This window comes from Bacillus nakamurai, assembly GCF_001584325.1.
GTDB classification, from domain to species: Bacteria; Bacillota; Bacilli; order Bacillales; family Bacillaceae; genus Bacillus; species Bacillus nakamurai.
Genome location: NZ_LSAZ01000006.1, coordinates 1 through 115,343, shown reverse-complemented (window position 1 = coordinate 115,343; position 115,343 = coordinate 1). Strand labels below are relative to the sequence as shown.

Here is a 115,343-nt window from a genome sequence, read left to right as displayed (position 1 = left end):
CGTATGTGAAGTGAGAAAGAAAATAACATTTTTTAAGCCGAAGTTTGAAATTTCGCATCTCGGCTGGGAGATTACCGGTGATTTGTGGGGGCAGGATTTCCAAATCACAGACGGCACGGCGGACCGCATGACCGTCAATAAAAAATGGCTGAGCTGGGGAGATTCCTACCATTTGCAGATTACGGAGGAAGAGGACATTCTCCTTTGTCTTGCGATTGCGATCGTCATTGATATGGTTCTATTTGAGGACGAACATTAGAAATATTTTTCGAAATATATTGACAATATATAAAAACATACTAAGATTAATAGTATTACAGTTTATTCTGAATATAATATTTCCTTATCAAGAGAGGTGGAGGGACTGGCCCTATGATACCCGGCAACCGCTGTTCAGCAGAATGGTGCTAAATCCTGAAGATAAGGTTGAGATTGCGGACGCAAGCTCTTCCCTATCCAAGGGAAGAGCTTTTTTATATTTAAACCAGGAAAGAAGGAATTGTTAATGTCACAGCAAAACACAAAACAGCCATTGAACACTCTTCTAAGAAAAAAACCGCCGTTTCGGGCAGATCAGGTCGGAAGCCTTTTGCGGCCGGCGGCTGTGAAAAAAGCGCGGCTGCAAAAAGCAGCAGGTGAGATTTCGGCCGAACAGCTCCGCCAGGTCGAAAACGACGAAATCACCCGCATTGTGGAAAAGCAAAAAGAAACCGGCCTTCAAGTGGTAACAGACGGCGAATTCCGCCGGGCTTGGTGGCACTTTGACTTTTTGGAAAATTTAGACGGGGTCGAGGCATTTACGCCGGAAAGCGGGATTCAGTTCCATAATGTGCAGACAAAAGCGCGCGGCATTAAAGTAACCGGAGATATTGATTTTTCTGCTCATCCGATGCTTGATGACTATAAATTTCTTCACGGCATTGCCGGCAATGCCGTACCGAAAATGACCATTCCAAGCCCGAATATGCTGTTTTTCCGAGGTAAATTGGAAAAAGCGGCATACCAGAATGATTACAAACAATTTCAGCACGATGTGTCAAAGGCGTATAAAAAAGCCATTCAAGCTTTTTATGACGCCGGATGCCGCTACCTTCAGCTTGATGACACAGCGTGGGCCGTTTTCTTATCAGAAGCGGGCCTGCGTCAAATTGAAGCATTCGGTACGACGCCGGATGAGCTGCGCTAGCTGTTTGCTGCATCCATTAATGATGCCATCGCAGACCGCCCTGACGACTTGACCGTTACGATGCATATTTGCCGGGGCAACTTCCAGTCGACTTGGACAGCTGAAGGCGGCTACGACGCGGCGGCGGAAACGATTTTTGACGGGTTAGACCTGGACGGGCTGTTCTTGGAATATGATGACTCCCGCTCCGGCGGCTTTGAGCCGCTCCGTTATGTCAAACGCCCTGATCTTCAGCTTGTGCTCGGTTTGATTACGTCAAAATTCGGCGAACTGGAAAGCAAGGACAGCATGAAGCGCCGAATTGAAGAAGCTTCAAAATACGTCAGCCTGGATCAGCTCTGCCTCAGCCCGCAATGCGGATTCGCTTCCACTGAGGAAGGAAACCTGATCACAGAAGAACAGCAATGGGCAAAACTGCGCCATGTCGTTGAAATTGCCGGCGAGGTTTGGAAATAAGCACAAAAGAAGACACACTTGCCTGTGCAAGTGTGTCTTTCTCTTTTTATATAGGATTAGTGCCGATTAATAGATCGACATCAACTGTAATTTCAGCTCTTTCTTTTGCAGTAAACCGTTGGATTTTTTCTTCTGAACGCTTCCATGTTAAAGGCGTCATGCGAACCAGCAGAGAAAGCTCTGTTTGAGACAGGGGCTTCGTGTAGCACAGCCGCTTTCGCTGTACGGTTTGAAAGTTCATTTTGAAGCGGTCGGCTGCAGATGTGTTGGTATGAGCCTGTTTTTCGCTTCCCTCGAAAAAGAACTCTCTCACTTCTTTTAAATAATCACGCTGCGGCACAGCCTTGATCACTGCCCCGCCGTGTTTCAGAAGCCTGCTGTATTCCTTATAATTAGAAGGCGATAAAATCGACATAATCATATCAAAACTGCTGTCGCCAAACGGTGCGTCTGCCACATCAGCCACTGCAAAAACCATATCCTCCCCAAACGTTTTGGAAGCGGACAGCACTCCTTCTTTTGAGATATCAATACCTATTCCCGTCACGGAATACTCGGTTCGGAGCGCTCTGCATACAGCGGATACATGTGATCCCTCTCCGCATCCGGCGTCCAAAACAGTCATCGGTTTTTGCGGAGATTGCAGGCAGCTGATGATCTCAGTAATCTCTCTTCGAAGCGGATCAAAAAATTGCTGTGTTTCAAAAAGCTCCCGTCTCGCTTCAAACAGTGCCTTTTGATACTGGCTTTTGACCGGCTTCGTCAGGAAATTCACATACCCTTGTTTTGATATATCAAATGTATGCCCGTGTTTGCAAATCAAACTTTTATATTGTGAAACTGACATCCGCGTATGGCAAAGAGGACACCTGAATACTGATTGCCAGGCTTTTATCAGTGCAGCACGTTTTATTTTTTTATCAGACAAAAAAACACCTCATTCATTCGTTTTTAAATCAATGAAAAAGGCATAGACAAATAAACCTCGCATATTTCCTGAAAAATGAGATGCTGCTTGGTTTATGACATTCATCTATACCCCTCATTATCTGTAACGAATGAACTGGATGATCATAGAAATGACTCCTTTTGTCTTTATACGCCGAGAGCTGTGCCCTCATCTTTATTTTATCAACTCTGTTTCGTTTGTACAATGACAGAGAAGGCTTTATGCGGCCTGCTTGCAAGAGCAACGGCTTCTATTATACCTTAACTATCCATTTACTATTTACATATCTTTCATATCCTTTATTTTTTTTATTTATAATATAAATTTATTATTTTGAAAATATCTAAAAAGGTTGATTTTCAAAAATTGAAACGATAAAATACTGCTATCTCATGTTATATTGTTATTCTTGTATATGATCAGTAATATGGTCTGATTGTTTCTACCTAGCGCCGTAAAAGACTAGACTACAAGGAAGTTTGAATAAATTTGAACGAGTGAAAAGCGTATGACGCTGTCTTATTCTTTTCTTTTGGCTCTTATTTATCACAATTTCCGGAAATTGTGATAAATAAGAGCTTTTTTATTTCCATAATAAACCTTATAGGAGTTGCTCACATGTATTTTTTATTGAACATTGTCGGCCTCATTGTTGTCATGGCAGTTGTTTTCTTATGTTCTCCTCAAAAAAGAAAGATTAAATGGCGTCCGATCGTTATGCTCCTCGTCCTTGAGTTCCTGATTACATGGTTTATGTTAGGAACAAAGGTCGGTGGCTTTGTCATAGGTCAAATCGGCGCGTTCTTTACATGGCTGATTTCGTGCGCCAGTCAGGGGATTGCGTTTGTTTTTCCGTCTGTTATGGCGAATCCGACGGTTGATTTTTTCTTCAGCGCCTTGCTGCCGATTATCTTCGTCGTCACCTTCTTTGACATGTTATCGTATTTCGGCATTTTGCCGTGGCTGATTGATAAAATCGGGTGGCTGATTTCCAAAGTGTCGCGTCTGCCGAAGCTGGAGAGCTTTTTCTCCATTCAGATGATGTTTTTAGGAAATACAGAGGCGTTAGCCGTGATCCGTCAGCAGCTTGCCATTGTGAACAATAATCGCCTGCTGACGTTCGGGCTGATGAGCATGAGCAGCATCAGCGGCTCGATAATCGGATCTTATCTGACGATGGTTCCTTCAACATATGTGTTTACAGCCATTCCGTTGAATTGCTTGAACGCACTGCTGATCGCAAACCTGCTGAATCCGGTTGATGTATCGAAGGAAGACGATATTATTTATGTGCCTTCCAAAGAAGAGAAAAAAGATTTCTTCTCCACGATTTCTAACAGTATGCTTGTCGGGATGAACATGGTCATCGTTATTTTAGCGATGGTGATTGGGTATGTGGCATTAACGGCTGCGTTAAACGGCATGCTCGGACTGTTTGTGCACGGGCTGACCATTCAGAAGATCTTCTCTTACGTCTTCAGTCCGTTTGCGTTTCTCCTGGGGTTAAATTGGCATGATACAATGTATGTCGCCCAGCTGATGGGAATCAAGCTCGCAACGAACGAGTTTGTGGCGATGGCTGATTTGAAGGGGCAATTGCAGGCATTACCGCCGCACACGGTTGCCGTTGCGACGACATTCCTGACGTCATTCGCAAACTTCAGCACCATCGGTATGATTTACGGTTCTTATCAATCCCTGCTTGATGGCGAAAAATCAACTATCATCGGCAAAAACGTTTGGAAGCTGCTTGTAAGCGGAATTGCCGTTTCCTTACTAAGCGCGGCGATTGTCGGATTGTTCGTATGGTAAAACAGAAAAAGCGATACCACTCCGTTTCCGGGTGATATCGCTTTTTTTTATTGATAGACGGAAGCAGGCACGTGTACGTCGCGAATGCCCGCTGCGTAAGGTCCCATGTCATATTGCCCGAACACAATGGCAATGCCGTCCTTCGTAAAGTAGAATGGTGTCTCTTTGTTAAGGGAAATATCTTTCTTCTTCACGTCAGGATAAAAAAGAGTGTCGTGTTTTTTCATATAGCTGTAAAGATAATCCTTCGTTTGATTTACCTTTGTTTTAGAATTCAGCACATTGTTCAGCGTAACCTGTTTTTTCGTTTTCAGATCATAATTGTAGGTTTGGACGGCTGTCATCCCGTGAGCACCGCCTGTGAAGATATAGTTCTCCGTTTGAATGCTGAGCTTGCCGCCTTGATTGTATTTCACCTGAAAGTCTGTTTGATATTCTGCCTTGTAGCCTTGTTTTTCAGCGTCTTTTTTATTTTTCACATATTCTTGGTAGGATGTCTCGATATACTTTTGGAAGTCTTGGTTGATTTTCTTTTCAAATGCTGCGTTTCCGGTGTTTTGGACTTGAGGATACGTTAATTCCTTAACATGCTTATACGTATGGCTGGTGACGAGAGGCTTGCCGTTTTGTGCGGCTTGAGCTGAAGGCGCTGCGCCTCCAAACAGAGCGGCCAGCAGCACTGCTGCAAGCACAGCCGCCATTGTTTTACATATTTTCTTCATCACAATTCCTCCTTTTCTTGTACCGCTTTTTGAAAACGAGATACACTCTATAGACAGTGCCGAATGGAAAATTGTTTCTAGGTCTTCTTTCGTGTTTTTGCCCATAAAAAAGAGACACGGCTCATCCATGTCTCTTACGATGGTCTTTGCGCAATGGCTTCATGAACCGCTTCAGCCAAATCTGAGTTGCCGAACATCTCCAAAACGCCGATGACTGTCTGATCGGGAATCGGTTCTGACTCTTCCTTCGGCACCGCAAGCTCCTCAACGGTTTTTTTCAGCCCCTCGTTTAAAGGCTGGCCGGGATAAGCCTTGCTGTAGAGCGCTATCGGGTCAAGATCGTGATTGACGCACCATTGGGCAAAGATTAAAATCATCATGTTTTCGTCGCGACGGTAGTATTCTGCGAGCTGTTTTTCGTTCATGCTGCATGTCTCCTTAGTAAAAGGTGTTTGCCCTAAAGATACATCAGCATATGAATGGTGTAAACTAATTCATGAAATTTCCCTGTCCCAATGCCGGTGCTCGGCAACGGCATTAATAAATCGATCATTGTCATCTGCGACAAGGCCCGGGCCTTGTACGGTTCCCGCGGCGAGTGTCAGCAGTTCTTTCCCTTCTCCGGCAGCACCGATTGCTTTGTAGTGGCTGAAGGCTTCGCTGACGAAGTCTTTGGCCGCTTTTTGGGCTTTGAGACTTTCGATGTTTTGTTTTCCGCCCGCGATATAGACAGCGTCATACAATACTGAGTCTGCTGTCAGGAAGGTGGCCGCCGCTTCGAGCTGTGTGCCGTTTTCCCCCTTGATCGCGCCTAAGGCCGGACTGATGATGTCGGCTCTGACTCCCGCTTGTTTGAACACGGAAAGCGCCTGTTTCAATTCTTCGTCGGCGAAGCCGTGATCAGCGAGAACGGCAATCTGTCTTGTGGCTGCCGTTTTCACTGTGTTGGCTTGGCTTAAGGCCGGGGAGCGGAATGTTTCATCCGAATCGTGATCCTTTGACGGCGGGTTTACGCCGACCCCTTTTGCGATGCGTTCAGCAAGCTCCGCGTCCACATTGCTGAATACATCAACCACCTGCTGCTGAACATCCTTGCTTTTCACTTTTCCGACCTCAAAACAGAACGCGGAAATGATATGTCTTTTTCTACAGAAGACATGCTGTTCCAAAACATCTTTGCCTGTGAGAAATAATCGTTGAAGCTCTCACTGCGCTGGCGGACTTTTCTGCCTTCGATCGACTTTTTCCTGATAATGAACATAGCCTCCCTCTTCTTCTGTCGCCGTCGACGGATCGTTGTTTTGCAGGGAGTTTTTATGATAAGCGACAGGGCCTTTATTAATCGTCATGCGGTGATAGCCGTCATATTGGTTGTTATGAAACGGGCACACCGGCCGGTTGATCGGAATCTCGTGGAAGTTCGGCCCGCCAAGACGAATGAGCTGTGTATCCGTGTAAGAAAACAGCCGGCCTTGGAGAAGCGGATCGTTTGTAAAATCAATGCCCGGCACGACATTCCCCGGGTGAAAGGCAACCTGCTCTGTCTCGGCGAATACGTTATCCTGATTGCGGTCGAGCGTCATTTTTCCGATCAGCTTGACGGGAACCAGCTCCTCCGGCCACAGCTTCGTCGGATCGAGAATGTCGAAATCAAACTTGAATTCATCTTCTTCCTCAATCATCTGTACGCCAAGCTCATACTCGACTTTCCCGCCGTTTTCGACGGTTTCCCACAGATCGCGGCGGTGGAAATCGGCGTCTTTTCCGGCAATTTTCTGCGCCTCGTCCCACACGAGGGAATGAACGCCGAGCACAGGTTTCCAGTGAAACTTCACGAAGCGCGCTTTTCCTTTTTCATTAACGAAACGGAACGTATGCACGCCGAAGCCTTCCATCATCCGATAGCTCCGCGGGATTCCTCGGTCAGACATCGTCCACATGACCATGTGCGCGGATTCCGGATTATTCGCGACAAAATCCCAGAACGTATCATGAGCTGTCGCGGCCTGCGGCATTTCATTGTGCGGTTCAGGCTTGAAGGCGTGCACCAAGTCCGGGAACTTAATCGCATCCTGAATGAAAAACACCGGGATGTTGTTTCCGACCAGATCATAGTTCCCTTCTTCCGTATAGAACTTGGTCGCGAAGCCTCTGGCGTCACGCACCGTGTCGCCTGATCCCTTGGAGCCTGCCACCGTTGAAAAACGGACAAAGACAGGCGTTTTCACAGACGGGTCCTGCAAAAATTTTGCCCGTGTATATTCAGTCATCGGTTCATACACCTGAAAATGCCCATGTACGCCGTACCCGCGTGCATGGACGATCCGTTCCGGTATCCGCTCGTGGTCAAAGTGCGTCATTTTTTCACGAAAATGAAAATCCTCCATTAATGTAGGGCCGCGGACGCCCGCTTTTAAGGAATGCTCATCCTCTGATACACGAAGCCCTTGATTGGTCGTCATTTTTTTCCCGCTGTTATCGACACGGTATTGTTCCAGCTGTTCATTTTTTGTGTTTTCATTGATTCGTTTGTTTTGATCTTTACTCATTTTCTGTTCCCCCTGTATTCAATGACCTGACACTCTTTTACTAACCGGATACCCGAACCGATTGTTGTGTAAACGCTCAAATCGGTCATGGAAAAGCAAAAAAAGAGAAAGCGGGGCGCTTTCTCTTTCTCAGGTGGCATCGTTGGTTGTTTCCGCTAGATGCGATGGCATCTCTATACCAATAAAAGCTCTTCAACGGCCCTATTTTCGTAGACTCCCGTACAGTAACAATCCTGTCCGAAACGCTGTTTTCCTGCGGTGGCATATCACCTTCTGACAACATAAAAAACCTAAACTACTACATACTCAGATAAGAATATCCGGGCTATAGTAATTTAGGTTTTGCCTGCTGATCAGTAACAATCCTAAATAATAGATATTGATTTTTACCAAAAATATCATATGAAATTAACAATGTCAGCGCTTTCATAATAAGCATTTCTTTCTGTTCATTACGTTTGCTTCACAACTCTTTCAATGTGGATGGTTAAATACAAGAGCTCGTCGCTTGTCAGTTTGCGGCCAAACTCTTTTTGAATATATCGGTTAATTTTTTGAGTGCATTCATAAGCATGATCGTACTTTTCTTTCACTGTTTTCAGCAGAAAATCATCCTGGCCTTCCATACATGATCCGTTAAAAAGGCGCTGTGCGAAAAATTTCAAATGGGTGACGAAGCGATAGTAATATAAAGATTCCTCATCATATTCTATACTGAAATGGTATTTTACGATGCTCAAAATCTCCTGCATGACTTTTGTAATGTTAACGATATTCGGCATTTCCTCATTAAGCTCGGCATTGACGATGTGGAGCGCGATAAAACCGGCTTCATCCTCAGGAAGCGTCACGCCGATTTTTTGCCTGATCATGGATAAGGCCTGCCTGCCGATTGCGTATTCATCTTTGTAGAGCCGCTTTGTTTCCCACAAGAGCGCGTTTTTGATATCCAGCCCTTTTTGATGGCGCTCCAAAGCGAAATGAATATGATCGGTCAATGATACATAGATGCTGTCATTCAGTTTTTTTCCGAGCTGCATTTTGGCATAGCTGATAATTTCCTCTGACACTTCCATATACTCAAGCGGAATATCGTATAAAAGCGTCTTGAACTTTTCGGACACATCTTTATTATCAAGCGTGAATATTTTTTCGATGCGTGTTTCATCGACCGGATCGCCCGTCTTCTTCTGGAAGGCGATTCCCCTGCCCATGATGACCAATTCCTGTTCCCCTTCATTTATCACGCTGATGACATTATTGTTAATGACTTTCGAAATTTTCATTCTTTTTCCCTCCCATCTTACCATTTACCTGCTACACTTTGATTGTACATCCTTTTTGTACTAGGTCAATATCTTCAGGTCAATCAGCATACCTCGCGGAAATCATTGTCCAACAATCAGACAAAGGTGCATATGATGGAGAAAAGCGTGTTTTACGAGAAGGAGCATGTGTGATGAAACGGTTTTCGAAGGAAGAAAACAGCTGGATGCTGTATGACTGGGCCAATTCAGCCTACTCGGTCATTATTATGACTGCGGTTTTCCCATTATTTTTTAAAGCGTCAGCGTCAGGCAACGGCGTCAGCGCGGCCGATTCTACCGCATATTTGGGCTACACGATTGCAGCAGCGACTTTTATTTTGGCCATGCTTGGCCCCATTCTAGGGACGATAGCCGATTATAAGGACTGTAAAAAACGTTTTTTCGCTTTCTTTTTCCTGATCGGCGTAGCAGGCACCGCCTTACTGGCTTTTATTCCCGGTGAGTATTGGCAGCTTTTATTGGTCTGTTATACGATTTCCACGATTGGGTTTGCCGGATCTAATGTGTTTTATGATGCCTTTCTCGTTGATGTGGCGGCGAAGGAGCGGATGAACTTGGTTTCCGCCCGGGGCTTTGGTTTAGGGTACATCGGCAGTACAATTCCGTTTCTCCTCAGCATTGCCGTCATCCTTTCGGCGCAAGCCGGTGTGATCCCGCTGTCCGCCGACGCCGCAAGCCGAATCGCTTTTTTTATTACCGCCGCTTGGTGGGGGCTTTTCTCCATCCCGCTCCTCCTCCACGTCCGCCAGCGCTATTACATTGAAAGGGAGCCGCGGCTTGTGGTCAGCAGTTTTAAAAGACTCGCCGGCACGATGAGGCAGATCCGGCGGTACCGGGCGCTGTTTTTGTTTCTCCTTGCGTATTTCTTTTATATCGACGGGGTCGGCACCATTATTACGATGTCCACATCATACGGCGCTGACCTCGGCATCAGCGCGGCGAATCTGCTGATCATTTTGTTTGTCACTCAGGTCGTCGCCGCACCCTTTTCAATTTTGTACGGGAGGCTGGCCGAACGTTTTAAAGGAAAAACAATGCTGTACGCCGGAATTGTCATGTATATGATCGTCTGTATTTACGCTTATTTTATGGATAATGCGCTTGATTTTTGGATTTTGGCAATGCTTGTCGCCACTTCTCAAGGCGGTATTCAGGCTTTGAGCCGTTCTTATTTCGCCAAGCTTGTCCCCAAGCAGCACGCCAATGAGTTTTTTGGCTTTTATAATATTTTCGGCAAATTCGCCTCCATTATCGGGCCGCTTCTCATTGCCGTTACCGCCCAGCTGACGGGAAACTCATCGGCCGCGGTGTTCAGCCTGATTATTTTGTTTGTGATCGGGATCGTGATTCTTGCTTTTGTCCCTGAGGAGACGGCATAAGAAAAAGCCTGCATTCGAACAGGCTTTCTTTTTTTACTTATTCGCTTTATTGACTTTGAGCTTCTTGCCTTTGACCGTCGTATTTTTCATGACTTTCAGAACATGCGGCCCTTTGCCGTTTAAGATTTCGACGTAGGACGCATTGTCCATAATGGTGATGATTCCGATGTCATCGGCCGTTACGCCGTCAATTTTGGCAATCGTTCCGACAAAATCGACCGCTCTGATTTTCTTCTTTTTCCCGCCGTTAAAGTACAGCTTCATAATGTCTTTGTTTAACTGTTCGCTTTTGTCTTTTTTCATCACCGGGCGCGCGTTCAGTTTTTCTGTGAAGGCAGCTTTCCGTTCCGCCACCGCTTCCTGAGTCGGCGCCTCGCGTTTTGTGACGGAAAAGCCGATATAATCCTCAATCTCATCCAGAAATCTCGTTTCAAACGGCGTGACAAACGTGACCGCCTGTCCCCGGTGTCCGGCTCTGCCCGTTCTGCCCGTGCGGTGTACATAGCTTTCCTTTTCAAGCGGAATATCATAATTGATGACGAGACTGATGTTTTCGATATCAATCCCTCTCGCCGCAACGTCTGTCGCGATTAAATAGCGGAACTCGCCCCGCTTGAATTCGTTCATGACGTCAAAGCGGTCCTCCTGCACCATGCCGCCGTGGATCTTATCGCAAGGATAGCCTAACCTGTCCAGCTGATCAGTTAACTGGCTGACCCGTTCTTTCGTCCGACAGAACATAATGCAGCTGTCGGGGTTTTCCGTGATGAGGACATCGCGCAGCAATGACGATTTATCCTCTTCTTTGACCCGGATGACAAAATGTTCGATTTCTTTCGTCGTCAGGCCCTCCGCTTTGATTTCGATCAAGTCCGGCTCTTTCATATACGTTCGGCTGAGATGCTCCACGTCGTCCGGCAGCGTCGCTGAAAAGAGCATGGTCACCCGCTCCTTCGGCAAGCGCTGAATGATCGCTTCCACCTGCTCAATGAATCCCATATTCAGCATTTCATCGGCTTCATCAATCACCAGATACGCCAGCCGTTCGATCGGCAGCGTGCCTTTTTCAATATGATCAAGCACACGGCCCGGCGTTCCCACAACAACATGGCTTTTTTGCTTCAGCTCATTTTTCTGTTTTTCAAAAGAGGATTTTCCGAAAACCGCCGTCGCTTTGATCCTTTTGAAACGGCCGATATTTGTGATATCCTCCCGGACTTGCGCCGCCAGCTCGCGGGTCGGCGTCAAAATCAAGGCCTGCGGTTTGTTTTCTTCCCATTCCGCCAGCTCGCAGATCGGAATGCCGAAGGCCGCGGTTTTGCCGCTGCCCGTCTGTGATTTGACAACGAGGTCTTTTTTTTGCAGCGCCGCGGGAATGACGCGCCTCTGTACCTCAGTCGGCTCGGTATATTGAAGTCCTTCCAACGCTCTTGCGATGTCGGGGCTGATAGAAAAATCTTTAAATTCGCTCATGAATAAACTCCTTCTCTGTCTAACTCCCCTCATTATACGCGAAACGCTGACTGTTTACCCTGCCGTTTTATGAGGCGCTGTCTGGTGGCTGCTTTTTCCTCACATCAAGCACGTCCCACTTGCCGCAATAAAAGCTCATGCTCTGCTTCCCGTTATCTACATAATAACGCAGCCTTTCCCATCCGCTGTCTATCGGGCTGATGTCCAGATGAATGCCGGTGATGCTTTCGAGATCATCCAGCCGGGCAGAGCACACGTCTTCAAAACGCAGCTTTGCCTCATACTCCCCGCCAGACAGCTTCAGCTCAAATACGGGAATTTTATCGTAATATTCGTTATACCCAGTAAAGAAAGTAAACTCCGTCAATTCAAAGCTGTCAGGTGCATCCGGCAGCATTCGGGTCACTTTCTCATGTTTGTGCCACTCCATTGTGTAAACCTCCCTGTTTAGATTTCAGCCAAAATACAGCCTGTCCTCCCGCGGATCAGTGGCAGACAGTGTCATTTATTAAAGCGAGAAAATACAATTCATTTGCGAGATTCTCATCAGCATGACTAAGCACGCACGTCAGTCTAGTCTTAAATGATATTTTTCTGACAAATCCTTTTTTATTTTTCTATGACACAACATTCTATGTTTCATATATGTTCTTGAATCCACTCTCTTAATTCTTCTGTCGTATGCAGATAAGAATCAGGCGCAGCTTTCAGATCAAACCCGCACAAATACACTAACATCTCCCAAACCTTTTCCTCCTCAACCACCGGATCATCTGCAGCCACGTACTCACCTGCCCAATCCGCAACTTCTTCTCTCATTGCTTGGCCGTTCAGGATAAGATCTGCCTTCTTCATACATTCTGCTAATGTGGGTTCTTTCATGTTTGTCCACCTGACCCTTTCTATCATCTGTCGTGTCTGTCTGTTTTCTGATCAGCTTCTATTTATTATGCTGACTAACAATCTCCTTGCCCGTTCGTGCAGTTCTATTTCCCGGCTGAGCTCCGGATAATCTGTTAAAACGTTTTTCAGGTGAGCATATTGGGGATACAGTTCAAAAAAGGATTTGAATAAGGCATTACGCTGCTGCTTAGGCATCTTTCTATTTGCCAAAATGCAATGTAAACTGCCGCTGACAAGCACGAAATATTCATAAAAATCTCCTGTACAGGCAATCTCTTCATAGTCTTCTTCAAATCGTACTGCATCTGAAGGCAGCGGACCCTCTAATTTTTTTTGGTGTATTTTTAGGTTTCTGATCACGTCATCATCTAAAGAATATCTGTTGAACATCATGACCTCGTTTATTCTCCCCATCCCCATAATGAAGGCGGATGGATGAGGCTCTTTATTGTATCTTCGTCTCTTGCCGTCAACGTCTCTCTGGACCAAAAAGATGCGTCATTCATTTCATTTTTACCCCTTACTGATATCCCTCTTATAGATCCCCGAGTCTGAGATTGCATAAATGGCGTTACTTGTCAGTTTCAGCTGTTGTATCGAAAGCTCCCGCCCATCTGGATCAAAGCACGTTACCTCTTGGATCGGCAAACTGACATCGGCCGGAATGAGGAACAGTGAATGTTCATCTTTGCATATCCAAAACCCGTCATCTGAAATCGCTAGCTGGTCATATACCCCACAATATTCTTTATCAGAAATAATCCAAACTCGTTTCACGTCGGTTTCATCAAACGCAGCAATGACTGTATAAGAGTAATACAGCATGTATATCAGTCCATCTTTTTCTGCAAGTGCATAGCAGTCATCTACCACGGGCGCATATATTTCTGAAAGCTGTTGATCAATATGAGTTTTCTTTAGTTGTCCGTCTAAAGTAAAGCACAGCACACTTTGTCCACTGGGGTTTTCATCACCATAAATGCCTTCATCACTTAAACCAACCCAAAGGTTTTGTTTCTCATCCAGAAGACTGCATGAAGCCCCTGATGGCAGAGAAAATGCACTTTGTTCTTTTCCGTCTGCTGAAAACACCTTAACTTTATACTCATACAGCTTGGAGTAAACAAATACATAACGGTCATCCGAACTCTGTTGAAACAGTATAATATCCTCGCACGGGATTTGTTCATCGATATGAATCACTCGGGTATCGCCGGATTCCTCCGTGATCGTAAACGAAAGACTGCCATTCTGATGCCGCCCAAGATACAGACGCCCGCAGTCGTCAAAATGACAGAAACATCCTTTTGTTGATTCATTGTGGATTTTATTCATTTTTATTTTCATGAACTGCTCCTTGTTATTTATAATGCGCGGTGAACTTTTTTTGAAATTCATCCGGAACGATCTGATCCGGGAATACAACTGATATCCAGCCTAAAACATGGTCATCTAAACGCCTCCAAGATTCTAACGTTTTTCCCGCCATTTCCTGTTCAATGCCTAAAATACAAATTTCAAATTCTCTTTCTCCGTAAATCGCCCACTTGAAAGCCGCTGAAGCCCATACGACGCGGGATGCATTTTCCATGATACAGTCGTATTTACTGTGTTTTGGATAATCCATTAAAATGGAAATATATTCATCTTCGGTTATATCTAAAGGGATCTTTAACCAGTTAAAATATCCGAATTCCTCGTAAAACCGATTCATATCATCCGGATGTTCCAGAACAGCCATTAAGATAAATTCATCGTGATGATGATGCGCCAAACTTTTGAGCATCACCCAGCCTTCTTCAGACAAGACCCAGTGGAATTCCTCAAATAGATGATAATGTTTTCGTTGTTTAAATACTTGTTCGGGGAACATTTTGTCTTCATGAAATAAGGAATATATTTGGGATTGAAAAACTGCCGATTCCTTTGTGTTCTTTATAAAAAAGGGATGCATTTTGAACCTCTTTCTCACTCTGGCGGCGGTTTATACGCAAGCTCACAGCCGTATTCTGTGTGACATAGACGCACTTGTTTCATTAAAAGACGCCTCTTGTTTTCTTCAAGCTTGTCAATTAATTTTTTTATCATAACTGAGCACTTCCTTACAGGATATTTTCATTCTGCCAGCATGTATTCTGCATAGAAGTGATCAATGCCTGACTAGATATAAATCGTTATCATTAAAGATAAAAATGCGGTCCTGAACGGCTCTGTACGTTGTTTTTCCTTTTCTATCAATACCATGTATGATGACATCAGCCTCTGTTAACCCTTTGTTCTCTTCATGAAATGCAAATAGGTTATCCTCGTTATTCTGAATCAGCAGCACCCTTTTTTTCGAAACGGACAGCTGATCACAATAGGAGTATTGATCGCCGTCTAGCACATATTCTGCAACAGTACGAATTCTGTCCCGTTCAATCTGATAATGCCCGATGACGCAGCAATCCTCTCCCTCGAAACATACATACAAATCGGATTTGATCGATTGTACGGCATAGCATTCATGCATTATTTCTTTAAAATCGTCTTCAAAATAAAACGTTCTTTCTTTTGCATGAAAAGCAAATATCGCTTTCCCTTGAGGATTTCTCTCATCATACAAACCCTCGTCTGTTAATCCGATCCATAATAACCCATCCCCATCCAGATGAAATACATTGGCGCTTAATAAAAAAGAACAAATCGGATTGATGTCATTACTGTTTACACAGTACGTGCTCAATTGACAAGTATGATTTTCCAGATAAACGATAACGATTGTGTCATCATACGAATCAATCAGATAGAAATAGGCATCTTCAGAAAATCCGTGTAACTCTTTTTTGATTAAAAGAGAGCTACCTTTCATAACCTCCAATATTACTTTGTGATCATGCACCGACACAATAAATACTTGATCGTTCCGGCCCGCATTGAAATAAATGATATGTTCTCTTTCATATGACCCAATCCGCTCCGCGGTCAGTTCTAACATCAGCAACACTCCGTTGATTATGTATGGAATAACGCCTCTATATTAAATTAATCAATGATATATAAATCTGTTGCATCGTATTCAAACCAAATGATTTTTTCTTTATTTTCAGTAGTTACATCAACCTTTAGAGTGTTCAGGTTCATGCAGGACTTATTTTTGGCAGGGTTTGCCATTATAACAACAAAGTCATTGATCGATGCTAAAAAATATAATTCATCTAATAAGTTATCTGCCATCAATTCTTCTTTTGTGAAGACACATTCAATATGAATCAATTTTTTCGATACAATATTCATATTTAGTATTTTCTTTTCAACCTTCTTCTTCCATTCTTCAATAAAAGAAGGTGATGCCATTACTTCTATTAGAACTGTTTCGAATTCTAAGTCATTCATTAATTGAGAAAAAGTATCTTTACTTACTAGATCACATGAATACAGCGAGTTAAATTTCATTGGATTAATCACATCCAGATTCCCTATAGCCCTCAATGATTCTTCTTGTATATTTAAGGGATCGCTCATGTTTACCTCCGCGAACGGTTTCCCGCATATAAGTGTATTTGCTGCAGATCCATGGTTTGGTTTTTTTCATTTAAGAAAAGAGAGGCTGGTAACCTCTCTTAATTGACTTATTTATCATTTGAATAAGATACATAAAATGATAAATTATCCAAGCAATTTGATTTGCTTCACAAATCCAAACTATAAGCTAAGTGATTATCCTATATACTCCTCAATGGTTTTTACATTCGGTAATAGCCTTTTCAGATTACCTATTAACTCAGGGCAGCCGGTAAAAACAATATCAGACGAGTCAAAAAAACCGACTTCGAATACAGCCCCTTCAACTGGCGATCTATAGTCTTTATTCCAGTAGGCTTCATTCTCATTAATCGCAGGTTTTGAGGATAGAGACAGCTTCTCCAATGAATGAGGGACAGCTGTGAATACTCCAAAAGTTGGAATGATGTCATAAATACTTAGTATCTCTTTTAGATTTTCACCTTTTATATAAAGGAATTCTATATTTCTTGAGAATAATTCATGCTCAATATAATTTTTATTTTTAAACACTGTTATATCAGAAAGATCACTGATCAGCCAATTATATTCCTCAATTTTCAACTCGATTTTGTCAAACAAATGTTTTACATTAAAATATTGATCATTATTTTCTAATACAAGTCTCATTCTTCCCTCCTAACTATACTTTAGAGATTGAAAGATTTGATTAATTAACTCATTCAATATCGTAATCCTCCCACTCCTTCCAATGATTATTTATTTCCCCTGAATTAACCTGACTTTTGCCTTTTTCAAGATATTGTGCAAATGATTGAAAAGAAATTAATTGGCTTGGATCTGTTAGATAATCGGGATATTCCCAATTCTCCGTTTCGAATACTCCCTTAACTTTGATTTTTAGGTCTAGTACATTCAAAAGCTTTTTTGGTTTTATCCAAAGCATATCTCTAAAAGAAGCATCCTCAAACAAATTCCTAAAATATGTTTTCCATGCCCTTTCTTTTGTACTCTTTTGGAATTTATTTCTTTGGTGAACATTTACGCAATAGCGAGACTCTTTAATTTCAATTTCCACTACTTCGCTTAATTGTTGAAAATCACTTTCACGATATGTTATTTTCTCACCTGCTTCAGTCCTTAATGCGAAGTCATCAATTATTATCAATTTGTAGTTGTCTGAAAAACAGTTACTATAGGTATGAATAGCCAGAAAAGGCCCTTTAGAATCTACTTCGAAGCAATGAATTGCCAGTAACCAATTGTCATTATTTAATCTTAATACGGTACATTTACTCCCAACATAATTAGATTCCCGCCATTCAAAAATCGGTCGATTTAATTCACTAAATTCATCGTCTAATAGGCTAAGAATTTCTTTACTTTTAATCAAAGTTCATTCTCCTTCTTAAACTATTTTTATATTTTATCTCCCCCATAATAACTCATTTAGTATATAATTGGATTACATATCCAAGTTTCTTTTTTCCTTAACCTGCTACTAGTACTTCTTGCAGGTTGACCTTCTAGCATATTTACCAGGTTTTAAATAATTCTTAGTTCCTTTCGCATATCCCAAAGCCTTCTTACCACCTTTAAACACTTTCCCAGCCCCAAAGTTAGAAGCAGCATCCCTATCGGCTTCTCTCAGCCCTTACCTGCCTTACGCCTTATAGCCGTCATAAGCCGCAAAGCCAGCGTTAATAGCTAACCCATACCCAATGCCCGTCAGGATCAACGTTCATGACTGGGTTGTTGTTTCCGTATGCATATCCATTCTGATTCAGTGAATCTCCGTCATCACCCGGGTCCGGGTCAAGTGATAAAAATACCCCGTTTTTCGGCTCGTAGTAGCGGGCATCAAATAATACAGGCCGATTTCTCCGTCGTATTGATAGCCTCGTAGCGGTAGCGGTTGTCTTTTACTTCATCGCTTGCTTCGGTTTTTGTCGGATTTCCCCACGCGTCGTACTGATATTTGGCAACGGTTTTTCCGGTGCTGTCAGAGATCGAGATGACGTCACCGTGTGCGTTGTAGTAATAGAAATATTTCTTGCCATTCTCTGTGTAGGATAACAGCTGGCCGCTGTCACCGTACGTGATGCTTTCGGGTGCGAGGTTTAATTTTTTCATACAAGAAAAGAGAGGCTGGGCTCTCTTACTCTACTTTATTTTCAACGACCTGAATATAAAGTGAGAGTTCTTTTTTAAAGAACCGATATTCGCCCCTTATTTCATCCCCCGTAATATAATTTACCCAAATCGTTTTGTACGTTGCCATCTCCTGAATTATATTTTTTTAATTAGTTCCACTCTCCCACCCGCTATTTCCGTTTACTAAACCACGGGCGACATATGATTTAATATTGTCTTTTTTAACCGCAGTCTCCTTCCTACGAGGACTTTTTAAAAAAAATCACATTTTATTCAACAGAAAAAGAGTGTTATGTAGATCAATTCCTGCACACTTATTTTTATAAGAAGCCAATTGTGTAAATCTGAGACTTTCTCCATTTTCATTCAAAATTTCTTGTTCTATATAACTTTGCATATCATTCGTCTTCAATACTTTTTCAATATAGTAAGAATCCTCATCACGAATGAAAAAATAAATAGATGATTCATTTTTGATGCATGAACTACACTCTATTTCAACCTCAAATCGATCTAATGTTTTACCAAGTAAATTTAATTTTTGCAAATAATTTTCACCCATCGATCTGTAATACAAATAGATGGCATCTTCACTTACAAACGTAGAGTAATATTGATCAATCATATAAGAACTAACACCATGGGAACACAATTCATATTTTCCATTTTTCAAAACGAATTTATTAATTCCTCTCGTGCTTATTTCCTGATCAACGCAAGAAAATATGCCTATTTCATCATAGCCGACCCATAGACTCTTATTTTGATCTATCATCATTGAATTAATGTAACGCCCTGCATAAAAAGATTGATAGAATTCTTTATGCGGATTCCACAAATATATATTAGGTTCAACATTTCGAACCCCGTCCTCGTACTCTTTATCCACTAAAAGCAAAAATGAATCATCAACTTTTTGTACATTTATGACTTGCTCGTTTGTTTGTACGCTATAGCTATTTAAGAATCGTCCATTAGTGTTACAGTAAAGAACAATATGATTAATATATTGAGCACCATAATCGATTTCTTTTTTAGTTAATACGATTATTTCTGATTCAGTCATCGATAGCAATACTGTATCTTCCTCATTTACTTTGACATTCAAATCTCTAAATTCTAGTTCATGCATAGATGACATCCTTTCCTATGTTTAAAAAGGAAGAAAGAATCTTCCCTCTTCCTTTTATTCACTTTTTAATAAGGATAACTTGTTACAACATACCTTCCAGATTTAACAACCTTTACAGTATAAGTATGCCGACCATTCGTTTTTCTTCCAATAGGCTTTTTAAACTTCTTAAAATGTACTGTTCTACCATCTTTCTGGATGTATGCCGGTCTAGTTCTTGCTGTTGCCTTCGTTGTCCTTCTTAAAGTTTTAGCACTTCTAAACTTGCTTTTTGGTTGTCCATTTGGCATTCGTGCCTTTGACTTAGGTCCATGATCTTTTTTGATATGTTTCCAATTGAAGTTTTTACCTGATTTTGCAAATCTATAAACTCTCTTAGCACCCTTAAATATCTTCCCAGGCCCAAAGTTAGAAGCAGCTGCCCAAGCAGCACCTCTCCATCCTTTACCTGATTTATAGGCCTTATACCCATCATAGGCTGCAAATCCGGCATTTACCACTAGCCACACCCAATGCCCGTCAGGATCGACGTTCATGACTGGGTTGTTGTTTCCGTATGCATATCCATTCTGATCCAATGAATCTCCGTCGCTGCCCGGGTCTGGGTCAAGCGATAAGAAGACGCCGTTTTTCGGCTCGTAGTAGCGGGCCATGAGATAGTACAGGCCGGTTTCTTCGTCGTATTGGTAGCCTGCGTAGCGGTAGCGGTTGTCTTTTACTTCGTCGCTTGCTTCGGTTTTTGTTGGATTTCCCCATGCGTCGTACTGATATTTTGCGACGGTTTTTCCAGTGCTGTCTGAGATCGCGATGACATCACCGTGTGCGTTGTAGTGATAGAAATATTTCTTGCCATTCTCTGTGTAGGATAACAGCTGGCCGCTGTCACCGTACGTGTATGATTTGGTGACGTTGTTGTCTGCGTCTGTTTCATACAAGACATTCAGGCTGTCTCCGTCGTAGAAATAATTCGTGACTGTTCCATTGACAGTTTTTTGGATTCTGTTGCCTTTTTCATCATATTTGTATGTTGCGAATGGTTTGTCTTCGCCTTTTTTCGTCACGGCGGTCAGGTTGTCTTCCGCGTCCCACGTGTACGTGTATTTGCCGTCAGATGTGCGGTTGCCGTTTTTATCGTAGGACAGTTCTTCGTCATTCACCTTCGTCAGCTGGTTCATAATGTTAAATGAAGCATTGACTGATTTGCTTGCGCCGTCTTTTGTTGTGGTGACGTTTGTCCGGTTGCCGAAGCCGTCGTACGTATATTGAATGACTGTGCCGTCTTCATGAGTTTCTTTGACGAGCTGGTTGAGCTTGCCGTATTCGTATTGCACCTTGCCGGCCGCTGAGCTGTCGATGACTGTGCGGTTGCCGTTAGCGTCATATTCATAGCCTTCTTGGAAGATGCTGTCTCCGTTTTTCGCTCCGATATGAAGAGAGCTGACGAGATTCCGTTCATCATATGAGAAGCTCGTGCCGACTTCGTTGCCGCTGATAAATGTCTGGACATTTCCGTTTTCATCATAATCAAATGTATAGACTGATGTGCCGTCTTTCATTTCAATCATTTGATCAAGCTTGTTGTACGTAAAGCTGTTTGTTCCTTTTTGGCCGCCGTGGCTCCACGAGAAAGTTTTCAGCTTATCCGAATCAGCCGGATACGTCCAGCTTTGGCTGCCGTCACGGTCGGTTAATTCGGTCAGGCGGTTTTTGTTGTCAAATGTGCGTTTTTTCGTTGTATTTTGTTCTTTATTTGTGACCGACGTTTCATTTCCGTTTTTGTCATAGGTAAAGTTGTACTTTTCAGTGCCGTTATATGCTTTTGACTTTACCCGATCTGTGCCGTCATAGGTCAATGAGACTTCATTGCCATTGGCAGAGACGGTTTTCGTCAGGTTGCTGTTGGCGTCATATTCACTCTTCAGTACATTGCCGAGCGGGTCAGTTGTTTTGACGAGCTTGCCCATGACGTCATATTCATATTGATAGGTCTGGTCTGCGCCGGCCCGTATCGTTTTTGTCAGCTCATGGCCTTCCTTGTCATAGCTGTGAAGAATGGATGTGCCGTTGGACAGGGACAGTTTTGTCAGCTGGTCGGCCTGATCGTATTCGTAGGCGGTTGTTTCGCCTTTCGCATCGGTTTCAGACGTTTTTTTGCCTGTCTCATCATATGCCGTTGTGCTGGCGTAGCCTAGTTCGTCTTCTTCTTTTGTGACGTAGTTTCCTTTTTCGTCATAAGTGCTTTTCGTCAGGATGCTTCCTTCGATTAATCGGATATCATCAAACCATGCCGTTCCTGTGGCGCTTTTTTGGAACAGAACGCTGATGTCGATTTTGCTGATCGGCTTTGTTTTCGGAATGACTGCCGCTGCCCGGTTCCATTCCTGTGTCCCCTGCGGGAATTTGGCGCTGTATACGCCTGTCGTGCCGTCCGCATAGGTGACATTGGCTTGAAGTGCGTAATCATTTTCATTCGTTAATTTGACGCCGTCTGCCTTGGACATCCCCGTCAGCGTGATATATACCGGTTTATCGTCTGAGCTTTGGCCTAATGTGACGGTTTGTTTTACGGCCGCATTGGCTTGAGATGTATTAGCGCGGGACGCTTTTAATGAGATATCGTCATCGAAGCCCTCATCCGGGTCTGCGGCTGCTCCGCTCGTGCTCCAGCTGTCTGTTTTGGCAGTGAAACTGCTGTTTTGAACCGGGTTATAGCTTGACGAGACTTCGCCTTTTTCCAGCTGAACCTGGTCAAACCATGCTTTTCCTTTGCCGTCCTTGTCGTTATGATCCACTTCCATATAGACGACGGCTTTTCCTGCATTGCCCGGTGTGGTAAAGGTGATCTGCCGTTTCGTCCAGTCATTCTTTCCGGCTAATGCGCCGGATTCATTGTGAATCCATTGAATGCGTTTTTGGTCTTTGTCACGCAGATCAATATTAAAATACGCTCTCGCCTTCGTCAGATCTGTTTTGATCTGGCCGCTGAGTGTATACGTTGTATTCGGCTCAAGCTGCACTTCCTGCGTTGCGGACGCATGGCCGTGCTCCGTTCCGGCAGAAGCGGATTGTGACGAGATCTCCAGTGCTTTTTGTCCGGACAGCGCGCCGCTTCTTGCGTTTACGGACGCGATTTTTCCGCTGTCCTTCGTGGTCGTGAGGTTCCAGCCAAGCTTCGTCCCTTCAAAGCTGCCGTCTGTCAGCAAGCTCGCCGAAGCTGCCAGCTCTTTGCTTGATTGAATGAGATTTCCGTACTTGTCATAAACGGCGGCGGATGAGGATTTTCCGCTTTGATCCGTCTCAGAAACGGCATCAAGTCCGTCGTAGGCAATATCGGTGACGTTCCCCTCGGTATCCTTCATTTTCGTCACGTCATTGTTTTTGTTGTACTGATATGTTTCGGTGCCGTAGTTGTCTTTTACGGCTGTGACATTGCCGTCTTTATCATATTGATAGCTTTCTGTCGCTTTGCCCGTACCCGCATCGTTCGGATCGGTGTCCTGGATGACATTGTTGCCCTCATATACGGTGTTGGTCGTGATTTTTAACCCTTCGGCGTCATCGATCACCTGAATCGGGTTGCCTGCCTCGTTATAGCCATACTGCACCTTGCGGCCGTTCGGCTGCGTCATGAGCAGCGTTTTTTTGTCGGCGTCATAGCTGTAATCGTACGTTTCTTTTTTCGCATTGATCGCTTTTTCAAGGCGATGGCCGCTGTATTGGTATTCAGTGAACAGCGGTTTATCATCTGTGCTGTTTGCGGAATACTGCTTGACGAGGCGACCTTCGTCATCATAATCATAGCTTGTGACGCTGCCGTCAGTATCTGTCACCTTTTTGAGAAAGTCTTTTTCATATGAATACGAGATCTTTTTGTTTTTCGGCCCTGTAAGAGATGTGACATGGCCGTTTTCGTCGTAGTCAAAGGTCAGCTTGCGCCCTGATGCGTCTGTTATGGCGGTCAGCTGATTGTTGTCGTTATACTCGTATGCGGTTGTGTTGTTGTGCCCGTCAACGACCTTTTGAAGCTTGCCGCCTTTTTTGCTGAAATACGCATTCGTTTGATCCTTTGTTTTTAATACAAATTGGTCGCTTGTTTCGGTTAACTCAAGATAAACGCCCGTCGGCGGCTGGTAGGTGCCGTCGGATTTCTTCGTGAACACATGTGTTGTTGCGTCTTCATCAATATAGATGGCTCTGCCGTCTTCAGAAAGAATCGACGTTTCCGCATCAGCATACCATCCTTGGCCGAACATATGGTCAGAGCTGTCAAGGCTGTTATAGGTCCGAGATAAACCGAGCCCCGGCCCGCGTCCGTCGATCGACATATCTTCTTCATTGACGATGACATTTCCCGTGGCGCCGTTCAGCTGCCCGTCCGGAATGTCAATGATAGACCAGAATTCTTCCGTTCCGAGAAATTCCGCCCCTTCGTGGAAAGCCGGATTAAAAGGTGCGGTCGGAATGCTGTCACCGTTTGCGTCATAAGCGGTCAGCGTGAAGGAATAGTTTTTCTTCCCTTTGTAATTGCCGTTTGCGTTCGCATAAACAGGCGAAGGATCAAGCGCCAGCTCTCCGCCTTTTCCGTCCGTATGAAGCTGGTACTTTCCTGCTTTCACCTCATCGGCTGACGGCCAGATGTTTTTGTTTTGGGTCGTCCAATGATCGGTGTCGCCGACATCGAATGATTGATAGTCTTTCCCGTTATAGATATTGATTTTATAGCCTTTGGCGTTTTTGACTTTGTCCCAAATGAGATTGACATAGCCTGTTTGGCTCGATTTTGTATTTGTATAGACATAGCCTGTCAGGTTTTTCGGCTTTGCGATATCAGGCAGCGCCGGACTTGCTTCAGGTGAGGCGATTGCTTCCCCGTCCTTGTTATAGGCGATGACTTTAAACCCATAGGTTTTCCGGCTTGCATCTCCTCCGGCGTTTTTATAAACGGGACCCGGGTTAATCGGCAATTCCGCGCCGTTATTGTCTTTCAGGTGAAGCGCGTATTTTCCGGCGGTGATTTCTGCTTTTGTCGGCCAGATCTTTTGGTCTTTTGTAGACCAGGATGTTTTATTTCCAAGGTCAAGGGTTTCAAAGCCTTTGCCGTTGTAGACTTGAATTTTATACCCCGCAGCGCCTGATACGGCTTTCCAGGAAAAATCAAAGTAGCCTGTTGCGTTATTGTTATTAAAGCCTTTTGTGCTTGGTTTCTGAACTCTGCCCACATTTGGGATGACGGGCTTTGCGGCCGCTGACATTGCGCCTTCTCCTTGGTCAAACACAGCGCTGACCGCGACCCAATAGTTTTTGCTTGCCGGATAGCTGCCTCTGGAATTTTTATATACCGGTGACGGATCAAGCGCCAATTCACTTCCGCCTTTGCCGTCTGTATGCAGCTTGAATTTTCCTGAGTCGATTTCCGCTTTTGTGGGCCAGATGTTTTTCCCTTTTGTGCTCCAAGAGGTCACATTGCCGACAGGAATGGCTTGATATTCTTTCCCGTTATAAAGCCAGACTTTATAGCTTTTGGCGCCTTCGGCTTTTTTCCAGCTGATATTGAAAAATCCGGTTGAATCACCGTTATGATACGCTTTGACAGACGGTGTGTCCGCCTTCGGAATCGTATATGTCACTTCGATGTATGGTTTTTTGTCAGAGTTAGCTGAGGACATCAGCTTTTTCCAATACTCTTTTCCGTTGCCGTTTGCGTGGAGCTTAAAGCCGTAATTGGCGCCGCCGCTGTTCCACGACTTGACTGCGGATGTGACATCGTAGCTGGCCCATTGGCCTTTGTAGACCTCGGCTTTGCCGATATTTTTGGAGCCCGGTTTGTTCTTCCACGTGATCTTGGCATTGTCATAATTGCTGTTTACAGTGTCGAGCCAAAGCCCCGTCGCCTTTGATCCGTAATAGGAATGGGCTGTGTATGCTTTAAGCGTCGCTTTCGTAACCGTCATGTTTTTAATCGGTTTTAAATTATCAAACTTCATAAACGCATAGTTCGTTCCCGTTGTGCCGTCATAATAGCCCGTTTTCAGGACGTACGCTTTCAGTCCGGCGTCCCATTTCTGTGAGGCGGCGGAGTAGTTTGTCGTCGGGTAAGCGCTCATGACAAAGGTATCGGATGACACGGATACGGATGTCGACGGGTCAATGGATACCGGATAGACCCGCTCTGGGTCTTTCAGCCATTTTTCATCGGCCGTTACGTGGAGCAAGTAGCCTTCGTTGTTTTTCTCTAGTTTGAAGCTGACGTCATCTGACCGGCTGACCTCGCCGGACTTCTCGTCTAGATTGGAATCGGTCATAAAGGGCTTCGGCACGGTATAGATAACTTTTTCTTTGTCATCAGAAAACGCGATGGAGCCGTCTTCCTGTTCTTTTGCTTGTAAATCGGTTTTGATTTGAAACGTAAATGAGTTATATCCTTCATATTTGTGAAGGACGAGATCCTCTTTGATATTTTCGTTGAATGTGTAGGTTTGTAAGTCAATGTCAGGAAACACTTGCTGATACGTAAGCTCGTTACTGTTTTCCTTCACTTTTGCTGAGGCATCTGTCGGAGTGATCGCTGCCTGATCGGGGCCTTTTGCGCCAGTTAATGAGTATGCGAGCTTATGATCATCGTGTTCAAATGTAGCGTACAATCCGTTCTTCATTTGTTTCAGAAAATCGGAATTCAACACTGTATTTTCCGTCTCGATTTCCTTTGAGCCGGTTTTTAATTCAGGGGAGATGTCTTCCCAGTCCGCATTGGCGGTTTCTTTTGTATGAATGGGCTCTGTGTAGACTTCCTGCTTATACACACCGTCTCCCTCATAAAAAAGCTTTGAATGTTCAGTTCTTTCAGACGTGATCTCACCGTCTTTTTTGATATCTTTCTTGTCAAACGGCAGCTGTTCGGATTCTTTTTCCGCCGGAAGATCTTTTTCCGGGTCTGCGGCCGGAATGGCGGCGGCTTTCACTTGATCTTCTTTTTCACGCGTTTCTGCTGCAAATACATCGGCAGGCGCGATCGAAATCATTAAAGCCGCTGCAAGCGAGCCTGCTAACCAGCTTTTCCACTTGTTCTTTTTTCCTATTTTCATATGTCCTCCTCCTTCTTTTGTAACATAGACTTAATAATGGTAATCTCATTGAAATTTTTTATCAATATTTTCCTAGGTATTTAAGGTTATTTTAAGGGTAAGAGGAATATATATACTTTTTCTCGCGTGTCGAATATCATAAATTTTTATTTTGCGCTCCGGTGCAGACGCAAAACACAAAAAAGGCAGCCATCATGGCCGCCTTACATGTGGGTGGTACCTTCTGTTTTAACAGGCTTTTGTTTCTTCACCAGCGTCAGCGCCATACCCGCAAAAATCATGACAATGCCCAGTGATTGATAGAGATCGAGACGGAAGCCGGTAAACACGGTGTCCAGCACAATCGCCACAGCCGGATCGAGAAAAACGATGATAGAAATAAATCGGGTGGACAAAAAACGCAGACTGTCAAAAAACAGCAAATACACAATCCCGGTATGAATGATCCCGGTAGACACAATCATGATCCAGTTACTATGGGACAAATGAGAAAACGAGCTGAAATGGATAAACGGAAGCAAAACGACAATCCCCAATCCCGTCTGCAAAAAGGTGACGGCATAAGGGCTGAGGCTGTTGATGCCTTTCCCGAGCAATGTTGTAAAGGCGTAAAAAAGCGCGGCCAAAACGGCCCAAATAATTCCCGACCCCATCAGCTGAGCCAGCGACGTATTCCCGTTGATGCCGGAGATCAGCGCTGTGCCCAGAAAACAAATCACAATCGAGCTGACAGACATGACACGCAGTTTTTCCCGGTATATGACGCTTCCGAGGAGGAGGACAAGAACCGGAGCCAAATGGTAAACAGAAATCGCAATCGTCACAGACGTTTCTTCAAATGATTTAAATAAAAACACCCAATTAAACACGAGAAAAAACCCGCAGGCCAGCGTTTGAAAGACCTCTCTCCGGCTCCACTTTTCCGTACGGTACTGCCCCGTCGCAAACCAGCAAACCCCTAAAAATAATGTGGCGCACAGACACCTGACAAAGACAAGCTCAAACGACGGCACATTCGTGTGTTCTGAGAAAAAACCGATTGATCCGAATATCACCATGGAGATGACCATTTTGATCACGGCGGTTGATGTTTGATTAGATTGTATAGGCTTCTGCTGCATAGTGTATTCATCCTCCATACATCACACAGTTAACTGTTTTTCAGTCCATTGTACTGGAATCAGAGGAAGAATTCATCCTATTTTTAACATCTCATAAAAAAAAGCCCCGCATTGGCAGGGCCTCTTGTTTAATGAACGATCAATACAGGACAAGGAGACAATTGTGAGACCTTGTGGCTCACGCTTCCGAGCATCATTTCTTTAAATCCGCTGATTCCGCGGCTTCCGACGACTATCAGATTGAAATGCTGTTCTTTCGCTATGTTTAAAATTTGATGTGCAGGCTCACCTTGGACGTACAGGCCTTGTGCCTCTACTCCGCTCTCAGCCGCTTTCTGTTTTGCATCTTCCAAAATGGCTGTTCCTTTTTGCTCGACTTCATGTTTGATATCTTCAATGAAGTTTTCAGGAACATATACAATTCCGGTTAAGGCTGAGGTTGAGACAACGGCCTCACGCCCCGCATAGAGGATAGTGAGTTCAGCCTGCTGTTCTTTTGCTAAATGAATAGCTGCGTCCAGCGCTTTGCTGCTCATGTCTGAGCCGTCTACTGCTGCAAGTATTTTTTTAAACATATGAATCCCGCCTTTCTGCTTTTATTGTCCTCCTCTTTTTGCTGAATGTCAATTTTGTTGGGCTATCGCAGAACATTGAAACGCCGCCCGTTTACCAGGCGGCCTGTTTCTGTTTACAGACTTTCTCCATTTGTAGAAATGACGTCTTTGTACCAGTGGAAGCTTTTCTTTTTCTTTCGTTCAAAAGTGCCTTTTCCGTCATTGTCCCGATCGACATAGATGTACCCGTAGCGTTTTTTCATTTCTGCGGTTGAGGCGCTGACGAGGTCAATCGGCCCCCATGACGTGTAACCGATTAAGTCGACGCCGTCGGCAATTGCTTCTCTTACTTCTATTAAATGATCACGCAGGTAATTGATCCGGTAATCATCCTGAATGCTTCCGTCTTTCTCCGGCTGATCCACTGCGCCGAGGCCGTTTTCTACGATGAACAGCGGTTTCTGATAACGGTCATACAGCGTGTTCAGGGTGATGCGCAAGCCTTTCGGATCAATCTGCCAGCCCCATTCAGATGATGTCAGATGCGGATTTTTCACGCCGCCGAGAAGATTCCCCTCAGATTGTGCCAGATGCTCTGGGTCGGTGCTTGCGGTCATTGACATGTAGTAGCTGAAGCCGATGTAATCAACCGTATGTTCTTTCAGCAGCGCCTCGTCTCCGTCCTTCATCTCGATCGTGATTCCGTTTTCTTTAAAGAACCGCTTCATATAGCCCGGATAGCTTCCTCTCGCTTGAACATCAGAGAAGAAAAGCGTGCTGCGCTCTTTTTGCAGGGCAGCCAATACATCCTCAGGCTTCGGCGTCATCGGATATGTCGTCGTCGCGGCGATCATGCAGCCGATCTTTGCATCAGGGATGATGTCATGCCCCGCTTTTACCGCCAGCGCGCTTGCCACGAATTGATGGTGCACCGCTTGGTACATCGTGTTTTGTTTCTTTTCTCCTTCTCGGAACACAAGACCGCCGCCTGTGAACGGAGCGTGGAGAACGACATTGATTTCATTAAATGTCATCCAATATTTCACTTTGTCTTGATAACGGCTGAAAACGGTGCGGGCGTAGCGCTCATAGAAATCCACGATTTTGCGGTTTCTCCAGCCGCCGTAGTTTTTCACGAGGCCTAGCGGCATTTCGTAGTGAGAAATCGTAACGACAGGTTCAATATTGTATTTTTTCAATTCATCAAAGAGTCGATCGTAAAATTTCAGGCCTTCCTCATTCGGCTCTTCCTCATCACCGTTCGGAAAAATCCGTGTCCACGCAATGGAGGTGCGGAAGGCTTTAAAGCCCATTTCAGCAAATAAAGCGATATCCTCTTTATAGCGATGATAAAAATCAATACCGTCATGATATAAATTCAGCGCATCGTCTGATTCATGAAACGGAGACATGATGCCGTCCGGGGAGACATCCGCCGTAGAAAGCCCTTTGCCGCCTTCTTTATACGCTCCTTCAACCTGATTGGCGGCAACTGCGCCGCCCCATAAAAACCCTTCTGGAAATCTCTTCATGTTTTTTCACCTCTTCTTTAGGATAACGCTAAAAGCGCTTCGTTCGGCTTGACCATTCCGCTTTCCTTTACAGCTGTAAATGAATATTGATCCGTGTTGGTAATGATGACCGGCGTCATCACATCGTAACCGGCCGCTTTGATTTGTTCGATATCAAAAGTGATCAGCACATCTCCGGGTGCGACCTTATCGCCCTCTTTTACATGTACGTCAAAAAACCGGCCGTCCAGCTGGACTGTATCAAGCCCGATGTGAATCAGCACTTCCGCTCCCCGGTCGCTCGTAATGCCGATGGCGTGCTTTGTTTTAAATACGGTCGTGACCTGCCCCTGCACCGGAGAAACGGCCGAACCTTCTTCAGGAAGGATCGCAAACCCTTTCCCCATAATTTCACCGGAAAACACACTGTCGTTCACTTCGCTCAACGCTTTGACTTCTCCTTTAATCGGGCTGTGAATAATTTCGCCGCCAACCGCCATTTCCGGTTCGCCAGACGCTTTGGCGCGTTGATTTTCTTCCGACTGAACATCTTCAAATCCGATGATCAATGCCGCAATCACACCGGCCGCAAACGAGATGAAAAGCCCGATCAGCGCGTAAAGAAACGTCGGTCCGATAAAAACCGGAATACTCGGAAGACCGGCGTTTCCGCCGACAATGTAGGAGGCGACGCCCGTTAAACCGTAGAAGGCTCCTCCGGCCGCCCCGCCGATTAAGGCAGCCGCAAACGGTTTTTTCAATCTCATATTGACTCCGTACATCGCCGGTTCGGTGATGCCCATTAACGCCGTAATGCTTGTCGTAAATGCCAATGATTTAAATGTTTTATTTTTTGATGTTAAGAAAACCGCAAATGATGCGCCGGCCTGCCCCATATTTGCCAAGAACATCGCAGGGAGTATATAATCATGGCCGTTCTGCGCAATGTTATTGATCATGATCGGCACCAATGCATAATGCATGCCCGTCATAATGATCAGTGAGAATGTACCGGCAAGCAGAATCATCGCAACAATGCCTGCGTGATCGAATAAATAATTCACGCCGACAGAAAGATAATCCCCTAGAATCGCCCCTAAAGGACCGACCGTAATTAACGTCGCAGGCACGACAATCACCAGCGTAAGCATCGGAACCAAAATCAGCTTAAGGGAAGCCGGAGTGATCCGATCAATCCATTTCTCCACATAAGACATCATCCAAATCGCCAATAAAATCGGAATGACCGTGGATGAATAAGTGGCAGCGGTTACAGGAAGCCCAATAAAGGAGATGCTTTTCCCTGAACCGAGCAATGCCGTCAAATCCGGGTGCAGGATCGCCCCTGCCGCCGCAGCCGCCACGTACGGATTACTGCCGAATTTTCTAGCCGCACTCACCGCAAGCAGCAAAGGCAGGAAGTAGAAAGCCCCGTCCCCGATGGCCGTGAGAATACTGTGCGTCTGGCTCTTTTCCGACATCCAGCCGAACGTCACCGCTAACGCGACAAGCCCTTTAATCATCCCCGCCCCGGCAATGGCCGGCAGAATCGGCGTAAACACGCCGGAAATCACATCAAAAATAGCACTCAGCACATTTTTCTTCTGCTTTGAAGCTCCGTTTTCGCTTTCATCACTGAGCCTGCTGTTTTCCAAAAGCGCTTGATACACCTTCGGCACGTTATTTCCGATAATAATTTGAAACTGCTCGCCGCTGATGTTTGTCCCCATGACACCTTCCGTCTGCTCCAAACCGCCCCGGTCAGCTTTCGCATTGTCATACAAATTAAAACGAAGCCGTGTCATACAGTGGATGACGCTTTGAACATTCTCCTCGCCGCCCACAAGTTGTAATATCTCTTTTGATATTTTATGATAGTCCATGAGTATGCCTCCTTAAAAGTGGGGGAACTGCCGGACGAAAGGTGGCCGCCTTTCTCCGGTTTTTTTTATAAAAATACGCATCACCTCCAAAAAAGGGTATAAAAAAAACCTAAACTGCGCAGATCACGGGAATCCTCCCCTGTCTGACGCAATTTAGGTTTTGCCTGCGTTTGCAGTAACAATCCTCTGGTTGATTGATATTGGTTTGTAGGTATACTTTAGCACTAGGGTTTTAGGATGTCAACGCTTTCATTTTGTAGATTGTATTTATATAGTTTAGGTAAAAAACTCAAAAGGCTCTCCTTTTGAGTTTCTTTAAAAGATAACGATTAATATTCATTTCAAAAGCATTTCTAATTTATCAAGCTCAATTACCAAAGGATCGCTATAACTTTTGACTAGGTTTGTATCCAGATAAGCTCGCATAGCTCCGTTTATATTTTCATTTCTTAATCTTTCTTCTTTTAATAAATCATAAATTTTATATAAACGATTTAAAAGTGTATCATAAAAAGAATGTTCATTATTTCTTTTTCTATCTTGAATTAAATCTATAACAATTTGAACTTGATTTTTTAATAACTTAGATCTTTCAAGCTCCATAAATAATCCCCCTTATTTCGATTTTATTGCTCTTATATCTTTTATCCATTCTAAAGGATAATCAAGTGGTAATAACACTTGATCCTCATTCCCTTTTAACAAACTGCCGGTTTTGGTGATTTGCTTTTCAGCTCTGCCGATATTTAAAACTGTTCCTTTTGGAACCTGTATCACAGCTTCATATTTTCTGGTATTTTTCCACTCAGGCAGCAGTGCAAGATCGATCTTGCTTTGAATTCTATTTGCTGCAGGTATAGTTGTAACAAATGTACCGCCAGCGTCTGCTTGACCTCCAAAAGCTCTATAAAAAGTAATCTCTTCTTTAGCACTTACCGTTCTATAATGTGAATGTTTAAAAGTACTGCTGATACTATTTGGTAAAAAGGCTTTTTCTATTTCAACTACTGAATCGTCTATTCTTGTGCTATATTCACTTTTAATCTTTTTAACCGTTTTTTTAGAAATATCTTTAGTTTCCCCTGAAACACCCTTCTCAACCAACCTTTTCACCGTATGCTTTGCCAAATTCCTCACAAGTCCGGCCGGATAAATCCACTCCAATACCTCATAAGGTGTTCCTGCAAAATAGGTGTCAAGCTCCTTCGCTCCGCCGATCTTGTTCTGCGGAATTCTTGAGACGATTTCTAGTTTCTTTTTGCCGCCTGTGCGGAATTCTCTTACGATCTGGCCGTTTTCATAGACATGGTATTTGCCGCCGATATAGTCAATACTGGCGGTGTCACTTGAGGTTTCGTCAATGACTTCAATGGTATCAATGGCTTTTAAGCCTTTATGGTTATACAGTTTATCATGAATGACGCGGATGTCTCCATCAATCCTCGGATGAGCGGCGGCTTCTTTTTGGAGGACGGTCAGGGTGCTTCCGCCGGAAGAAATAGCTTGTTCTACCTCATCGTTTTGCATGTTTTTATTCAGTGTTTCGGATGTCTCGTGATGATGTTTGTTCAGCTTTTCGAGCATCACTGTCATAGGAGACTGTTCCGAAGAAGCGAGCTGCGTTTTCAGCATGCTGAATGTATCGTTCAGTTTTTCTTCGTCAATCGATTTCAATATGGAACCGCTATTGTACGTTGTAATGCCGATCTTCGGTCCTGTGTACATGCTTTGGAGCTGTTCCATATACCGTTTCATCGTCTGGATATCAGCCTTTGTTTCTTTAAGCGCTTGGTTCTGAGTGCTGTCAAATTCGTAAAGCTGTTCTAATGTATCATCAATTTTCTTCTCGGCCCGGTGTGTTTCTTCACGAAATATCCCGTCATGCACGGTTGGCAGACTCATAATGTGACTGATGCTTGCTGCCTGACGGTTTATGTCGTTAACGAGCTGTTCAGCCGCTTGTTTTGCTTGCCGCAAGCCCTGCTTTGCCTCATGCTCCAGAAATCCCTGCACAATCATGCCGTTAGCATCGGGTTCCAAAGCAGACAGCCGGCTGTTTGTTTTCTGAAGCACGCTTTTATATTCGTCAATGACCATTTCATAAAACTGCAAAAACGGCATATGGCACTCTTCATAAAACGCTCGAATAGCGTCGCCGCCTTTCCCCCGCAGCGCATCCTTCATCGCTGCCAATTGCTTTACACTCTGTGAAAGTTTAGCAAGCTGACCTTTCTGCTTGTCCAATGATTCGATTGTATGCTGAATGCCCTCTCTGAGAGCGCGGACATCTAATGTCTTCAACCAAACACCCCCATTATTTCATGGAAGAGGATATTGCTTCATCCGTTTCCTTCATAGCATGAACTGCACTTTCCGTCTGGGCGATTTGTTTTGCCAGTACAGCGGCGTAAGCTTCAGTCAGCTCTTTCAGCCCACGGTTCAGTTCTTCAATCGTGCGGACCGCACTTAAATGATTCCGGCCTGAAAAATGACCGGGCACAGCTGATTTCAATCCAGAGGCATGCTTCAGCTGAGAAAGCCCCTGCTTCACCGTATGGAAGTCCATCTTGATCTCCTGTCCCATACCGCACCTCATTTCTTCTCTTTTTGTTTTCTGATCTCATTCTCAATTGATCGTATTCTGTGCTGAAGTGTATGCACGTCATCCTCTAAAATAGAAATCTTTTCATTAATGCGTTCAATCACTCCGTTCACCTGGTCCTTTTTGATATCAGCGCAGGCGCGTGCCATATCATCGCGGACCTCTTCAAAAGTCTTTCCATGCCTCCCCTTCCACGTATGCGGGGATAAATGAGGCTGGCTGATCATATGGATGATGTCTGAAAACTCATGTTTTAAATCTGTTATCTCATGTTTGGCCCGTTTCAGCTCATGAATCTGCTCTTGTTTTATAGCAAAGTCAGCTCTTGCCGAATATAACGCGCTCATTTCTGCGTGCATGGGCATCACCTCTGTGTAAAATTCAGGTATTATAGACTATTCTCATGTTACATGATGGGTTTATTTGGATGAATAGACCAAAAGTCACTATTTATATATGTAAGTACCATTTCAAGAGTAAAACAAGACATAAGAAACAGGACTTTATTCTCTTCTATTTTAGTATTACCTATTGGTAAAAGTAGTGATAAAATGGAAGTATCGATATAAAAAAGGAGAAAATGATGAGAAATCATAAAGGCTTCCATGAGGAAATTCAACAACAGCAAAAAACTTATCCATTACACCATCACATTCAGCCTGTCACTCCAAAAGAATATACTGAGGTTTTGACATTACATACAGCAAAACAATTAAGTGAGACGTTTCAATCACTTGTTGATCAGGACAAATATGAAGAAGCGATTCAGTTAAGCGAAAAGGTAACTGCACAACTCGGACATCAGTCAAACTTTTCATTACCGCTTTCAACAGTACTTTACAGCTTAAATGAAATGGATATTCCTGTTTCAGATGATTTTTCTCTAACTCGTCTCAAACTGCTAGGAAATCATCAAACGCATGATAACTTTTTCAAAACATTAAAAAATGAGATGTTAACGGCTGATCGTGTAGACTTTATGGTTAGTTTTACAAGGTGGTCTGGTGTTCAGCTTCTTATTCCTCCCCTTCAGGAGCTTGCTAAGAGACATGTCCCGGTACGTATTATTACGTCAACATATATGGGAATTACAGAACCAAAGGCGCTAAGGCATCTTCTGCGATTTCAGAATGTTGAGTTAAGAATTGTGAATGAATATAAACAATCCTTCCATACGAAGGCATACTTATTTGAACGCTTGTCTGGACAGCATAGTGTGATCGTAGGGTCTTCAAATCTATCTCAGGCAGCTCTTACGACTGGGTATGAGTTGAATGTAAGAATTCCAGAAACCAATTACCTTCCTGTTTATCAGCAAACAAAGGATGTATTTGACACAGTTTGGAAAGAAAAAACACAGCCTGTTGATGATCAGTTTTTACGAGCATATGAAGAATTTCAAGCAGGAAGTCAAAAGGTAAGTGCTTCATTTGTTGCCCAGAATTCGCTATATCAGACGAAAATATCACCTAATGCAATGCAGAAAGAAGCGTTAACCAACCTTGACAAAACGAGAAGACAAGGAGAAACAAAAGCAGTTATTATTGCAGCAACAGGGACTGGAAAAACGTATTTAGCCGCATTTGATTTTAAAGAATATAATCCAGACAAATATCTTTTTATTGCGCACAGAGAAGAACTTCTTACAAAGGCAATTGAAACATTTCAAAAGGTCACAAATGATCGAGAAAATTTCGGATTATTGACGGGAACAAAAAAAGAAAGAGATAAGCGTTTTTTATTTAGTACAGTGCAAACGTTACATAAAAAAGAAACGTTGGAATCCTTCTCACCAGATGAATTCGACTACATTGTGATTGATGAATTCCATCATGCAGAAGCATCTACCTATCAAGCTGTATTAAACTACTTTACACCAAAATTTTTATTAGGTTTAACTGCAACACCAGAGCGCCTAGACGGAAAAGATGTCCTGCAAATTTGCGATCACAACGTTGTTTATGAAATCAGACTTCGCGATGCTCTAAAAGCAGAATTACTCGCGCCATTTCACTATTTCGGAATTGCAGACCATACTGTAGATTACGAAAAAGTAAAAGTGAAAAATGGGTTATATGAAGAGAAGTCACTAGTGAACCATTTAAAAACTCATGAACGAGTAGAATATATTATCAAAATGATCAACATATATGGATTTCACGGTGAGAAAATGGTCGGCTTAGGTTTCTGTACAAACGTTGAACATGCTGTATACATGAGTGACGAATTTAATAAATTGGGATTTTATACAACTTACTTGACAGGCAATGATTCTCCTTCGAAAAGACAAGAGGTCATTCGTCAGTTGGAAGACCCACATCATAGTTTAGAACTCATTTTTACAGTAGATATTTTTAACGAAGGGATAGATATTCCAAAGCTAAATCTACTATTATTCCTTAGACCAACAGAATCGCCAACGATTTTCATTCAACAATTAGGGCGGGGTCTCCGAAAAACGGATGACAAAGAGTTTGTCACTATATTGGATTTTATCGGAAACTACCAAAAATCATTTGTTATTCCACTCGCACTTTCTGGACAAACAAGTCAAAAATCGTTTGATAAAGATTCACTCCGAGTGGCTGTGACGCATGAGTTTGCGGATTTACCTGGAGGGTCTTATGTTGATCTTTCAGCTGTAACGAAAAAAGAAATTTTAAATAAGATAGATAGTATTAAGCTTAATTCTGATGCGATGCTGAAAACGTTGTATAAACAATTTAAGCAAGAGCTTGGGCGCTCTCCAGAATTGCTTGATTTTCTATACTCTGAACAAGCACCCGGACTTACCTTTTTTATCAAAAAATATAAATCCTGGGTACAAACGAAAAAGAAAATGGATGATTTGAATACTACAGATGAAAAAATACTCAACAACCCGTTGGTTGTAGGGATAGTAGCAAGATTAGAGCAGCAATTACCCATTAAGTGGCCTTATGAATGGTTAATTTTGCAGTGTGGTTTTCACACGAATATCATCACAATAGAAGATGTAAAAGAAGCGTTAGAAAACCAGTTTCATATTCATATCACAACAGATACACATGATGATTTCATTCAGCGAGCGATGGAACGTTTAACGAAGCCAGATCAAAAACAAAATTGGCGCTTTGGTACATTACAAGGTGATACATTCAAGTTAGATACAAAAGTGAGCGAGGTATTAAACGATCCATTATTCGGACCCTATATTAAGGAGCGCGTCCACTATGGCCTGATTGAATTTAGACGCATGAACAATATAGAAGCCCTTGCTTCAAGAGAGATTAAGCTTACTTTGTATCAAACCTATACAAGAAATGAACTCATTTATTTATTCCAGTCAACAGATCAGGAAGGGACTTGGCGAGAAGGCGTCCGAAGAGTTAAAAATCATTACTTAATCTTTATCAATTTAAATAAGTCTGAGAAAGTAGAAGATCATCTGCTATATAAAGACTATTTCATTGATCCTAGCCACTTTCATTGGCAAAGTCAAAATCAAACCTCACATGATTCAAGTGTTGGTCAAAACTTTATTCACCATAAGGAAAAAGGATACCATATTCACTTATTTGTGAGGAAATTCACTGAAATGCACAATATCACTCTACCGTTTATTTATTTAGGGGAAGCGGATTACGTGACAAGCAAAGGAGACAAGCCAATGAATATCAAATGGAAGCTCCATCAGCCTGTCCCAGAAAACTTGTATGTGGATTTAATTCATTAAAGCAGATACTGTCGGAAGATCAGCGGGTGCCCACTCTAGTGACTCTAATTCACTTACCGGCACCCATCTGAATTCCGCATGCTCTTTCGCTACCGGTTCACCTGATACAATCCGCGCCTTTATCGAAATCAGATTCACAATGACCTTCTCATATTCATGATGAATATCGGCGATCACATCGCCCGCTTCAATTTTACAGTCAAGCTCCTCTTCAATTTCCCGCACAAGTGCTTCCTGGGCATTCTCCCCTTCTTCCAACTTCCCACCTGGAAATTCCCATAGGTTTGGAAGAGACATTAATGGAGAACGAAGTGCACATAAAATCTCATTGTTTTCGTTTTGAATGACTGCTGCGGCTACTTTTATTGTTTTTTTCATGGTTAAACTTCCTTTCAGTTCTTCTAAGGTAGAGCGATAACACAGGTAATCTCTTACTTGCTAGGTATCACGCATTATGCTGTATGGTATTCTAAGGAACCTGTATTAGGCTGTTAATCCGTTTTCCATCCATACTGTTCATCACCTTTATTACGTAAGAACAATATAGAACAGTTTAGTTACTATCAGATTGATTTGCATTTTCCTTTTATAAGTCTTTACCTTGTAAAATTTCATTTAAAAATTTTTTAATGCGCTCAGACTCTCTGCTTTCATTGGTTTTCAATCGAAGAAGAGGTATTCCTGCTTTTTCTAAAATTGAATTTTTGATTCTATCTCGCCTCTTTTGAGCTTTAGAATGGTGGTATGCAACACCATCTACCTCAATTACCCCTAGCGGCTCATTACCCATTTTGTAATGCAGAAGGAAGTCAACTCTTGCTACTGTTTTGATAAATTGTTTTTCCTCTTCATTTAAAAGATTCGTATTATTTAACAAATCTTTTAAACGATACTCTCTTTTAAAGCTGACTCTTTTATAATTTTCTTCTTCAAAAATATCTCTAAGTAAGCTCGCTATAAGTCTTTCTGACTTATGTCTTGAATCACTGTCACGAAGCTTATTTTCTCTTTCATTAAGAACCTCAGAAAATTCCTTATACAGTAAGTCAAATACAGAAATAACTTGGCTTTCATGATATAAACTTGCTTCCGTATAATATTCCATGTATCTAACCAGTTCGGAAATTTCTTTGTTACTCTTTTTAAATATATCAATATCAGATACTAAAACAAAACGCTTTTTAGCCCGTGATATGGCAACATTAATTAAATTTGCACTATCAACGAACTGAACATCCTTCTGACTTCCTTTTTTGTCAAGTACAGTCGAGAAAATAATACCATCACATTCTCTTCCCTGGAATTTATGTACAGTATCTTTAATAATTTCTATAGGTAAACACTGTTCCGCATGGTTAATCTGTGCTCTGTAAGGAGCAATAAAGCCTGTTTCATAGGATTTAGGAAACACTAGATTTTTAATTGATTCCTCATCAAGTGAATCTAGCTCACGGATATTATGTTTTCCACCTTGAAACCGCATATGACTTCCTTTGACTGTATTAATGAGTATGATAGAAGGTTCACTATCACTATCTTGTTTTGTAAGAGGAATAAGATTCCCACCATAATATTGTTCATTACAAAATTTAATGATCATCGGATCACAACGATAATGTTCTTTTAAAAGAGTAATGGGTATTCTACCTTTATATACTTTTATAATAGAATCAAGCATACTGTTTTTAACATAATTAAAGCATGGTTCTACATTATAGTGAACACACTCCACTGATTTATCGGGAATGTGAGGAAGTTGTTTTCTATCTCCCACTATCACCACATTTTTAGCACAACCAAGAGCAAGAATTCCTGGCATTAATTCTAACTGTGAGGCTTCATCTATAATTAAGTAATCAAACAAAAAGCCTGTCGGAATAGACTTCAGTAATGAAAAAGCAGTACTCAATACAATTGGAAATTCTTCTATAAACCCAGAAAAACACTTAGATTTTTTGAAATTTTCTTGAGTGAATGAGGTTTTCCGAAAGCCTTGACTCTTTTTATTCAAATAGCTCTTAAAAAGTTGTTTTGAAAATAATCGAACTCTATCAGTCAATTCGTTAAAATTTTTCATTTCCAGAATGTCTTCTATTCTTTTTAACTCACTTTTTAATTCATTGAGTTTCAGTCGATAAAAGTGATATTGAAGTTGTGTAATGATTTTCTCTTTATTAGATTGATCCTTTATTTGTCTAGTGCTATATAAACCATAATAAAAAAGATATTTTGTTTTTTTTAATAATGTCATTCTATCATTACGATTTAATGCTTCATCAACCAAATAATTCAGGATTTTACTTTTTGTGAATTTGTAAAAAGGAAGAAGTTTTGGCTGAACAGCTTCTAGTGATTCAAAATGCTTTGTATAATATTTCTGTTCTGTTTCAAGATCTTTTATTTGCTGTTTTATGATTGCTTGTTTGTTTTGTAAGCCCAATAGTTCTTTCATTGAATCAATGTGATTCCACAAATTTTGTTCCATCTCCACTTCAACATTCTTATCAATGCCCCACTTCATTATGTCTTGAGGAACCTTTGGCAAATGTTCAAAGAAATTCTTTTGATTCTCCTGACTTCCAAGTGACGCAAGAAAAAAATCTAGACCTGCTTTTTCTAATTTCTCACTGACATTTGCGACGGCAGCATTATTACTTGATACGATTGCGGCATTCTTTCCTTGTATAACTATATTTGCAATTATATTCAGGATCGTTTGGGTCTTTCCTGTTCCAGGCGGTCCTTCAATTACGCTAATCTGAGAAGAAAAGGCAGATTCAACCGCTTGAATTTGACTAAGATTCAAACCGAATGGATATATCAGCTTCTTTTTATTATCTAAGGATTGATTCGTTTTTGCGAAATAAGCATGAAGTGCACTTTCTGTTCTTAACGGGAGATTATAAATTTGCCCCTGTAAAATAGCAGGTATACCGTTGTCTGATTTATCTTTAACCCTCGCTACGTATGAAAAATAATTTAACAATTGTTCATATTGAGTGTTACCCAGCTTTACCTTCTTAACCGCATCTTTTTTATAAATATATCTTTGCTTACCACCTTTAAAAGAAACAACAACATATTTGTCCCCATATATTACAGAAGTGCCAATGTTTTGATTAATTTCACCTTTTAATTCAAATACCTCATCTTCATCTAGCTCAAGTTGTTCAACTGGATTTATTCGGCAATTATCTAACTTTTCTACCATTTTCGTTTTATCATTTAAAACTATATGTACTGTGATATCACCATTTTGACTCTTCAGGTTCCATTTGGTAATTTGTTCAGAATATATTGCTTTTTCTATTTGAATGATCGTACGTACCAATTGAGTACCTCCGTGCTCCAACATATTTGTTAATTTATGTTATAGTATACAAAATTAAAGAATTGTTTTCAAAACGGTGTGAAAAAACAAAATAGAATCCTCTGGTAAAATGAGGATTCTAAAAAAGGATCACTTCACACCCCAAAAAGCCTCCCCATCACCGCTCAACACACTAAACGTCATCACATCCTTCTCCCTCGCAGAATCCCGCTCCTTCACAAACAACCCGTCATAGCTCACACCGTTAAGTATAATCTGTGCTTTGCAGTCCCCGATTTTTGTCCATGTTCCGGTCATTTCCCCGGAAATGGTGCCGTTTGTGTTGAGGCGGACGGTTTTTGGGGTTTTGATGGCTGCTGTGATGTCTTTTTCGGGCTGGATGAGTTTGTAGGTTCCGGAGGCGGCTGTCTTTGATATGTTTTCCAATGATTCTCCTGTATAGCGGTAAGGGGCTGTGAGCGGCCAGCCGTCTTTGTTCATATACAGCTGGTGGACTCTGACTTCATGCTCTTCGCCTCTGTTCGGGAAGCGGGTATGGAAAATCAGATAGGTGCGTTTTGTTTTATCGTCGTAAAAAACCGAGTTGTGTCCCGGTGAGACGCAGCCCGTGCCTTTTTCGGTTTGGGCTGCGAAATTGTAGCTGCCCATGAGTTTGACGCCGTACGGTTCGATTGCTTTGTCGTCGAAGAAGGTGCCGTCCTTTCCTTTGGCGTCTAGCATGTTATGGCCTGCGGCGTCATAGTACGGGCCGTCCGGGTTTTTGGAGCGGGCGGCGCGGATGTTGTAACCGCCAGCTGCGTCAAGGCCGCCGAATGACAGATACAGATAGTAGTATTTCGTTTCTGGATTGTAGCTGATGTACGGGCCTTCGATCCGGCTGTGGCTGACGCCGAGGAGTTTTTTTCCGTAGCCTTGGTTCGGGAGCGGGAAGCCGGTTTTCGGATTCATTTCTAAGATGAAAATGCCGCCTGAGTAGGAGCCGTATACCATCCAGAGCTTGCCGTTATGGTCAAAAAACGTTTGCGGGTCAACGACGTTCGGATGAACGTTTGCATTGTATGTCGTGCCGTCTTCGCTTTTCCCGTCCATTCCTGATTTCAGAAAGATGCCTTTATTTTTATAGGGCCCTTCTATCTTGTCACTCACAGCGACGCCGAGAGCGGATCGCGGTGAGTCACCTCTACAGGCATTGTAGTACATATAAAATTTGCCGTCAGAAAGCTTAACGACGTCCGGCGCCCATAACGTATCAGACTGGGCCCAGTCGAAGATCTCTTTTAATTCTGTATAGACGTTCGGAATCAGCGGGTTGTTGTTATTGACGCTTGAAGAAATTTGCTGCCACTGCATCAGGTTTTTCGATTTGTCGGAAGCCAAATGTGAGCCGAATACATAATACGTATCTCCCGTTTTGATGACAGACGGATCATGGACGCTGACCTCTGAAAATACCGGATGCTGGGCTTTTGCATGCGGCAGGGTGAACCCGATGACCGCTGCCAGATCACACGAAAGAAACTGGTTTTCATTTGCTGTCATCTCCTCGCTCTCCTCTGTTAATAAAACGCTCTATTTTATGACGCGGATGGCGGGAGTATGTACGAAAAAAGCGGCCGGCTTTCTGATTTACCACTGCACTGTGATAGCAAACTGATTTGTGAAAGACTGAAAAAAAAGTTTTGACTTCTGATGCATAAACACTTAATATAAAAAACAGTTACTAGTTATCAGAATATTTAAGAATCGAGTGAAGCATATATGACCTTACACAAAGACCGCCGTATCGGGCGACTGTCCGTCCTTCTTCTGCTTCATGAGTCTGAAGAAAGCCAGCAGATCAGCCGGCTGGAGCGTGACGGCTGGAAAGTCTGTCTCGGCAAGGTAGGTTCAATGGATGCGCATAAAGTGGTAGCCGCAATTGAAACCGCTTCCAAAAAGGGCGGTGTGATTCAATCAGAGGGGTACCGGGAATCACATGCGCTGTATCACGCCACTATGGAGGCCTTGCACGGGGTGACCCGGGGCGAAATGCTGCTTGGCTCGCTGCTTCGGACGGTCGGCCTCAGATTTGCCGTTTTAAGAGGGAATCCTTATGAGAGTAAAGCCGAGGGCGATTGGATTGCTGTTGCACTTTACGGAACGATCGGAGCTCCGATTAAGGGGCTTGAGCACGAAACATTCGGAGTAGGAATTAATCACATATGAAACAGCCCATAGATCTTAGACGATAGGGGGCTATGCGTGAAAATTAATTTTCATGGCATAGCCCCTTTTTGCATGGGCGCTTTATCAAAGTAAAGAAAAAAGGGGTTGAAATGATGGTAACGTTAGACGGTTCCTCACTGACAACCGCAGACGCCCAGCGTGTGCTGTTTGATTTCGAAGAGGCTGCGGCTTCCGCGGAAAGTATGGATCGTGTGAAAAAAAGCAGGGCGGCAGTGGAACGGATGGTTCAAGAAGAAAAGACCATCTATGGCATCACAACGGGGTTCGGCAAATTCAGCGATGTGCTGATTCAAAAAGAGGACGCCGCGGCCCTGCAGCTGAATTTAATTCTCTCTCACGCATGCGGCGTCGGCGATCCTTTTCCTGAGTCTGTGTCGCGGGCGATGCTGCTTTTGCGCGCTAACGCCCTGCTAAAAGGCTTTTCCGGTGTGCGCGCTGAGCTGATTGACCAATTGCTCGCTTATTTGAATAAACGCATCCACCCCGTCATTCCCCAGCAGGGATCACTGGGGGCGAGCGGGGATTTGGCACCGCTTTCTCACCTCGCGCTGGCGCTGATCGGGCAAGGCGAAGTCTTTTTTGAAGGCACCCGGATGCCGACGATGGCTGCTTTAGAAAAAGCAAGGATAGAGCCGGTCGTACTGACCTCTAAAGAAGGGCTGGCGCTGATCAACGGTACGCAGGCCATGACTGCGATGGGGCTTATCGCTTACATCGAAGCAGAAAAACTGGCCTTTCAATCAGAACGGATTGCCAGCTTAACGATTGAAGGGCTTCAGGGCATTATGGATGCGTTTGACGAAGACATTCATGCCGCCCGCGGCTATCAGGAACAAATGGATGTCGCAGAACGCATCCGCTATTACCTGTCAGACAGCAAACTGACAACTGTCCAAGGCGAACTGCGGGTCCAGGACGCTTACTCTATCCGCTGTATTCCGCAAGTTCACGGCGCGTCCTGGCAGACGTTAGCATACGTGAAGGAAAAATTAGAAATTGAGATGAATGCGGCGACAGATAACCCGCTCATTTTTCATGACGGTAGCAAAATCATTTCAGGCGGAAACTTTCACGGACAGCCGATCGCCTTTGCCATGGATTTTCTGAAAATCGCCGCGGCTGAGCTTGCGAATATTTCTGAGCGCCGTATCGAACGGCTTGTGAATCCGCAGCTGAATGACCTGCCGCCCTTTTTAAGCCCTCAGCCCGGCCTGCAGTCCGGAGCGATGATTATGCAGTATGCGGCGGCCTCCCTCGTGTCGGAAAATAAAACGCTGGCCCATCCCGCCAGTGTGGATTCAATCCCATCATCGGCCAACCAAGAGGACCACGTCAGCATGGGAACCATCGCGTCAAGGCACGCCTATCAAGTGATCGCAAATACGAGGAGGGTGCTGGCGATTGAAGCCATTTGTGCGCTTCAGGCCGTGGAATACCGGGGCATAGAAAACGCATCGACTTACACGAAACAGCTGTTTCTCGAAATGAGAAAAATCGTTCCGTCCATTCAAGAGGACCGTGTGTTTTCCTATGACATTGAACATCTGAACGACTGGCTGAAGAAGGAATCCTTTCTGCCGGACCAGCATCACCAAAAACTGATGACAAATTAAGGGGGACGAACAGATGACTGACGTAAAAAAATCAATCCGCGCCAACCGGGGCACTGAACTCGAATGCTTAGGGTGGGAGCAGGAAGCCGTGCTTCGCATGCTCCGAAATAATCTCGATCCGGAGGTCGCGGAGAAGCCGGAAGACCTGATTGTATACGGCGGAATAGGAAAGGCCGCGCGAAACTGGGATGCGTTTCACGCTATTGAACGCTCCCTCAAAACGTTAAAAAATGATGAAACGCTGCTTATCCAATCCGGCAAACCGGTCGGGTTGTTCCGCACGCATGACCGCGCACCCCGCGTTCTTTTAGCCAATTCGGTTCTTGTGCCGAAATGGGCCGATTGGGAGCACTTTCACGAGCTTGAGAAAAAAGGCTTGATGATGTACGGGCAAATGACGGCCGGCAGCTGGATTTATATCGGCTCTCAAGGCATCTTGCAGGGGACGTATGAAACCTTCGCTGAGCTTGCGAGACAGCATTTCGGCGGCAGTCTGAAAGGAACCTTGACCCTGACGGCCGGACTTGGCGGAATGGGGGGCGCCCAGCCGCTCTCTGTGACGATGAATGATGGCGTTGTCATTGCCGTTGAGGCGGATGAGACGCGGATTGATAAACGGATTGAAACAAACTATTGCGACCGTAAAACATCGTCAATTGATGAGGCCCTGCGTTGGGCAGAAGCGGCCAAACAAGCCGGAGATCCTTTATCGATCGCCCTTCTCGGCAACGCGGCAGAGGTGCACCATGAGCTTCTGGACCGCGGGGTCAGCATTGACATCGTAACCGATCAGACGTCGGCCCACGACCCGTTAATCGGTTATATCCCGGCAGGCTATTCGCTCGAAGAGGCAGATCGCATGCGCCATGATCAGCCGAATCTATACGTGAGCCTTTCCAAGCAGAGTATGAAAAAGCATGTGGAAGCTATGCTCGCGTTCCAGCAAAAAGGGTCGATTGTCTTTGATTACGGCAACAATATCCGCCAGGCTGCCAAAGACGAAGGCCTCGCAGAAGCCTTTGATTTTCCGGGCTTTGTCCCTGCCTACATCCGTCCTTTATTCTGCGAGGGCAAAGGGCCGTTCCGCTGGGCCGCTCTTTCCGGTGATCCTGAAGATATTTACCGCACGGATGCGTTATTAAAAGAACTGTTTCCGGAAAATAAAGCCCTTCACCGCTGGATTGACATGGCGCAGAAAAAAGTCACATTCCAAGGCTTGCCGTCACGTATTTGCTGGCTCGGCTACGGAGAACGGGAAAAGATGGGCCTCGCCATCAACGAACTGGTCAGAAACGGCGAGCTGAAAGCACCGATTGTGATTGGAAGAGACCATTTGGACTGCGGGTCTGTCGCCTCTCCGAACCGGGAAACCGAAGCGATGAAAGACGGCAGTGACGCGGTCGGCGATTGGGCCGTGCTGAATGCGCTTGTCAATACGGCGTCCGGCGCAAGCTGGGTGTCCTTTCACCATGGCGGCGGCGTCGGCATGGGTTACTCCCTTCACGCCGGTATGGTCGCAGTCGCTGACGGCAGTGAGCTTGCCGAAGAACGGCTCGCCCGCGTTCTGACAAGCGATCCGGGAATGGGCATTATCCGCCATGCGGACGCGGGGTATGAAAAAGCGGCACAAGTCGCCGCGGCACAAGACATTATGATACCGATGAAAAAGGAGCGGTAACATGCCGAAACAAATTGATACGATTCTCACTAATATCGGCCAGCTTTTGACGATGGAATCCAGCGGTCCGCGCGCAGGCAGCGCCATGCAGGATCTTCATGTCATAGAAGATGCCGTTGTCGGCATTCACGACCAGCGCATTGTCTTCGCCGGAAAAAAAGGGTCTGAGGCGGGATATGAGGCCGAAAACATGATTGACTGCGGGGGACGGCTGGTGACCCCCGGCCTCGTCGATCCCCATACCCATCTCGTGTTTGGCGGATCACGCGAAAAGGAATTAAATCTGAAACTCCAAGGCATTTCTTACTTGGATATTTTAGCGCAAGGCGGCGGCATTTTGTCCACGGTGAAAGAAACAAAAGCCGCTTCCGAGGAAGAATTGATCGAAAAAGGGCTTTTTCACCTCGGACGCATGCTATCATACGGCATCACGACAGCTGAAGTAAAAAGCGGGTACGGTCTCGACAAAGAAACGGAACTGAAACAGCTGGCAGCGGCTAAGAAGCTTCAGGACCGCCAGCCGATTGACCTTGTCACTACCTTTATGGGGGCGCATGCGATTCCTCCTGAAGACCGGGACAGCCCTGATGAGTTTCTGAACCGCATGATCGCCCTTTTGCCTGAAATCAAAGAGAAACAACTCGCCCAATTTGCAGATATTTTCACAGAGACGGGCGTCTTTACAGTCAGCCAATCGCGGAGGTACTTAAAGAAAGCGGCCGAAGCGGGTTTCGGGCTGAAAATCCACGCAGATGAAATTGACCCGCTCGGCGGCGCGGAATTGGCGGCTGAATTACACGCTGTCTCGGCCGACCACTTAGTGGGGGCATCCGATGAAGGCATTCAGCAGCTCGCTGCATCAGGAACGATCGCCGTCCTGTTGCCGGGCACGACTTTCTACCTTGGCAAACACACATACGCCAGAGCGAGAGAGATGATTGATGCGGGCGTGCGGGTCAGCTTGGCAACCGACTTTAATCCGGGCAGTTCACCGACGGAAAACCTCCAGCTGATCATGTCAATCGCTGCCCTTCATTTAAAAATGACCGCTGAAGAAATTTGGCATGCCGTAACCGTTAATGCCGCTTACGCCATCGGTAAAGGAGAAGAAGCCGGACAGCTCAAAGCCGGCCGTTCGGCTGATCTCGTCATCTGGGAAGCGCCGAATTATATGTATATCCCATATCATTACGGCGTCAACCACGTTCACCGGGTCATAAAGGACGGGAAGACTGTTGTCACAAGGGAGGGAACCGCTCTTGGATAAATATCCTTTTCTCAACAAAGCGGGCTCCCTTTTCAAAGACCGCCATGTGACAAAAGTGGGAGATCTGACGAAGACATGGACGGGGCAAACGATCAAAGGGCCGGCCTTGATCGGCGCCCCCCTTTCTAAATCATCCATCAGCCATTCCGGCGCATGCTTTGCCCCCGGCTCGATCCGCCAGGCGCTGGGCGGTATATCCGCTTATTCCGCGGAGCTTCGGGAACATGTCACAGATCATCTTTATGATCTTGGCGATATTGATATTCATGTCACGGATATTGTGAAATCGCACGAGCACATTTATCACACGATACATGGCCTGCTGACAGATCAGCCTGATTGGGTGCCGTTTGTGCTTGGCGGCGATAATTCGATCAGCTATTCCACCGTAAAAGCAATTGCACAAACAAAAGGAACGACGGCGGTCTTTCAATTCGACGCCCATCACGACGTCCGCAATACCGAGGACGGAGGGCCGACAAACGGCACGCCATTCCGGCGCCTGTTAGACGAGAAAGTCATAAACGGCCAAAACCTGATTCAGCTTGGGATCAGAGAATTCAGCAACAGCTTCGCATATGAAGAATATGTGAAAGCACATCAGGCGGATGTACACACGATGGAAATGATTCGCGAGAAAGGGCTTGTCCAAACGATTCAAGAGGTCTTGCCGGCTGTTCAAAAAAGAGCGGATTCCATTTTTATATCGGTTGATATGGATGTTTTGGATCAAGCTCATGCGCCCGGATGCCCTGCGATCGGACCTGGAGGCCTGTATACCGAAGAATTGCTTCAGGCGGTCAGGTTTTTAGCACAAGAGGCCCATATTGCAGGGATTGAAATTGTGGAAGTCGATCCCACACTCGATTTTCGCGATATGACGAGCAGAGCCGCGGCTCACGTCATATTGCATGCGCTAAAAGGGATAAAACTGTCCCATTAATTATGATGTCCGGCAGATGGCTTGGCTGCCGGAACATTCTCATGCATGAAAAAGGGGGAATCACGTTGGATGTTCATAAAGGCAGCGGCACTCAATTGAAGCGCACCATGAAAAGCAGGCATTTATTTATGATTTCATTGGGCGGCGTCATTGGGACGGGGCTGTTTCTGAGTACAGGTTATACATTGAGCCAAGCGGGACCCGGCGGGACGATACTCGCCTATCTAATCGGCGGCTTCATGATGTATCTTATCATGCAGTGTCTCGGAGAATTATCGGTGGCTATGCCCGTGACCGGATCGTTTCAAACGTACGCGACGACATTCATCGGGCCGTCTACGGGATTTATGGTGGGCATCATGTACTGGGTGAATTGGGTTGTGACGGTAGGTTCTGAGTTTACCGCATCCGGCATTCTCATGCAGCGCTGGTTTCCCCATAGCAGCGTCTGGATGTGGAGTGTGATGTTTGCCGTTCTCCTTTTTGCGGCCAATGCGTTTTCGGTTAAATTATTCGCGGAGACAGAGTTTTGGTTTTCAAGCGTCAAAATCGTCACCATTCTTTTATTTATTATTTTAGGAGGCGCCGCGATGTTCGGCCTGATCTCATTACACGGAGCGGCTGAAGCCCCGATGCTGTCGAATTTCACTGATCACGGCGGACTGTTTCCGAACGGCTTTCTCGCGGTTTTTATCGCCATGATATCCGTAAGCTTCGCCTTTTCGGGGACGGAACTGATCGGGATTACAGCGGGAGAAACCGCAAATCCGGCAAAAGATATTCCGCGTTCGATCCGAAATGTCGCCTGGAGAACGGTCATCTTTTTTATCGGCGCAATCTTTGTGTTATCCGGCCTGATTTCCTGGAAAAAAGCGGGTGTTATCGAAAGCCCGTTTGTGGCGGTTTTTTCACAGATCGGCATACCTTATGCCGCAGATATAATGAATTTTGTTATTTTAACGGCACTGCTTTCTGTCGCTAACTCCGGGCTGTACGCCTCCACCCGGATGCTCTGGTCTTTGGCCAATGAAAACATGATCAGCTCCCGCTTCAAAAAAATCACTCGAAAGGGCATTCCGCTGAACGCCTTAATCGCCAGTATGGCCGTATCTTCCTTATCCTTGATTTCCAGTATCGTTGCTCCGGGAACGGTATACGTAGTGCTGGTGGCAATTGCGGGGTTTGCCGGGGTGGTTGTATGGATGAGTATCGCGCTGTCACAGCTTTTGTTTCGGAAGGACTTTCTTAAAAAGGGCGGAAAGATTACAGATTTAACCTTTCGCACGCCGCTTTACCCTCTCGTTCCCATCGCTGCAATGATCTTATGTTTTGCTTCCTGCGTAGGCCTTGCGTTTGATCCCAATCAGAGAATCGCCCTTTTTTGCGGAATCCCATGTATTATCCTTTGCTACCTCATTCGCTTTTTTAAGAAAAGACAGCCGAAAGAAGCCGTCGGCGAGATACAGATGGACAAAACGATGTCATAAAAAACGGCACATACCGATGAAGTATGTGCCGTTCCTCTATTTTCTTATTCCGTAATCAGTGTATGAATCAGCTTCGGCGCTTCTGCCTTTTCCGCAATGCGGATGTTGCCATAGATTTTGGCAATAACTTCATCAACGTTTTCACGGTTGGCGTAAAGGGTGACGAGCGCCTCTCCTTTTTCGACTTTGTCACCGACTTTTTTGCGGAGCATGATGCCGACGGCCAGGTCAATATCGTCTTCTTTTGTTGCGCGGCCTGCGCCTAACAGCATCGCGGCGACGCCGATTTCATCAGCGACGATTTCTGATACGACACCCGCTTCTTTTGCCGGGACGTCAATTTTGTATGCCGCCTGCGGGAGTTTGGACGGATCGTCAACGACAGAGCCGTCACCGCCTTGGTTGTTCAGGAATTCTTTAAATTTCTCAAGCGCTTTGCCGTTTTTCATCACTTCCTGAAGCTTCGCTCTCGCTTCCTCCAATGTCTCGGCTTTTTTCGCCAAAACGACCATTTGGCTGCCGAGTGTGAGGACAAGTTCGTTTAAGTCTTCCGGACCTTCGCCTCTCAGCGTATCAATGGCTTCTTCAACCTCAAGCGCGTTTCCGATCGCGTAACCGAGCGGCTGTGACATGTCAGAAATCACAGCCATCGTCTGGCGTCCGACATTATTTCCGATGCGCACCATCGCCTTGGCGAGGTTAACGGCGTCTTCGTCCGTTTTCATAAATGCGCCCGCTCCTGTTTTCACATCAAGAACAATCGCGTCCGCTCCTGCGGCGATTTTTTTACTCATAATCGAGCTTGCGATCAGCGGAATGGAATTCACCGTTCCCGTCACGTCACGAAGCGCGTACAGTTTTTTATCAGCAGGCGTCAGGTTGCCGCTTTGGCCGATGACGGCTACCTTGTCGCGGTTGACAAGCTTGATGAATTCATCTTTTGACAGTTCCACGTGAAACCCTTCAATGGCTTCCAATTTATCAATGGTTCCGCCGGTATGTCCGAGGCCGCGACCGGACATTTTAGCGACGGGAACGCCGAGTGCAGCGACAAGCGGAGCGAGTACAAGTGTTGTCGTGTCGCCGACCCCGCCCGTTGAATGCTTATCAACCTTAATGCCTTCAATAGCAGAAAGATCAATCGTTTCTCCTGAGTTTACCATCGCCATAGTGAGATCAGCGCGTTCCTGATCCGTCATATCCTGAAAGAAAATCGCCATCGCCAGCGCGCTTGCTTGGTAATCCGGGATGCTTCCGTCCGTATATCCCTTCACGAAAAATTGAATTTCTTCCGTTGTCAGTTCTTTTCCGTTTTGTTTTTTTATGATAAGATCTACCATTCTCATATTAAGTCACCTATCCTTCGTTTATGGTCAGTAAATCAATCCGACGATTGCCGCTGTTAAGAAGCTGACAAGCGTGGCGCCGTATAATAATTTCAATCCGAACCGCGCCACAACGTTTCCTTGCTTTTCATTTAATCCCTTCACAGCGCCCGTGATAATTCCGATGGACGAGAAATTCGCAAATGAAACGAGGAAAACAGATACAACTGCCTGCGTATGCGCGCTGAAATGAAAACTTCCGGACGAGAGCGTCTGCATAGCGACAAATTCATTCGATACCATTTTTGTTGCCATAATGCTTCCGGCGCTCACCGCTTCATTCCACGGAATGCCGACTAAAAACGCAAATGGCGCGAATACATATCCAAGCAGCGCCTGGAAGGTAATGCCGAAGACCGCGCTGAAGATTCCATTAATCAGGGCAATGAGCGCCACGAATCCGATCAGCATCGCCGCTACGACAACGGCGACTCTGAATCCATCCATTATATACTCACCGAGCACTTCAAAAAAGGATTGTTTTTCTTCTTCAGGGACGACAATGATGTCCTCTTCTTTGCTCACGTCATACGGGTTGATGATAGAAGCGATTATAAATCCGCCGAATAAGTTCAGCACAAGCGCCGTCACGACATATTCAGGTTTCAGCATTGTCATATAAGAGCCGACAATGGACATGGAAACCGTCGACATCGCTGATGCGCAAAGCGTATACAAGCGCTGCTCTGATAGAAAGCCGAGCTGCTTTTTCAAACTGATGAAAACTTCTGATTGCCCTAAGATCGCAGAAGCGACTGCGTTGTAAGATTCGATTTTCCCCATCCCGTTTACCTTGCTTAATGCAAGGCCGATATACTTTGTGATGAAGGGAAGGATCTTCCAATGCTGCAATATTCCGATTAAAGCGGATATAAAGACGATCGGCAGAAGCACGCTCATGAAGAATGTTGTCTGTTTCGCATTCACAAGCCCGCCAAACACAAAGTTAATCCCTTCTGATGCATATTCCAGCAAGTAGTTAAAGCCTTTTGCAAAGCCGCCGACAAGATAATTACCGATACCGGTATTGAGGAGAATATAACCAAGGATCAGCTGCAGAACAAGCATGACGGCTATCGGCCGAATTTTGACTCTCTTTTTCCCATTGCTGGAGAGCCAGGCGAGACCTAAAAACACAATGATTCCAATAATTCCGATGAGATACTTCATGTGTGTTCTCCTTTTATTTGTATTCGCTTACAATTTTTCATGCACAACGAAAGAGAGAAGATGGCGGGAAGCAAAACGCTTCCGCACCTTTACTTAATAATTGTCGCTGCTGCCTTCGCCGCCGCTTACGATGGATACGCCCGCACTTGCGCCGATCCGGCTCGCCCCCGCAGCAATCATGCTGTCAACATCAGCTTTCGTTCTGATGCCGCCTGATGCTTTCACTCCGATGTCCGGTCCGACGGTTTTTCGCATTAAAGCGATATCCTCAGCCGTTGCACCGCCTGTAGAAAACCCTGTTGACGTTTTGACGTAATCAGCGCCGGCAGACACTGCCAAGCGGCATGCGCGTTCTTTTTCTTCATCCGTCAGCAGGCATGTTTCGATGATGACTTTGACAAGCGCTTTTCCGGCCGCAGCGTCAACAACCGCGCGAATGTCAGCCTCGACTGCATCGTTATCGCCGTCTTTTAAAGCGCCGATATTGATAACCATATCAACTTCAGTTGCTCCTTTTGAGATGGCATCCTTCGTTTCAAATGCTTTCGTTTCCGTTGTAGCCGCGCCGAGCGGAAAACCGATAACGGTACAAACGTCAACACCCGTGCCCTTCAGTTCTTCTGCCGCGAGCTTCACCCAAGTCGGGTTCACACAAACGGAAGCGAACTTGTATTCTTTTGCTTCTTTTATCAGTTGTAAAATATCTGCTTTTTGTGTATGCGGTTTCAAAGCAGTATGGTCTATTTGGCTTGCAATTGACATTGTATGCACTTCCTTTTTACTAGGATACGTTTAGAATAACCGAATTTTGAACATATGTAAATTGGTAAATGAAATTATGTTCAATAATTGTCACAAATTTTGAACGAGTGCTTTGGCCGTATGCTGGTCAACAATCAGGACGTTCGCATATTTTCCGGTCAGCGCTCCGTGAATGGCCGAGATTTTTCTGCTGCCGCCCGCGACCAGGATGGAACGCTCCTTCATTTTTAAGTCAGCGAGCTCTACACCGATTGTCCTATCGTTAATACTGCTGCTGCAAATATTGCCCTCCGCGTCAAAGAAACGTGAACAAATATCCCCGACTCCGTTCTTTTTCAGCAGTTGCTTTTCTTCTTCGCGAAAATAACCGAGTCTGAAAAGCAGCGCCTCATCCCGAACCGTTCCTACCGTAAACAAAGCGATATTGGCTTGTTTGCCCATTTCAATGATCCGCTTGATATGCCTGTCCTGCTCCACCATGTTTTTCACATCGGCGTTATCAAATATAACGGGCAGCGGCAAATATCTCGGCATCGTCTGGAAAGCCTCGGCAAACAGCTGAATCGTTTCTGATGAATACGTATTTACATTGGAATGGCTGATGCCGCCTTTCAGCTGCACCACTTCAACGCTTTTCACCTGCTTCGGTTCCATATTCCGGGCCATTTGGTACATTGTCGTTCCCCAGCTTACACCGAGAATGTCGCCATCCTTTACGGTTTTATGCATATAGTCTGCGCCATAGCGGCTTAAGTAATGTGTAATGGCGGGGTAATCGGCACTTGGAGAAAAGACGACGTGCGCCTCAAGCAGACCGTATTTCTCCTCCAGCTTCGCACCGAGTTCGTCCAAATCCTCAAACGGGTCCATGACACGGATTTGGACATACCCTTTTTCTTTGGCGTACTGAAGCAGCCTCGAAACGGTGGGGCGTGACAGGTTAAGCTGTTCCGCGATTTGCTGCTGGCTGTAATCCGATTGATAATATAGTTTTGCGGCTTCTATGCTGAGCTGCTGTTTTTCACGATCCATATCGGGCCTCCCCTCTTCTCTTCGCTTATCATATCACCAAAACAAGCCGTAAAAAAGCACCCTCTGATAGGGTGCTATTTTTTCAGCACAAGCTCCTGAATCGCATGTGCGACGCCGTGTTCGTTGTTCGATTTTGTCTCATAGTCGGCAATTTCTCTTGCTTCCGGGATGGCATTGGCCATCGCTACGCCGCAGCCGGCCCACTTAATCATGGACAGATCGTTGCCGTTATCGCCGATCGCCATGACGTGTTTCTGTTCAATGCCGAGCTGTTCGGCGAGGAGTTTGACTGCGTTTCCTTTGCTGACTTTCGGATGAAGAATCTCGTGAAAGAACGGCGCGCTTTTGACCATTGTGTACTTTTCTCTGTATGATTCCGGGATCGATTCGACCGTTTTGTCCAGCTTCTCCGGATCGTCGATGAACATGATTTTCGGAATCAGGATATCCTTCGGCACTTCTTCAATCGTGCGGAAATGAAGCGGCACCTTCGTGATGTATGATTCGTATACTGTGTATTCGCTGATGTCCCGATTCGGTGTGTATAAATTGGCTGAGTCAAAGTAATGCATCGGCGTGTCCAGCTGTAAGCTCAGCTCATGTAACGATTGCAAGTCTTCAAAGCCTAAGGATTGCTCAGCTACAACACCGTTTGTATACGTATTTTGGACAAGAGCGCCGTTATAGGCAATGACATAGTCGCCTTCTTCCTTTAAATTCAGCTCGTCCAAATACCGCTGCACTCCGCCGATCGGACGTCCTGTGCAGAGTACGATATTGACCCCTGCCGCTTTTGCAGCATTGAGCGCCTCACGGACTTCAGCTGTGACTTCATGATGATCGTTTAAAAGTGTTCCGTCCATATCTATCGCGATTAACTTGTACATCTTGCATCTCCTTCGTGTTGTTTTCGTCCTATCATCTCATCATATCGTTTTTTCTTTTCGCAATTCAATCTAAAAAGACGTTTTTCTCTTTATGAGCCGCGTTTGTTTTCGGACCGTAACCCGCCTTCTTCTTCGGCCGGCCTCCTCTGTTTCAGCGCCGCTTTCTTTTTTCTGCTTCATCAGCATCAGCCCTGCCATTAAGAAAGGAATAGCGGCCAGATCCATAACGGCAAGCTTCACTCCCATTGCTGCGGGAAAGTATCCCCACAATGAATAGCGGTTCCGTCTGATCATCACGTAAGAAATGATTTCTAACATGATAAAAACGGCATTCAGCCATAAATAAATGAGCAGCGCCGCAAACATAAAGAACAGCAATGTATTCCGCATCGTCCCTGAATAAAGGAGAGAACGCATCATGTCCGAAAATGAAAAAGACTGCATGGTGCCGTTTACGACATTTGGGTTATAGATGGTAAAATGCCCGAACTTATTTTCAATCTTAAAAAATAGCCACAACAGCGAAAACCATTGGATGATATGTATGATAACTCCTGTTAAAACGAGCCGGTCGGCAGCTTTATTTCTCATGTTTGTCCTCCTCGCCTGTTTTCATTCGTTTCATCGTTTTTATTTCTCCGTTTTCAATCCAGTTCAGCGTGCCGTTTTTTCCCCTTTTCAATGTGCTTTCGGCAGGATGAGGGGAGCCGAGATACTGAATCGTGATGGTTCCGTCTGTATTTTGGGATAACACTTTGTAAGCTTTGAAGGGCAGCTCTACTCCCCGGCCTTTAATCACTTGCTTTGTCAGCACTTTATCCTTCGTAAACGTGACCGTCTCTGATCTCACTCCGTCCATCGGCCCCGGCTTCAGGCCTTCATCCCATGTTCCGTAATAATAAGGCGTTTCGCCCTCTTTCTTCTGCTGGCATCCCGCCATCATCACACATCCGGCAATAAGAAGCAGCGTGATGAAGCCTGTGCCGTGAGTATGTATATTCCGCAATGTGATCACCTTCCCTTGAAACCTTTTGCACCATTATGGTAGGCAGATGCCGTGGCACTGTGCGATTGACTACATAGGGTATAAAGAAATTGACTAATAAGGAGAATGATGAATGAACCCATATCAGTACTACACACCCCCAGCTTATTTTCCCCAGCAGGAATATGAAGTGAGCCACGTTGAATATGAGCCATATCAGCAGGAAACCTACTATGCGGCGCCCTATCAGCAATATCAGCAATATCAGCAAGACGATCGGCAAACGACGGCGCTAGAACGAAGAGTCGCCCTGCTCGAAAGGCAAAACGTTCAGCAAACGCGGGAGCTTACCCGCCTCTCAACTGAAGATCAGCGCCAAAACCGTGAACTGACGCGGATGAATGAACAAATCGGGCGGCTGAGCCAAGCCATTGAACTTCATACCCGCCGCTTAAACCGGCTGAATCAGCGCCTGCGCACTGTTGAAAACAGACTCAATATCCCTTTCCACTCCACCGAAGGCGGTTTCTGAGAAAAAGGCAGGAATACAAGGCACTGTCGAGCCTTGTATTCCTCCCTGTACATATAAGGTGAATATTTGAATTCCTGTATTTTATGAATGCCTCTCTTATTCCTCCACATGATAAATGTTTAAATCCAATAACCCAATGGAGGTTTTTTATCATGTATCAAAACCAATACAGCGGAAATCAATTGAATCAGTGCCGTCAAACAGCGCAGCAGCTTATTCAGCAGACACAGCAAAGCAGCAATCAGTATAAACAAATGCTGCAGCAAGAACAGCAAAATATTCAAATTCTTCAGCAGGTGCTTAACCATGAGCAGCATGCCGTCCATACGATTCAGCAAGCGCTGCAGGGCCATGAAATGGCGATCCAAAAATGCCAGCAGATCGTAAATATGTGCAACCAGCTGCAGCACGAAGTAAGCGGGCAAATGCCTTCATCTATGATGAATTCAAACGTTTCTTCATTCCCGCAAAGCCAGCAGCACACACCATTCCAACAGCATTCATACCAGCAATAATAAAGTGATACAAATGACAAAGCTCGATGATTCGGACTTTGTCATTTGTTTTGTTTACCGATGTTTTGTCAGATCTATGTGCTGAGCGGGTTTTCCGCCAAATCTGGATTCGGCCTCATGTCTTACCGCCTCAAAAGCTCTTGCCTCTACACGTTGTTTAAACACGTCAAGCTGAATCAGATAGGCGGCCCTCACCTTCAAGCCATGAACGATGGTAATGACCCATAAAGGCAGCACTATATATACGCCGGGTTTCGATGGCAGAAAATAAGCGATTGCTAAAATAATAAAATAAATAAGACCGTATTTCAGCCAGTGCTTGTTCTTGGCTCTGTAACCGATATAGAAAAAAGCGAAAAAGCTGGTTAAAGCAAAAGGCACAAAAGTCAAAAGCAGCCACCAGCTGTGCAGCACTTCCCACCAGGCCCCTCGTTTCGTAATCAATATACATTCCCTCCTCCTTTACTACTATAACATGGATAATCAAGGAAGGTTTTCAAATAAAAAGCGTAGACGAGGACAGGCCTTCCTGCTATATTACTAATGATAATAATAATCATTATCAATATAAGGGGGGGGGATAATCATGAAGAAACAATCATGGCTGACCGGCCTGGCACTCCTGTTTGTTTTTGCTTTAAGCGCTTGCAGCGGCGCGAATGAAAGCAGCGGGCCAGCGTCAGGCAAGGAAAAGACGGACATGCGTACATACCATTCATCAAAAGGAGATGTAAAGATACCCGCGCACCCGAAGCGGATTGTCACTGATTTTTATGCGGGAGAGCTGTTCACCGTTGACGCAAATGTCGTCGGAGCCGGCTCATGGTCGTTCAAAAATCCGTTTATCAAAACACAGCTGAAAAACATCACGGACGTCGGCGATCCGGTCAATGTCGAGAAAGTTATGCAGCTGAAGCCTGATGTAATCGTACTAATGAAAGATGACCAATACGATAAATTGTCTAAAATCGCACCGACCATCGTCATTCCGTTTAACACCGCAAAAAATGTTAAAGACACGGTCAGCTTATTCGGAGATATTGCCGGAGCGAAGGATAAAGCGAAAAGCTTTATGGCAGACTTCAACAAAAAAGCGGAAACAGACAAAAAGAAACTCGAAGGCGTCATCAGCAAAGACGCGACATTCGGCCTTTATGAAAGCACGGATAAGGGAGAGCTCTGGGTCTTTAATGATCATTCCGGCCGCGGCGGCCAAGCGGTATATAACGCACTCGGACTGAAAGCGCCGCCCAAGGTAGAAAAAGATATTATGAAAACGGGGGAAATGAAACAGATCTCCCAAGAGGTCGTTCCTGAATATGCCGCTGATTATATGTTCATCACCGATTACAACCCGAACGGAGAAAGCAAAACCCTCCAGCGGCTGAAGGAATCTCCCATTTGGAAAAACTTAGACGCCGTGAAAAAGAATCGTGTCTTTATCAACGACTTTAACACCTTTTATCCGTATGACCCGATCTCCGTCAGCAAGCAAATGGATCTGATCACTGACATGCTGATCAAGCGGGCTGAAGAAAATAAAAAATAACAAAACGGCACAGAGATCTCTCTGTGCCGTTTGCTGTATGGCTTAATGAAATTTTGACTGCACGATGTTCGGCATATCTTCATACCTGACTTCTTCCCAGGTCTCTACATACTTTCCTTTTGCCCGCACCTTCAGATAAGCTTGCTTCCGAAGATCTTTTCCGGCAAAAAAGGTTACTTCATCTTTTTTTCCTGATTGATTATATCCCTCTAATGTATATTCAGTACCGCCCGGGCTAAGATGTTTGCCATCTCGATTAATCTGTACATATACATCTTGTTTGTGAATAAACGGATTAATTCTATCTGTAACGTCATTATGAAAAAAGAGAAGCCCGCAAATCACGGCAGCGGCCGCCAAAGCGGCCAAGATTGCCAATACCTTTTTCATCTGTATACTCCTCCCTTACTTTTTCATTTTTTTCAAATAGCTTGACCGCACCGCAAGGAAGAATAAGACTTGAAAAACGAAAAATCCTCCGATGGTGAAGCTGAGCGGTCCCGCCACATTGGAATAGCCTTCCACTGTCAGTGTTCTCAACGCAAACAGTGTATGAAGCACGGCGATCGCAAATGGAAAGAAGAATAAAATCGCCAATTGAATTGTCACGCTCTGCGACATTTCTTGTTCACTCAAGCCGATTTTCGCCAGTGAGCGGTAACGCTGCCGGTCCTCATCAGAATCGGTGAACAATCGGAAGTACAAGAAGCTACCCGCCGCCGTAAAGAAGACGATGGCGATAAACAGCCCGATGAATAGACTCAAGCTCGGAAGCTGCACCGTATCATAGTAGGTGCCCGCTTTTGTCATAAAATCAAAATGCACATCTGAATAGTCGCCGTAAAAATTATTTTTCAGTGACTGGCTGAAATCAAGGCTGTCTTTCCAATGATCATAGCTGTAACCGTATAATGCAGCTTTTTCACCTAATGATTTGAGATGGTCAAACGTTTCGCCGTTAACTGCAATGACGCTGTTCAATGAGATAAGCGGTTTTTTGACCTCTTTTACCGAAAGTTTTTGATTCGTCAGCTTTTGTTTTTGGTTCAGCAGCTTCAGCTGATCCGGCGATTCGTTTTTTAAATTGCTATCGTACGTACCCGGGAAATAAACAGCCTCACCGTCTTTCAGGCCGGCCAAGCTGACATGGAAGTATTTTGATAAGTCCGATTGATTGATCATAATAACAGGCGGGGCGCTGTCTCCCTGCTGATATCGAATATAGGAAACTTCCATATCGTCTCTCTTATACGTAAAGCCGTGCGTCTTCAAATCATGTTCAATTTCTTTCAGATGAGTCTGTTCTTTCTTATTGCCGCCGTACGATAAATACTCCATTTCATAAGCGGATTCCTTCGCCCCGACGGTCGCTTTGTACATCGCCAGAACGCCCGTGGCGGTAAACGCCACTGCGGAAATAATGCTGACAATAAAGAACAGGCGCGCGTTGTCTTTTAAACGATAGACAAGGTCAGAAACCCAAATGACATTTTTCCCGCGCAGATAAAAGGTTTTCCATTTCTTCAAAGCCCGCAAAATCCAGATGCTGCTTTGGCTGAAGAAGAAATACGTGCCGATAATCGTTAACAGTAAAATAAAAACAGGCTCATATCCGTGCACGTTGCCTTTGAGAACCATGCCGTACCCGGCCGCAAGGCATCCGACGCCGAATAATGACAGAATCACAGATGGCTTCGGCTCCGGTTTGATTTTTTCAGTGCCTTTGATCAGTTTAATAATCGTGTTTGATCTAATGAAAAAGATCGTGAATTGCGATAAAAGGAAAAATAAGAGCAGGAACCCGCCGCCCGTAATCCCGAGCGCTTTCCAAGGCATATATAAAGGCAAAGCCTTCATTTCTAAAATATAAGCTCCGACTGTAAAAAACGTTTTTGAAAAGATAAAACCGCCGATAATGCCGGCCGCAATCGACATGACGCCGATGATCATATTTTCCGCAGTAATCAGCGCTCTGAGCTGTCCCGGCGTGATGCCCTGCATGAGCAGTATGCCGAATTCCTTATTCCTGGATTTCAGGAATGCATTCACGGAATACAGGACAAACAAGAAAGAAAATACAAAAATCATCCATTCGGCTGCGGTTAAGCCCTTTTTGGCAATGTTATTCAAGTAGCCTTCCTTCAAAGCCGGATGAAACAAAAACATGGCAAAGGTAAAGAAAATCAATACAGAAAAGGCGCTGCTTAAAAAGAAAGCGAGATAGGCCCTTTTGTTCCTCGTGACATTTTTATAAGCGAACTGAAGAAAGGTCATTTGCGTTTCCCCCCAGCATAGACAGCACATCAAGGATTTGTTCATAAAACACTTGGCGGTTTTCCCCGCGGTAAATCTCGTTAAACAGCTCGCCGTCTTTAATAAAAATGACGCGGCGGCAGTAGCTCGCCGCAACCGGATCGTGGGTCACCATCAAAGCCGTGATCTTGTCATTCTGGTTCAGGCTTTGCATCGTTTCCATCACATCCTTCGACGCTTTGGAATCAAGGTTTCCCGTCGGTTCATCAGCTAGAATGAGGGATGGTTTATGAATGACAGCTCTTGCGATGGCGGCCCGCTGGCGCTGGCCTCCGGACACCTCGAACGTCCGTTTATTCAGCAAATCTTCAATCCCCAGCTTCCCGGCGATGCTGCGCAATTTTTCTTCCATCACAGACGGCGATTCTTTTTCAAGCGTTAATGGCAGCATAATATTTTCACCGATCGTCAGCGTGTCCAGCAGATTGAAATCCTGAAACACAAATCCAAGCTGCTTGCGGCGGAAATGGGCGAGCCGTGTCCGCTTCAGATGGTGCGGGTTCTCCCCGTGAATCAGGATATCGCCGGAATCAGGCCGGTCAATCGTTGAGATGATGTTCAGCAGTGTCGTTTTTCCTGACCCTGACGGCCCCATCACCGCCGTAAACTCTCCTTCTTCTATTGAAAATGAAATTTGTTTTAAGGCTTGGTAGGACACTTGTCCTTTGTAAGTTTTATTTATATGTTTAACTTCAAGCATATTCGCCATGAGAATCCTCCTTATGGTTTTATTCTTGTTGATCAACGTGTTTTTCATGTGCATCGGGGCTTTTCAACGAAAAATCCCCTTGACGTAAACAAATCTTATCAAGGGGAAACAGAATGTGCTATGTTGTTTTCTTAACGAAGCCTTACACTTTTGTAAGAAATGAAAATCGAACCGCCGTACCTTCGCCGGGAGATGAGCTGATCTCCACCTCATGGTTGAGCTTGTCCGTGATTTCTTTGACAAGATGCAGGCCGATGCCCGTTGATTCTTGGAAACGGCGGCCGTTTTCGCCGGTATAATAAGGATCAAATACCCGCTTCAGATCCTGAGAAGGAATGCCGACGCCGCGGTCTCTGACTTCCAGCACCGACTTGTCCCCGTCCCGGAAGACAGTCAGCTCCACCCTGTCACTCTTCCCGCCTGAATACTTCACCGCGTTTGTCACCACCTGGCCTATCGCGAACTTCAGCCATTTGGCATCAGTGTAAATCTTGTCATCAACGAGAAATTTCGTTTCAGGATACACCCGGTACTGGATAAATAAACGTTTATAGCTTTGAATGACGGATTGAACGAGCCCGGATAAGGAAACCGCCTCGATTTTAAAATCCCTTTCGAACAAATCAAGCCGCGATGAGTACAGGAGCGTCTCAAGCCCGTATTCAATCTGCCGGACCTCTTTTTTGATTTGTTCAAAAATCGGCTCATCCTCTTCCTGAACGATTAAATTAATGACAGAAAGCGGCGTTTTCACTTGGTGGACCCATTGATTCATATACGTCACTCTTGCGTCAAGCTTGGCTTCCGTCTCATGGAGCTTCTGATGCTGCAAGCGGATCAGCTCCATCTGCTTTTCATAAAGCTCTGAACAAAACACCGAAGAGCCTAGAAAAGGGACTTCCGTATCGTCCTGTCCCGAGCTGATCCACTCATAAACGCCGCGGTCCTTGTACCAGCGGTAGACCAAGTACCCCGCCAAAATCAGAAGCTGCACGCCCAATATATAAAAAAGATGAGAAAAAGAATGAAGACCCGCAAACCAATAGTAAAAGAACACAAACAAGCCTTGGAGAAAAAACAGCAGGATTAACACAGTATGAGATTGCAAAAACAGCTTCATGACAGAGTCCTCAGCTGATAGCCTTCGCCCCGCACCGATTCAATCGAAACAGGCACACCGAGCTCCCGCAGTTTTTTACGCAGCCGTGTAATATACACATTCAGCGTATTGTCATCGACGAAAATATCAGTGTCCCACGTTTTTTCCATCAGGCGGTCTCTTCCCGTCACCTTTTCTCCCCGCTCTAAAAGCACCTCAAGCAGCTTGCTTTCCTTCTTTGACAGCTCGCTTTTTTCATCTTGATAACGCAATTCAAACCGTTCCACAAAAAGCTGTACACCGGCATATTCGATCACTTTTTCTCCTTGCTTTGCGGCGTACTCGCCATATGCCCTGCGGATTTGGCTTTTGATTTTCGCCAATACAATATCATAGGAAAACGGTTTTTCTATATAATCATCTCCGCCGTTTTCAATCGCCATCACCTGATCCATTTCCCCGTTTCTGGCTGAAATGAAAATGATCGGGCTTGTCGAGTGCTGGCGGATCTGGCGGCACCAATAATATCCGTCATAGGACGGGAGGTTGATATCGAGCAGCACCACATCAGGCTTTTCCCGCAAGAACACGTCCAAGACAGTTGTGAAATCAGAGGTCACCACGGTTTGATAACCGTATTTCTCAAGGTAATTCCGCAGCAGCCCACGAATGTCTTCACTATCTTCCACAATCATGATTTTATTCAAACTGAACCACTCCCAATTTTTGCGCTGATGCCCTCATCATAATCGTTTAGGGCGTACAGACGCAACACCGCACAAAAAACCGCCTTCCCGTTAAGATGGCGGCGGTTCTTTATCCTGTCAGCCCACTTGCTGCTTGGCGGCTTTTCCGGCTGATCCGAATTCCCTCATTTTGCTTCGCACAGTCTCTTCCACGGCTTCGATACCGGGTGTCATATAGCCCCGCGGTTCGTACATATCTTCGTTTTCCTGGAATATGCTCCGTGTTTTGTCTGTCCACGCTATCATACATTCCGTATTGATATTTATCTTCGCGTGGCCGAGTTTGATGGCTTTTTTGATTTGGTCTTGCGGAATCCCGGATGCTCCGTGAAGAACGAGAGGAATATCGGTGATGCGGGAGATTTCCTCCATTTCCTTAAATCCGAGGTTCGGCTCGCCCTGATACTTGCCGTGAACCGAGCCAAGCGCCGCGGCCAGTGCGTCGATATTGGTTTCTTTGACAATCCGCTCACATTCCCTGATATCGGCATAGCACACTCCGCCAATCAGGCCGTCTTCCATCCCGCCTACCGTGCCGACTTCGGCTTCGACCGATATGCCGTGCTTTGCGGCATAATCAGCGACTTCTTTTGTCATGGCGATATTCTCATCAATCGGGCAGTGGGAACCGTCAATCATCACTGAGCTGAATCCCGCATCAATCGCCTGTTTGCAGCGTGCCGCACTGCTTCCGTGATCAAGATGAAGCACAACGGGAACGGTAATCGCCATTTCCTCCATTAACGCGCTGACCATGGCGGCGATCGTTTTAAAGCCGCCTAAATAGTCGATCAGGCGATCGGAAGCCGCGGCGATGACCGGCGATTGCTCCTTTTGCGCCGCATGTAAAATCGCCTTTGTCCATTGAAGGCCGTTTATATTAAACTGACCGACTGCATAATGCTCCCGTTTCGCTTCTGCAAGAAGATGTTTCATGGTGACAAAAGCCATGTTCACGCCTCCTTCATGAAGTATTTTGATACGACGGCTTCCGTTGTTTCTTTTGCCGTTTTGATCGTTTCCTCCGCGCTCAGCTTGTAGTATTCAGGCCTGAACAGTTCGACGGAGGCAACGTCTGAGAATCCGATTTCTTTCAGCGCTGATAAGTGGGCGTCTAAGTCGATCGCTCCGTGCCCCGGCCAGACGCGATCCTCGTCGGTTAAACATCCGATTGGGAAATCTTCTGTATCGTCAATGTGATAAATAAAGATTTTCTTCCCGTCAGCCTGCTTTACGTCTTCAAGGTTTGATCCCATCGCGTGGAAATGGAAGCTGTCAAACACAAGCCCGACATTATCCCGGCCGACAGCGTTCACGATGTCATACGCCTGTTCAAATGTATTGACCGTACATTGCGGGTGGCCGACAAATTCAAGTGCGATGTTTACGCTGTACGGCTCCGCGATATCCGAAAGCTCAGTCAGAACCTCTATGCTGCTCTTTTTGATCTCTTCTTTTAAGATTTTTCGCTCTGTCACCAGCGGCACGGCTACCACATATTTCACGCCGAGCGTTTTGCAGGTTTCCATCATGCTTTTGAATTCCGAAATGATCTCCCTATAGCCCTTTTCATCACGATTGTTGAAGAAAACCAGTGCGTTCAGGGCAAGCGGTTTAATGTGGTGGGTTTGAAAATATTCCGCAAGATCGGCCAGTGAATGGTCCTTTAAGTACTCCGGCAGCTTATCCATTGTGCGGATTTCAATATAATCATAGCCGTGCTTTTCGCATAGCTCTAAATCCTGTTTCAGGTTTGAATTCTCCAACGTTGTCGCCTCATTAAAGCAAAGTTTCATGTCAGCCTCTCCCATCCGCGTTTTAGATATGAAGGGAGTCCGGCTGCAGGGCTTTTCCGCCTGCCCCGCCGAACTCCATACTCAGCTTATGCCAGACCTAATTCTTCTTTCATTTTTTGAAGCATAAACCGACTTGATTCATCCGCTCTTTCATCGACCCAAGCAAAAACGGCATTCGTCGCAATTCCGTCGAATTTCATCTCTCTCATCTTTCTGAAAATCGTATCAAAATCAACCTCGCCTTGCCCAATGTCCAAATGCTGGTGAACCGTTACTTTCGCGTCAGGCGGATTGACGATGTAGCGCAGGCCATGCGCCGCTTTATGATTATAGGTATCTGCAAATAAAACATGTGTGAGGCGGTCGCCGGCTTCGTCAAACATTGTCTCGATATCGCCTTTGCCGTCATCATAGAAGAACGTATGCGCAGTCGAGTAGACAAGATTGATCCAATCCTTGTCAAGCGCGCGGATCATATCCATCGCACCTTTGTGCGTCTCGATAAAATCATACGGATGGGCCTGCAGATTGAGTTTAACGCCTTCTTTTTCAAAGACGGGCAGCAGTTCATCCATGGATTTGATAAATTTTTCTTCACTTGTTAACGGATCATATTTTGAACCGCTGAATTCGCTGTTCATCAAATCCACTTCAAGTTCAACCGCAATTTCGATCGCCCGTTTCCAGTTGCGCACGGCGGCCTGGCGGCGGTCTTCATCGGGACCCGCCCAGTGATAAAGCGGAAGGAGAGATGAAAGCTTCACACCTGTATCACTTAAAAGGCGCTTGAGTTTTTTGATCTTTGCTGAATCGACTTTCGGGTATTTATAGAATGGACAAAAATCCTCGCGCGGCGATAGTTCGATATATTCATATCCAAGCTCCGCCGTTTTATAGACCATTTCCTCCAAAGTTAAATCATCTCGGTACATTGATGGGTCCAAGGCTAATTTCATATTTTTTTACTCCCTGATCTATTATTTGTTCACAGTCGTAAATGATTGATAGAATTCTGGTTTCTCTTGGAGTGCCACAGGCTCTTTCTGTCCTGATTCCTGGGCTTTTACGCACGCGTCAGTCGTCACGGCAGCGATATAGCCGTCCCAAGCTGTCGGCCCGCTGACCTCGCCTTTTTTCCGGATGGAATCAATGAAATCCTGGATTTCCACATCGTACGCTTCCATGAAGCGGCGCTTCCAGTCCATCAGAATATCTGTGCTGAATTTGCCTTCTTTTCTCAAGCTGATGCTTGATGGTTCAGGAAGCTTGATGATGCCGTCTTCTCCGACGATTTCACATTGAATGTCATAGCCGTATTTACAGTTCACATAGATTTCAGCATTGATGACGATACCGCCTTTTGTTTCAATGATGACAATTTGCGGATCTTTTAAATGCGGCAGCGCATTTTTTGATTTCTTCGGATAGATGACCTGAACGGATTCATAGTCGTCATTGACGAGCCAATGAAGAACGTCAATTTCATGAACAAGCGTATCGACGACGGCCATATCCGTTGAATAGTTCGGGTCCACAGCCGGATTGCGGTGCGCGCAGTGAATCATAAGCGGTTCGCCGATAACGCGGTTGTCGATGGCCTCTTTCAGCTGTACGTAACCGCTGTCATATCTGCGCATAAAGCCTACCTGCACCAATCGTTTTCCTGCCTTCATTTCTTCCTCGACAATGCGCATGCAGCCTTCAGCCGTTGTCGCAAGCGGCTTCTCGCAAAATACGTACTTGCCGTGCTGAATCGCTTTCAATACGCTGGACTCATGAGCCGGCCCCCAGCTTGTCACTAAGACAGCGTCTACATTCTCGTCAGCGACGAGGCTGTCATCATCAGCGTAAACCGCTGCGTTCAGATTATAATCTTGAACGGTTTGCTGCGCAGCGGCCTGATTCACATCCGTTACAGCGGTAATTTCCGCTCCGGACAGTTTGTTTGTGATGCGGTTGATGTGCTCTTTTCCGATTGCCCCGGTTCCGATAACACCAATACGTAAATTCATTGACAGCCACTCCCTCTGATATTAAATAATGTTCTTGCTTTTCTTTATATTGCTTTCAGGTTACTCTTGTATCTGTTTAAGCGGCGTACCAGAGGATTCAGTGCGAACACAAGTCATACAAGCAGGATCGCAGCCTTATACATCCCCTCTAATTTGCAAGATCGAGCAGCTCGCGGTCGATATACTGCCTTGCCATCAGCGCATACTCAAGCGGGTTGGCGACATCAGGGTCTTGCTCAGCTTCAATGACGATCCAGCCGGAGTAATCGTGCTTTAAAAGCGTCCGGTATACATCTGTAAAATCGATGCATCCGTCTCCCGGAACGGTAAACATCCCCTGCAAAAACGACTGCTGGAATGACTTCCCTTCTTTCTTGCATTGCTCCATAATATCAAGCCGGGCGTCCTTGAAATGCACGTGCTTGATCCGGTCGATATGCTTGTTGAGCATCGACATATAGTCTCCGTCCGAGATGTAGGCATGGCCGGTATCATAAAGAAGGTGGACATGCGCAGGGTCAGTATGTTCCATCAGCCGGTCGACTTCTTCCGCCGTCTGGATGCCTGTGCCGAGATGATGATGGTATACAAGCGTAAGGCCGTGCTCATCAGCGATTTTCCCGAGACGGTTTAAACCGTTACACAGCGTTTCCCATTCTTCGTTCGTAAAGTAAGGTTTTTTCTTAAAGACATCAATGTCCAAGCCCTGTACACTGTACGTTTGTTCAGAGACGGTGGCGACATCGGCTCCGACTTCTTGTAAATATTTGCATTGTTCTGTAAACTCGGCCGCCGTTTTTTCAATACCGTCGCGAAGGATGAAGCTGCTGAACCATTTCCCCGCGATCCGTAAATTCCGAAGCCCCAGCTCCTTATTCAAAATGGAGGGTTCAGGGAAAAACCCTCCGACTTCTGTTCCTTGAAAACGCGCGACCACAATATCACTTAGCAAATGCTGCAGCGTATTGCCGGCTCCGATTTCTGGAATATCGTCATTCCGCCACCCTATGGGGGCAATGCCCCACAGAATATCGTGTTTGCCCATCATGATGCCTCCCCTCTAGTACTGCTTCGCGGCATTCAGCATTTTCTCTTTTGCTTCATATGCCTTTCGGACGCTTTCCTGTTCAGAAACTTCCGCCACACCGACATGCCACCAGCTGTCATAGCCGTCTGTCATCGTTTTCGGAAGGACCTTCATCTCAATCAATGTTGATACGTCTTGTTTTTTCGCGTCTTCCAGCGCCGCTTTCAGCTCTTCCGCTGTATTGGCTTTGTATGTTTTGGCGCCGTAGCCTTCTGCCACTTTAGCATAGTCAACATTTAAAATCTGATTGCCGTCTGTCCGGAACTCACAGAAATAACTGCCGCTGCCATGATCCATCTGCAGGTTGTTGATACAGCCGAAGCCGGAGTTATCAAAGAGCAGGACATTGATTTTTTTGTTATATTGAATGGCCGTAATCAGCTCTGAGTGCAGCATCAGAAAGCTTCCGTCTCCGACGAGCGAATAGACCTCTTTGTCAGGATGGGCCAGTTTGAGGCCGAGTGTGCCTGATACCTCGTATCCCATGCAGGAGTAGCCGTATTCCAGGTGGTACGTATTCGGGACATTGGAGTGCCACAAACGCTGTAAGTCTCCCGGAAGAGAACCCGCCGAACTGATGACGACACTGTCTTCAGGAATCGTTTCGTTAATGGTAAGCAGCGCCGTTGTTTGCGGAAGCTCCGTCTGCAGCGCGTCAGCATACTCATTTAAAACGGCCTGAGAGAAATGGTGTTTAATTTCCGGTACGAATGCTTCACGCTTGAAGGTGACCTTGCCGAGGCGCTCCCGTTCAGCCAGCCATTCGTCTTTCCATTCTTTAATCGTTGAACCGAATTCACTCTTGTATCCTTCTAATAAGCCGTACAGCTTGCCGAGCGCCGCTTTCGCATCCGCCACGACTTGGAACGCGTCCAGTTTGTACGCCTGCATTCTGCTGACATTGATATTTAGAAATTTGGCTTTGTCAAAATCGAATGCCGTTTTTGACGATGTCGCAAAGTCCGTGTAGCGTGTGCCGATTCCGATGATTAAATCGGCCTTTCGGGCCGCCTTGTTCGCGGCGAGTGTTCCCGTGATGCCCATGCCGCCCAAATTGTTGGCGAAATCAGCTTCAACCGTCGATTTGCCGGCCTGCGTTTCCACAAGGGGGATGCCGTATGTTTCAGAAATCGCGATCAATTCTTCACGCGCACCGGAATACTTCGCGCCGCCGCCCACTAAGATGACAGGGTTTTTGCTCGCTTTTATTCTTTCCGCAGCGCCTTTCAGCTCACGCTCACTCGGCTGCATCCGGTCGATGTAATGAACGCGCTTTTCGAAGAAGCTTTCATCGAAATCATATGCTTCCCCCTCTACATCTTGAGAAATACAAATCGTTGCCGGGCCCGCTTTTGCTGGGTCTGTCATCACTTCAAATGCCCGGATTAAGCTGCTCATCAGCTGCTCGGGGCGTGTAATGCGGTCCCAATATCGAGAAACAGGCTTCAATGCATCGTTTGTCGTAATCGCCGCACTGTATTCTTGTTCCACCTGCTGTAAGACGGGGTCCGGCTGCCTCGTCGCAAATGTGTCCGCCGGAAGCAGCAGCACCGGAATATTATTGGCCAGCGCCGTACCTGCCGCGGCCGTTAAGTTCGCGGCTCCCGGGCCGACTGACGTCGATACGGCGTAAATTTTTCTTCTCATCATTTGCTTGCTGTATGCCATTGCGGCATGTGCCATGCCTTGCTCGTTTTTGCCTTGAAAAACTTTCAAATGGCCGGCGTCTTGTTCAAGCGCTTGCCCGATCCCCAGCACATTTCCATGACCGAAAATCGTGAAGATCCCTTCAACGAACGGTTCTTCCTTTCCGTCAACATGGATGTACTGCTGGTTTAAAAATTTGATCAGCGCTTGTGCTGTCGTTAAGCGAAGTTTCCTGCCCACAAACGATCCCACCTTTTATACGTTTGATTTACCATTAAGACTGTGCTTCAATGAGCCTGACGATTTCATCCGCAGCCGGCATCGCATCCGAAGAGCTGTGCTTGCTGACGACGATTGATGCGGAAGCGCTCCCGTATTTTAATGCCGTTTCGATGTCTTTTCCGCTGACAAGTCCGTAGAGGAAGGCTGAGGCATAGGAATCGCCCGCGCCGAATGTTTTCAATACTTTTGTTTTGTATGCTTTTGCCCGGAAGACCTCTCCTGATTTGCTGTATGCGTATGACCCGTCAACGCCGTGCTTGATGACGGCAAGGTCTGCGGAGTGCGCAAATAAGTGCTGAACGGTTTCTTCGTTATTTCCGCCGGGGCGGTTTTCCATCACGTCAAATTCGTCACGCGTGCCGATGATAATGTCGGATTGTTCCGCAACCAATGTGTAGTAAACGGCTGTTTCTTCTGCCGACTGCCATGTATACGGACGATAGTCGAGTTCAAAAACGACTTTCACATTATGCTTTTTCGCGATGTTTACCGCCTTGAGGACGGCTTCGCGTGAAGGGCTCTTCGCAAGCGCCGTACCTGATACGAGAAGCATCTTCGCGTTTGCGACGTACTCTTCACTGACTTCGGACGGCTCAAGATACAAATCCGCCACATCATCTCTGTACATCAAAATGCTGCACTCTTCAGGGCTGAGAATTTCAGTAAAAGCGAGACCCGCTTTGTGTCCGTTTCTGTCAATGATCATCCGTGACGTATCGACGCCCTTTCCCTTCATATACGACTCGATGAATCTGCCGTGCTGATCGTCTGGAATTTTACCGATAAAACCCGCTTTTAAGCCGAGCTTGGCGCTGCCGATCGCGATATTTGCCGGAGAGCCTCCGACATATTTAGAAAACGTCATCGTTTCTTCCATCGGCCGATTGTATTCCGCCGCGTTCAAATCAATACACGCGCGTCCGATTGCGACAATATCAAACTCTTTTTCTTCATTAAACGTATACTTCATCGTAAACTGCCACTCCTCACTTGTTAGGGTTCCAGAATCCATTCATGGGCGGGATCATTATGAAACTTCCATTTCCGTGTCGGTCCTGCCATTACATTTAAGTAGTAGGATGTATATCCGTCCGGAACACCAACCGGGTGATAGCCAGCCGGCACAATGACAACGTTTTCATTTTCTGCAGTCATCGTCTCATCAATAGAGCGGTCGTCCGTGTACACGCGCTGGAATACAAAGCCTTGCGGCGGGTTGATTTCATGATAATAGGTTTCTTCTAAAAAGGATTCGGCAGGCAGATTGTCTTGGTCATGTTTATGAGGCGGATAGCTCGACCAGTTGCCGCTGTCCGTATAGACTTCAACAACCAGCAGGCTGTTTGCCGACGGATCTGAATCGGGGAGAATGTTGTGAACGGTCCGTTTATTCGCCAGCTTTCCGCGATGCTCCACGCCGTTATCCTCCGCTTTAATCAGCTTTGTCGGGAGCTGCCGTTCAGACGGAGAATAGCAAAGCGCGACCCGTGCCGGGCTGACAGCTGTGATGTCAAAGGATTGATCGTTTGATACATAGACGCTGTCCGTCGGTTTTCTTTCAAATACGCTCTCGCGGGTGCCGATGCTTTCAAATGTCTGATCATGATCCGTCACCGTCATTTTGCCTGTCATTGCAACGATACAGCACTCCATCTTTTTCAATTCTTCTGTATAGCGGGAGCCCGGTGCGAGATCCACGACTTTAAACCCGACATATTCGAGGTCTGAATTAGCTGCTGTGACTTCATGAATGATCTTCACGCCTTGTGAAAGCTCATTTGCCTGCGGTTTTCGCAACAAATGACTCATGATTTATTCCTCCTCTTTATTGTAAAGAATGAGCCCGGACGGCAGCATTTCACAAGCCGCCCGGGATGGCTGTCATATTAGTTGAAGTCCGGGGACGGGTATCTTGCCGTCACGACTTTTTTACGTGTATAGAAATCAACGCTGTCTTTTCCGTTTGCGTGCAATGTTCCGAAGAAAGAAGACTTCCAGCCGGAGAATGGGAAGAATGCCATTGGCGCAGGCACACCGAGGTTGATGCCGAGCATTCCCGCATCGATATTCTCACGGAAGTAACGGATCGCGTTCGCATTTGAAGTAAACAGGCACGCGCCGTTGGCAAATTCAGACTGGTTGGCGATATCAACCGCTTCTTTTAAGTTCTTCACGCGGATGACGGACAATACAGGCGCGAAGATTTCGTCCTTCCAGATTGTCATATCCGTTGTGACGTTATCAAAAATCGTCGGGCCGACAAAATAGCCTTCTTCCGATACATGTTCACGGCCGTCACAAAGGAGTCTCGCCCCTTCTTCAATTCCTTTTTCGATATAGCCGAGCGTGCGTTTTTTGTTGTCCTCGCGAATGACAGGGCCTAAGAAGACGCCGTCATCCAATCCGTTTCCGATTTTGATGTCTGCAGCCTTTTCCTGCAATTTCGCCATAAACTCGTCAGCGATTCCCTCTTCAACCGTCACAACCGCGCAAGCCATGCAGCGCTCCCCTGCTGAACCGAATGCAGCGCCGATAATGTTTGTAACCGTATCTTCAAGGTGGGCGTCATTTAAAACGATTGTATGGTTTTTCGCGCCCGTTAACGCCTGAACGCGTTTTAAGTTTTCGCTTCCTTTCTTGAACACGTACTCGCCGACCGGTTTTGATCCGACGAATGAAATGGCTTTAATCTCAGGATGCTCAAGAACGCCGTTTACGACGTCATGCGCTCCGTGTACGACGTTGAATACGCCTTTCGGGAGCCCGGCCTGTTCAAACAGCTCGACCAGCTTCTCCGTTAACAGCGGGGTGCGCTCAGACGGCTTCAGAATGAAGGTGTTTCCTAATGAAATCGCCATCGGAAACATCCAGCAAGGAACCATCATCGGGAAGTTGAATGGCGCGATTCCGCCGACCACTCCGATTGGGTAGCGGTAGTTCGCTGCTTCTACATCCGTCGCGATTGAGGCGAGTGAATCGCCCATCATAAGGGAAGGCGCTCCCGCGGCGAATTCGACGTTTTCAATCCCGCGTCCCACTTCGCCCAGCGCTTCTGTCGTGTTTTTACCGTTTTCCAATGTAATGAGGCGGGCAAGCTCTTCTTTGTTTTGCTGAAGAAGCTGCTGATAGTTAAATAGGATTCTCGCGCGGCGCGGAACCGCCGTCTTTGACCATGTTTTAAACGCTTCAGCCGCTGATCGGACGGCGTAATCAACGTCTTCTTGCGTAGAAATCGGAACCCGGCACATCACTTCTTTTGTAGCCGGATTAACAACGTCTTCATATTGATCTGTATTACTTTCAACCCATTCACCATTGATGTAGTTTTTCAGTTTTCTAATCTCTGCCATTCTTATTGCCTCCTTAAATAGTAAACATCCCTATACAGCTGGAGCATAAAGGATGAATATATTTATGATTTACATACAAAAGACATGAATAAAACGCTTACAAATGTTAAAATGTTGGTAATTCGTAAAATTTGATCATTTGATGAAAACAGCGAGCGGTTACATCTTCCGCTTGTGATTTTACAGGTTACTTTTTGGTCATTTCTTGGTTACATTGTAAGCCCATTGTACCTTCAAGTCAATCTAAAAACTCAAAATTTTTTCATTATTTTTATAATACTTTTTTAGACTGAAAAAATAAGGTATTGTATAGCAGTGCCGAACCATACAAAACGATCCTTTAATTTTATCATTTGTTAAGTAACTATTGATTAACTCTTGGTGTTTATTATATATTTTAATTACTTTAAGAATTTTAGAAGGAGTTTTTTTATGAAACTGATGCGGATACAGGAGATGGAAGAATACATCTTAAAAAACGGAGCTACTTCGTTAGATGAATTATGCGAGGTATTCAACGTCTCTAAAAACACGGTCAGACGCGATATTAACAAGCTTGCGGAAAAAGGGGTCATAAAAAAAGTATACGGCGGCGTCACATCGGCTGAAAAATCGGTGCTTGTCCCTTATGAAAACCGCACCATTCAAAACCAAGACGAGAAAATTAAAATTGCCCATTATGCTTCCCGGTTTATTGAAGATCACGATCTTGTTTTTATTGATTCCGGCACGACGACCAAATCCATTTTGGAGACGCTGGACCCCAATAAAAATGTGACCGTGCTGACAAACAGCCTGGATATCATTAATTCCGCTTCATCCCTGAAAAATATCAATCTGATCATCATCGGCAATAACTACAAACGGAAGACACGGTCCTTTGTCGGCATTGATGATCCAAACACGCTCAATAAATACAATATTAACAAGGCGTTTATGTCCGCAACCGGAACAACGATCACCCACGGGCTGACGAATTCCGATTTATTGGAATACGAGGTCAAAAAGAAAATTTCCGAAAAGGCGAAGGAAGTGTATTTGCTTGCGGACCATTCCAAATTCGGCAAATCAACGCTTTTAACCTATGCCCCATTCGAGAGGCTGCACAGCATCGTCACGTCGCAGCCGCTTGATGAGGAATATACGAAGTATTGCAAAGAGCACCAAATCGACATTCACTTGGCATAGCGTTATAGTGAATAGAGAATGCTGCCGTTTTTTTCCGGCAGCCTCTATAGATACCCATTTTCCTACCAGGAGGCGAAATCATGAGTAAAGCAACAATCGGCAAATCAGACTTAAACGTATTTCCAATCGGTCTGGGAACAAATGCGGTAGGAGGGCACAACCTCTATCCGAATTTGAATGAAGAGACGGGAAAAGAATTAGTCCGGGAAGCCATTAAAAGCGGCGTTACTTTATTAGATACCGCCTATATTTACGGCGTGGGCCGTTCTGAAGAATTAATCGGCGAAGTCCTGAAAGAATTTAACCGCGAGGATGTCATCATCGCGACAAAAGCGGCGCACAGAAAAGAAGGCGATAACTTTGTCTTTGATAACTCACCGGCCTTTTTGAAACAATCGGCGGAAGACAGCCTGAAACGCCTGCAAACTGACTACATTGATTTATTTTACATCCATTTCCCGGATGACCATACACCTAAAGATGAAGCCGTTCACGCTTTGCATGAATTGAAAAAAGAAGGTAAAATCCGCGCGATCGGCGTCTCCAATTTCTCTCTGGAGCAGCTGAAAGAAGCGAACAAAGACGGCTGCGTCGATGTGATTCAGGGTGAATACAATCTGTTGAACCGTGAGGCGGAAAAGACGTTCTTCCCTTATACAACAGAAAATAATATCTCATTTATCCCTTACTTCCCGCTCGTATCCGGTCTGTTAGCCGGCAAATACGACGAGAACACAACCTTCCCAAAAGGCGATCTGCGTAATGAGCAGGAGCATTTCCAAGGGGAGCAGTTTAAAGAAAACATTCAAAAAGTCAATCAGCTCAAACAGATTGCCGAAAAGCACAACGCCGACACAGCACACATCGTTCTCGCGTGGTATTTGGCAAGGCCTGAAATCGACATCTTAATTCCGGGCGCCAAACGCGCGGACCAATTAAAAGATAATATCAAAGCAGCGTCCATCACACTTTCTGAAGAAGACATCGCGTTTATCGACAAGCTGTTTTCGTAAGAAAAAGAAACACGCCTCCCATCAGGAAGGCGTGTTTTTTTATGTTTATTTTTTTTTTCATAAGGGAATGAAATAGTTATCTTACTACACATTTATGCGTTCCAGAAAATGAGGAGGATCATCTGTGAAGAAAAACACAAAAAAATACATGATTTACTTTTTTGGAGCATTAGGAGGTTTGCTTTACGGTTATGACACCGGTGTTATCTCCGGAGCCTTGCTTTTTATTAACAATGATATTCCTTTAACCACTTTAACAGAGGGAATGGTCGTCAGCATGCTGCTTCTCGGTGCGATTTTCGGCTCCGCACTAAGCGGAACATGCTCGGATCGATGGGGCCGGAGAAAGGTTGTATTCGTCCTTTCACTTATCTTTATTTTCGGAGCACTTGCTTGCGCAGCTTCACAAACCGTCACCATGCTGATCATATCCAGGGTCATTCTCGGTTTGGCAGTCGGCGGTTCAACGGCGCTTGTCCCCGTTTACCTTTCTGAAATGGCGCCGACGAAAGTACGCGGAACGCTTGGTACACTGAATAACTTAATGATTGTAACCGGTATTTTACTTGCATATATCGTGAATTATATTTTCACACCATTTGAGGCGTGGCGCTGGATGGTCGGACTGGCAGCAGTGCCGGCAGCGCTTTTATTAATCGGGATTGCGTTCATGCCGGAATCTCCGAGATGGCTGGTCAAACGCGGCCGTGAAGAAGAAGCTAAAAAAGTCATGGAAACGACGCATGATAAAGAGGATATTGAAATCGAACTGGCAGAAATGAAACAAGGGGAAGCTGAGAAAAAAGAATCGACGCTCGGTTTGCTGAAAGCAAAATGGATTCGTCCTATGCTTTTAATTGGGATCGGACTGGCTGTCTTCCAGCAGGCTGTCGGCATTAACACGGTGATCTACTATGCGCCGACGATCTTTACGAAGGCCGGCCTCGGCACATCAGCGTCAGTGCTCGGTACGATGGGCATCGGTGTCCTTAACGTCATCATGTGTATTACTGCCATGATCTTAATCGACCGTGTCGGCCGAAAAAAACTTCTTATGTGGGGAAGCGTCGGCATTACCTTAAGCCTGGCGTCGCTATCGGCTATTCTCCTGTTGTTGGGCCTTTCTTCATCAACGGCTTGGCTGACGGTATTATTTCTCGGAATCTATATCGTGTTTTATCAAGCGACATGGGGCCCTGTCGTATGGGTTCTGATGCCTGAGCTGTTTCCGTCTAAAGCACGCGGAGCCGCAACTGGATTCACGACATTGATTCTGTCGGCAACCAACCTGATCGTATCATTAGTATTTCCGCTTATGCTCAGCGTGATGGGCATCGGCTGGGTCTTCGGCATTTTTTCAGTTATCTGCCTCACTTCCTTCTTCTTCGCCGCCTACATCGTCCCTGAGACGAAAGGCAGAAGCTTAGAAGAAATTGAGTCCCATTTGAAAAAGCGGTTTACATTAAAGAAGGACAGCAAACAAAACCACATTCTTAAACAGCGCACGCTGTAATAGAAAAAGGAATCGTCTCCTGATTGAGACGATTCCTTTTTGCGTCATACCATGACTTTGCAGATGTCATTCGTAAATTCTACCGGATCATGAATCGGCAGCCCTTCGATCAGCAGCGCTTGATTGTACAGAAGGTTGGTATATAATGCGAGTTTTTCTTTATCTTGTTCATGAGCGCTTTTCAGCGTTTCGAATACTTCGTGATTCGGGTTGATTTCCAGCACTTTTTCCGCTTTGACCTGCTGGCTGTCAGGCATGGCGTTTAATACTTTTTCCATTTCAATAGTCACTTCGCCGTCTGTGGCTAAGCAGACCGGATGGGATTTCAGCCGTTTGGACGCTCTGACGTTTTTGACCTTATCCGCAAGAATCTCCTTCATGTTTTCAAACAGATCCTTATGTTCGTTTTCTTCGGCCTCTGTCTGCTTTTCATCCGCGTCGATGCCCAAGTCTGCGCTTGAAACGGATTTGAATTCTTTTTCCTCGTAGCTTGTCAGCATTTTGATCGCGAATTCATCAATATCCTCAGTGAAATATAAAATTTCATAGCCTTTGTCAGCCACCATTTCCGTTTGCGGCAGCTTTTCAATTCGCTCGTATGAGTCGCCGGACGCGTAATAAATGTATTTTTGATCCTCAGGCATTCTGGACACATATTCATCCAGTGTAACGAGTTTTTTCTCTGTAGAGGAATAGAATAACAGCAAATCTTTCAATACGTCTTTATTCGCGCCGAAGTCATTGTAGACGCCAAACTTCAGCTGTCTGCCGAAGGATTCATAGAAAGATTCATATTTTTCTCTGTTGTTTTTCAGCAGGCTTTTCAGCTCGCCCTTAATTTTTTTATTAATGTTTTTCGCAATCAGCTTCAGCTGGCGGTCGTGCTGCAGCATTTCTCTGGAAATGTTTAAAGACAGATCCTCAGAATCAACCATTCCCTTTACAAAGCTGAAATGGTCAGGAAGCAGGTCGGCGCATTTGTTCATAATCAGCACGCCGTTGGAATACAGCTCCAGCCCCTTTTCAAATTCCTTCGAATAGTAGTCAAACGGCATGTTTTCCGGAATAAATAAAATAGATTGATAGCGCACCGCTCCGTCTGCGCTGATATGGACATGGGTAAGCGGCTTGTCAAACCCGTAATGTTTCTCAGCGTAAAATGCTTCGTAATCTTCATCCGTCAGCTCGCTTTTATTTTTTCTCCAGATCGGCACCATGCTGTTCACCGTCTGCTCTTCCAGCACCTCTTCAAACTCGTTGTCGCTGTCTTCTTTCGGTTTGTTGACCATTTCTTCCATTTTGATCGGATAGCGGATAAAGTCCGAGTACTTCTTGATGATCGATTTAATGCGGTAATGATCTAAAAACTCATCATAGCTTTCATCTTCTGTGTTTTCTTTGATTTTCAAGGTGATTTCCGTACCGACGGTTTCCTTTTCACAAGGCTCGATCGTGTAGCCGGCCGCGCCTTCAGACTCCCACAGATGCGCCTCGTCACTGCCGAGCGCCTTACTTTTCACCGTGACCTTATCAGCCACCATAAACGCCGCATAGAACCCGACGCCGAACTGGCCAATAATATCATGTCCGTCTTTGATGTCATTTTCTTTTTTGAAAGCGAGGGAGCCGCTTTTCGCAATCGTTCCGAGATGCTGCTCAAGCTCCTCCTTCGTCATTCCGATTCCGGTGTCGGCGACTGTTAACGTTCTTGCATCCTTATCGGCCGTCACTTTTATGTAGTAATTGTCTTGATCAAAGGTTAACGAATCATCCGTTAAGGCTTTGTAGTAGATTTTGTCGATGGCATCGCTCGCGTTGGAAATTAACTCACGGAGAAAAATTTCCTTCTGCGTGTAAATGGAGTTAATCATCATGTCTAGCAAGCGTTTGGACTCTGCTTTGAACTTTTTCTTTCGCACTTGAGATCTCTCCTTTGATTTATGCTTTTATCTTATGTAATTTCTTTTCAGCATCTATTTATCATATTCGATGACATCTGTCAATCACTTAGAATTTGATACATAGATGCATCCTTTCATATAAATAATTTAACATAAAAAACAATAATTGGTTCATATTTTTATCAGCCCTTTCCCGCGGCGGTTTGGATAGTCCGAATTATGTTTACTCCTTCACATAAGGGGAAAGTTTCCAATAAAAAAGGAGAGTGCGGCATGGGAAGATTAACAAACAAAACCGCTATTATCACAGGAGCCGCGACTGGCATTGGGCAAGCAGCGGCAGAGGTTTTTGCCAATAAAGGCGCGCGTGTGATCTGCGGCGACATCAATGAGGGCGACATGAAGGAAACCGTCAATGCGATCAGAAAAAACGGCGGAGAAGCAGAAGCCTTTCACCTTGATGTCTCAGACGAAGAAAATGTGAAGTCATTTGCAGACAAAATCAAAAATAAGTACGGAACGATTGATATTCTCTTTAACAACGCCGGAGTCGATCAGGAGGGCGGAAAAGTCCACGAATACCCGGTCGAACTGTTTGACCGGATCATCGCCGTTGACCTGCGCGGCACGTTTCTTTGCAGCAAGTATCTGATTCCGCTCATGCTCGAAAAAGGAGGCTCAATCATCAACACCTCCTCCATGTCCGGCCGGGCCGCTGATCTTGACCGCTCCGGCTATAACGCCGCAAAAGGCGGCATTACGAACCTGACAAAAGCGATGGCCATTGATTATGCCAGAAGCGGAATCCGCGTCAATTCCATATCGCCGGGCACGATTGAAACACCGCTGATTGACAAATTGGCAGGCACAAAAGAAGAAGAAATGGGAGTCAAGTTCCGCGAGGCCAACAAATGGATCACACCGCTCGGCCGGCTCGGAAAACCGGAAGAAATGGCGGCAGTCGCACTCTTCCTCGCCTCAGACGACAGCTCTTACGTCACGGGTGAAGACATCACCGCAGACGGCGGCATTATGGCTTACACATGGCCCGGAAAGATGCTGATTGATGAGAAATGGAAGAAAGAGACGGAGTGACGGCGAGTAAAAGAAAACAGCCAGTATGCAAAAAAACACACTGGCTGAACAAGCTGAGGGCGGGTTACTTAAACCAGCCCTTTTCCTTTGATCGGGTAATTGCTTCAATTCGATTTTTTACTTCTAATTTATCTAGGATCATCGAAACGTAATTGCGGACTGTTCCGCTTTTGATGCTAAGGGCGCTTGCGATTTCTTTTGTATTTTTTCCGTCTGCGACAAGCTCCAGCACCGCTTTTTCGCGTTCAGTCAGCGGGTTTTCTTCACTATAGATATCCTCCATTAATTCAGGTGCGTAGACGCGTCTTCCTTTCATGACGCTGCGGATGGCGCTGACGAGCTCCTCGCTTGGGCTGTCCTTGAGCATGTAGCCGCTGACGCCTGCTTTCAGCGCCCGCTGAAAATAGCCGGAGCGGGCGAAGGTCGTTAAAATGATGATTTTCACATCGCTGTCCTTGAGCTTTTCTGCTGCTTCAAGACCTGATTTTCCGGGCATTTCGATATCCATCAGACAGATGTCAGGAGCGTGTTTTTCCACGAAATCGATGGCATCCTGGCCGCTTGTGCCTTTGCCGACGACCGTCATATCCTCTTCTAAATTCAACAGCGAACCAAGTGCGCCGAGTAGCATTTGCTGATCCTCGGCAATGAAGATGTTGATCATCTGCTACCATCCTTTTCTTTTGATTTTGAATCATTTGGGATGCTCATGGTCAGCTTTGTTCCAGTAGATGTATCGATGGCTAAACTGCCATTTGCGAATTCAAGCCGTTCTCTCATACCAAGCAGGCCGTTTCCCTTTGAAAAAAAGTGGGCTTCGCCGCCTTGGAAGCTGCCGTCATCTTCAACCGTAATGACAACCTCTTTCCAGAGCTGCTGAATGGTGATGCGGCATACTTTGGCGCCGCTGTGTTTCACGACATTGGTGACAGCTTCTTTAATGCACATGCTGACGATGTTTTCGTTTAGCAGGGAGATATTTTTTGGCGCTTCTTTTTCTTCGTACACAAAGTCAATTCCTGCTGCTTCAAGAATTTGCCGAACATTGCCGAGCTCATCCTTCAATCGGATGCCTTTCATCGACGAGACAATTTGTCTGACCTCATTTAAGGAGGTGCGGGCCGTCTGTTGAACGCTTTTCAGCTCAGTGCGTGCCTGTTCAGGGTCCTTGTAAATCAGCTTCCGGGCAAGATCGCTTTTTAGTCCGATTAAGGAGAGCTTTTGCCCAAGCGTATCGTGAAGATCGCGGGCGATGCGCTGCCTTTCTTCCAGCTTCACAAGATCCGCAATTCGTTCATTTGCATATTCTAATTTCTCCTCAAGGCGCTCTCGTTCCTTCCTGCTACGAATGCTGAGCGGAAGCAAGATGGCACTGATCAGTGTAATGACGATAAACGGGATTTGTGTCAAAAACCACCCTTTTTTCAGAACAAGGCTGAAGTTGACGGCAATCGCCGCACTGGTGATATGAATGTAATATAAGATATAAAAAGGAACTTTCTCTCGGATATGGCCGATGAAATAGGCGATAAAGAAGGCGAAATAAATATAGCTGAACAGCATGACCGAGCCGGTCGAAATGCCGATCAGAAGAAGAGCCCATAAGTAAAGCGGCCAGCCTTTTGCGACAAATGCAAAGCGATATGCGGCAAAGAAAACAAGCGTGAAAATGACGCCGGCAGCCATCACAAAGGTTGAAGAGCTTTTAAAAATAAAATAAAAGGGCAGGATGAAAAAAATCGTCCATATATAAGGAGAAATTCCGTTCAGTTTTTGAAATTTAACATACTTCTTCATCCTTGTTCCACCTTCTGCTGCTTGTGTCTACCATCACTTTATCAAAACACCGCCTCCATTGCATCCTCATGTATAAAGAGAAGGCCCTTTCAGATAAGAGAAAGAGCCGTGCGCCATATTAGGCATTTTTCTTTAAAGGTTCTTCCGGCTCCTGCTGAGGCGGCGGTGTTTTTCGCGCCTCCCGGAAGGTGACAAACTGCTTTTGATCCTCATCCCATAAACGGAATTTCATGGATTCAAGACTTGTTTTAAGCGTAATGGTCGGTACATTTTTTAAAGGTTCATGCCCCTCATGAGCCGCTTCCAGCTTGTAATTCGGCACTCTCGGGCTTAAATGGTGGACATGATGGTAGCCGATATTGCCTGTCAGCCATTGCAAAAGCTTCGGCAGCTTGTAAAAGGAGCTTCCTTCTACTGCGGCCTGCACATAGTTCCAATGCTCATCGGCTTCAAAATAAGAGTCTTCAAACGTATGCTGTACATAAAAGAGCCAGACGCCGATTGACCCAGAAATAAGGAAAATCGGTCCCTGTACAAGCAAAAAGTTTTCCCAGCCAACAAGCAGGCACGTTGCAGCAGCCAATAAGACAATCGCTGCGTTCGTGAAATAGGTGTTCCAGCGTTCCTTGCGGCGGGCGCCTTTTACGTTGAAACGGTTTTGAATAAGAAATACGTAAATCGGTCCGAGAATAAACATAATAAACGGATTGCGATAAAGTCTGTAGCGGACTTTTGTCCAAGCTGACGCTTCGTTGTATTCCGTGACAGTCATCATCCAAATATCGCCGGTGCCTCGTTTATCTAAGTTGCTGCTTGTCGCATGATGAATGGAGTGGCTGCGCTGCCATTGAAGGTACGGAAACAGTGTCAGCACACCTGAAATAAACCCGAACAGGTGGTTCAGCTTCTTTTGTTTGAAAAAGGATTGATGGCAGCAGTCGTGGAAAATGATAAAAATTCTTGTCAAAAATCCTGCTGCTATAACAGTAAAGGCGAGGGTCAGAAGATAGGAGACATTGAGGCTGAAATAAGCAAGAAACCAAAGGGCAAAGAACGGCACAAACGTATTGAAAAGCTGAATGACACTATGCTTTGTATCGGCACCGGAAAATGCAGCAACCTGCTTTTTTAAAGATGCTTGTTTTTGAGTTGCGGTGTGATTGATCATGAATGTCATGTCCCTTCTTTTTCATTATGTTTCCAAGTATACCGAGGCGCTCGCCGCGTTTGTAGTAGCAGCCATCACGCCCTGAGTATGACATTTGTCATGTTTGGCATCAGAAAGCTGATCAGGCTTCATATGGAACGGTTTCTTTTTTGTAAGGGAAAAAGACCGAATAGAGACATATGTTCCTTTTCAGTCTGGGGAATTTTGAAGCCTGACAAAAAAAGGCGAGAATGTTGTATACTTCATGTCGGTTTGATGGGCGACACTTCTCAAATTCCCGTTAATCCTTCTAAGTTTGTTACGTGGTATTTATGATTACGCATTATCGAAGAAAATAGCAATAAAAGAACTCCGCCTGTTATGGGCGGAGTTCTTTTTCATCACACTCACAGCAAAATCACCCGATACTTCTTCACATCCAAAAACTGCAAAAACTCCCGCGCCAGCACTTCCGGAGGGTGCTCTTTTCCTTCGTGGAGCCGATATTGTATCAAGCCGACGATCATGGACGCGACGTAATAGGCGTAAAGCTTTTTGCCGGCGTGAATGCGGATCGGCTGTTGCAGGTAAAAGGATTGCAGCGCTCTGAAGATTTCCGGGATGACATCGGGGACGCCGGAATCCTCTTTGAGAAAATGGACGAGCGGCATGCTCTCCGACAGCGCGGAAAAGAGACGGACGAGCGCGGCTTCCGCTTCCGCCATGGAGCAGTCAGCAGGAGAACCGTTTACCGTTAATAAGCCAATCAGCTCCCGGCATGATTGGTGAATGATCTTTTTCAGCAATTCCTCTTTATTGGCGTAATGGTCGTAGAAGGTAGCTCGGCGGAGATTACTTTTGCGGGTAATGCCGGAAATCGTGACCGCCGCATAATCTTTTTTCTCCGCCATTAATTCAAGCATCGCCTCTTGTAAGGCCTGCCTCGTGCGGATGATCCGCCTGTCGGCGGGCAGTTTTTCTTCCTGTTCCGGCACCTGGCGGCCAAACAGCCAATAAAACCGCTTTTGAGAAATCAAATCCCACACCTGTCCGCTGATCGCCTCCGGGGATGCCTCCTGATCCTCGTTCAGCCAATACAGAACGATGGCATACGTGTACAAGGCGCGGTAATGGATGTACATATCCTGTTCAGTCGGCAAGAATTCCGCATTGACCGGCGACAGAAGAACATCCTGCCGGAAAACATCTTTAAAAAACCGGTGAAAGTGAAAATAAGGCATCTTGTTTCTATCCATCATCGTATGGAAAAACACCCGATGCCGATCGACAAATGACAGGGTCGGATGCACCTTTTGCCATGTGCCGTTTAAATTTAAATAATCCTTATGCTTCAGCGAATCATAGAGCGCTTCGCTAAGGCCGTCTTTCATTTCTTCAACAATGTCCTCGAAAATCGCATATTTATCCTCGTAATAAAGGTACAGTGTCCCCCGGCTTACGTTCGCATGCCCGGCGATCTCCTTCATTGTGATCCGGCGGATATCCCGCTCCTGCAATAGCGCCAGCAGCGATTGTTTCATGTCAGCCGTCACAGAATCAGGCATAAGAGACACTCCTTTCATTAGACAGATGCCCTGTTATTGTACGGTAACGTATAGATGCTTTTCCGCTGTCTTTGATACGGAATCACACCATTTTATAATAGGCCCGAGAGAAACAAAAATGCAAACTGAGGGGGAATAACAGATGGATCAGCAAGTAAAAACAGATATTCAGCGCGTCTTTCAGCTGCAGAAGAAAAACCAGAAAGCATTGCGCGCTTCAACGGCGGAGCAGCGAAAAGAAAAACTCAGCCGCTTATTAGAGGCCGTCACCGCCCATGAAGAGGAAATCATTGAGGCGATCAGACAAGACGTCCGCAAGCCTTATCATGAAGTGAAAAGAGCGGAGACGCAGGGGACGATCAAAGCCATCAAAGATAATATGAATAACCTCGAAGCCTGGATGGCGCCTAAACAAGTCGGCTCATCCCTCAGCCCGGAGGCTGACGGGGTGTTGATGTACGAGCCAAAAGGCATGACTTTGATTCTCGGCCCTTGGAATTACCCGTTTATGCTGACGATGGCTCTGCTTGCAGCTGCGATTGCGGCAGGCAACAGCGCGATTGTGAAGCTGTCTGATTTTACGATGAAGACAAGCCATATCGCCGCGAAAGTGATTCGCGAGGCATTTCGTGAAGAAGAGGTCGCCATTTTTGAAGGTGAAGTCGACGTCGCGACAGAGCTGCTCGGCCAGCCGTTCGACCATATTTTCTTCACCGGAAGCACAAACGTCGGAAAAATCGTCATGACGGCTGCGGCGAAGCATTTGGCATCCGTCACGCTTGAGCTTGGCGGGAAAAGTCCGACGATTATCGACAGCGGCTGCGATCTGATGGACGCGGCGAAAAAAATCGCCGTCGGTAAATTTGTCAATGCGGGACAGACATGTATCGCCCCTGATTATGTTTTCATTAAAAAAGATGTACAGGATGCATTTACAGATATGCTGCAGACCATTGTCAACGCCGGCTTTATGGAGGACGACCATACGGTTGACCGCGATAATTTTACGCAGATTGTCAACGACCGCAACTTTAACCGTGTCAAAGCCCTGTTTGACGACGCAATTGAAAAAGGAGCGGAAGTGGCATTCGGCGGCGTCTTTGATGCACATGACCGCACCATATCGCCGACCGTGCTGAAAAACGTGACGCCTGACATGAAGATCATGCAGGAAGAAATCTTCGCACCGATTCTGCCGCTCACGAATTACGAAGATATCGGCGAGGCGGTTGAATACATCACAGACCGTGACAAACCGCTTGCATTATATGTATTCAGCCATAATCAAAAGCTTATCGATTATGTGCTGCAAAACACCACCTCAGGCAATGCCGCCGTGAATGATGTCGTCGTTCATTTCACTGACGTGAACCTCCCGTTCGGAGGCGTCAATACGAGCGGAATCGGTTCATATCACGGCGTGTACGGCTTTAAAGAATTTTCTCATGAAAAAGGCGTTTTTATTCAAGCGTCTAAATAGAAAAAGAATCCGCGCAGGTGACGCAGATTCTTTTTGTTATTTCGCTGAACCGAAAGCGAGCAGTTTATTATAAGTTCCGATGTACAGCGTGCCGTCTTCAGCGAGAACCGGTGAAGAAATGACATTGCTGTCGGTTTGATAACGCCATTTCTCATTACCGTCCGCGTCAACCGCATACACATGTTTATCGTCAGAACCGAAATACACATTGCCTGCTGCGTCAATCAGCGGCGCCGTTCTCACAGGACCGTCAGTATAGAAGGACCAGTTCATATTTCCGGTTTTGCTGATCGAAAACAGCTCCCCGCTTCCCGAACCGATATAAATATTGCCGTTATGATCAATCGCTAATGAAGAGCTGGAGAAACCGTTTAACGGGAACGTCCATTTTACAGCACCCGTTGAAGTATAGGCGTATAGGTTGCCGTCTTGGTTTCCTGCATAAACCGTGCCGTCTTTATCAATGACCGGATATCCTTTGAACGCATTGGAAGTCGTTTTTGACCATTTGACTTGTCCGGTTCCTGAATTTAAAGCATAAAATACATTATTATACGTTCCGGCATAGAGCGTGCCGTTTGACGCCAGAACCGGCGTGGAGCTGATGACCCCGTTTGTTTTATATTTCCACTTTTGCGTCCATGTTGAAGCAGATGTCGGTTTGATGGCATAGATGTAGTCATCAAGCGTCGACACGTAAAGAGTGCCGTCAGACCCGATCGCCGTTTCAGAGCTTGGCGCTCCGCTCAATGGAACGGATGTTAAAATATTTCCGGTTTCTTTTTCGATGAAATACACTTTTTTATCATGAGAAGCCAGATAGATGACACCGTTCGTTCCGAGCACCGGAGACTGGCTATAGATTGTCCCGAGATTTTCAGTCACCCATTTCACGGAACCGTCCGGGTTAAACGCTGTCAGCTTTCCATCCTTTGAGTGAATGAAAATGGTGCCCTCCCCGTCAACAACCGCGCCTGCGCCGTTTTGAGGAATGGCCGGTACATCCTTCTCCCATTTTAAAGTGCCGTCGGCAGTACTTGTAAATCTGCTCTCCCTTGACCAGTTGAACATCGCAGGAGACATAGCCTGTGCGTCATATCGCCCCGTCAAGAAACCGGATGCCGCATTATTTTGCTTAAAAACCGTTTCCGCAGCATGAGCCGCTGATGGCTGCAGCCATTTCCCCGCCGGCAGATCAGAAACTGCTCCCACAGATAAAGCCGCTGCAACCGCAGCGCCGGCAGCCAAAGTTTTCATACGTAATGAAGCTGTCTTTTTTTTCAATGTCAGTCTCCCCCGTTTCTAATAAAATCTGCTATATCACTATTATCATACCATGACAAACCTATAAAATATTTGTATTTTTGGAAGATTTATAGAACGAATGTCATATCGCCTGCTGACGCTTTGGAGCTGAACGGAACGCAACAACGAACCACAGCACATTGACCATAAAAGCCGCGCCTGACCAAGCCAAAACGCCGGAAAAGGAAGACAGCTCCTGTCCTTCATTCACAGCCAGCGTCACCAAAATGATAGCAAGCCAAATGATAAGCCCGATTCCGCAAAAAACAGCCATAATGATCTTCATCACATTTACACCGAGAACATACATAACCAGCGGAACCAAATAGATGAAAAGCATCTTGCCGACAGCCGCCCACATGCCCGCAGAGTTAGAATGATTCGCGTTCGGCCCCGTTTCTGCAAACGGAGAAAGCGAGCCGATGACCGGCAATAAACAAAACATCACAGCAGAAAGCAGCGTTACGGCGACCGTACCGTTTTTCTTTTTGTTCTCCATGAAAACACCCTCCTGACAAAATCCCCGCATATGATTTTCCGAAAATATAATAATATGTTATATTTTAACACGGATATCCGCATGAAAGGAGCCGCTATGAGATCTCTCTTATCCAAACACGTTTTGCATCAGATGTGGCAGGCCGGTATTTTCGATTAAGCCGTTTAGCTTTCATCCTGCAGAAAACTTCCGTCTATTTCGCTGCTGCTGGCTCTGTGGAGAAATGATTTTTTTATCTGCAAAACCATTCAACACATTTACAAATCCAGAAAAATAGATATAATAAGCTGTATGGAACCGATACTTATTCATAAAGCGTTATCTAACAAAACCCGAAGTGATATTATGATATGGCTAAAACATCCCGAGGAACATTTTGACGAAAGGCCATATCTTGAGCAGGGCCTCAGCTTCCGCACCGGGATTTGCGTCGGCGATATTCAGGCGAAATCAGGGCTTGCGCAGTCCGTGATCTCAAGCTACCTGCTGACGATGCAAAAAGCCGGCCTGCTGGAATCTGAACGAATCGGAAAATGGACCTATTACAGACGAAACGAAAAAAACATCAAAGCCTTTGCAGACTACGTTCAGCACCAACTATAACATTGAAGGAGGGCTTTTTTGTCATAACACATCTATTTTTCTATATATGTAGTTATAAAAGGGGGCATACAATGAAAAAGAGCAGTTCAATCTTCATTATCTTCTTGGCATTAGGGGTTTTCGGCATTATTACTACCGAAATGGGGATCATCGGTGTTCTGCCGCAGGTGGCGGACAGATTTCATATCACCGCTTCAAAGGCAGGATGGCTTGTCAGTGTTTTCGCGTTAGTCGTCGCTGTGTCCGGCCCGTTTTTGACATTGCTTGCTTCCGGCTTAAATCGTAAATATATTCTTTTGCTGGCCGTGCTGATGTTTGCCGTTTCAAATACAGTCTACGCATATACGGCGCATTTCAATGTCATGCTTGCGTTCCGGATTATCCCCGCCTTGTGTCACCCCGTGTTTTTTTCTGTAGCGCTTGCTGCGGCTGCAAGGCTTGTCCCTGCAGAACAATCAGGAAAAGCCGTAACAAAAGTATTTTCGGGCATTACCGTCGGGTTTGCCTTTGGCGTGCCGTTCACGTCTTATCTGGCGGAGCGGCTGTCGCTGGAAGCGGCTTTCTTATTTGGCGCAATGATCAGCATCATTGCTTTCGCAGGCATTCTCCTCTTTCTGCCATCCATGCCGGTGACGGAAAAAATGTCTTTCAGAAGCCAGCTCGGCATCCTGCGTAAAACGTCATTATGGCTCAATATCGGAGCCGTGGTCTGTCTGTTTGCGGCGATGTTTTCTGTCTACAGCTATTTTGCGGAGTACCTCGGACAAGTGACCCGTATGAACGGATCATGGATCAGCCTTATGCTGATGAGCTTCGGGGTGATTATGATTGCCGGCAATTTTGCCTTCGGCGCCATGTTGTACAGACATATGAAAAAGACCGTCATTCTCTTTCCGCTTCTTTATACGGCGGCTTACTTTCTCGTATACGGGCTTGGAACATCTTTCATACCGATGGCTGTCCTCGTCTTCGTATGGGGTGCCGTTCATTCAGGCGGGCTCATTGTCAGCCAGACATGGCTCACTGCGGAAGCAAAGGAGGCCCCAGAATTCGGCAACAGTCTGTTTGTCTCCTTTTCCAACCTCGGCATCACCGTCGGAACAGCGGCGGGCGGCTGGTTTATTTCAAACCTGGGAATTCATCAGCTGATATGGTGCGGTATACTGTTTGCCATGCTGGCTTTCGGATTAATAATGGGGAGAATGGCATTGGGGGACAGAAAACTCGCAGGAAACTGAGATCCATGGAAAAACCGGCACAACACCGTGTTGATTTACTGAGAGTCCGGGCTTTTAACCCGGACTTTTTATGACGGGCGCTCGCGTGTGATGTCAATGCCGCCTTCACCGTTTGCCTCAATCTGCGTATTCCCATTAACAGTGATCGAAAGCGGGTGAAACTCCGCGTTTTGATCAGAAAAAATCCAGCGGCGCCCCCTCGGTCCCAAAAGTAAAAACGCACCGTCCCCGTAATCGCCCATAAAGTGAAATCCGTCCTCGGCAAGAGGCCCAGAATTTCTCACCGGAATTCCGAAGCGCTGCAGCGCCTCCCCTGTTGACACCACCTCAGCAGCCGTCACATTGATCTCTCCAATATTCAATACAGACTGAATGGAAAAGCGTTCTCCGCAGGCCGGCGACGTATCTCTGGCGATGAATTCGACAAGATTTTGAGACGGATCTGAGAAATAAAACGAACGGGCATTGATATGGGGAAAATACACCTCATCCTCACCATCTTCTGTTTGAAATACGACCTTATCTTTCGCCCAAGCCTTCGCCTCATCAAACGTATTGTTCGGAATGTTAAAAGCAAAATGATAAAACGGATGAGAGTGAGAATCGGCCCGCCTGAACGCTAATTCACTTTCTCCCGCCTTGATTGTAAAAGAATCACCGGTGTCTTCAGCTAAAGAAAAGCCTAACTCCCGCACGTAGAAGCGTTTCGTCTCCTCCAAAGCATCACTGTACAACGTTACTTTGTTTATCAGCAACATGATCACCCCTTTGGTTTATCTTACCACCCGGCGGAAGAATTCCCACTATTTTGCTTCGCCAATTGAGAAACATCCCTCCCTCGCCTCATTAAAATTTAAAAAAGAGCCAAACCGCTCATACCAACCGTTTTCACACTTGAAAAGCAAAAAAATCATAAAATAGTATGCCGTATGCCTTGACAAAAAATAAATGTTATTTAATAATTCATATATAATTAGAATTATTATTGAAAGATAAAGTGTATTCTTTGTCTTTTTTAATATTTCAAAACATATTTCAGGAGGAAGATATATTATGTCTTTAATTGGAAAAGAAGTACAGCCATTCGCAGCAAAAGCTTACAAAAACGGTGAATTCATCGATGTCACTAACGAAAGCCTGAAAGGCCAATGGAGCGTATTCTGCTTCTACCCTGCGGATTTCTCATTCGTATGCCCGACTGAGCTTGAAGATCTTCAAAATCAATACGCTGCCCTTAAAGAACTTGGAGTTGAAGTATACTCTGTATCTACAGATACTCACTTCGTACACAAAGGCTGGCATGACAGCTCTGAAAAAATCGGCAAAATCACTTACGCGATGATCGGTGACCCTTCTCAAACGATCTCCCGCAACTTTGATGTACTGAACGAAGAAGAAGGTCTTGCTGATCGCGGTACATTCATCATCGATCCGGACGGCGTGATCCAAACTGTTGAAATCAACGCAGGCGGCATCGGCCGTGACGCAAGCAACCTTGTAAACAAAGTAAAAGCGGCTCAATATGTCCGTCAAAATCCAGGTGAAGTCTGCCCGGCTAAATGGGAAGAAGGATCTGAAACACTGACACCAAGCCTTGACCTAGTAGGTAAAATCTAAGGAGTGCATTCCATTGGTACTTGAAGCAAATATCAAAGCACAATTAAATCAATACATGCAGCTAATTGAGAATGACATTGTTCTCAAAGTAAGCGCAGGTGACGATGACACCTCGAAGGACATGCTGGCTCTCGTTGATGAGCTGGCTTCCATGTCATCCAAAATCACAGTTGAAAAAGCCCAGTTGAACAGAACGCCAAGCTTCAGCGTCAATCGTGCAGGAGAAGAGACCGGTGTCACATTTGCCGGTGTTCCGCTTGGACACGAATTCACCTCTTTAGTGTTGGCGCTATTGCAAGTGAGCGGCAGAGCGCCTAAGGTTGATCAAAAGGTCATTGACCAGATTAAGAAGATCAGCGGAGAGTACCGCTTTGAATCTTATATCAGCCTGACGTGCCACAACTGCCCTGACGTCGTCCAAGCCTTAAACATGATGAGCGTGCTCAACCCGAACATTACGCATACGATGATTGACGGAGCGGCATTTAAAGAAGAAGTCGAAAGCAAAAACGTCATGGCCGTGCCGACTGTTTTCTTAAACGGCGAATCATTCGGAAGCGGACGTATGACCCTCGAAGAGATTCTCGCGAAAATGGGCAGCGGCGCAGATGCATCTGAGTTTGCTGACAAAGAGCCGTACGACGTGCTTGTCGTCGGCGGCGGACCTGCCGGCGCCAGTGCAGCCATTTACACGGCGCGTAAAGGCATCCGTACAGGGGTTGTCGCTGAACGCTTCGGCGGCCAGGTACTCGACACCATGAGCATCGAAAACTTCATCAGCGTAAAAGCGACAGAAGGGCCGAAGCTCGCTGCAAGCCTTGAGGAGCACGTGAAGGATTATGATATTGATGTCATGAACCTGCAGCGCGCAAAACGCCTTGAGAAAAAAGACCTTTTCGAACTCGAACTCGAAAACGGAGCTGTTCTGAAAAGTAAAACCGTCATCCTTTCAACAGGGGCCCGCTGGCGCAATATCGGCATTCCTGGCGAACAAGAGTTCAAAAACAAAGGTGTCGCCTACTGCCCTCACTGTGACGGGCCATTGTTCGAAGGCAAAGATGTTGCCGTTATCGGGGGCGGAAACTCCGGAATCGAAGCAGCGATTGACCTCGCAGGCATTGTGAAACATGTCACTGTTTTTGAATTCATGCCGGAGCTGAAAGCAGACGAAGTTCTGCAAAAACGTCTTTACAGCCTGCCAAACGTGACTGTACTGAAGAATGTACAGACGAAAGAAATCACAGGTGACCAAAACGTAAACGGCATCACCTATGTGGATCGTGAAACAGGCGAAGAACAACACGTTGAACTCCAAGGTGTCTTCGTCCAAATCGGTCTCGTGCCAAATACGGAATGGTTAGACGAAACAGTCGAACGCAACCGCATCGGCGAAATCGTCGTCGACAAACGCGGCGCCACAAGCGTCCCTGGCCTATTCGCCGCAGGGGACTGCACAGACGGCCCGTACAACCAAATCATTATTTCAATGGGATCAGGCGCAAATGCCGCTTTAGGCGCGTTTGATTATTTGATCCGGAATTAATACAAGAAAGCCGCCATATTACCTGTTTGGCGGCTTTTTTGATATGTCTGCGTTGAATTAAGAAGGCAGTATTTCTTCTAAACACTCCTCGCTAATCTTATAAGATTTTGGTCTTCTGCTCACCATCTCAACAAATCCTTTCTGTTCTAAATAATCCATTACTTTGTTAACAATATGTCTCGATTTATCTGATATTTTCATTAACTCTTGCACCGATAGTGTTTCATGTTCATTTACAAATACATTAAAAGTGATGATAATACGAAAGAGTTCTCGCTCCTCCTTATCATCACCCCACTGATCACTGTTAATATAGTTATTAATCCGTTTCAGTTTCATTAAATTAAGTTCAAGGTCCTCGATAATCCCTTTTTGCCCTGACAGAAGCAATTCCAGCATATTCATTAAATAAAAAGTCATCTCTCCCCGGTTTAAAGGTGAGGGAATTTCCTCTAATGCCTTGTAATACTTTTCTTTATTCTTATTGACCGCGTAAGAAAAAGTGATGGCTGAATATTTTTCTAAGTATCTGGATAAATAACTCCCAACGATTAAACGTCCTGTTCTTCCATTACCATCATAAAAAGGATGAATATATTCATAATAATAATGGGCTGTCATATAACGATACAGCTGAGGATGTGATTCATCATGCAGATAAACAATTAATGCCTCCAATGCTTCTGTAATTTTCTGCTCAGAACTGACCCCAATATGTGTGGTCATATTCCCATCATTTACTTCAACATACCCTTTTCTGAAAAGCTCACCATCCGGAGCATCTTCTGCCACTATTTCATCTGCTACCAATTCGTCATATAATTTTCTGAAGTCATGAACACTAGTAAACGAATGAATTTGGTCTATAAATTGATATGTCTTCATTAGTCCAACAAATCGCTTATGTTGCGGTTCAGATTGTTCCAGCGCTTTAAGAGCTTCTTTCAATTCTTTTTTTGTGCTGCGAATACCCTCAATTTCATTATTACTCTGTGCTTCATTAATGATTAATTTATTAAAATAAGGCTTCACAACAAATTTAGGAAGTTGACTAATGAGGGAAGAAATTTTAGAACTATTTAATAACACTTCATTATTCAGATTCATGAGTTCATGGGTATTTACATAGAATAATTCGAATGAATCGTTTGTAAGGTGACCTTTACGAAATCCGCGTATTTTTAATGATGTTGAATAGCTGCCATAACTGCATGTTCTCTTTTTGTATTCCTTATCATATGAATCAGCATCCATTTTATAAAAAAGCTTCGATAACTTCTCATACTTCATAACATCACCTCGCTTAATTTAAAATTGTGCACTTTTTTAAAATTATACAATCATTATAGCCTGATTTCTAACAAATATTCTTGCATTCTAATAATTTTTTCGATCAGGTCAACTTCGATTGGACCTTGCAGGTATCCACTCTTCCCCCTAGAAAATTGGGTGCACGGATAGCTTGTTCCAATTATTATTTTTTACGAATACAAGAAAGACTCTATATTGCCTATTGACTGAAGTATACGAAATAAATCGGAGATCCTGCCGGTTATAACCCATATAAATAGGACTTCACATCATGACCGACAAACGCTTTCCATATGATCAAATTGTACGGATAGGACCAGTTAATATCCTGCCGTGACTCATCAAACATTTGATGCAGCCGGTTGCTGTTAAAAATGATCGACCCTTTTTGATCGAAAGCCACCCCGTCGACCCAAAGCATTCTGTCATCCGAGACGAACTGATGAAAGCTGTTATCTTCAGGCTGGTAAAAGCCGATGCCTTTCCCCTCAAGCATGGTGTAAAAAACATTTCCTTGATGATCAGCATGCATACCATCAGTCGTTGTGCCCTTGCTTCCCACCGCTCGAACGGATCTCGAAATCACTTCCAGAGGCGTTTGAAAATCCTGCAGGAGAGATGTATCAATCGCATATAAATTCCGTCCCGTGACCTGACAATAGTATAGAACCTTCCGTTCTGCGGACAGTGCGATTCCATCCGCTCCGATCTTTATCGGCTTGTTTGTAAACACCGGCCGGTTATCAATCTCAAAATGAAATCCCGGAAAGTCCTGCGTGCTGAAGTGCCGGTCAAGCACACGCCGGAAAGTCCTTGTTCTTATGTTAAACACAATGATTCCCCCATCAAGCGGATGGTCCGGCCAGCCATTACCCGAATCCGTGATATAGGCAAACCCATTTTTATTGTCAACAACAACATCATTTAAGAAAGACGTACGGTAATTGGCAATCTCATTCGGAATCTGAATTGAATCGATCAGCTGATTGCGGTCTAAATCAATGATCACAAGCTTCTGTGAGCCTTCCGGTGAAGTTTCGTAGGCAATTTTCCCTTGGTCAAGAATCCACATCCGATTGTATTCATCGATCTCGTACCCCAAGACGGACTGAAGAACAGCCGGGTTTCTAGCCCGATTCCACTCCCAGCTTGGAAAGGCCTCTAATAACGGCTTCCCGTCTTTTATCACAATCTTGTTCAAGGTAGCCGGAATACCGTGAGCCCAGCGGGGAACCGACACATAATAATGCCCCTGCCGATCCATTTTAATGCCGGCCGGCATACACTTTTTCCAATATTCCTTTTCGTAAAATTCTTTTTTCATCTCATCATTCGGAAAATCCCAATCTAAATGGTTCCAATGAAATATCATTTCATAGTGTCCTCTTCTGCCCGGCTGCGTGCTGTGTTGTCTTAATGGATAGGGATCAGCATAAGCGGGATATTGCGATTGTCCATTCATGTACGAATTGTATTCCATGACTCCATTCCTCTCGTTCTCATATCTACATTAAATATATGCCTATAAAAGGAAACGGTTAATTAAAATAAAGACGGCATACTGCATGCAGTACACCGTCTTTTTAATAATTACTTTTATGGAGTCACCGTTTATTTGACTGATTAGGTGTTTTTTGTCTTGCGCCCTCTCGTCCAATATAAAATAAATAATACAATAAACCATAGAGGTGTCAGCAATAAGGCTGGGCGTGTTGCATCCGCAAATAGCATAATCATGAGAATGACAGCAAACAGCGCCAGAACAACGTAATTGATAAACGGCGCAAATGGCGCTTTGAAGGTTGATGTTGCGTGTAAGTGCGGACGGGTTTTCCTGTATCTGATATGGCAGACAAGAATCACACCCCACACCCAAATGAAACAAATCGCGCTGATGGTTGTCACGATGCCAAAGGCTTGTTCCGGTATCAATTTGCTTAAAAGAGCGCCCGCTGACAGGACAATGACCGATACCCATAACGCGTGACTCGGCACATGGTTTTTATTCAGCTTCGCAAAATTGGCCGGGCCCTGTTTCGTTTTGCTTAAATTGTACAGAATCCGGCTTGTTGAAAACATCCCGCTGTTACAAGCAGAAGCGGCTGACGTTAATACGACAAAATTAATGATTCCCGCAGCAAGCGGAATGCCGACTAAGCTGAAGGTTTTCACAAAAGGGCTTTCCGCTGCATTCAGTTCCATCCAAGGGTTAATACATAATAAGACGATGAGCGCGCCGACATAGAAAAATAGAATCCGTAAAGGAATTTTATTAATAGCCGACGGAATATTTTTTTTCGGGTTCGATGTTTCCGCTGCCGATACACCTACTAATTCCACACCGACATATGCAAAGATCACCATTTGAAATGAAAGCAAAAAGCCTGAAAATCCGTTTGGAAACAAGCCGCCATGCTCCCATAGATTTGCCACCGAAACCGTTCCTGTATGCGTCTTGAATCCGATCACCAGCAAAACAACCCCGATGACAATTAACGCGAGAATCGTGATCACCTTTATTAAAGCAAACCAAAACTCCAATTCTCCAAAAAGCTTGACAGTTAACAGATTGAGCCCTAATAAAATGAGTAAACAGATAAGTGCAGGGATCCACTGCGGAATATCAAACCAATATTTCACATAGACACCGACGGCAATCACATCCGCCATAGCCGTCATAATCCAGCAAAACCAATAGGTCCAGCCGGTGACAAACGCCGCCCGCGGGCCCAGATATTCCTCGGCAATATCGGTTAACGATTGATATCCCGCTTTAGATAACAGCAATTCTCCCAGCGCCCGCATCACGAAGAAAAGCGCAATACCTACAATGAAATACGCAAAGATGATAGAAGGACCCGCTAATTGAATCGCCTTGCCGGAGCCTAAAAACAACCCGGTGCCGATCGTCCCGCCAATGGCGATGAGCTGCACATGCCGATTGGACAAGTCCCTCTTTAATTCCCGCTGTTCCAAATCAAATTCCTCCTTACCTCTTTATTGTGAAACGACGAGCAATGAAAAAAGCCCATAAAAAAAGAGATTGGATGTCCCCCAATCTCGTGGTCATAAGAATAACAAATCATATTTGTGCCGCTGACAATTATCAGCACGCCAAATACAAATTCGGTACTCTTCTGTCCTTTTGCCTGAGATTGTGAACCCTTCGGCGCCGCGGAATTCCGCGGTCTCTCCAGAAGCTGCTCCTGCTATAGTGTGACCCACAGCAATCATAGCCTGCTACGTATTGAGTTTTTCGATAGAGATTATTACTATCGGATAACTTTCTATTCTAATAGGGGTTTAGTGGTTTGTCAATGGTCATTTTCATTTCAAGGTTAGAAGTATATCTCAAAATAAGAGATAAGACCTTTACAATAGAAATGATGAATTGAAAAGAATCATTAAAATAACCATTTTCATCATCGCGATGTGGATACTTCATACATTTTCAAAAAATATTATCGCTGATCCTGCTTTCAAAAAATTTATTTCGCGAAAGGATATCATTCCAACAGATAAACTCCTATGGTTCCGTACCCTCTCATGTATAGGCTCAGTAGTAACGTAATTTATCTTTCTATCTCTTGCATGTAAGCATATATCCAAGCATAGTTGATTGCATATATACTTAGTTATAGTTAACTCTCTAGTATTCTTACACTCACCTACACTAGCGACAATATTTTCACATGGTTTATAAATCAACCTCTACTACGAATCCTTTTCGAAAAATATTGGGGTTTAACTGGCACTGCTTATGGGCAGAATAAGCTTAATCTCTCTTGTAAACCTTCTAAGACTTCTTCTGGTACTTCCCTGACCTTGATATCCTCACCTAGGAAAAGCAGCCAATTTGTTATTTCGGTCAATTCTTCGGGATTATGAACATTGATAAAAGTCTTTAGAATGGCTGTGGTTTGATAAGGATTCGTATAGGAAATTGAAATTTTTAAAGGATGATATTTTTTGAACTGGGCAATCGCCTTTGGACCAAGTTCAAGGACAAGGTTAATTACTTCTTCCTGCTTACTTAGTTTCTCTAAAATCTTTTTCTTACTTATTCTTTTTTTCGCAGAGTATGGTTTGACATTGGTAAGATTGTCCACAGGAAAAATCCTCCTCCTTTCATCCTTTAAGTCAAAGCCTTCAATCAGCCAAAGGCCTTTTTCATGATAAAGGTGCAAGAGATAAATTGGATAAGACTTTATTACCTTCTCTTCTTTGATGGTAATCAATAAATAGCTATCCAAAAGAAGGAGTTGGATGAGTTTTTCTAACATGGGATGGGGGAGATCTGAAAGCTCAAGCAGGTCGGGATTATTGGGGTTTGTCCCTTCAAAAAGCAAGATTTGATTTAAAAGAACAAGGTCATCTTGCTGGTTTTCTGAGATAAGGCCTAGTAATTTTTCAGCTAAAGATTGACGGCTCTTTAGATAAGGGAGTTGTTGATTTCTTGTGGCCATAAAAGCAATAAAAAGAGCTTTAATCTCATTATCGGTAAAGCGAACAGCGGGCAGGACAGAGTGGTTCATGACAAAATAACCCCCATTCCTTCCAACTTCAGCAACAAGCGGCATCCCCATGGCTTCAATTTCTCTGATATCTCTAATAGCTGTCGAACGAGAGATGTTAAATTCCCGCATGATTTCAGAAATTGTAAAGTGGGCGCGGTTGTTGATATACCGCATGATGATATTAATCCGTTCAACTTTTTTCATCGGGACCTCCTAAACAGTATCATTTTTTGACATGATTTAAGGTTATTATAAACTCATCAAGTGAAAAGACAAATCATTTGATTAATTTAAAAAAGAGGAAGGTTATGAATATGGAAAATTATACCCTAGAAGAAAAAGACGGCTTTACCGTTTTAGGTATTGGAACGGAGCTTAAGAGCGATTACACAGACTCTGCTGGCATAAACAAGGAAAAGGCTGACTTTTGGGAGGCCGTCCAACAAGATGGAAGGCTTGACACCTTGAAAGCCATAGCCGCAAATGACTATATTTTTGCCGTGAACGAAGCGGTGAACAACAAGATGATGCATTATGCTGGCGTGATGACAGAGGCAGAGGCGTCGGTGCCAGGAGAATCCAGAGTTATCCAATTTCCTAAGGGAGAATACCTGGTTGTTAAAGGGGAAGGGAAGACGGCTGATGAGTTGAGTAATAAGCTTACTGGCATTGCCTTTGGTCAAGTCTTGCCGGAAGCAAAGAATTTTGCCTATGTTGGCGGGCCAAATGCAACGGTTGAGATGGGGCAGCGAAACGGCTTAGTATTTGGTGAAATGTGGATTCCTGTTGTTAAGAAATAAAGAGATAAAAGGAGAGATGGAATTGTCCTATATCGTTGATTTTAAAAATGTGTCTACGGTTGGTTTAGAGTCTTCACCTGCAGCAGAAGCGCTTGCTGGTTTACGTGCTAATGAAGCCCGTTACTTTATGAACAAATACAAGCATGAATTTACGGTTGTACCAGCTAGCGAAAGCCAGGAGACCCTTGATTATGTGAACCGAATTTTGAAAGAAGAACGTGATATTGAGTTTGACGCCAAACCTTTAGAAACGTCGCGTTTTCAAGTGGAAAATATCAAATTTGCCTATGTTTTTTATGAGGATGGTCTTGCGGTCAACGTCATGTATACGGTTGATGACCCTAAGAAGCGGGCCGTTGGGTTTAAGCTTTCTGAGGGGATGGAGGTACCAAAGGAGTTAGAAGGGAAGTTTAAGTTTGCTAGGCAAAAGTCTAAACTAGCAGGAACAATTCGGGGTTCGTTTTTTGTCATTAAAGGAGAATATTAAAGTAAGCAAAAGCGCAAGTGCTGAAATTCAGTCATTTTTTGTATTTGATCATTCTTTTTCTTCATTTGGATAAGAAAAATTTGATTGAGCAAAAAAATAAATTCATGCATCAAATGTTCATCTAGGCATTCAAATTGCAAAACAGCACCTCTCCATCAAATTAGAAGGTGCTGTTATTTTATTTACTTATGGTACGGCTGGTGCAAGTGCAGCCATCTACACTGCCCGTAAAGGCATCCGCACAGGGATTGTCGCTGAACGCTTCGGTGGTTAAGCTCTTGACGATGATAAAAAGCCCCATAAAAAAAGAGATTGGATGTCCTCCAATCTCTTGGTCATAAGAATCATATTTGTGCCGCTGACAATTATCAGCACGCCAAATACTGTCTGAGATTGTGAACCCTTCGGCACTGCGGAATTCTGCGGTCTCTCCAGAATCTGCTCCTGCTGTAGTGCGACCCGCAGTAATCATACCCTGCTACGTATTGAGTTTTCGATAGAGTTATTTTAAAAGAAGTTCAGTGGTTTGCCAATGGTATGTTGAGCTGTTTGCGTAAGGTATCCAAGCTATTAGAAACGCACCCCCGTCTGAAGCCTGCGACAATACCGCCATTTCAACGCCCCTTGGAAAACTTCTGTTTTCATTCATCTCATTTCTGAAAACGAGACAATCCTGTGATAGAAGGAAATCAATTCCATGAAAGTGATGAAGCCAAAGCCGGGTACTTCCTAAGCTGAAATGCGGTGTCCGATTAATGTTAAAGAAGCCTTCTCCGTGGTTTTAGCTCTTTTTCTCTCCGCTCATCTCGGCGCCTCTTACCCTCGTTTTGATTGTCTCAAAAAGGAGTTATGCGTTACTATCATATAAAGGTCAATTATTTAAAAATAATGTCATACTTTTAAAATCACCTTATCATGCAAATGCTCGTACATAGGAGGCAGCTCTTATTCTAAAAAGGGGATGGACGATTTTGGAGACCAAATATTTAGATTTACTCGCACAAAAATACGATTGTGAAGAAAAAGTGGTAACGGAAATCATTAATTTGAAAGCGATACTGAACCTGCCGAAAGGCACCGAGCATTTTGTCAGTGATTTGCACGGGGAGTATCAGGCATTCCAGCACGTGCTGCGGAATGGTTCAGGAAGAGTAAAAGAGAAGATCCGCGATATGTTCAGCGGTGTCATTTATGATAGAGAAATTGATGAATTAGCAGCATTAGTGTATTATCCGGAAGACAAACTGAAGTTAATAAAACATAACTATGATACGAAAGCAGCATTAAACGATTGGTATAAAGAAACGATTCATCGAATGATTAAGCTCGTTTCTTATTGCTCCTCCAAGTATACCCGCTCCAAATTACGCAAGGCACTGCCTGCTCAATTTGCTTATATTACGGAGGAGCTGCTATACAAAACAGAAGAAGCTGCCAACAAAGAACAGTATTACTCCGAAATCATAGAACAGATCATTGCGCTCGGCCAGGCCGATAAGCTGATCACCGGTCTTGCATACAGCACGCAGCGATTGGTGGTCGACCATCTGCATGTTGTCGGTGATATTTATGACCGCGGACCGCAGCCGGATAAGATTATGGAAGAACTGATCAACTATCATTCAGTCGATATTCAGTGGGGAAATCACGATGTTCTCTGGATAGGCGCCTATTCCGGTTCCAAGGTATGCCTGGCAAATATTATCCGCATCTGTGCCCGCTATGACAACCTGGATATTATTGAAGACGTCTACGGCATCAATCTGAGACCGCTCTTGAACCTTGCCGAAAAATATTACGATGATAACCCATCTTTCCGTCCGAAAGCAGACGAAAACAGACCGGAAGATGAGATTAAGCAAATCACAAAAATTCATCAAGCGATTGCGATGATCCAATTCAAGCTTGAAAGCCCGATTATCAAGAGACGGCCGAACTTTAATATGGAGGAACGGCTGTTACTGGAAAAGATTGATTATGATCAAAATGAAATCACGCTGTACGGAAAAACATACCCGCTGGAAAACACCTGCTTTGCGACGGTTAATCCGGATCAGCCGGATGAGCTATTAGAGGAAGAAGCAGAAGTCATGGACAAGCTGCTGTTTTCTGTCCAGCATTCCGAAAAGCTGAGCCGCCATATGAATTTTATGATGAAAAAAGGCAGCCTTTATTTAAAATATAACGGCAACCTGTTAATTCACGGCTGTATTCCTGTCGACGAAAACGGCAATATGGAAACGATGATGATAGAGGACAAGGCCTATGCGGGCCGTGAGCTGCTCGATGTATTTGAACGGTTCTTACGGAAAGCCTTCGCCCACCCGGAAGAAACCGATGATCTGGCGACAGATATGGTCTGGTATTTATGGACAGGAGAGTACTCCTCCCTCTTCGGAAAACGCGCCATGACGACCTTTGAGCGGTATTTCATTAAAGAGGAGGAAACGCATAAAGAAAAGAAAAACCCGTATTATGATTTGCGTGAAGACGAGGCAACCTGCCGAAACATCCTGGCAGAATTCGGTCTCAACCCAGATCATGGCCATATCATCAACGGCCATACACCGGTAAAAGAAATCGAAGGAGAAGATCCGATCAAGGCAAACGGAAAAATGATCGTCATCGACGGCGGCTTCTCCAAAGCCTACCAATCCACAACAGGCATCGCCGGCTACACGCTCTTATACAACTCCTACGGCATGCAGCTCGTCGCCCATAAACACTTTAATTCCAAGGCGGAAGTGCTGAGCACCGGAACCGATGTCTTAACGGTGAAACGATTAGTGGATAAAGAGCTTGAGCGGAAGAAAGTCAAGGAAACGAATGTTGGTGAGGAACTGCTGCAGGAAGTGGCTATTTTGGAGAGTTTGCGGGAGTATCGGTATATGAAGTGAGGAATATGGGGTTCAGAGATTACATTCTCTGGGCTCTTTTTTACGGTTTCCACTTAGTACAGCAAATTGCTACCAAGGTCTGGTTTTCTGCTCGTTCATAGATGCGTAAATAATACCAATACAAATATAGGAGGACGCTATTATTACGAACCGCAAATTTAAAAAGTTGAATTATCCGCTATCAAACTAACTCCTGAGGAAGATTACCTTTACGTTATTTATAAACATGAAAAAGAAAGTTGGGAGCCGATACAGACGCTGTGTTTTGAAGGGCAGAGTGCATTTCTTTAGCAGGATCTGTGATACATTTTTCAAGCGTGTTTCCCTATTCTTCTGCTGCGGCGTTGAAGGGGTACTTCAACAATATATGCATAGATCTTCTTATTAAGAAAATTACGATTTAAAGACGTTCAAGAGTGATTAATAAAATTTAATTCGATTTTGATTTTACATATCCAAGCCCTTCACACTTATACTCAAGCTATAACGGAAACGGATCGATGATGTTCACAGCCGTTACCCGAACAGACAATAAAATACCACCTTATTTATAACTTTTTTCCTTTATTTACGATACGGTTCTCCGTAACAGTCGTACGAGCGAAAGATAAACGGGCTAATGAGTCCCTTCCACTGTATTTAAAACAGATTTAACTGCTTCTTCAATCTCCCTATAACCAGTACATCTGCAAATATTGGACTCCAGCCAATCTTTTATCGTTTCATCACTAGCATTCGGCTCAGTATTAACTAAAGCATGACAATTCATTAGAAAACCTGGTGTACAATAACCACATTGAAACGCAAATTTTTCAATAAAAGCCTTTTGAATTGGCGTATTTATAAGTCCTTCAATTGTAGTAATTTCCTTTCCTTCCCCTTCTACTGCAAGCATTAAACAAGATTTCATCGGTACCCCATCCATTAATACCGTACAGGCGCCGCAATCACCATTTAAGCAACCTGGCTTTGAACCAGTTAATCCAAGACGAAGACGAAGGGCATATAACAAAGTATCGGCTGGCCTGACAGTAACCTGTCTTTCCTTACCGTTTATTTTTAATGTAATAGGATTAGACATTTGGACCTCCTTCTAATTCATGTAAGGCATCTAAGATTGTATGTTGTAAGACAAATATTCGATATTCACTTGAGCCTTCTACATCATCAAGAATAGGTTTAGGTAAATACTGTAAAGACCTACGTACTCTATCTTCTAATGAGTAGCTTTTATCGTTAAACATAACCTCCATTTCAACAGAACGAAAAGGAAATGGACATACGCCGCTAAAGGCCATTCTAACCTCTTCATCTTTTTTTAGTGCACAAACTGTCACCAATGGATATCCAACATTCCACTGTTGTCTTCTTTTTATACTTACAAATGGCAAGTCTGCATACGTTCGATCTATAAGGATATTAAATAAAAAATCCCCTTTTTGTAATTGTATTTCCCTGTTAAATACTTTATTTATAGGATGGTAATGAAGCCCTGCTCTCCCTGCAACCCCTACCAAACTATCGGAAATTAACAACGGCAAGACTGCCTCACGGTAATATATGCCCCCACAAATATTTCCACCCAGGCTAATTTTATTTCGAGCCGTCCGATCCGCAATTTCACTTACTGTTTTGCTTAATAATGGAAATGGATTTTCTTCCTCCACTTTCGTTAATGACACACCTGCTCCGATCACCAGATAATTTTCATAAAAACGGATGGTATGAAATGCTGGAAGTGCGTTAATATCTATCACTGCATCCGTATATATGAGATTCAACCTTCCTAACGTTATAATTTCTGTGCCGCCAGAATAATACAATGGTGTTTTCTTTTCGGCCGCAAGAGAGTGAAATAGATTGGTTGTTTCTTGAATTGTCTTCGGTTTAACATATTCAAAATCAAACGGTATCATCTTTCCACCCCTCTTGCGTCCTCCATAATTGTTCAGGAATAAGAGGAAGATGATTCAATTGGACACCTAAAGCAACAGAAAGGCAATTTCCTAATGCTGCCGGCATCCCCAACAGTCCATGTTCCCCGCCGCCACGCGCCCCATAAGGCCCAATAATATGCGGAGTTTCAATAAATTCAATGATATATTCAGGCTGCTCTCCATAGCGAAGGGGTCTGTATGTTCTAAGTTGAGGATTTAATACTCTTCCATATGGATCAAATACAAAGGTTTCTCTTCCTCCAAATGCGATTCCCATACTCATCCCCCCCATCACTTGACCCCTTGCAGCTTTTTCATTCAATACCGTTCCTATATCCACAACAGAATAGGCTTTTGTAATTCGATACGTATAATCCCGTTTATCTAACTCAATTTCAATTCCCTGAGCACCTACAGCCCACTCGGGTCCCGGCTTTCCTTTTCCCGTTTCCCGGTCTAAATTCGTCATCCGGGTTAATGTGTAGCTGCCGCTCGCAATCATTTGGCCGCCAATGGTATTTCCATTTGGAAACGTATATCCATAAGCAATGTCTTTTATTTCAACATGTACATTCGGATTATCTAAAAAATAAACCTTTCCATCAGCCACTTCTAATTCCTCGACAGGAACTCTTAAAACACATGATGCCACTTCCTTAAGCTTTCGAATGGCTTCCTCCGCTGCATTCAGTACGGCTCTTCCTCCCATTAAAGTTCCTCTGCTTCCTACCGTTTTCCAATGCTCAGGTGTTGTTTGTGTATCTACAAGCATTTTTACGTGAATTTTACTTATATCCATTTTCATTCGTTCCGCTAAGATTTGGGCTAACACTGTTTTTGTCCCTGTTCCAATTTCCACTACCCCTGACATCAAATTAATGCTTCCGTCAGGATTAAAGGTTAAAATAACCCCAGATGTTGCATTTGTATCAAATGTTGAATTTTTCCAAATGCAACAAATCCCCTTTGCCCGTATCTTCCGATCATCGATTTCAATTCTCTGTCCCTCAGCCCAATTCATTAATTCCTTCAATCTTTCAATGCATTTTGGTACATTTCCGACCGTGCTTGAATTGAGAAGAACTTGAGTAGGTGTAGTATCACCAGGGCGAATGGCATTTTTATAACGGAGTTCTAATGGATCCATGTTTAGCTTTTCTGCCAATACATCCATCGTTCGCTCAAAGGCAAATAAAACTTCAGCATGACCATAGCCTCTATATGCACTGGGATATGGATGATTCGTATACATACAATATGAATTACACCATATATGGTCGATTGCGTATGGACCCGTACAATCAATCGCTCCAACTCGACTGATGTCAACTCCTTTATCAGAGTATGCTCCGCCATCAAATAAAAACTGAATGTCTGCCGCCTTTAAGATTCCATCCTTTGTTGCTCCTAATTTTACAATGGCATCCAATCCTATATGAACAGGAGATGTGATCATATCCTCTTCTCTCGAATTAAATAATTTTACGGGCCGGCCTCCGACTGCTTTTGATGCCAAATATGCAATAACCTCTAACTGAACTGCTGCTTTTCCCCCGAATGCCCCTCCTACTAAAGGTGTTTTGACGATAACCTTTCCAGGTTCAATTCCAAAATACCACTCCATTAATTTTTTTATGGTAAAAGGTACTTGAGAGGATGTTGTAATGATAATCTCCCCATCCGCTCGAATTTCAGCAATCGAGCATCTTGTTTCCATAGCAGCGTGATCAGAAGGATTAAAGGAAATTTGGAACTCTGCTGTCACATCACTTTCCCTGAACCCGTCTTCAATATTTCCTTTTCTGACTTTATTCAGGTTTGCGATATTCGTCTTCGGAACGGGGTAAACACCTTCCTTCTTCTCATAACGGTCCAAATTTTCATGGACGAGGGGAGCATCCTTTTGGAAGGCCTCCCGGGGGGAATTTACGACGGGAAGAGGTTCATAGGACACGTTGATGGCATTCACTGCCTTTTTAGCTATGATCGGATTTTCCGCAACAACAACAGCAACCGGCTCACCATGGTATCTGACTCTTTTATAAGCAATCGGCGACCTGTCTTTAATTTCCTCACCGACAAGCGGAAAAGGTTCATCACCCAATATCGCTTTCACTCCGGGAATCTTCCAAGCTTCTGAAAAGTCAATAGAAGCAATATCGGCATGAGCAAATGGACTGATCAGCATTTTTGCGTGTAATGTACCTGTTTCTTGAAAATCATTTGTATATTTCGCCTTACCTGTAACTTTTTCAAGGGCCTCTTTTCGAATAACACTTTTCCCGATATACTCCAACTCATTCACTCCCCGAATTTATTCAGTAGTAAAGTATAATCTTCAACTGTATCTACGTCATAAAAAAGCAAAGGGTCTTGAAAGTTGATCATTTTTCCCGTCTTGATCATACTTTTACGGATTACATACCGAGCGCCTTGATCTCCCTTTAACTGATGTAATACTGGAAAACATTGATGTGAGAATAAGATAGGGGGCATAGGAAGATGTTGATTTTCAGCAGCTATAAATGAATAGTGGTGCTCCCTTTGATAGGAATCAATTAACGTATTGATGATATCTGTGGTGACAAATGGCTGATCTGCAAGGAGAATGATAACGGCATCAACATCATACTCTAACGCTCTTTTTAAACCACATTGTATGGAGTGGCCTTGGCCCTTACTGGCTTGCTCACATTCTACCTGACTCCACTTATTTGACATAGGATATAAAAAGAAAAAAGCCGAAAGCCAATGCAGTGAATCTTCCTTTCCAGTTATAACGAGAATATGATCTAATTTAGATAACAAGGCATTTTTAAGAGCCATACTTCCCAGGGAGACCCCATTAAGAAATAAACTTCGCTTATCCGTCCCCATACGTCTGCTTGTACCAGCTGCCAGGTAAATGGCTACTGTTTTCATGAGGCAGACCTTTGTTTTCGCATTTTTTTAATCATCTCGCCAACAATACTTACAGCAATTTCCTCAGGGCCTTGTGCCCCAATGGGAAGTCCAATGGGGGAATGAATATCCTCTGGAATATTAGCCCCGCCTAATAGTCGTTCCGTACGCCTTCTAGGGCCTAATACACCTTTATAAAATACATCTGTATTTTTCAATTTATGTAAAATAGTCCGATCTTTTTGAAAGCTATGTGTCATAATGGCTATAAAATCCCTTTGTGTAATGCTCAGACCCTCCATTACTTCTTCCAGTACTCCAACAATCAAATGGTTGGCTTTAGGAAAATTGCCGTTATGACATAAAGCAGGGCGCCAGTCAATCACCGTCACATGAAAGCCCGTATCAGCCGCCAAAGAAACTAATGGCTTAGCATCTTCCCCTGCGCCAAAGACATATAAACAAGGTTTTGGAACCATCTGATGGATAAAAAATAAATCAGATGTATGTTCATCCCTTTTGATTCCCTTTTCCGTATCATAAAGGGGATTCTTATTTCTCAGTTTTTGAATACAGCCTTGTTCCATAAAATCCCCAGTTCCAAACACTCTGCCATCTTCAACTATATACATATCTTCCCTTGGCTCTAACCTTTCAGTGAATCGTTTCATTCGAGTAACAGACTTTTTTACATCTAAGCATTTCTTTACTGCCCTGAGATTTCTTTCTAATTCCCCTTTTACAGGCTCGAGCAAAACCGTCAAAACACCATTACAGCCGACTCCCTGTCCCCATGATAAATCGTCCTCCTCACTCATATCAAAGTGAACAATCAACGGCTCTCCTGCAGCCCAAACTTGCTCTGCCCTTTCAACAAGATCTTCTTCCAGACAACCGGCAGATAACATTCCGACTCTTGTTTTGTCCCCTAAAATTAACATGGAGGCCCCTTCTTTCTTATAAGCGGACCCCTCTGCTTTAATGATGGTAGCCAGTACCTTAGTTTTTGTAGAATTCGCGATGACATCCAAAATCCGGTGTATATCATCCATTTGATTCCCCCACTTTTACCTGATTATATCTGCATCTGTATATCCGTATTCTTTTTTTCTTGAAAACATTACAAACTTTTCAGCAATTTAATCGTTTCTAAAAAAAAAGAGTCTTTATAGACCTTATGACCAGGCGGCGGGTACAACAGCATTTTTGAACGGAGAGATTCCAATAACATGTTCTGCTCCTTCTTTTTCCAATTGTCTGTTTCACCCTGTTGTATTCCTTTAAAACCCTCAAAAAATTTACTTAACACTTTTAAATCATTGCCCAACTCCATTTTGTCACTTGAAGATAAAGTTTCTTCTTTTTCCCATTCTTTTAATGTCTTCACTATATTTGATATATACTCATATCCTGCATTCATCTTTTCCATTTCTATTTGATATCTTGAAAGAACGGTTTTATGCTTTTTACTGATTGGGTTGAATTTTAAGCTCTTAGAAGCCGTTTGTAACATTTCTTTTGTCGTATGCAGCTCCTGCAGAAGATTGTTCATTTTATACTCCATGACGTTCCCTTTTCCTTGTCCCCACTCTGACTGAACCCATTTGGAAAGTTCTGAAAGCATTTCAGAAAGCTGATGAGCTAATGTTCGAAAAGATTCCGCTGCCTTTTTTGTGAAGTCTGGCGGAAAAAGGAACATTTGAATCAGAATAGCGATGATGACGCCAATAATCGTATCGATTATCCGATCCATTGCATAATCTTTAGAGTTTCGTTCAAACGTAAATACTAATAAAATGGTGAGGGCTACCTGATGTAAAACCGTTACATCTAATCTTAACCACTTTGCAATGTAGGTCCCGCCTAACATTAATAGACCCAATATCCAACCATTCATTTGTAAGTGACTAACAAGATAGGCTGTTAAAATGACCCCAATTGCAGTTCCTACAATACGATGAAAAGAAAAGCGAATCGACTGATCTATGGTTGTTTGCAAACATAATATAACAGATAGAGGTGCTAAATATGGGTGATCAGAGCCCACTAGCTTTGCCACTTCCCAAGAAATAGCAGATGCAATAGCCATTTTCCAAACCAAGGATGTTTTGTTCTCGATTTTTTTATTTTTCTCCCCCATATTACTCCTCCTTTCAGCGAACCTTTTCCATTAGGTTTCCGTTACTCAAAGGGTTTTATACTGACTTTTTGAAAAAGCGAAAAGAAGCTGTTATTCAAAGGAGGAATCCTTGAATGACAGCTTCTTTTTGGGATTAGGAAAACATTAGTAAACGGAAAAATGATGTCATTGACGATGATTTCTCCAAAGCCTGCAACAGGCATCGGGCTACACGCTCTTATACAACTCCTACGGCATGCAGCTCGTCGCACATAAACACTTTAATTCCAAGGCGGAAGTGCTGAGCACCGGAACCGATGTCTTAACCGTGAAACGATTAGTGGATAAAGAGCTTGAGCGGAAGAAAGTAAAGGAAACGTTTGCAGGAGTATTGGTATATGAAGTGAGGTATATTTAGGCTTCAGAGGTGATTCTCTGGGCTCTGTTTTTGGTTTTTCATATATCACAGCAAATTGCTAACAAGGTCTGTTATTCTGCTCGTTCACAAGTACGTAAAGAATACCAATACAAATATAGGAGGACGTTATTTATAGACATGAAAAAGAAGGATGGGAGCAAGTACAGACGCTGTGTTTGAAGGGCAGAACGCGTTTCTTTTAGTAGGGTCTGCGATACATTTTTCGAGCAAGTTTACCCATTCGCCTGTTGCGGAGTTAGAGCCGATTCCTATTTCTTCGCGTTTTAGCCTTTCAATGATAATAGAACCTTGAAAATCATACAACTTGAACTAATCAAAATGATAAGAGATCAATTTCTTTTAATAGTTAGAGTACTTCAAGAAATACCAAACAATATATGCTTCATCTTTTTATTAATAAAATTACGATTCAAACAAACGGACGTTTAAAAGTCATCAATAAAAATTGAATTCGATTTTGATTTTACAGAAGTTAAAATACCCAAGAGCTTTTCACCTGCACACAAGCTATATCGTAAAAACGAATAACGAAACGGAACATCTAACCAAAACAAAAAAGCATTCCTAGAATAAGAATGCTTTTCACTCTAAATATAAGTTACCTAAACAGTGAATAAACGTTGGCTAGATCTGCACCACTAATTTGTTTACATTGTCCTCCATCTCGAATGTACACTTCATCACCGTACCAACATGGCTCTTCACCGGCTTCAATTTCCAACATCAATACCATTTTCCCTTTGTAATTAATAGGAGACATTTTTGAGTTAATATTCGATTTAAGTTTTTCTGGTAGAATCGAATTATTTATTCTGGAAGTTATAAACGATAAATATTGGTCCAGACTTACACCTTTTATTTTTGCTTCTCTTTCTAATCCTACCACCCCAAAATCTCCAACCCTTGGAGCGATAATATCATCTAATTCTTCAACTCTTAAAGAATGAGCTTCTCGGTCAGAAACACCAATAAATAAGAATCCTTTTCTCCCTTTTCCCAAATTGGCCATGGCTGTGATATTATGTAATATTTTTTCAAAACTATTTTCATCAAATACTCTTTTCTTATCGCTTAGAGTATAAAAACCTTGCTTAAAATCATAATGTGGTGGTTCAACTTGAGACAGCCTTAAATAATTTTCAAAGTCAATTGCTAATACACCAGAGCTTCTTAGAGTACTAGTTGACTTTTTAAAATAATCTTGGATTAAACCTATTGTTAAGTTAATATTTTCTTTTCGATTTGCTACTGAGATACTCTTACCAGATTTAATTCGTGATGCTAGGTTTTCTAAGCTTTTTAATATATTGTCTATAATAAATGGTTCTTCACTATCCACAATAAGTAATTTATACATTGCCATAAAAAGCGTATAATAGGGCTCCTTAACTGCATTACTTCCAGCAGTCGGGTTTAATAAATTTTTCAGATAATTTCTTTCAGTTTGGTCTCCAAAAGAAACCATATTTTGTATGGCATCAAATACAAGTTTAATGTCATTTTTTAAATTTGCTTTTCCATAGGTTGCTATCGCAGACTCTATTTCCAATTTCTTCTTGTCATTTTGATAGTAATCATCAAAATTGTCTTTACTTGCTGAAAAAGGTTCATTTAAAGCAATAGATAAGATTATATCTGCAATTAGCTGCTCATCTTCACTATTTCTTACATGTGACACTCTAAGGATACCTTGATTACACCAAAACGTATCATCAGCGGAAATTCCATATCCTAGTGCAATACTTTTTGAATTAATACTTATTTCCGGCATTTCAGTTAAGGAAAGAACTTCTCTTGAAACATCACCTCGTATCTCTGCACTTAATTCTCTAACTAAGTCAGAAAAGACTGTAGTGATCCCAGCTTGTCTCACTTCTTGGGGGGATAAATGTTTTCCGTTAGAGTTTATCCTACCAAAAACCTCAATGACCTCTTTTTCTGATCCCTGAAATGTTGAAATTGGTAATTGATATTCCAAGAAATTAGCACATCTTTTCTGATCAAGCAACTTAGATTTTTCTTCTTGGATAGGTTCAAAAACTCCCTCCTTTGAAAGTGTATTGGCCGTGGGATGTTGTGTAATATCAAAATATAGACCACCGACTGAGAACTCATTTTCTATAAAACTAAATAAAGCATTTAACCTCTGCATTCCATCGATTATTTCAAAAGTTGTTTCTCCCTTGTTACTCATACCTTTTTCGGCAAGTAAAATCAACGGAATAGGGTACTGAGATAAGACACTATCTATTAAAGATTCTTTTTCGGACCGAGTCCAAACAAGCTTTCTTTGATATTTTCTATTTACTAATAAACACTTATTTCTATAAAGTTGATATAGATTCATAACACTCATTCCGCGAGGTGTAATATTCATTATTATCACTCCAACAATAGTTTTTCCTTATTTAACACAATTAACTTAGATGTTACTAGATGCACCGATTAAGGTTTCACTCTCTTTATATTTTAAATTTTTTTGAAAAATAAACAGAAAGTCAGCAGGTCCTACTCAAATTCCTTATATTTATCATAAAAATCTATTCTTTATTTCTTGATTCCAAAGAATTAAATTTAGAATTAGATCATAAACTCACTCACTTATGATAAGGCTCTCCGCAGTGTATCTAAATGAGGTTATTATCTACATTAGTTTCGTTATTTATATAGAATGAAATTTTAGTTTAGTGCCCAGTTTAATAATCCTCCATAAACTCATTTATTCTAACTTTCTTTATTCTTTCTTTATAGCCTTCAATTTTATCTTGAATCCATCTTTTATGTCTCAAAAATTTAATTCCAGTTAAACTCTTATCAATTAATTCTAATAACTCAATTTTATCTTCTAAAACCGGAACCTCACTTCCACTCCAAGAAAAAAAGGGTGGGTCTAATGGTGTTTTGCAAAACAAGTCAAACGAATCATTATTTTCCAATAGATGGACTAAATACTGCGCCTTACTTTCTTTACTCAAATTAGCTATCCCATAAAACAATAAAGTAATATTTTCTTCATCGGAACTCCATAGAGAAATTCTCTCTCTTAACCACGAATCCTGTCTTTCAATAATTATTTCATCCTTAGGACCACATAATAAATTTTTAAATATAGATACTGTGTCATAAAAGTTACTTTTTGACTGATTAAAGACTATAGGAACTATCCTTTCGAGTATTGATTCCCAATTATCTTTTTCCCAAACAAAAGAGAAATCAACATCCCTTACCCGTAATAATTTATTTTGACTTTTTAATATCTGCTCCAGAAATTGATCTATTATAGTTAAATCAAAATCAGTAAACTGTTTTAAGATTAAAAACTCATGATCTATATTAGAATCTATTTCCATTATCTTGAAATAAGCATCTTTTAACGTACTTAAATCTTTTCGAAACAAGAAAAATAACTCTTTATTAATTTCAGAGAATGGGTTAAATAAATTGCTTAATGTTCTTTGTATAGTAATATCTTTGTGTTGTAATACCCTTTTTGTCACATTTACATATACATTTTCATCAATTTGTATATAATTTTTTAAAAAGTCAAGATCTATTAAATATCCAGAAATATTTTCTTCATCTTCATTAAAGTAATCATATATCTTATTGAGAAGGTCTGTGCTAGGTTTTTCTTCAGATATAGCTCTAAAAAAACAATATAGCCAATTGTTTTGATCATAGAATGTCTTTTCACGTAATAACATTTCTGTATCATTGTCATCTAATACACTTCTTAATTTATTTATAATAGGAAGTGGGTACAATTGTACTTGGTAGTTCCGAGAAATATAAGTTCTAATAATATCAATCAAAAATTCCTCATTAGCATTTTCCAAAAGAGTACTTAAGCTACTTACAATTGAATTTATTTCATTTTGAAAAATTTCATTACCTATAACTTCATCATAAACTTGAAAAACAGCATTAAATTCTTGAGAGTTAAACCTTTTTGCCATATCAACTAATAACTGCTTTTTTTCTAATTCTCTTTCTCGATAATTATGACCATAAAC

The 115,343-nt window shown here is 44.2% G+C and carries 92 protein-coding genes, 8 pseudogenes and 3 riboswitches (1 of these 103 running past the window's edge); of the genes and pseudogenes, 28 read left to right on the top strand and 72 right to left on the bottom strand.

Annotation, left to right across the window (positions count from 1 at the left end):
• Positions 1 to 259, top strand: partial view of an LURP-one-related/scramblase family protein gene (locus AXI59_RS03950; protein ID WP_061527471.1) — the 3' portion only. Its footprint begins 218 nt before the window's first position; the window shows 259 of its 477 coding nt (coding positions 219-477); its start codon lies off the left edge, out of view; it ends in the stop codon at positions 257 to 259.
• Positions 260 to 340: 81 nt separating this feature from the next.
• Positions 341 to 427, top strand: a riboswitch (SAM riboswitch).
• A gap of 78 nt (positions 428 to 505) precedes the next feature.
• Positions 506 to 1,642: pseudogene (locus tag AXI59_RS03945) on the top strand (5-methyltetrahydropteroyltriglutamate--homocysteine S-methyltransferase).
• 46 nt (positions 1,643 to 1,688) lie between these two features.
• On the opposite strand, the gene AXI59_RS03940 reads toward AXI59_RS03945, so the two are convergent.
• Entirely contained in the window at positions 1,689 to 2,570 is an 882-nt protein-coding gene (locus AXI59_RS03940) for a putative RNA methyltransferase (RefSeq protein ID WP_061523282.1), read from the bottom strand.
• Between the two features lie 410 nt (positions 2,571 to 2,980).
• Positions 2,981 to 3,081, top strand: a riboswitch (purine riboswitch).
• Positions 3,082 to 3,209: 128 nt separating this feature from the next.
• On the opposite strand from AXI59_RS03940, the gene AXI59_RS03935 reads away from it, so the two are divergent.
• Positions 3,210 to 4,403, top strand: a complete 1,194-nt coding sequence (locus AXI59_RS03935) for a NupC/NupG family nucleoside CNT transporter (protein WP_061527470.1) — start codon at positions 3,210 to 3,212, stop codon at positions 4,401 to 4,403.
• A gap of 47 nt (positions 4,404 to 4,450) precedes the next feature.
• Here AXI59_RS03935 and AXI59_RS03930 read toward each other — a convergent pair whose 3' ends face one another.
• The 4 genes and pseudogenes from AXI59_RS03930 to licT all read right to left on the bottom strand — a co-directional run bounded on the left by AXI59_RS03930 (position 4,451) and on the right by licT (position 8,960).
• Entirely contained in the window at positions 4,451 to 5,125 is a 675-nt protein-coding gene (locus AXI59_RS03930; protein WP_061523284.1) for a DUF3298 and DUF4163 domain-containing protein, read from the bottom strand.
• A gap of 134 nt (positions 5,126 to 5,259) precedes the next feature.
• A complete protein-coding gene (locus tag AXI59_RS03925; RefSeq protein WP_061527469.1) occupies positions 5,260 to 5,550 on the bottom strand; it encodes a hypothetical protein in 291 nt (96 codons plus the stop codon).
• 69 nt (positions 5,551 to 5,619) lie between these two features.
• A pseudogene (locus tag AXI59_RS03920) lies at positions 5,620 to 7,674 on the bottom strand (catalase).
• A gap of 452 nt (positions 7,675 to 8,126) precedes the next feature.
• On the bottom strand, positions 8,127 to 8,960 hold the full coding sequence (licT, locus tag AXI59_RS03915; protein ID WP_061527468.1) for a BglG family transcription antiterminator LicT: 834 nt from the start codon (positions 8,958 to 8,960) through the stop codon (positions 8,127 to 8,129).
• A 170-nt stretch (positions 8,961 to 9,130) separates the two neighbouring features.
• Between licT and AXI59_RS03910 the strand changes: the two genes are divergently transcribed.
• Entirely contained in the window at positions 9,131 to 10,381 is a 1,251-nt protein-coding gene (locus tag AXI59_RS03910) for an MFS transporter (protein ID WP_156476220.1), read from the top strand.
• 33 nt (positions 10,382 to 10,414) lie between these two features.
• Here AXI59_RS03910 and AXI59_RS03905 read toward each other — a convergent pair whose 3' ends face one another.
• The 21 genes and pseudogenes from AXI59_RS03905 to AXI59_RS03805 form a co-directional block, all read right to left on the bottom strand.
• Positions 10,415 to 11,854, bottom strand: coding sequence for a DEAD/DEAH box helicase (locus tag AXI59_RS03905; RefSeq protein WP_061527466.1), 1,440 nt, complete (start codon positions 11,852 to 11,854; stop codon positions 10,415 to 10,417).
• Between the two features lie 67 nt (positions 11,855 to 11,921).
• Positions 11,922 to 12,284, bottom strand: a complete 363-nt coding sequence (locus AXI59_RS03900; RefSeq protein WP_061527465.1) for a hypothetical protein — start codon at positions 12,282 to 12,284, stop codon at positions 11,922 to 11,924.
• Positions 12,285 to 12,493: 209 nt separating this feature from the next.
• Positions 12,494 to 12,736 (bottom strand): hypothetical protein, encoded by a 243-nt coding sequence (locus AXI59_RS03895; RefSeq protein ID WP_061527464.1) that lies wholly within the window; start codon positions 12,734 to 12,736, stop codon positions 12,494 to 12,496.
• Between the two features lie 51 nt (positions 12,737 to 12,787).
• Positions 12,788 to 13,150: a YxiJ-like family protein gene (locus tag AXI59_RS03890; RefSeq protein ID WP_240491485.1), complete on the bottom strand. Its 363-nt coding sequence runs from the start codon at positions 13,148 to 13,150 to the stop codon at positions 12,788 to 12,790.
• Between the two features lie 120 nt (positions 13,151 to 13,270).
• Positions 13,271 to 14,104 carry a hypothetical protein gene (locus tag AXI59_RS03885; RefSeq protein WP_061527463.1) on the bottom strand — a complete coding sequence of 278 codons (834 nt, stop codon included), beginning with the start codon at positions 14,102 to 14,104 and terminating at the stop codon, positions 13,271 to 13,273.
• Between the two features lie 13 nt (positions 14,105 to 14,117).
• A complete protein-coding gene (locus tag AXI59_RS03880) occupies positions 14,118 to 14,711 on the bottom strand; it encodes a hypothetical protein (protein WP_061527462.1) in 594 nt (197 codons plus the stop codon).
• 195 nt (positions 14,712 to 14,906) lie between these two features.
• Positions 14,907 to 15,734: a hypothetical protein gene (locus tag AXI59_RS03875; RefSeq protein WP_061527461.1), complete on the bottom strand. Its 828-nt coding sequence runs from the start codon at positions 15,732 to 15,734 to the stop codon at positions 14,907 to 14,909.
• 47 nt (positions 15,735 to 15,781) lie between these two features.
• The gene (locus AXI59_RS03870) at positions 15,782 to 16,261 is read right to left on the bottom strand and encodes a hypothetical protein (RefSeq protein WP_061527460.1); all 480 of its coding nucleotides are present in this window, start codon (positions 16,259 to 16,261) and stop codon (positions 15,782 to 15,784) included.
• Between the two features lie 195 nt (positions 16,262 to 16,456).
• Positions 16,457 to 16,930 carry a hypothetical protein gene (locus AXI59_RS03865; RefSeq protein ID WP_061527459.1) on the bottom strand — a complete coding sequence of 158 codons (474 nt, stop codon included), beginning with the start codon at positions 16,928 to 16,930 and terminating at the stop codon, positions 16,457 to 16,459.
• 49 nt (positions 16,931 to 16,979) lie between these two features.
• Positions 16,980 to 17,654, bottom strand: a complete 675-nt coding sequence (locus AXI59_RS03860) for a DUF7003 family protein (protein ID WP_061527458.1) — start codon at positions 17,652 to 17,654, stop codon at positions 16,980 to 16,982.
• A 171-nt stretch (positions 17,655 to 17,825) separates the two neighbouring features.
• Positions 17,826 to 18,367, bottom strand: a pseudogene (locus AXI59_RS20825) (RHS repeat-associated core domain-containing protein); the annotation flags it as partial.
• A gap of 310 nt (positions 18,368 to 18,677) precedes the next feature.
• Positions 18,678 to 19,587, bottom strand: a pseudogene (locus AXI59_RS03850) (hypothetical protein).
• Between the two features lie 25 nt (positions 19,588 to 19,612).
• Positions 19,613 to 26,629, bottom strand: coding sequence for a DNRLRE domain-containing protein (locus AXI59_RS03845; protein ID WP_061527455.1), 7,017 nt, complete (start codon positions 26,627 to 26,629; stop codon positions 19,613 to 19,615).
• A 203-nt stretch (positions 26,630 to 26,832) separates the two neighbouring features.
• On the bottom strand, positions 26,833 to 27,750 hold the full coding sequence (locus tag AXI59_RS03840) for a DMT family transporter (protein WP_061527454.1): 918 nt from the start codon (positions 27,748 to 27,750) through the stop codon (positions 26,833 to 26,835).
• Between the two features lie 128 nt (positions 27,751 to 27,878).
• The gene (locus AXI59_RS03835; RefSeq protein WP_061523315.1) at positions 27,879 to 28,325 is read right to left on the bottom strand and encodes a universal stress protein; all 447 of its coding nucleotides are present in this window, start codon (positions 28,323 to 28,325) and stop codon (positions 27,879 to 27,881) included.
• 113 nt (positions 28,326 to 28,438) lie between these two features.
• Positions 28,439 to 29,836 (bottom strand): aryl-phospho-beta-d-glucosidase, encoded by a 1,398-nt coding sequence (locus tag AXI59_RS03830; protein WP_061527453.1) that lies wholly within the window; start codon positions 29,834 to 29,836, stop codon positions 28,439 to 28,441.
• A 17-nt stretch (positions 29,837 to 29,853) separates the two neighbouring features.
• On the bottom strand, positions 29,854 to 31,698 hold the full coding sequence (locus AXI59_RS03825) for a beta-glucoside-specific PTS transporter subunit IIABC (RefSeq protein ID WP_061527452.1): 1,845 nt from the start codon (positions 31,696 to 31,698) through the stop codon (positions 29,854 to 29,856).
• A gap of 336 nt (positions 31,699 to 32,034) precedes the next feature.
• Positions 32,035 to 32,301: a hypothetical protein gene (locus AXI59_RS03820; RefSeq protein WP_061527451.1), complete on the bottom strand. Its 267-nt coding sequence runs from the start codon at positions 32,299 to 32,301 to the stop codon at positions 32,035 to 32,037.
• 12 nt (positions 32,302 to 32,313) lie between these two features.
• Positions 32,314 to 33,999 (bottom strand): ribonuclease YeeF family protein, encoded by a 1,686-nt coding sequence (locus AXI59_RS03815; RefSeq protein ID WP_061527450.1) that lies wholly within the window; start codon positions 33,997 to 33,999, stop codon positions 32,314 to 32,316.
• A gap of 13 nt (positions 34,000 to 34,012) precedes the next feature.
• Positions 34,013 to 34,282 carry a YwqI/YxiC family protein gene (locus AXI59_RS03810; protein WP_061527449.1) on the bottom strand — a complete coding sequence of 90 codons (270 nt, stop codon included), beginning with the start codon at positions 34,280 to 34,282 and terminating at the stop codon, positions 34,013 to 34,015.
• A gap of 8 nt (positions 34,283 to 34,290) precedes the next feature.
• Complete coding sequence (locus tag AXI59_RS03805; RefSeq protein ID WP_061527448.1) at positions 34,291 to 34,659, bottom strand: YwqH-like family protein; 369 nt, start codon at positions 34,657 to 34,659, stop codon at positions 34,291 to 34,293.
• Between the two features lie 224 nt (positions 34,660 to 34,883).
• On the opposite strand from AXI59_RS03805, the gene AXI59_RS03800 reads away from it, so the two are divergent.
• On the top strand, positions 34,884 to 38,015 hold the full coding sequence (locus AXI59_RS03800) for a DUF3427 domain-containing protein (protein ID WP_061527447.1): 3,132 nt from the start codon (positions 34,884 to 34,886) through the stop codon (positions 38,013 to 38,015).
• On the opposite strand, the gene AXI59_RS03795 is transcribed toward AXI59_RS03800, so the two are convergent.
• The 3 genes from AXI59_RS03795 to AXI59_RS03785 form a co-directional block, all read right to left on the bottom strand.
• Positions 38,004 to 38,393, bottom strand: coding sequence for a (deoxy)nucleoside triphosphate pyrophosphohydrolase (locus AXI59_RS03795; RefSeq protein ID WP_061527446.1), 390 nt, complete (start codon positions 38,391 to 38,393; stop codon positions 38,004 to 38,006). The two genes, AXI59_RS03800 and AXI59_RS03795, sit on opposite strands and share 12 nt — an antisense overlap.
• A gap of 208 nt (positions 38,394 to 38,601) precedes the next feature.
• Positions 38,602 to 41,346, bottom strand: coding sequence for an AAA domain-containing protein (locus tag AXI59_RS03790; protein ID WP_061527445.1), 2,745 nt, complete (start codon positions 41,344 to 41,346; stop codon positions 38,602 to 38,604).
• A gap of 129 nt (positions 41,347 to 41,475) precedes the next feature.
• Positions 41,476 to 42,885 carry an arabinan endo-1,5-alpha-L-arabinosidase AbnB gene (locus tag AXI59_RS03785; protein WP_156476219.1) on the bottom strand — a complete coding sequence of 470 codons (1,410 nt, stop codon included), beginning with the start codon at positions 42,883 to 42,885 and terminating at the stop codon, positions 41,476 to 41,478.
• Between the two features lie 219 nt (positions 42,886 to 43,104).
• Between AXI59_RS03785 and hutP the strand changes: the two genes are divergently transcribed.
• The 6 genes from hutP (at position 43,105) to AXI59_RS03755 (ending at position 50,560) form a co-directional block, all read left to right on the top strand.
• Positions 43,105 to 43,551, top strand: a complete 447-nt coding sequence (gene hutP, locus AXI59_RS03780; protein WP_061527444.1) for a hut operon transcriptional regulator HutP — start codon at positions 43,105 to 43,107, stop codon at positions 43,549 to 43,551.
• A gap of 113 nt (positions 43,552 to 43,664) precedes the next feature.
• On the top strand, positions 43,665 to 45,185 hold the full coding sequence (gene hutH, locus AXI59_RS03775; protein WP_061527443.1) for a histidine ammonia-lyase: 1,521 nt from the start codon (positions 43,665 to 43,667) through the stop codon (positions 45,183 to 45,185).
• Between the two features lie 13 nt (positions 45,186 to 45,198).
• Entirely contained in the window at positions 45,199 to 46,863 is a 1,665-nt protein-coding gene (gene hutU, locus AXI59_RS03770) for a urocanate hydratase (protein WP_061523327.1), read from the top strand.
• Between the two features lies 1 nt (position 46,864).
• Positions 46,865 to 48,130 carry an imidazolonepropionase gene (gene hutI / locus AXI59_RS03765; RefSeq protein ID WP_061527442.1) on the top strand — a complete coding sequence of 422 codons (1,266 nt, stop codon included), beginning with the start codon at positions 46,865 to 46,867 and terminating at the stop codon, positions 48,128 to 48,130.
• Positions 48,123 to 49,073, top strand: coding sequence for a formimidoylglutamase (hutG, locus tag AXI59_RS03760; protein ID WP_061527441.1), 951 nt, complete (start codon positions 48,123 to 48,125; stop codon positions 49,071 to 49,073). Before hutI ends, hutG begins: the two co-directional genes overlap by 8 nt.
• 41 nt (positions 49,074 to 49,114) lie before the next feature.
• Complete coding sequence (locus AXI59_RS03755; RefSeq protein ID WP_420806830.1) at positions 49,115 to 50,560, top strand: amino acid permease; 1,446 nt, start codon at positions 49,115 to 49,117, stop codon at positions 50,558 to 50,560.
• 44 nt (positions 50,561 to 50,604) lie between these two features.
• Here AXI59_RS03755 and AXI59_RS03750 read toward each other — a convergent pair whose 3' ends face one another.
• From AXI59_RS03750 to AXI59_RS03720, 7 genes are all read right to left on the bottom strand, one after another.
• Positions 50,605 to 51,906, bottom strand: a complete 1,302-nt coding sequence (locus AXI59_RS03750) for a pyrimidine-nucleoside phosphorylase (RefSeq protein WP_061527440.1) — start codon at positions 51,904 to 51,906, stop codon at positions 50,605 to 50,607.
• A 27-nt stretch (positions 51,907 to 51,933) separates the two neighbouring features.
• Complete coding sequence (locus tag AXI59_RS03745; RefSeq protein ID WP_061527439.1) at positions 51,934 to 53,115, bottom strand: NupC/NupG family nucleoside CNT transporter; 1,182 nt, start codon at positions 53,113 to 53,115, stop codon at positions 51,934 to 51,936.
• A gap of 93 nt (positions 53,116 to 53,208) precedes the next feature.
• Positions 53,209 to 53,877: a deoxyribose-phosphate aldolase gene (gene deoC, locus AXI59_RS03740; RefSeq protein WP_061523332.1), complete on the bottom strand. Its 669-nt coding sequence runs from the start codon at positions 53,875 to 53,877 to the stop codon at positions 53,209 to 53,211.
• A 90-nt stretch (positions 53,878 to 53,967) separates the two neighbouring features.
• Entirely contained in the window at positions 53,968 to 54,909 is a 942-nt protein-coding gene (locus AXI59_RS03735) for a sugar-binding transcriptional regulator (RefSeq protein ID WP_061527438.1), read from the bottom strand.
• Between the two features lie 74 nt (positions 54,910 to 54,983).
• A complete protein-coding gene (gene yidA, locus AXI59_RS03730) occupies positions 54,984 to 55,796 on the bottom strand; it encodes a sugar-phosphatase (protein ID WP_061523334.1) in 813 nt (270 codons plus the stop codon).
• 69 nt (positions 55,797 to 55,865) lie between these two features.
• Entirely contained in the window at positions 55,866 to 56,387 is a 522-nt protein-coding gene (locus AXI59_RS03725) for a hypothetical protein (RefSeq protein WP_061527437.1), read from the bottom strand.
• The gene (locus tag AXI59_RS03720; protein WP_061527436.1) at positions 56,377 to 56,802 is read right to left on the bottom strand and encodes a DUF3255 family protein; all 426 of its coding nucleotides are present in this window, start codon (positions 56,800 to 56,802) and stop codon (positions 56,377 to 56,379) included. Before AXI59_RS03720 ends, AXI59_RS03725 begins: the two co-directional genes overlap by 11 nt.
• A 112-nt stretch (positions 56,803 to 56,914) precedes the next feature.
• Between AXI59_RS03720 and AXI59_RS03715 the strand changes: the two genes are divergently transcribed.
• Positions 56,915 to 57,313, top strand: coding sequence for a hypothetical protein (locus AXI59_RS03715; RefSeq protein WP_061523337.1), 399 nt, complete (start codon positions 56,915 to 56,917; stop codon positions 57,311 to 57,313).
• 152 nt (positions 57,314 to 57,465) lie between these two features.
• Positions 57,466 to 57,828: a hypothetical protein gene (locus tag AXI59_RS03710; RefSeq protein WP_061527435.1), complete on the top strand. Its 363-nt coding sequence runs from the start codon at positions 57,466 to 57,468 to the stop codon at positions 57,826 to 57,828.
• Between the two features lie 54 nt (positions 57,829 to 57,882).
• Here AXI59_RS03710 and AXI59_RS03705 read toward each other — a convergent pair whose 3' ends face one another.
• On the bottom strand, positions 57,883 to 58,275 hold the full coding sequence (locus AXI59_RS03705; RefSeq protein WP_061523339.1) for a hypothetical protein: 393 nt from the start codon (positions 58,273 to 58,275) through the stop codon (positions 57,883 to 57,885).
• 139 nt (positions 58,276 to 58,414) lie between these two features.
• Between AXI59_RS03705 and AXI59_RS03700 the strand changes: the two genes are divergently transcribed.
• Positions 58,415 to 59,377 carry an iron-hydroxamate ABC transporter substrate-binding protein gene (locus AXI59_RS03700; protein WP_061527434.1) on the top strand — a complete coding sequence of 321 codons (963 nt, stop codon included), beginning with the start codon at positions 58,415 to 58,417 and terminating at the stop codon, positions 59,375 to 59,377.
• Positions 59,378 to 59,419: 42 nt separating this feature from the next.
• Here the strand turns inward: AXI59_RS03700 and AXI59_RS03695 are convergent, their stop codons facing one another.
• From AXI59_RS03695 to iolA, 14 genes are all read right to left on the bottom strand, one after another.
• Complete coding sequence (locus AXI59_RS03695; protein WP_061523341.1) at positions 59,420 to 59,767, bottom strand: YxeA family protein; 348 nt, start codon at positions 59,765 to 59,767, stop codon at positions 59,420 to 59,422.
• Between the two features lie 15 nt (positions 59,768 to 59,782).
• On the bottom strand, positions 59,783 to 61,651 hold the full coding sequence (locus AXI59_RS03690) for an FtsX-like permease family protein (protein WP_061527433.1): 1,869 nt from the start codon (positions 61,649 to 61,651) through the stop codon (positions 59,783 to 59,785).
• Complete coding sequence (yxdL, locus tag AXI59_RS03685; protein WP_061523343.1) at positions 61,626 to 62,399, bottom strand: ABC transporter ATP-binding protein YxdL; 774 nt, start codon at positions 62,397 to 62,399, stop codon at positions 61,626 to 61,628. The genes AXI59_RS03690 and yxdL overlap by 26 nt, the downstream gene beginning before the upstream one ends.
• A gap of 142 nt (positions 62,400 to 62,541) precedes the next feature.
• Positions 62,542 to 63,519 (bottom strand): sensor histidine kinase, encoded by a 978-nt coding sequence (locus tag AXI59_RS03680; RefSeq protein WP_061527432.1) that lies wholly within the window; start codon positions 63,517 to 63,519, stop codon positions 62,542 to 62,544.
• Positions 63,516 to 64,205 carry a response regulator transcription factor gene (locus tag AXI59_RS03675; RefSeq protein WP_061527431.1) on the bottom strand — a complete coding sequence of 230 codons (690 nt, stop codon included), beginning with the start codon at positions 64,203 to 64,205 and terminating at the stop codon, positions 63,516 to 63,518. Before AXI59_RS03675 ends, AXI59_RS03680 begins: the two co-directional genes overlap by 4 nt.
• Before the next feature lie 117 nt (positions 64,206 to 64,322).
• The gene (fba, locus tag AXI59_RS03670; protein ID WP_061527430.1) at positions 64,323 to 65,195 is read right to left on the bottom strand and encodes a class II fructose-1,6-bisphosphate aldolase; all 873 of its coding nucleotides are present in this window, start codon (positions 65,193 to 65,195) and stop codon (positions 64,323 to 64,325) included.
• 2 nt (positions 65,196 to 65,197) lie between these two features.
• Entirely contained in the window at positions 65,198 to 66,040 is an 843-nt protein-coding gene (gene iolI, locus AXI59_RS03665; RefSeq protein WP_061523351.1) for a 2-keto-myo-inositol isomerase, read from the bottom strand.
• A gap of 86 nt (positions 66,041 to 66,126) precedes the next feature.
• Entirely contained in the window at positions 66,127 to 66,996 is an 870-nt protein-coding gene (locus tag AXI59_RS03660; RefSeq protein ID WP_061523352.1) for a sugar phosphate isomerase/epimerase family protein, read from the bottom strand.
• Positions 66,997 to 67,017: 21 nt separating this feature from the next.
• The gene (iolG, locus tag AXI59_RS03655; RefSeq protein ID WP_061523353.1) at positions 67,018 to 68,052 is read right to left on the bottom strand and encodes a bifunctional inositol 2-dehydrogenase/D-chiro-inositol 1-dehydrogenase; all 1,035 of its coding nucleotides are present in this window, start codon (positions 68,050 to 68,052) and stop codon (positions 67,018 to 67,020) included.
• A 148-nt stretch (positions 68,053 to 68,200) separates the two neighbouring features.
• On the bottom strand, positions 68,201 to 69,097 hold the full coding sequence (gene iolE, locus AXI59_RS03650; protein WP_061527429.1) for a myo-inosose-2 dehydratase: 897 nt from the start codon (positions 69,095 to 69,097) through the stop codon (positions 68,201 to 68,203).
• 15 nt (positions 69,098 to 69,112) lie between these two features.
• On the bottom strand, positions 69,113 to 71,026 hold the full coding sequence (gene iolD / locus AXI59_RS03645) for a 3D-(3,5/4)-trihydroxycyclohexane-1,2-dione acylhydrolase (decyclizing) (RefSeq protein ID WP_061527428.1): 1,914 nt from the start codon (positions 71,024 to 71,026) through the stop codon (positions 69,113 to 69,115).
• A 34-nt stretch (positions 71,027 to 71,060) separates the two neighbouring features.
• Positions 71,061 to 72,038 (bottom strand): 5-dehydro-2-deoxygluconokinase, encoded by a 978-nt coding sequence (iolC, locus tag AXI59_RS03640; RefSeq protein WP_061527427.1) that lies wholly within the window; start codon positions 72,036 to 72,038, stop codon positions 71,061 to 71,063.
• Positions 72,039 to 72,061: 23 nt separating this feature from the next.
• Positions 72,062 to 72,877 (bottom strand): 5-deoxy-glucuronate isomerase, encoded by an 816-nt coding sequence (gene iolB, locus AXI59_RS03635; RefSeq protein WP_061527426.1) that lies wholly within the window; start codon positions 72,875 to 72,877, stop codon positions 72,062 to 72,064.
• 77 nt (positions 72,878 to 72,954) lie between these two features.
• The gene (iolA, locus tag AXI59_RS03630) at positions 72,955 to 74,418 is read right to left on the bottom strand and encodes a methylmalonate-semialdehyde dehydrogenase (RefSeq protein WP_061527425.1); all 1,464 of its coding nucleotides are present in this window, start codon (positions 74,416 to 74,418) and stop codon (positions 72,955 to 72,957) included.
• 432 nt (positions 74,419 to 74,850) lie between these two features.
• On the opposite strand from iolA, the gene AXI59_RS03625 reads away from it, so the two are divergent.
• The 3 genes from AXI59_RS03625 (at position 74,851) to AXI59_RS03615 (ending at position 78,132) form a co-directional block, all read left to right on the top strand.
• Positions 74,851 to 75,606, top strand: a complete 756-nt coding sequence (locus tag AXI59_RS03625; protein ID WP_061523359.1) for a DeoR/GlpR family DNA-binding transcription regulator — start codon at positions 74,851 to 74,853, stop codon at positions 75,604 to 75,606.
• A gap of 80 nt (positions 75,607 to 75,686) precedes the next feature.
• Positions 75,687 to 76,619 carry an aldo/keto reductase gene (locus AXI59_RS03620; RefSeq protein WP_061527424.1) on the top strand — a complete coding sequence of 311 codons (933 nt, stop codon included), beginning with the start codon at positions 75,687 to 75,689 and terminating at the stop codon, positions 76,617 to 76,619.
• A gap of 124 nt (positions 76,620 to 76,743) precedes the next feature.
• Entirely contained in the window at positions 76,744 to 78,132 is a 1,389-nt protein-coding gene (locus AXI59_RS03615; RefSeq protein WP_061527423.1) for a sugar porter family MFS transporter, read from the top strand.
• Between the two features lie 44 nt (positions 78,133 to 78,176).
• Here the strand turns inward: AXI59_RS03615 and htpG are convergent, their stop codons facing one another.
• Positions 78,177 to 80,051: a molecular chaperone HtpG gene (htpG, locus tag AXI59_RS03610; RefSeq protein WP_061527422.1), complete on the bottom strand. Its 1,875-nt coding sequence runs from the start codon at positions 80,049 to 80,051 to the stop codon at positions 78,177 to 78,179.
• A gap of 255 nt (positions 80,052 to 80,306) precedes the next feature.
• On the opposite strand from htpG, the gene AXI59_RS03605 reads away from it, so the two are divergent.
• Entirely contained in the window at positions 80,307 to 81,128 is an 822-nt protein-coding gene (locus AXI59_RS03605) for an SDR family oxidoreductase (protein WP_061527421.1), read from the top strand.
• Positions 81,129 to 81,192: 64 nt separating this feature from the next.
• On the opposite strand, the gene AXI59_RS03600 is transcribed toward AXI59_RS03605, so the two are convergent.
• From AXI59_RS03600 to AXI59_RS03585, 4 genes are all read right to left on the bottom strand, one after another.
• A complete protein-coding gene (locus AXI59_RS03600; RefSeq protein ID WP_061523364.1) occupies positions 81,193 to 81,792 on the bottom strand; it encodes a response regulator transcription factor in 600 nt (199 codons plus the stop codon).
• Positions 81,789 to 82,925, bottom strand: a complete 1,137-nt coding sequence (locus AXI59_RS03595) for a sensor histidine kinase (RefSeq protein ID WP_061523365.1) — start codon at positions 82,923 to 82,925, stop codon at positions 81,789 to 81,791. The genes AXI59_RS03600 and AXI59_RS03595 overlap by 4 nt, the downstream gene beginning before the upstream one ends.
• Before the next feature lie 118 nt (positions 82,926 to 83,043).
• The gene (gene desA, locus AXI59_RS03590; RefSeq protein ID WP_061527478.1) at positions 83,044 to 84,093 is read right to left on the bottom strand and encodes a Delta(5) desaturase DesA; all 1,050 of its coding nucleotides are present in this window, start codon (positions 84,091 to 84,093) and stop codon (positions 83,044 to 83,046) included.
• A 386-nt stretch (positions 84,094 to 84,479) separates the two neighbouring features.
• Positions 84,480 to 85,637, bottom strand: a complete 1,158-nt coding sequence (locus AXI59_RS03585; RefSeq protein WP_061527420.1) for a TetR/AcrR family transcriptional regulator — start codon at positions 85,635 to 85,637, stop codon at positions 84,480 to 84,482.
• A gap of 142 nt (positions 85,638 to 85,779) precedes the next feature.
• On the opposite strand from AXI59_RS03585, the gene AXI59_RS03580 reads away from it, so the two are divergent.
• Complete coding sequence (locus AXI59_RS03580; RefSeq protein ID WP_061527419.1) at positions 85,780 to 87,117, top strand: aldehyde dehydrogenase family protein; 1,338 nt, start codon at positions 85,780 to 85,782, stop codon at positions 87,115 to 87,117.
• A 36-nt stretch (positions 87,118 to 87,153) separates the two neighbouring features.
• Here AXI59_RS03580 and AXI59_RS03575 read toward each other — a convergent pair whose 3' ends face one another.
• The gene (locus AXI59_RS03575) at positions 87,154 to 88,374 is read right to left on the bottom strand and encodes an outer membrane protein assembly factor BamB family protein (RefSeq protein ID WP_156476221.1); all 1,221 of its coding nucleotides are present in this window, start codon (positions 88,372 to 88,374) and stop codon (positions 87,154 to 87,156) included.
• 130 nt (positions 88,375 to 88,504) lie between these two features.
• The gene (locus tag AXI59_RS03570) at positions 88,505 to 88,921 is read right to left on the bottom strand and encodes a DUF5391 family protein (RefSeq protein ID WP_061527417.1); all 417 of its coding nucleotides are present in this window, start codon (positions 88,919 to 88,921) and stop codon (positions 88,505 to 88,507) included.
• A 291-nt stretch (positions 88,922 to 89,212) separates the two neighbouring features.
• Here AXI59_RS03570 and AXI59_RS03565 point away from each other — a divergent pair, with 291 nt between their 5' ends.
• Together AXI59_RS03565 and AXI59_RS03560 are read left to right on the top strand one after the other, a co-directional pair.
• Positions 89,213 to 89,524 carry an ArsR/SmtB family transcription factor gene (locus tag AXI59_RS03565; protein ID WP_061527416.1) on the top strand — a complete coding sequence of 104 codons (312 nt, stop codon included), beginning with the start codon at positions 89,213 to 89,215 and terminating at the stop codon, positions 89,522 to 89,524.
• A 71-nt stretch (positions 89,525 to 89,595) separates the two neighbouring features.
• Positions 89,596 to 90,762, top strand: coding sequence for an MFS transporter (locus AXI59_RS03560; protein ID WP_061527415.1), 1,167 nt, complete (start codon positions 89,596 to 89,598; stop codon positions 90,760 to 90,762).
• A gap of 68 nt (positions 90,763 to 90,830) precedes the next feature.
• On the opposite strand, the gene AXI59_RS03555 is transcribed toward AXI59_RS03560, so the two are convergent.
• Positions 90,831 to 91,517, bottom strand: coding sequence for a VOC family protein (locus AXI59_RS03555; protein WP_061527477.1), 687 nt, complete (start codon positions 91,515 to 91,517; stop codon positions 90,831 to 90,833).
• A 298-nt stretch (positions 91,518 to 91,815) separates the two neighbouring features.
• On the opposite strand from AXI59_RS03555, the gene ahpC reads away from it, so the two are divergent.
• The gene (ahpC, locus tag AXI59_RS03550; protein WP_003326173.1) at positions 91,816 to 92,379 is read left to right on the top strand and encodes an alkyl hydroperoxide reductase subunit C; all 564 of its coding nucleotides are present in this window, start codon (positions 91,816 to 91,818) and stop codon (positions 92,377 to 92,379) included.
• A 13-nt stretch (positions 92,380 to 92,392) separates the two neighbouring features.
• The gene (gene ahpF, locus AXI59_RS03545) at positions 92,393 to 93,922 is read left to right on the top strand and encodes an alkyl hydroperoxide reductase subunit F (protein ID WP_061527414.1); all 1,530 of its coding nucleotides are present in this window, start codon (positions 92,393 to 92,395) and stop codon (positions 93,920 to 93,922) included.
• Positions 93,923 to 93,979: 57 nt separating this feature from the next.
• Here the strand turns inward: ahpF and AXI59_RS03540 are convergent, their stop codons facing one another.
• From AXI59_RS03540 to AXI59_RS03525, 4 genes are all read right to left on the bottom strand, one after another.
• A complete protein-coding gene (locus AXI59_RS03540) occupies positions 93,980 to 95,212 on the bottom strand; it encodes a Fic family protein (protein ID WP_061523372.1) in 1,233 nt (410 codons plus the stop codon).
• 262 nt (positions 95,213 to 95,474) lie between these two features.
• A complete protein-coding gene (locus AXI59_RS03535) occupies positions 95,475 to 96,713 on the bottom strand; it encodes an L-dopachrome tautomerase-related protein (protein WP_156476218.1) in 1,239 nt (412 codons plus the stop codon).
• A 143-nt stretch (positions 96,714 to 96,856) separates the two neighbouring features.
• Complete coding sequence (locus AXI59_RS03530; RefSeq protein WP_061527413.1) at positions 96,857 to 98,209, bottom strand: amino acid permease; 1,353 nt, start codon at positions 98,207 to 98,209, stop codon at positions 96,857 to 96,859.
• Positions 98,210 to 98,360: 151 nt separating this feature from the next.
• A riboswitch (glycine riboswitch) is annotated at positions 98,361 to 98,440 on the bottom strand.
• A gap of 551 nt (positions 98,441 to 98,991) precedes the next feature.
• Positions 98,992 to 99,954, bottom strand: coding sequence for a helix-turn-helix transcriptional regulator (locus tag AXI59_RS03525; protein ID WP_061527412.1), 963 nt, complete (start codon positions 99,952 to 99,954; stop codon positions 98,992 to 98,994).
• Positions 99,955 to 100,064: 110 nt separating this feature from the next.
• Between AXI59_RS03525 and AXI59_RS03520 the strand changes: the two genes are divergently transcribed.
• The 4 genes and pseudogenes from AXI59_RS03520 (at position 100,065) to fbp (ending at position 103,934) form a co-directional block, all read left to right on the top strand.
• Complete coding sequence (locus AXI59_RS03520) at positions 100,065 to 100,550, top strand: GyrI-like domain-containing protein (protein WP_061527475.1); 486 nt, start codon at positions 100,065 to 100,067, stop codon at positions 100,548 to 100,550.
• A 22-nt stretch (positions 100,551 to 100,572) separates the two neighbouring features.
• On the top strand, positions 100,573 to 101,037 hold the full coding sequence (locus tag AXI59_RS03515) for a hypothetical protein (protein WP_061527474.1): 465 nt from the start codon (positions 100,573 to 100,575) through the stop codon (positions 101,035 to 101,037).
• 190 nt (positions 101,038 to 101,227) lie between these two features.
• Positions 101,228 to 101,308, top strand: a pseudogene (locus tag AXI59_RS20820) (hypothetical protein); the annotation flags it as partial.
• A 700-nt stretch (positions 101,309 to 102,008) separates the two neighbouring features.
• On the top strand, positions 102,009 to 103,934 hold the full coding sequence (gene fbp, locus AXI59_RS03505) for a fructose-1,6-bisphosphatase (protein ID WP_061527410.1): 1,926 nt from the start codon (positions 102,009 to 102,011) through the stop codon (positions 103,932 to 103,934).
• A gap of 616 nt (positions 103,935 to 104,550) precedes the next feature.
• Here the strand turns inward: fbp and AXI59_RS03500 are convergent.
• From AXI59_RS03500 to AXI59_RS03475, 6 genes are all read right to left on the bottom strand, one after another.
• The gene (locus AXI59_RS03500) at positions 104,551 to 105,015 is read right to left on the bottom strand and encodes a (2Fe-2S)-binding protein (protein WP_061523377.1); all 465 of its coding nucleotides are present in this window, start codon (positions 105,013 to 105,015) and stop codon (positions 104,551 to 104,553) included.
• Positions 105,008 to 105,850, bottom strand: coding sequence for an FAD binding domain-containing protein (locus tag AXI59_RS03495; protein ID WP_061527409.1), 843 nt, complete (start codon positions 105,848 to 105,850; stop codon positions 105,008 to 105,010). The genes AXI59_RS03500 and AXI59_RS03495 overlap by 8 nt, the downstream gene beginning before the upstream one ends.
• Positions 105,837 to 108,167: a xanthine dehydrogenase family protein molybdopterin-binding subunit gene (locus AXI59_RS03490; protein WP_061527408.1), complete on the bottom strand. Its 2,331-nt coding sequence runs from the start codon at positions 108,165 to 108,167 to the stop codon at positions 105,837 to 105,839. The genes AXI59_RS03495 and AXI59_RS03490 overlap by 14 nt, the downstream gene beginning before the upstream one ends.
• Before the next feature lie 5 nt (positions 108,168 to 108,172).
• Positions 108,173 to 108,793 (bottom strand): NTP transferase domain-containing protein, encoded by a 621-nt coding sequence (locus tag AXI59_RS03485; RefSeq protein WP_061527407.1) that lies wholly within the window; start codon positions 108,791 to 108,793, stop codon positions 108,173 to 108,175.
• Positions 108,790 to 109,824, bottom strand: coding sequence for an XdhC family protein (locus AXI59_RS03480; RefSeq protein WP_061527406.1), 1,035 nt, complete (start codon positions 109,822 to 109,824; stop codon positions 108,790 to 108,792). The genes AXI59_RS03485 and AXI59_RS03480 overlap by 4 nt, the downstream gene beginning before the upstream one ends.
• A gap of 68 nt (positions 109,825 to 109,892) precedes the next feature.
• Positions 109,893 to 110,912, bottom strand: a complete 1,020-nt coding sequence (locus AXI59_RS03475) for an FUSC family protein (RefSeq protein ID WP_061527405.1) — start codon at positions 110,910 to 110,912, stop codon at positions 109,893 to 109,895.
• Between the two features lie 202 nt (positions 110,913 to 111,114).
• Between AXI59_RS03475 and AXI59_RS19145 the strand changes: the two are divergent.
• Positions 111,115 to 111,309: pseudogene (locus tag AXI59_RS19145) on the top strand (fructose-bisphosphatase class III); the annotation flags it as partial.
• A 147-nt stretch (positions 111,310 to 111,456) separates the two neighbouring features.
• On the opposite strand, the pseudogene groEL reads toward AXI59_RS19145, so the two are convergent.
• From groEL to AXI59_RS19940, 3 genes and pseudogenes are all read right to left on the bottom strand, one after another.
• Positions 111,457 to 111,621, bottom strand: a pseudogene (gene groEL, locus AXI59_RS20275) (chaperonin GroEL); the annotation flags it as partial.
• A gap of 307 nt (positions 111,622 to 111,928) precedes the next feature.
• A complete protein-coding gene (locus tag AXI59_RS03470) occupies positions 111,929 to 113,707 on the bottom strand; it encodes a GmrSD restriction endonuclease domain-containing protein (RefSeq protein WP_061527404.1) in 1,779 nt (592 codons plus the stop codon).
• A gap of 319 nt (positions 113,708 to 114,026) precedes the next feature.
• Positions 114,027 to 115,343 (bottom strand): annotated as a pseudogene (locus AXI59_RS19940) (hypothetical protein); the annotation flags it as partial.

What these genes read in the sequence shown, in the direction of transcription:
- AXI59_RS03935 (WP_061527470.1), top strand. Translation starts at nt 3,210, where the DNA reads ATGTATTTTTTATTGAACATTGTCGGCCTCATTGTTGTCATGGCAGTT.
- AXI59_RS03930 (WP_061523284.1), bottom strand. Translation starts at nt 5,125, where the DNA reads ATGAAGAAAATATGTAAAACAATGGCGGCTGTGCTTGCAGCAGTGCTG.
- AXI59_RS03925 (WP_061527469.1), bottom strand. Translation starts at nt 5,550, where the DNA reads ATGAACGAAAAACAGCTCGCAGAATACTACCGTCGCGACGAAAACATG.
- licT (WP_061527468.1), bottom strand. Translation starts at nt 8,960, where the DNA reads ATGAAAATTTCGAAAGTCATTAACAATAATGTCATCAGCGTGATAAAT.
- AXI59_RS03905 (WP_061527466.1), bottom strand. Translation starts at nt 11,854, where the DNA reads ATGAGCGAATTTAAAGATTTTTCTATCAGCCCCGACATCGCAAGAGCG.
- AXI59_RS03900 (WP_061527465.1), bottom strand. Translation starts at nt 12,284, where the DNA reads ATGGAGTGGCACAAACATGAGAAAGTGACCCGAATGCTGCCGGATGCA.
- AXI59_RS03895 (WP_061527464.1), bottom strand. Translation starts at nt 12,736, where the DNA reads ATGAAAGAACCCACATTAGCAGAATGTATGAAGAAGGCAGATCTTATC.
- AXI59_RS03890 (WP_240491485.1), bottom strand. Translation starts at nt 13,150, where the DNA reads ATGATGTTCAACAGATATTCTTTAGATGATGACGTGATCAGAAACCTA.
- AXI59_RS03885 (WP_061527463.1), bottom strand. Translation starts at nt 14,104, where the DNA reads ATGAAAATAAAAATGAATAAAATCCACAATGAATCAACAAAAGGATGT.
- AXI59_RS03880 (WP_061527462.1), bottom strand. Translation starts at nt 14,711, where the DNA reads ATGCATCCCTTTTTTATAAAGAACACAAAGGAATCGGCAGTTTTTCAA.
- AXI59_RS03875 (WP_061527461.1), bottom strand. Translation starts at nt 15,734, where the DNA reads ATGTTAGAACTGACCGCGGAGCGGATTGGGTCATATGAAAGAGAACAT.
- AXI59_RS03870 (WP_061527460.1), bottom strand. Translation starts at nt 16,261, where the DNA reads ATGAGCGATCCCTTAAATATACAAGAAGAATCATTGAGGGCTATAGGG.
- AXI59_RS03865 (WP_061527459.1), bottom strand. Translation starts at nt 16,930, where the DNA reads ATGAGACTTGTATTAGAAAATAATGATCAATATTTTAATGTAAAACAT.
- AXI59_RS03845 (WP_061527455.1), bottom strand. Translation starts at nt 26,629, where the DNA reads ATGAAAATAGGAAAAAAGAACAAGTGGAAAAGCTGGTTAGCAGGCTCG.
- AXI59_RS03840 (WP_061527454.1), bottom strand. Translation starts at nt 27,750, where the DNA reads ATGCAGCAGAAGCCTATACAATCTAATCAAACATCAACCGCCGTGATC.
- AXI59_RS03835 (WP_061523315.1), bottom strand. Translation starts at nt 28,325, where the DNA reads ATGTTTAAAAAAATACTTGCAGCAGTAGACGGCTCAGACATGAGCAGC.
- AXI59_RS03830 (WP_061527453.1), bottom strand. Translation starts at nt 29,836, where the DNA reads ATGAAGAGATTTCCAGAAGGGTTTTTATGGGGCGGCGCAGTTGCCGCC.
- AXI59_RS03825 (WP_061527452.1), bottom strand. Translation starts at nt 31,698, where the DNA reads ATGGACTATCATAAAATATCAAAAGAGATATTACAACTTGTGGGCGGC.
- AXI59_RS03820 (WP_061527451.1), bottom strand. Translation starts at nt 32,301, where the DNA reads ATGGAGCTTGAAAGATCTAAGTTATTAAAAAATCAAGTTCAAATTGTT.
- AXI59_RS03810 (WP_061527449.1), bottom strand. Translation starts at nt 34,282, where the DNA reads ATGGGACAGGAGATCAAGATGGACTTCCATACGGTGAAGCAGGGGCTT.
- AXI59_RS03805 (WP_061527448.1), bottom strand. Translation starts at nt 34,659, where the DNA reads ATGCACGCAGAAATGAGCGCGTTATATTCGGCAAGAGCTGACTTTGCT.
- AXI59_RS03800 (WP_061527447.1), top strand. Translation starts at nt 34,884, where the DNA reads ATGAGAAATCATAAAGGCTTCCATGAGGAAATTCAACAACAGCAAAAA.
- AXI59_RS03795 (WP_061527446.1), bottom strand. Translation starts at nt 38,393, where the DNA reads ATGAAAAAAACAATAAAAGTAGCCGCAGCAGTCATTCAAAACGAAAAC.
- AXI59_RS03785 (WP_156476219.1), bottom strand. Translation starts at nt 42,885, where the DNA reads ATGACAGCAAATGAAAACCAGTTTCTTTCGTGTGATCTGGCAGCGGTC.
- hutP (WP_061527444.1), top strand. Translation starts at nt 43,105, where the DNA reads ATGACCTTACACAAAGACCGCCGTATCGGGCGACTGTCCGTCCTTCTT.
- hutH (WP_061527443.1), top strand. Translation starts at nt 43,665, where the DNA reads ATGGTAACGTTAGACGGTTCCTCACTGACAACCGCAGACGCCCAGCGT.
- hutU (WP_061523327.1), top strand. Translation starts at nt 45,199, where the DNA reads ATGACTGACGTAAAAAAATCAATCCGCGCCAACCGGGGCACTGAACTC.
- hutI (WP_061527442.1), top strand. Translation starts at nt 46,865, where the DNA reads ATGCCGAAACAAATTGATACGATTCTCACTAATATCGGCCAGCTTTTG.
- AXI59_RS03755 (WP_420806830.1), top strand. Translation starts at nt 49,115, where the DNA reads ATGCATGAAAAAGGGGGAATCACGTTGGATGTTCATAAAGGCAGCGGC.
- AXI59_RS03750 (WP_061527440.1), bottom strand. Translation starts at nt 51,906, where the DNA reads ATGAGAATGGTAGATCTTATCATAAAAAAACAAAACGGAAAAGAACTG.
- AXI59_RS03745 (WP_061527439.1), bottom strand. Translation starts at nt 53,115, where the DNA reads ATGAAGTATCTCATCGGAATTATTGGAATCATTGTGTTTTTAGGTCTC.
- deoC (WP_061523332.1), bottom strand. Translation starts at nt 53,877, where the DNA reads ATGTCAATTGCAAGCCAAATAGACCATACTGCTTTGAAACCGCATACA.
- AXI59_RS03735 (WP_061527438.1), bottom strand. Translation starts at nt 54,909, where the DNA reads ATGGATCGTGAAAAACAGCAGCTCAGCATAGAAGCCGCAAAACTATAT.
- yidA (WP_061523334.1), bottom strand. Translation starts at nt 55,796, where the DNA reads ATGTACAAGTTAATCGCGATAGATATGGACGGAACACTTTTAAACGAT.
- AXI59_RS03725 (WP_061527437.1), bottom strand. Translation starts at nt 56,387, where the DNA reads ATGAGAAATAAAGCTGCCGACCGGCTCGTTTTAACAGGAGTTATCATA.
- AXI59_RS03715 (WP_061523337.1), top strand. Translation starts at nt 56,915, where the DNA reads ATGAACCCATATCAGTACTACACACCCCCAGCTTATTTTCCCCAGCAG.
- AXI59_RS03710 (WP_061527435.1), top strand. Translation starts at nt 57,466, where the DNA reads ATGTATCAAAACCAATACAGCGGAAATCAATTGAATCAGTGCCGTCAA.
- AXI59_RS03700 (WP_061527434.1), top strand. Translation starts at nt 58,415, where the DNA reads ATGAAGAAACAATCATGGCTGACCGGCCTGGCACTCCTGTTTGTTTTT.
- AXI59_RS03695 (WP_061523341.1), bottom strand. Translation starts at nt 59,767, where the DNA reads ATGAAAAAGGTATTGGCAATCTTGGCCGCTTTGGCGGCCGCTGCCGTG.
- AXI59_RS03690 (WP_061527433.1), bottom strand. Translation starts at nt 61,651, where the DNA reads ATGACCTTTCTTCAGTTCGCTTATAAAAATGTCACGAGGAACAAAAGG.
- yxdL (WP_061523343.1), bottom strand. Translation starts at nt 62,399, where the DNA reads ATGGCGAATATGCTTGAAGTTAAACATATAAATAAAACTTACAAAGGA.
- AXI59_RS03680 (WP_061527432.1), bottom strand. Translation starts at nt 63,519, where the DNA reads ATGAAGCTGTTTTTGCAATCTCATACTGTGTTAATCCTGCTGTTTTTT.
- fba (WP_061527430.1), bottom strand. Translation starts at nt 65,195, where the DNA reads ATGGCTTTTGTCACCATGAAACATCTTCTTGCAGAAGCGAAACGGGAG.
- iolI (WP_061523351.1), bottom strand. Translation starts at nt 66,040, where the DNA reads ATGAAACTTTGCTTTAATGAGGCGACAACGTTGGAGAATTCAAACCTG.
- AXI59_RS03660 (WP_061523352.1), bottom strand. Translation starts at nt 66,996, where the DNA reads ATGAAATTAGCCTTGGACCCATCAATGTACCGAGATGATTTAACTTTG.
- iolG (WP_061523353.1), bottom strand. Translation starts at nt 68,052, where the DNA reads ATGAATTTACGTATTGGTGTTATCGGAACCGGGGCAATCGGAAAAGAG.
- iolE (WP_061527429.1), bottom strand. Translation starts at nt 69,097, where the DNA reads ATGGGCAAACACGATATTCTGTGGGGCATTGCCCCCATAGGGTGGCGG.
- iolC (WP_061527427.1), bottom strand. Translation starts at nt 72,038, where the DNA reads ATGAAGTATACGTTTAATGAAGAAAAAGAGTTTGATATTGTCGCAATC.
- iolB (WP_061527426.1), bottom strand. Translation starts at nt 72,877, where the DNA reads ATGAGTCATTTGTTGCGAAAACCGCAGGCAAATGAGCTTTCACAAGGC.
- iolA (WP_061527425.1), bottom strand. Translation starts at nt 74,418, where the DNA reads ATGGCAGAGATTAGAAAACTGAAAAACTACATCAATGGTGAATGGGTT.
- AXI59_RS03625 (WP_061523359.1), top strand. Translation starts at nt 74,851, where the DNA reads ATGAAACTGATGCGGATACAGGAGATGGAAGAATACATCTTAAAAAAC.
- AXI59_RS03620 (WP_061527424.1), top strand. Translation starts at nt 75,687, where the DNA reads ATGAGTAAAGCAACAATCGGCAAATCAGACTTAAACGTATTTCCAATC.
- AXI59_RS03605 (WP_061527421.1), top strand. Translation starts at nt 80,307, where the DNA reads ATGGGAAGATTAACAAACAAAACCGCTATTATCACAGGAGCCGCGACT.
- AXI59_RS03600 (WP_061523364.1), bottom strand. Translation starts at nt 81,792, where the DNA reads ATGATCAACATCTTCATTGCCGAGGATCAGCAAATGCTACTCGGCGCA.
- AXI59_RS03595 (WP_061523365.1), bottom strand. Translation starts at nt 82,925, where the DNA reads ATGAAGAAGTATGTTAAATTTCAAAAACTGAACGGAATTTCTCCTTAT.
- desA (WP_061527478.1), bottom strand. Translation starts at nt 84,093, where the DNA reads ATGATCAATCACACCGCAACTCAAAAACAAGCATCTTTAAAAAAGCAG.
- AXI59_RS03585 (WP_061527420.1), bottom strand. Translation starts at nt 85,637, where the DNA reads ATGCCTGATTCTGTGACGGCTGACATGAAACAATCGCTGCTGGCGCTA.
- AXI59_RS03580 (WP_061527419.1), top strand. Translation starts at nt 85,780, where the DNA reads ATGGATCAGCAAGTAAAAACAGATATTCAGCGCGTCTTTCAGCTGCAG.
- AXI59_RS03575 (WP_156476221.1), bottom strand. Translation starts at nt 88,374, where the DNA reads ATGAAAACTTTGGCTGCCGGCGCTGCGGTTGCAGCGGCTTTATCTGTG.
- AXI59_RS03570 (WP_061527417.1), bottom strand. Translation starts at nt 88,921, where the DNA reads ATGGAGAACAAAAAGAAAAACGGTACGGTCGCCGTAACGCTGCTTTCT.
- AXI59_RS03565 (WP_061527416.1), top strand. Translation starts at nt 89,213, where the DNA reads ATGGAACCGATACTTATTCATAAAGCGTTATCTAACAAAACCCGAAGT.
- AXI59_RS03560 (WP_061527415.1), top strand. Translation starts at nt 89,596, where the DNA reads ATGAAAAAGAGCAGTTCAATCTTCATTATCTTCTTGGCATTAGGGGTT.
- ahpC (WP_003326173.1), top strand. Translation starts at nt 91,816, where the DNA reads ATGTCTTTAATTGGAAAAGAAGTACAGCCATTCGCAGCAAAAGCTTAC.
- AXI59_RS03540 (WP_061523372.1), bottom strand. Translation starts at nt 95,212, where the DNA reads ATGAAGTATGAGAAGTTATCGAAGCTTTTTTATAAAATGGATGCTGAT.
- AXI59_RS03535 (WP_156476218.1), bottom strand. Translation starts at nt 96,713, where the DNA reads ATGGAATACAATTCGTACATGAATGGACAATCGCAATATCCCGCTTAT.
- AXI59_RS03525 (WP_061527412.1), bottom strand. Translation starts at nt 99,954, where the DNA reads ATGAAAAAAGTTGAACGGATTAATATCATCATGCGGTATATCAACAAC.
- AXI59_RS03520 (WP_061527475.1), top strand. Translation starts at nt 100,065, where the DNA reads ATGGAAAATTATACCCTAGAAGAAAAAGACGGCTTTACCGTTTTAGGT.
- AXI59_RS03500 (WP_061523377.1), bottom strand. Translation starts at nt 105,015, where the DNA reads ATGTCTAATCCTATTACATTAAAAATAAACGGTAAGGAAAGACAGGTT.
- AXI59_RS03495 (WP_061527409.1), bottom strand. Translation starts at nt 105,850, where the DNA reads ATGATACCGTTTGATTTTGAATATGTTAAACCGAAGACAATTCAAGAA.
- AXI59_RS03485 (WP_061527407.1), bottom strand. Translation starts at nt 108,793, where the DNA reads ATGAAAACAGTAGCCATTTACCTGGCAGCTGGTACAAGCAGACGTATG.
- AXI59_RS03480 (WP_061527406.1), bottom strand. Translation starts at nt 109,824, where the DNA reads ATGGATGATATACACCGGATTTTGGATGTCATCGCGAATTCTACAAAA.
- AXI59_RS03475 (WP_061527405.1), bottom strand. Translation starts at nt 110,912, where the DNA reads ATGGGGGAGAAAAATAAAAAAATCGAGAACAAAACATCCTTGGTTTGG.
- AXI59_RS03470 (WP_061527404.1), bottom strand. Translation starts at nt 113,707, where the DNA reads ATGAATATTACACCTCGCGGAATGAGTGTTATGAATCTATATCAACTT.